This window comes from Shewanella insulae (genome assembly GCF_009831655.1).
GTDB classification, from domain to species: Bacteria; Pseudomonadota; Gammaproteobacteria; order Enterobacterales; family Shewanellaceae; genus Shewanella; species Shewanella insulae.
Genome location: NZ_WRPA01000010.1, coordinates 57,672 through 173,014 on the forward strand (window position 1 = coordinate 57,672; position 115,343 = coordinate 173,014).

At 49.2% G+C, this 115,343-nt stretch carries 109 protein-coding genes, 1 tRNA gene and 1 pseudogene (2 of these 111 cut by a window edge); 24 read left to right on the top strand and 87 right to left on the bottom strand.

What is annotated here, in order from left to right; genetic code table 11:
* The 3 genes from tyrR to phhA form a co-directional block, all read right to left on the bottom strand.
* Positions 1 to 311 carry the beginning of a transcriptional regulator TyrR gene (gene tyrR / locus GNT65_RS11965; protein ID WP_011865236.1) on the bottom strand. 1,234 nt of this gene lie to the left of the window's left edge, so 311 of the gene's 1,545 nt are visible here — the first part of the coding sequence; its start codon is at positions 309 to 311; its stop codon lies off the left edge, out of view.
* A 233-nt stretch (positions 312 to 544) separates the two neighbouring features.
* Entirely contained in the window at positions 545 to 883 is a 339-nt protein-coding gene (locus GNT65_RS11970; protein ID WP_160796502.1) for a 4a-hydroxytetrahydrobiopterin dehydratase, read from the bottom strand.
* A gap of 15 nt (positions 884 to 898) precedes the next feature.
* The gene (gene phhA / locus GNT65_RS11975) at positions 899 to 1,696 is read right to left on the bottom strand and encodes a phenylalanine 4-monooxygenase (RefSeq protein ID WP_160796504.1); all 798 of its coding nucleotides are present in this window, start codon (positions 1,694 to 1,696) and stop codon (positions 899 to 901) included.
* 529 nt (positions 1,697 to 2,225) lie between these two features.
* On the opposite strand from phhA, the gene galE reads away from it, so the two are divergent.
* From galE to GNT65_RS11990, 3 genes are all read left to right on the top strand, one after another.
* Positions 2,226 to 3,239: a UDP-glucose 4-epimerase GalE gene (gene galE, locus GNT65_RS11980; protein ID WP_160796506.1), complete on the top strand. Its 1,014-nt coding sequence runs from the start codon at positions 2,226 to 2,228 to the stop codon at positions 3,237 to 3,239.
* A gap of 44 nt (positions 3,240 to 3,283) precedes the next feature.
* The gene (gene napF, locus GNT65_RS11985; RefSeq protein WP_160796508.1) at positions 3,284 to 3,760 is read left to right on the top strand and encodes a ferredoxin-type protein NapF; all 477 of its coding nucleotides are present in this window, start codon (positions 3,284 to 3,286) and stop codon (positions 3,758 to 3,760) included.
* 112 nt (positions 3,761 to 3,872) lie between these two features.
* Positions 3,873 to 4,316: a bactofilin family protein gene (locus GNT65_RS11990; RefSeq protein WP_160796510.1), complete on the top strand. Its 444-nt coding sequence runs from the start codon at positions 3,873 to 3,875 to the stop codon at positions 4,314 to 4,316.
* Between the two features lie 65 nt (positions 4,317 to 4,381).
* Here the strand turns inward: GNT65_RS11990 and GNT65_RS11995 are convergent, their stop codons facing one another.
* The 4 genes from GNT65_RS11995 to cysQ form a co-directional block, all read right to left on the bottom strand.
* Positions 4,382 to 5,047: a DUF2982 domain-containing protein gene (locus tag GNT65_RS11995; protein ID WP_160796512.1), complete on the bottom strand. Its 666-nt coding sequence runs from the start codon at positions 5,045 to 5,047 to the stop codon at positions 4,382 to 4,384.
* A 50-nt stretch (positions 5,048 to 5,097) separates the two neighbouring features.
* The gene (locus tag GNT65_RS12000) at positions 5,098 to 5,838 is read right to left on the bottom strand and encodes an ElyC/SanA/YdcF family protein (RefSeq protein ID WP_160796514.1); all 741 of its coding nucleotides are present in this window, start codon (positions 5,836 to 5,838) and stop codon (positions 5,098 to 5,100) included.
* Between the two features lie 90 nt (positions 5,839 to 5,928).
* Positions 5,929 to 6,819 (bottom strand): fructokinase, encoded by an 891-nt coding sequence (gene mak, locus GNT65_RS12005; protein WP_160796516.1) that lies wholly within the window; start codon positions 6,817 to 6,819, stop codon positions 5,929 to 5,931.
* Positions 6,820 to 7,006: 187 nt separating this feature from the next.
* A complete protein-coding gene (cysQ, locus tag GNT65_RS12010; RefSeq protein ID WP_160796518.1) occupies positions 7,007 to 7,801 on the bottom strand; it encodes a 3'(2'),5'-bisphosphate nucleotidase CysQ in 795 nt (264 codons plus the stop codon).
* A 385-nt stretch (positions 7,802 to 8,186) separates the two neighbouring features.
* Here cysQ and GNT65_RS12015 point away from each other — a divergent pair, with 385 nt between their 5' ends.
* On the top strand, positions 8,187 to 9,653 hold the full coding sequence (locus tag GNT65_RS12015; protein ID WP_160796520.1) for a capsule assembly Wzi family protein: 1,467 nt from the start codon (positions 8,187 to 8,189) through the stop codon (positions 9,651 to 9,653).
* A gap of 131 nt (positions 9,654 to 9,784) precedes the next feature.
* Here GNT65_RS12015 and cysC read toward each other — a convergent pair whose 3' ends face one another.
* From cysC to rfaH, 25 genes and pseudogenes are all read right to left on the bottom strand, one after another.
* Positions 9,785 to 10,420, bottom strand: coding sequence for an adenylyl-sulfate kinase (cysC, locus tag GNT65_RS12020; RefSeq protein ID WP_160796522.1), 636 nt, complete (start codon positions 10,418 to 10,420; stop codon positions 9,785 to 9,787).
* 62 nt (positions 10,421 to 10,482) lie between these two features.
* Complete coding sequence (locus GNT65_RS12025) at positions 10,483 to 12,210, bottom strand: SLC13 family permease (RefSeq protein WP_160796524.1); 1,728 nt, start codon at positions 12,208 to 12,210, stop codon at positions 10,483 to 10,485.
* Between the two features lie 161 nt (positions 12,211 to 12,371).
* On the bottom strand, positions 12,372 to 13,781 hold the full coding sequence (gene cysN / locus GNT65_RS12030) for a sulfate adenylyltransferase subunit CysN (protein ID WP_160796526.1): 1,410 nt from the start codon (positions 13,779 to 13,781) through the stop codon (positions 12,372 to 12,374).
* 65 nt (positions 13,782 to 13,846) lie between these two features.
* Entirely contained in the window at positions 13,847 to 14,752 is a 906-nt protein-coding gene (gene cysD, locus GNT65_RS12035; protein WP_160796528.1) for a sulfate adenylyltransferase subunit CysD, read from the bottom strand.
* A gap of 353 nt (positions 14,753 to 15,105) precedes the next feature.
* Positions 15,106 to 15,849, bottom strand: coding sequence for a phosphatase (locus GNT65_RS12040; protein ID WP_160796530.1), 744 nt, complete (start codon positions 15,847 to 15,849; stop codon positions 15,106 to 15,108).
* A gap of 179 nt (positions 15,850 to 16,028) precedes the next feature.
* Positions 16,029 to 16,925: pseudogene (gene rfbA / locus GNT65_RS12045) on the bottom strand (glucose-1-phosphate thymidylyltransferase RfbA).
* 111 nt (positions 16,926 to 17,036) lie between these two features.
* Positions 17,037 to 17,921 (bottom strand): UTP--glucose-1-phosphate uridylyltransferase GalU, encoded by an 885-nt coding sequence (gene galU, locus GNT65_RS12050; protein WP_160796532.1) that lies wholly within the window; start codon positions 17,919 to 17,921, stop codon positions 17,037 to 17,039.
* A gap of 65 nt (positions 17,922 to 17,986) precedes the next feature.
* Positions 17,987 to 19,933 carry a nucleoside-diphosphate sugar epimerase/dehydratase gene (locus tag GNT65_RS12055; RefSeq protein WP_160796696.1) on the bottom strand — a complete coding sequence of 649 codons (1,947 nt, stop codon included), beginning with the start codon at positions 19,931 to 19,933 and terminating at the stop codon, positions 17,987 to 17,989.
* Positions 19,934 to 20,231: 298 nt separating this feature from the next.
* Entirely contained in the window at positions 20,232 to 21,236 is a 1,005-nt protein-coding gene (locus tag GNT65_RS12060) for an NAD-dependent epimerase (protein WP_160796534.1), read from the bottom strand.
* 50 nt (positions 21,237 to 21,286) lie between these two features.
* Entirely contained in the window at positions 21,287 to 22,453 is a 1,167-nt protein-coding gene (locus GNT65_RS12065) for a nucleotide sugar dehydrogenase (RefSeq protein ID WP_160796536.1), read from the bottom strand.
* A gap of 84 nt (positions 22,454 to 22,537) precedes the next feature.
* A complete protein-coding gene (locus tag GNT65_RS12070; RefSeq protein WP_160796698.1) occupies positions 22,538 to 23,086 on the bottom strand; it encodes a sugar transferase in 549 nt (182 codons plus the stop codon).
* Between the two features lie 2 nt (positions 23,087 to 23,088).
* Complete coding sequence (locus GNT65_RS12075; RefSeq protein WP_160796538.1) at positions 23,089 to 24,027, bottom strand: NAD-dependent epimerase/dehydratase family protein; 939 nt, start codon at positions 24,025 to 24,027, stop codon at positions 23,089 to 23,091.
* Positions 24,028 to 24,031: 4 nt separating this feature from the next.
* Positions 24,032 to 24,805, bottom strand: a complete 774-nt coding sequence (locus GNT65_RS12080; protein ID WP_160796540.1) for a glycosyltransferase family 2 protein — start codon at positions 24,803 to 24,805, stop codon at positions 24,032 to 24,034.
* Between the two features lie 14 nt (positions 24,806 to 24,819).
* Complete coding sequence (locus tag GNT65_RS12085; RefSeq protein ID WP_160796542.1) at positions 24,820 to 26,118, bottom strand: phenylacetate--CoA ligase family protein; 1,299 nt, start codon at positions 26,116 to 26,118, stop codon at positions 24,820 to 24,822.
* Between the two features lie 7 nt (positions 26,119 to 26,125).
* Positions 26,126 to 26,638, bottom strand: a complete 513-nt coding sequence (locus GNT65_RS12090) for an acyltransferase (RefSeq protein ID WP_160796544.1) — start codon at positions 26,636 to 26,638, stop codon at positions 26,126 to 26,128.
* A complete protein-coding gene (locus GNT65_RS12095) occupies positions 26,628 to 27,812 on the bottom strand; it encodes a glycosyltransferase family 4 protein (protein WP_160796546.1) in 1,185 nt (394 codons plus the stop codon). The genes GNT65_RS12090 and GNT65_RS12095 overlap by 11 nt, the downstream gene beginning before the upstream one ends.
* Positions 27,813 to 27,819: 7 nt before the next feature.
* The gene (locus GNT65_RS12100; RefSeq protein WP_160796548.1) at positions 27,820 to 28,800 is read right to left on the bottom strand and encodes an EpsG family protein; all 981 of its coding nucleotides are present in this window, start codon (positions 28,798 to 28,800) and stop codon (positions 27,820 to 27,822) included.
* Positions 28,801 to 29,097: 297 nt separating this feature from the next.
* Positions 29,098 to 29,970 (bottom strand): glycosyltransferase family 2 protein, encoded by an 873-nt coding sequence (locus GNT65_RS12105; protein ID WP_160796550.1) that lies wholly within the window; start codon positions 29,968 to 29,970, stop codon positions 29,098 to 29,100.
* A gap of 278 nt (positions 29,971 to 30,248) precedes the next feature.
* Positions 30,249 to 30,719 (bottom strand): DapH/DapD/GlmU-related protein, encoded by a 471-nt coding sequence (locus GNT65_RS12110; RefSeq protein WP_160796552.1) that lies wholly within the window; start codon positions 30,717 to 30,719, stop codon positions 30,249 to 30,251.
* A gap of 72 nt (positions 30,720 to 30,791) precedes the next feature.
* Positions 30,792 to 32,066: a lipopolysaccharide biosynthesis protein gene (locus GNT65_RS12115; protein WP_160796554.1), complete on the bottom strand. Its 1,275-nt coding sequence runs from the start codon at positions 32,064 to 32,066 to the stop codon at positions 30,792 to 30,794.
* Between the two features lie 22 nt (positions 32,067 to 32,088).
* Positions 32,089 to 33,015: a UDP-N-acetylmuramate dehydrogenase gene (gene murB / locus GNT65_RS12120; RefSeq protein WP_160796556.1), complete on the bottom strand. Its 927-nt coding sequence runs from the start codon at positions 33,013 to 33,015 to the stop codon at positions 32,089 to 32,091.
* 2 nt (positions 33,016 to 33,017) lie between these two features.
* Positions 33,018 to 34,283, bottom strand: a complete 1,266-nt coding sequence (locus tag GNT65_RS12125; protein ID WP_160796558.1) for a UDP-N-acetylglucosamine 1-carboxyvinyltransferase — start codon at positions 34,281 to 34,283, stop codon at positions 33,018 to 33,020.
* A gap of 589 nt (positions 34,284 to 34,872) precedes the next feature.
* Positions 34,873 to 35,847 carry a Wzz/FepE/Etk N-terminal domain-containing protein gene (locus GNT65_RS12130; RefSeq protein WP_160796560.1) on the bottom strand — a complete coding sequence of 325 codons (975 nt, stop codon included), beginning with the start codon at positions 35,845 to 35,847 and terminating at the stop codon, positions 34,873 to 34,875.
* Positions 35,848 to 35,932: 85 nt separating this feature from the next.
* Positions 35,933 to 38,668: an SLBB domain-containing protein gene (locus GNT65_RS12135; protein ID WP_160796562.1), complete on the bottom strand. Its 2,736-nt coding sequence runs from the start codon at positions 38,666 to 38,668 to the stop codon at positions 35,933 to 35,935.
* A gap of 765 nt (positions 38,669 to 39,433) precedes the next feature.
* Entirely contained in the window at positions 39,434 to 39,973 is a 540-nt protein-coding gene (gene rfaH, locus GNT65_RS12140) for a transcription/translation regulatory transformer protein RfaH (RefSeq protein WP_160796564.1), read from the bottom strand.
* A 575-nt stretch (positions 39,974 to 40,548) separates the two neighbouring features.
* Between rfaH and GNT65_RS12145 the strand changes: the two genes are divergently transcribed.
* Positions 40,549 to 42,018 (top strand): peptide MFS transporter, encoded by a 1,470-nt coding sequence (locus tag GNT65_RS12145; RefSeq protein ID WP_160796566.1) that lies wholly within the window; start codon positions 40,549 to 40,551, stop codon positions 42,016 to 42,018.
* Positions 42,019 to 42,120: 102 nt separating this feature from the next.
* Here GNT65_RS12145 and GNT65_RS12150 read toward each other — a convergent pair whose 3' ends face one another.
* A complete protein-coding gene (locus tag GNT65_RS12150; protein ID WP_160796568.1) occupies positions 42,121 to 43,224 on the bottom strand; it encodes a response regulator in 1,104 nt (367 codons plus the stop codon).
* Positions 43,225 to 43,354: 130 nt separating this feature from the next.
* On the bottom strand, positions 43,355 to 44,149 hold the full coding sequence (locus GNT65_RS12155) for an MlaA family lipoprotein (protein ID WP_160796570.1): 795 nt from the start codon (positions 44,147 to 44,149) through the stop codon (positions 43,355 to 43,357).
* Between the two features lie 187 nt (positions 44,150 to 44,336).
* Between GNT65_RS12155 and GNT65_RS12160 the strand changes: the two genes are divergently transcribed.
* Both GNT65_RS12160 and GNT65_RS12165 read left to right on the top strand, forming a co-directional pair.
* The gene (locus GNT65_RS12160) at positions 44,337 to 46,457 is read left to right on the top strand and encodes a hypothetical protein (RefSeq protein WP_160796572.1); all 2,121 of its coding nucleotides are present in this window, start codon (positions 44,337 to 44,339) and stop codon (positions 46,455 to 46,457) included.
* Positions 46,457 to 46,825 (top strand): EscU/YscU/HrcU family type III secretion system export apparatus switch protein, encoded by a 369-nt coding sequence (locus GNT65_RS12165; protein WP_160796574.1) that lies wholly within the window; start codon positions 46,457 to 46,459, stop codon positions 46,823 to 46,825. Before GNT65_RS12160 ends, GNT65_RS12165 begins: the two co-directional genes overlap by 1 nt.
* A 32-nt stretch (positions 46,826 to 46,857) precedes the next feature.
* Here the strand turns inward: GNT65_RS12165 and GNT65_RS12170 are convergent, their stop codons facing one another.
* The 50 genes from GNT65_RS12170 to GNT65_RS12410 form a co-directional block, all read right to left on the bottom strand.
* Entirely contained in the window at positions 46,858 to 47,259 is a 402-nt protein-coding gene (locus tag GNT65_RS12170; RefSeq protein WP_338091777.1) for a DUF2802 domain-containing protein, read from the bottom strand.
* 117 nt (positions 47,260 to 47,376) lie between these two features.
* Positions 47,377 to 47,871, bottom strand: coding sequence for a chemotaxis protein CheW (locus GNT65_RS12175; protein WP_011865192.1), 495 nt, complete (start codon positions 47,869 to 47,871; stop codon positions 47,377 to 47,379).
* Positions 47,872 to 47,878: 7 nt separating this feature from the next.
* Positions 47,879 to 48,865, bottom strand: coding sequence for a chemotaxis protein CheW (locus GNT65_RS12180; RefSeq protein ID WP_160796576.1), 987 nt, complete (start codon positions 48,863 to 48,865; stop codon positions 47,879 to 47,881).
* Positions 48,849 to 49,640 carry a ParA family protein gene (locus GNT65_RS12185; RefSeq protein ID WP_160796578.1) on the bottom strand — a complete coding sequence of 264 codons (792 nt, stop codon included), beginning with the start codon at positions 49,638 to 49,640 and terminating at the stop codon, positions 48,849 to 48,851. The genes GNT65_RS12180 and GNT65_RS12185 overlap by 17 nt, the downstream gene beginning before the upstream one ends.
* A 46-nt stretch (positions 49,641 to 49,686) precedes the next feature.
* On the bottom strand, positions 49,687 to 50,235 hold the full coding sequence (locus tag GNT65_RS20545; protein ID WP_181006263.1) for a hypothetical protein: 549 nt from the start codon (positions 50,233 to 50,235) through the stop codon (positions 49,687 to 49,689).
* Positions 50,228 to 51,340, bottom strand: coding sequence for a protein-glutamate methylesterase/protein-glutamine glutaminase (locus tag GNT65_RS12190; RefSeq protein WP_160796580.1), 1,113 nt, complete (start codon positions 51,338 to 51,340; stop codon positions 50,228 to 50,230). The genes GNT65_RS20545 and GNT65_RS12190 overlap by 8 nt, the downstream gene beginning before the upstream one ends.
* Positions 51,341 to 51,434: 94 nt before the next feature.
* Positions 51,435 to 53,672, bottom strand: a complete 2,238-nt coding sequence (locus tag GNT65_RS12195; protein WP_160796582.1) for a chemotaxis protein CheA — start codon at positions 53,670 to 53,672, stop codon at positions 51,435 to 51,437.
* Between the two features lie 15 nt (positions 53,673 to 53,687).
* A complete protein-coding gene (locus GNT65_RS12200) occupies positions 53,688 to 54,425 on the bottom strand; it encodes a protein phosphatase CheZ (protein WP_160796584.1) in 738 nt (245 codons plus the stop codon).
* 13 nt (positions 54,426 to 54,438) lie between these two features.
* The gene (gene cheY / locus GNT65_RS12205; protein WP_011865185.1) at positions 54,439 to 54,822 is read right to left on the bottom strand and encodes a chemotaxis response regulator CheY; all 384 of its coding nucleotides are present in this window, start codon (positions 54,820 to 54,822) and stop codon (positions 54,439 to 54,441) included.
* A 42-nt stretch (positions 54,823 to 54,864) separates the two neighbouring features.
* Positions 54,865 to 55,584 carry an RNA polymerase sigma factor FliA gene (locus GNT65_RS12210; protein ID WP_160796586.1) on the bottom strand — a complete coding sequence of 240 codons (720 nt, stop codon included), beginning with the start codon at positions 55,582 to 55,584 and terminating at the stop codon, positions 54,865 to 54,867.
* Positions 55,577 to 56,458, bottom strand: a complete 882-nt coding sequence (locus tag GNT65_RS12215) for a MinD/ParA family protein (protein WP_160796588.1) — start codon at positions 56,456 to 56,458, stop codon at positions 55,577 to 55,579. Before GNT65_RS12215 ends, GNT65_RS12210 begins: the two co-directional genes overlap by 8 nt.
* 4 nt (positions 56,459 to 56,462) lie before the next feature.
* Positions 56,463 to 57,869, bottom strand: coding sequence for a flagellar biosynthesis GTPase FlhF (gene flhF, locus GNT65_RS12220; protein WP_160796590.1), 1,407 nt, complete (start codon positions 57,867 to 57,869; stop codon positions 56,463 to 56,465).
* An 11-nt stretch (positions 57,870 to 57,880) separates the two neighbouring features.
* On the bottom strand, positions 57,881 to 59,980 hold the full coding sequence (gene flhA / locus GNT65_RS12225; RefSeq protein WP_160796592.1) for a flagellar biosynthesis protein FlhA: 2,100 nt from the start codon (positions 59,978 to 59,980) through the stop codon (positions 57,881 to 57,883).
* 151 nt (positions 59,981 to 60,131) lie between these two features.
* On the bottom strand, positions 60,132 to 61,265 hold the full coding sequence (flhB, locus tag GNT65_RS12230) for a flagellar biosynthesis protein FlhB (protein WP_160796594.1): 1,134 nt from the start codon (positions 61,263 to 61,265) through the stop codon (positions 60,132 to 60,134).
* Positions 61,265 to 62,062, bottom strand: coding sequence for a flagellar biosynthetic protein FliR (fliR, locus tag GNT65_RS12235; protein ID WP_011865179.1), 798 nt, complete (start codon positions 62,060 to 62,062; stop codon positions 61,265 to 61,267). Before fliR ends, flhB begins: the two co-directional genes overlap by 1 nt.
* Before the next feature lie 42 nt (positions 62,063 to 62,104).
* Positions 62,105 to 62,374, bottom strand: coding sequence for a flagellar biosynthesis protein FliQ (gene fliQ, locus GNT65_RS12240; protein ID WP_011865178.1), 270 nt, complete (start codon positions 62,372 to 62,374; stop codon positions 62,105 to 62,107).
* 8 nt (positions 62,375 to 62,382) lie between these two features.
* The gene (gene fliP, locus GNT65_RS12245; protein ID WP_239872408.1) at positions 62,383 to 63,090 is read right to left on the bottom strand and encodes a flagellar type III secretion system pore protein FliP; all 708 of its coding nucleotides are present in this window, start codon (positions 63,088 to 63,090) and stop codon (positions 62,383 to 62,385) included.
* 56 nt (positions 63,091 to 63,146) lie between these two features.
* Positions 63,147 to 63,467 carry a flagellar biosynthetic protein FliO gene (gene fliO, locus GNT65_RS12250; protein WP_420853521.1) on the bottom strand — a complete coding sequence of 107 codons (321 nt, stop codon included), beginning with the start codon at positions 63,465 to 63,467 and terminating at the stop codon, positions 63,147 to 63,149.
* 66 nt (positions 63,468 to 63,533) lie between these two features.
* Positions 63,534 to 63,917: a flagellar motor switch protein FliN gene (gene fliN, locus GNT65_RS12255; RefSeq protein ID WP_011865175.1), complete on the bottom strand. Its 384-nt coding sequence runs from the start codon at positions 63,915 to 63,917 to the stop codon at positions 63,534 to 63,536.
* A gap of 25 nt (positions 63,918 to 63,942) precedes the next feature.
* Positions 63,943 to 64,968, bottom strand: coding sequence for a flagellar motor switch protein FliM (gene fliM / locus GNT65_RS12260; protein WP_160796598.1), 1,026 nt, complete (start codon positions 64,966 to 64,968; stop codon positions 63,943 to 63,945).
* 42 nt (positions 64,969 to 65,010) lie between these two features.
* Positions 65,011 to 65,532, bottom strand: a complete 522-nt coding sequence (gene fliL / locus GNT65_RS12265; RefSeq protein WP_160796600.1) for a flagellar basal body-associated protein FliL — start codon at positions 65,530 to 65,532, stop codon at positions 65,011 to 65,013.
* A gap of 99 nt (positions 65,533 to 65,631) precedes the next feature.
* Positions 65,632 to 67,335, bottom strand: a complete 1,704-nt coding sequence (locus GNT65_RS12270; RefSeq protein WP_244952173.1) for a flagellar hook-length control protein FliK — start codon at positions 67,333 to 67,335, stop codon at positions 65,632 to 65,634.
* Between the two features lie 221 nt (positions 67,336 to 67,556).
* Complete coding sequence (fliJ, locus tag GNT65_RS12275; protein ID WP_160796602.1) at positions 67,557 to 68,003, bottom strand: flagellar export protein FliJ; 447 nt, start codon at positions 68,001 to 68,003, stop codon at positions 67,557 to 67,559.
* A gap of 29 nt (positions 68,004 to 68,032) precedes the next feature.
* On the bottom strand, positions 68,033 to 69,373 hold the full coding sequence (gene fliI / locus GNT65_RS12280; protein ID WP_160796604.1) for a flagellar protein export ATPase FliI: 1,341 nt from the start codon (positions 69,371 to 69,373) through the stop codon (positions 68,033 to 68,035).
* Positions 69,345 to 70,370 carry a flagellar assembly protein FliH gene (gene fliH / locus GNT65_RS12285; protein WP_160796606.1) on the bottom strand — a complete coding sequence of 342 codons (1,026 nt, stop codon included), beginning with the start codon at positions 70,368 to 70,370 and terminating at the stop codon, positions 69,345 to 69,347. Before fliH ends, fliI begins: the two co-directional genes overlap by 29 nt.
* Positions 70,370 to 71,413: a flagellar motor switch protein FliG gene (gene fliG / locus GNT65_RS12290; protein WP_160796608.1), complete on the bottom strand. Its 1,044-nt coding sequence runs from the start codon at positions 71,411 to 71,413 to the stop codon at positions 70,370 to 70,372. Before fliG ends, fliH begins: the two co-directional genes overlap by 1 nt.
* Positions 71,406 to 73,103 carry a flagellar basal-body MS-ring/collar protein FliF gene (fliF, locus tag GNT65_RS12295; RefSeq protein WP_160796706.1) on the bottom strand — a complete coding sequence of 566 codons (1,698 nt, stop codon included), beginning with the start codon at positions 73,101 to 73,103 and terminating at the stop codon, positions 71,406 to 71,408. Before fliF ends, fliG begins: the two co-directional genes overlap by 8 nt.
* A 56-nt stretch (positions 73,104 to 73,159) precedes the next feature.
* Entirely contained in the window at positions 73,160 to 73,492 is a 333-nt protein-coding gene (gene fliE, locus GNT65_RS12300; protein WP_160796610.1) for a flagellar hook-basal body complex protein FliE, read from the bottom strand.
* Between the two features lie 199 nt (positions 73,493 to 73,691).
* Positions 73,692 to 75,035, bottom strand: coding sequence for a sigma-54-dependent transcriptional regulator (locus GNT65_RS12305; RefSeq protein ID WP_160796612.1), 1,344 nt, complete (start codon positions 75,033 to 75,035; stop codon positions 73,692 to 73,694).
* Positions 75,028 to 76,116 (bottom strand): sensor histidine kinase, encoded by a 1,089-nt coding sequence (locus tag GNT65_RS12310; RefSeq protein ID WP_160796614.1) that lies wholly within the window; start codon positions 76,114 to 76,116, stop codon positions 75,028 to 75,030. Before GNT65_RS12310 ends, GNT65_RS12305 begins: the two co-directional genes overlap by 8 nt.
* 144 nt (positions 76,117 to 76,260) lie before the next feature.
* Positions 76,261 to 77,694, bottom strand: coding sequence for a sigma-54 dependent transcriptional regulator (locus GNT65_RS12315; RefSeq protein WP_160796616.1), 1,434 nt, complete (start codon positions 77,692 to 77,694; stop codon positions 76,261 to 76,263).
* 267 nt (positions 77,695 to 77,961) lie between these two features.
* Positions 77,962 to 78,372, bottom strand: a complete 411-nt coding sequence (fliS, locus tag GNT65_RS12320) for a flagellar export chaperone FliS (RefSeq protein ID WP_160796618.1) — start codon at positions 78,370 to 78,372, stop codon at positions 77,962 to 77,964.
* A 6-nt stretch (positions 78,373 to 78,378) separates the two neighbouring features.
* Positions 78,379 to 78,699: a hypothetical protein gene (locus GNT65_RS12325; protein WP_160796619.1), complete on the bottom strand. Its 321-nt coding sequence runs from the start codon at positions 78,697 to 78,699 to the stop codon at positions 78,379 to 78,381.
* A 27-nt stretch (positions 78,700 to 78,726) separates the two neighbouring features.
* Positions 78,727 to 80,100, bottom strand: a complete 1,374-nt coding sequence (gene fliD / locus GNT65_RS12330) for a flagellar filament capping protein FliD (protein ID WP_160796620.1) — start codon at positions 80,098 to 80,100, stop codon at positions 78,727 to 78,729.
* A 29-nt stretch (positions 80,101 to 80,129) separates the two neighbouring features.
* Positions 80,130 to 80,525, bottom strand: a complete 396-nt coding sequence (locus GNT65_RS12335) for a flagellar protein FlaG (protein ID WP_160796621.1) — start codon at positions 80,523 to 80,525, stop codon at positions 80,130 to 80,132.
* A 104-nt stretch (positions 80,526 to 80,629) separates the two neighbouring features.
* Positions 80,630 to 81,448 (bottom strand): flagellin N-terminal helical domain-containing protein, encoded by an 819-nt coding sequence (locus tag GNT65_RS12340; protein WP_160796622.1) that lies wholly within the window; start codon positions 81,446 to 81,448, stop codon positions 80,630 to 80,632.
* 234 nt (positions 81,449 to 81,682) lie between these two features.
* A complete protein-coding gene (locus GNT65_RS12345; protein ID WP_160796623.1) occupies positions 81,683 to 82,504 on the bottom strand; it encodes a flagellin N-terminal helical domain-containing protein in 822 nt (273 codons plus the stop codon).
* A gap of 87 nt (positions 82,505 to 82,591) precedes the next feature.
* A complete protein-coding gene (gene flgL, locus GNT65_RS12350; RefSeq protein ID WP_160796624.1) occupies positions 82,592 to 83,782 on the bottom strand; it encodes a flagellar hook-associated protein FlgL in 1,191 nt (396 codons plus the stop codon).
* Between the two features lie 11 nt (positions 83,783 to 83,793).
* Entirely contained in the window at positions 83,794 to 85,710 is a 1,917-nt protein-coding gene (flgK, locus tag GNT65_RS12355) for a flagellar hook-associated protein FlgK (RefSeq protein ID WP_160796625.1), read from the bottom strand.
* Positions 85,711 to 85,753: 43 nt separating this feature from the next.
* Positions 85,754 to 86,776, bottom strand: coding sequence for a flagellar assembly peptidoglycan hydrolase FlgJ (flgJ, locus tag GNT65_RS12360; RefSeq protein WP_160796626.1), 1,023 nt, complete (start codon positions 86,774 to 86,776; stop codon positions 85,754 to 85,756).
* 49 nt (positions 86,777 to 86,825) lie between these two features.
* The gene (locus GNT65_RS12365) at positions 86,826 to 87,917 is read right to left on the bottom strand and encodes a flagellar basal body P-ring protein FlgI (protein ID WP_160796627.1); all 1,092 of its coding nucleotides are present in this window, start codon (positions 87,915 to 87,917) and stop codon (positions 86,826 to 86,828) included.
* A gap of 11 nt (positions 87,918 to 87,928) precedes the next feature.
* Positions 87,929 to 88,603 (bottom strand): flagellar basal body L-ring protein FlgH, encoded by a 675-nt coding sequence (gene flgH / locus GNT65_RS12370; protein WP_160796708.1) that lies wholly within the window; start codon positions 88,601 to 88,603, stop codon positions 87,929 to 87,931.
* Between the two features lie 24 nt (positions 88,604 to 88,627).
* The gene (flgG, locus tag GNT65_RS12375; RefSeq protein WP_011865151.1) at positions 88,628 to 89,416 is read right to left on the bottom strand and encodes a flagellar basal-body rod protein FlgG; all 789 of its coding nucleotides are present in this window, start codon (positions 89,414 to 89,416) and stop codon (positions 88,628 to 88,630) included.
* A 10-nt stretch (positions 89,417 to 89,426) separates the two neighbouring features.
* On the bottom strand, positions 89,427 to 90,170 hold the full coding sequence (flgF, locus tag GNT65_RS12380) for a flagellar basal-body rod protein FlgF (protein WP_160796628.1): 744 nt from the start codon (positions 90,168 to 90,170) through the stop codon (positions 89,427 to 89,429).
* A gap of 199 nt (positions 90,171 to 90,369) precedes the next feature.
* Positions 90,370 to 91,731 (bottom strand): flagellar hook protein FlgE, encoded by a 1,362-nt coding sequence (flgE, locus tag GNT65_RS12385; RefSeq protein WP_160796629.1) that lies wholly within the window; start codon positions 91,729 to 91,731, stop codon positions 90,370 to 90,372.
* A gap of 63 nt (positions 91,732 to 91,794) precedes the next feature.
* The gene (gene flgD / locus GNT65_RS12390) at positions 91,795 to 92,577 is read right to left on the bottom strand and encodes a flagellar hook assembly protein FlgD (protein ID WP_160796630.1); all 783 of its coding nucleotides are present in this window, start codon (positions 92,575 to 92,577) and stop codon (positions 91,795 to 91,797) included.
* Positions 92,578 to 92,587: 10 nt separating this feature from the next.
* Entirely contained in the window at positions 92,588 to 93,007 is a 420-nt protein-coding gene (flgC, locus tag GNT65_RS12395) for a flagellar basal body rod protein FlgC (protein ID WP_160796631.1), read from the bottom strand.
* Between the two features lie 2 nt (positions 93,008 to 93,009).
* Complete coding sequence (gene flgB, locus GNT65_RS12400) at positions 93,010 to 93,408, bottom strand: flagellar basal body rod protein FlgB (protein ID WP_041510618.1); 399 nt, start codon at positions 93,406 to 93,408, stop codon at positions 93,010 to 93,012.
* A 188-nt stretch (positions 93,409 to 93,596) separates the two neighbouring features.
* On the bottom strand, positions 93,597 to 94,436 hold the full coding sequence (locus GNT65_RS12405) for a CheR family methyltransferase (RefSeq protein ID WP_160796710.1): 840 nt from the start codon (positions 94,434 to 94,436) through the stop codon (positions 93,597 to 93,599).
* A 159-nt stretch (positions 94,437 to 94,595) separates the two neighbouring features.
* Positions 94,596 to 95,516 (bottom strand): chemotaxis protein CheV, encoded by a 921-nt coding sequence (locus tag GNT65_RS12410; protein WP_160796632.1) that lies wholly within the window; start codon positions 95,514 to 95,516, stop codon positions 94,596 to 94,598.
* Positions 95,517 to 95,725: 209 nt separating this feature from the next.
* Here GNT65_RS12410 and flgA point away from each other — a divergent pair, with 209 nt between their 5' ends.
* From flgA to GNT65_RS12425, 3 genes are all read left to right on the top strand, one after another.
* Positions 95,726 to 96,433 (top strand): flagellar basal body P-ring formation chaperone FlgA, encoded by a 708-nt coding sequence (flgA, locus tag GNT65_RS12415; RefSeq protein ID WP_160796633.1) that lies wholly within the window; start codon positions 95,726 to 95,728, stop codon positions 96,431 to 96,433.
* 120 nt (positions 96,434 to 96,553) lie between these two features.
* A complete protein-coding gene (flgM, locus tag GNT65_RS12420; RefSeq protein WP_160796635.1) occupies positions 96,554 to 96,871 on the top strand; it encodes a flagellar biosynthesis anti-sigma factor FlgM in 318 nt (105 codons plus the stop codon).
* Between the two features lie 10 nt (positions 96,872 to 96,881).
* Positions 96,882 to 97,307: a flagella synthesis protein FlgN gene (locus tag GNT65_RS12425; protein WP_160796637.1), complete on the top strand. Its 426-nt coding sequence runs from the start codon at positions 96,882 to 96,884 to the stop codon at positions 97,305 to 97,307.
* 112 nt (positions 97,308 to 97,419) lie between these two features.
* Here GNT65_RS12425 and GNT65_RS12430 read toward each other — a convergent pair whose 3' ends face one another.
* Both GNT65_RS12430 and GNT65_RS12435 read right to left on the bottom strand, forming a co-directional pair.
* Positions 97,420 to 97,866 carry an LPP20 family lipoprotein gene (locus tag GNT65_RS12430; protein ID WP_160796639.1) on the bottom strand — a complete coding sequence of 149 codons (447 nt, stop codon included), beginning with the start codon at positions 97,864 to 97,866 and terminating at the stop codon, positions 97,420 to 97,422.
* A complete protein-coding gene (locus GNT65_RS12435; RefSeq protein WP_338091776.1) occupies positions 97,863 to 98,474 on the bottom strand; it encodes a FlgO family outer membrane protein in 612 nt (203 codons plus the stop codon). Before GNT65_RS12435 ends, GNT65_RS12430 begins: the two co-directional genes overlap by 4 nt.
* Positions 98,475 to 98,842: 368 nt before the next feature.
* On the opposite strand from GNT65_RS12435, the gene GNT65_RS12440 reads away from it, so the two are divergent.
* The 14 genes from GNT65_RS12440 (at position 98,843) to GNT65_RS12505 (ending at position 114,589) form a co-directional block, all read left to right on the top strand.
* Positions 98,843 to 100,003 carry a flagellar assembly protein FlgT gene (locus GNT65_RS12440; RefSeq protein ID WP_160796643.1) on the top strand — a complete coding sequence of 387 codons (1,161 nt, stop codon included), beginning with the start codon at positions 98,843 to 98,845 and terminating at the stop codon, positions 100,001 to 100,003.
* A gap of 76 nt (positions 100,004 to 100,079) precedes the next feature.
* Positions 100,080 to 100,155, top strand: a tRNA-Arg gene (locus tag GNT65_RS12445).
* Between the two features lie 50 nt (positions 100,156 to 100,205).
* A complete protein-coding gene (locus GNT65_RS12450; protein WP_160796645.1) occupies positions 100,206 to 101,534 on the top strand; it encodes a motility associated factor glycosyltransferase family protein in 1,329 nt (442 codons plus the stop codon).
* Positions 101,531 to 101,764: a hypothetical protein gene (locus GNT65_RS12455; protein WP_160796647.1), complete on the top strand. Its 234-nt coding sequence runs from the start codon at positions 101,531 to 101,533 to the stop codon at positions 101,762 to 101,764. Before GNT65_RS12450 ends, GNT65_RS12455 begins: the two co-directional genes overlap by 4 nt.
* A 74-nt stretch (positions 101,765 to 101,838) precedes the next feature.
* The gene (locus tag GNT65_RS12460; RefSeq protein ID WP_160796648.1) at positions 101,839 to 102,690 is read left to right on the top strand and encodes an N-acetylneuraminate synthase family protein; all 852 of its coding nucleotides are present in this window, start codon (positions 101,839 to 101,841) and stop codon (positions 102,688 to 102,690) included.
* Between the two features lie 39 nt (positions 102,691 to 102,729).
* On the top strand, positions 102,730 to 103,890 hold the full coding sequence (locus GNT65_RS12465; protein WP_160796649.1) for a class I SAM-dependent methyltransferase: 1,161 nt from the start codon (positions 102,730 to 102,732) through the stop codon (positions 103,888 to 103,890).
* Positions 103,891 to 103,969: 79 nt separating this feature from the next.
* The gene (locus GNT65_RS12470; protein WP_160796651.1) at positions 103,970 to 104,977 is read left to right on the top strand and encodes an ATP-grasp domain-containing protein; all 1,008 of its coding nucleotides are present in this window, start codon (positions 103,970 to 103,972) and stop codon (positions 104,975 to 104,977) included.
* Positions 104,970 to 106,169 carry an ATP-grasp domain-containing protein gene (locus GNT65_RS12475; RefSeq protein WP_160796653.1) on the top strand — a complete coding sequence of 400 codons (1,200 nt, stop codon included), beginning with the start codon at positions 104,970 to 104,972 and terminating at the stop codon, positions 106,167 to 106,169. Before GNT65_RS12470 ends, GNT65_RS12475 begins: the two co-directional genes overlap by 8 nt.
* Positions 106,166 to 106,921 (top strand): SDR family NAD(P)-dependent oxidoreductase, encoded by a 756-nt coding sequence (locus GNT65_RS12480; protein ID WP_160796655.1) that lies wholly within the window; start codon positions 106,166 to 106,168, stop codon positions 106,919 to 106,921. Before GNT65_RS12475 ends, GNT65_RS12480 begins: the two co-directional genes overlap by 4 nt.
* Positions 106,918 to 108,738, top strand: a complete 1,821-nt coding sequence (locus GNT65_RS12485) for a 1-deoxy-D-xylulose-5-phosphate synthase (protein ID WP_160796657.1) — start codon at positions 106,918 to 106,920, stop codon at positions 108,736 to 108,738. The genes GNT65_RS12480 and GNT65_RS12485 overlap by 4 nt, the downstream gene beginning before the upstream one ends.
* The gene (locus GNT65_RS12490) at positions 108,735 to 110,045 is read left to right on the top strand and encodes an ATP-grasp domain-containing protein (protein WP_160796659.1); all 1,311 of its coding nucleotides are present in this window, start codon (positions 108,735 to 108,737) and stop codon (positions 110,043 to 110,045) included. The genes GNT65_RS12485 and GNT65_RS12490 overlap by 4 nt, the downstream gene beginning before the upstream one ends.
* A 3-nt stretch (positions 110,046 to 110,048) precedes the next feature.
* Positions 110,049 to 110,942, top strand: a complete 894-nt coding sequence (locus GNT65_RS12495) for a class I SAM-dependent methyltransferase (protein WP_160796661.1) — start codon at positions 110,049 to 110,051, stop codon at positions 110,940 to 110,942.
* A 36-nt stretch (positions 110,943 to 110,978) separates the two neighbouring features.
* The gene (locus GNT65_RS12500) at positions 110,979 to 112,886 is read left to right on the top strand and encodes a glycoside hydrolase (protein ID WP_160796663.1); all 1,908 of its coding nucleotides are present in this window, start codon (positions 110,979 to 110,981) and stop codon (positions 112,884 to 112,886) included.
* Positions 112,886 to 114,589 (top strand): cytidylyltransferase domain-containing protein, encoded by a 1,704-nt coding sequence (locus tag GNT65_RS12505; protein WP_160796665.1) that lies wholly within the window; start codon positions 112,886 to 112,888, stop codon positions 114,587 to 114,589. Before GNT65_RS12500 ends, GNT65_RS12505 begins: the two co-directional genes overlap by 1 nt.
* A 108-nt stretch (positions 114,590 to 114,697) precedes the next feature.
* Here GNT65_RS12505 and pseC read toward each other — a convergent pair whose 3' ends face one another.
* A protein-coding gene (gene pseC / locus GNT65_RS12510) for a UDP-4-amino-4,6-dideoxy-N-acetyl-beta-L-altrosamine transaminase (protein ID WP_160796666.1) crosses the window boundary here: on the bottom strand, positions 114,698 to 115,343 show its 3' portion. Its footprint extends 503 nt past the window's final position; the window shows 646 of its 1,149 coding nt (coding positions 504-1,149); the start codon falls outside the window, past its right edge; its stop codon occupies positions 114,698 to 114,700.

Genomic DNA, 115,343 nt, shown 5'->3' on the forward strand with positions numbered 1-115,343 from the left:
ATACGGATCCGCCCCTTAACGTCGATGGAGAACACCGAATCCGGCAGCGTCTTCAACAAGGTCTTGAGCGCGTAATGCTCCTGCTCGGAAGGCATGAATGACACGGTGCGCACGTCGTGCACCCCTTCCACCTTCCTGATTAACGGCAGCAGCTCGCTGAGCACATCAAAGTTAACCTCAGCAAACTGCAGATAGAGAAATCCCTGGTTACTGGCGTCGATAGCTATCAGGTTAATGCCATAGCCTTCGAGGATCACCAGTATGTCTTTTGCTAGACCCACGCGGTCGATGCAACTTACTTCTAAGCGCATACCCTTTCGTCCCTTTTTATATTTATTACTTCACGGTTTTTGGGATTATCGCGAGCATGGTTGCGTCTCATGCCTGAAAAAGTGTGACACGCCACGCAGAAATGCCGATAAAACGCCTATACGTTAGAGTGTAATGAGATTTGTGGCAAGAGTTGTTTACACCGGATTCACGTTACAACCAAAAAAACAGCGCCATAGCTAGGCTATGACGCTGTTTTTAAATTAATTTTAAATCAGTCCAATAACTGGTCTGTCTTGGCCGCCATGATGAAATCGTTGCGATGCAGGCCCTTAATCGAGTGAGACCACCAGGTCACAGTGACCTTGCCCCACTCGGTTAGAATGCCGGGATGATGGAACTCCTCCTCGGCTAAGTCTGCTAATTTATTGGTAAAATCCATCGCCAGCTTAAAGTTTTTAAACTTATAGACACGCTCAAGCTGCATGATACCGTCACGCACCTCGACGCCCCAGTCTGGGATCATGCGGATCAGCTCGGCCAACTCGGCATCGGTCACCTTAGGCGCGTCGGCCTGACAGGCTTCGCATTTCATTTGGGCTAATTCAGTCATACTTCTTCCTTTTTCTTAACTGGCTTTCGATTTTGGCTCAAACATGGGGGCATGCAGGCCTAGCTGGCGTGCCTTGGTCACGGCTCCCATGATGTCCATTTTGACGATTTCGTCTAAATAATCAATTGAATCAATAGCGTAATAAATTGGCTGCATGATATCGATACGATAAGGGGTTCGTAGGATATCAATGAGATCGAACGGCTTCACCACAGGCGTATCACTCATGGCATAGAGGGTCTCACCGGGCGAGCTCAATATGCCGCCGCCATAGATCTTCAGCTCATCGTTGGCCTGACGGATCAAACCAAACTCCACGGTAAACCAGTAGAGTCTGGCGAGAAAGACACGCTCCTCTTTCGAGGCAGCTAGCCCCAACTTACCGTATTGATGAGAGAAACGGGCAAATGAGGGGTTAGTTAGCAGCGGACAGTGACCGAAGATCTCGTGGAAGATATCGGGCTCCTGCAGGTAATCGAATTCTTCTTTGCTACGGATAAAGGTAGCAACCGGAAACTCCTGGTTCGCCAACAACTGGAAAAACTTCTCGAACGAGATCAGCGCCGGCACGGCGGCCGTCTTCCAGCCAGTGGCCTGTTGTAGCACGGCGTCGATTTCGCCGAGCTGTGGAATGCGATCTGTAGGCATGGCAAGATCTTCGAGCCCTTTCAGATAGGCATCACAGGCATAGTGGGGCAGATTGCCCTTCTGTCTGTCGTACAGCGCTTGCCAGATCTCATGTTCATTGTCAGGGTATTGGATGAACCCTTGGTTATCGGGCAACCTAGCCTGATACTTAGTTTGTTTACTCATGATAAATACAACACAATTGACTGCTCTTTCCTCCATATTTGACTAAACGCCGGAGTTTGTTAACAGGATCACACTTTATAATTAAGCACTGGCTCCGCTCGGGATGTAACCAAAAATTTACATCGAGGACTAACAGAAAAGTAAACACCTTTAAATTAAAACACTTAACCCACAACCAACATGTAACACTCTCGACACAAGTGATGGCTTTTACATCAAAATCATCTGTTTAGTCTACAGGGACAATAATATGTAAAGGTCTTTTTCATCACCTATTGCATCCCAAACTAGCAAACATCAGCATCACTTTTGCTCATCACCAGATCGCTAACGCCATAATCTTTAGGCAAGAGCCAAGAACACACCGGCCAAAACGCCTAAATCTCCTGACTTTTCATATCCTTTTTATTAGAATAAAAGAGCATTTGCGCGCCAAAGTCGAATTCGCGCTACGCCATCACGCGGTTGGCAGGGACTTTGCCGACTACCTCAAGACATTAGTTTCAGATTTACAACAGGATAAAGATTAATGACGATTTTAGTCACGGGCGGCGCAGGCTACATAGGTAGCCATACCGTCGTTGAGCTACTTAATGATGATCAACAGGTAGTGATCATAGACAATCTGAGCAACTCAAGCGTCGAGGCCCTCAAACGGGTCGAGCAGATCACAAATAAAGGGGTCACCTTCTATCAGGGCGACGTGCTCAACAAGGCCTTCCTGCAGAAGGTCTTTACCGACCATGATATCGACGCCGTGATCCATTTTGCCGGCCTCAAAGCCGTGGGCGAGTCGGTGGCCCAGCCGCTACGCTACTATGAAAACAATGTCACCGGCACCTTAGTACTGTGCGAGGTGATGGCCGAATTTAACGTGAAGAATCTGGTATTTAGCTCATCGGCCACCGTCTACGGCGATCCGGCCTCACTCCCTATCACGGAAGACTTCCCCACGGGCGCCACTAACCCCTATGGTCAGTCTAAGCTGATGGTCGAGCATATCCTCAAAGATCTACACCACTCTGACGCCAGCTGGAACATCGCCAGACTGCGTTACTTCAATCCTGTGGGCGCCCACGAGAGCGGTCTCATCGGTGAAGATCCCAACGACATCCCCAATAACCTGATGCCCTTTATCGCCCAGGTTGCCGTGGGTCAACGCGAGAAGCTCAGCGTCTTCGGCGACGATTATGACACCCATGATGGCACCGGGGTGAGAGACTATATCCATGTGGTGGATCTGGCAAAGGGCCATCTCAAGGCACTTGAGAAGCTCAACACTCAGCCAGGGCTAGTCACCTATAACCTGGGCACAGGCCAAGGCTACAGCGTACTGGATATGGTCAAGGCGTTCGAGAAGGCCTGCGGTCATGCTATCGCCTACCAGATCGCCCCGCGTCGCCCTGGGGATATTGCCGCCTGTTACGCCGATCCCAACAAGGCACAGACAGAACTGAACTGGCAGGCCACCCATACCATAGAAGATATGGCCAACAGCAGCTGGCACTGGCAGTCCTCTAACCCTAACGGCTACAAGGCCTAAATAGGAATCAGGGGCCTATGGTCCCTTTCCGCAAGAGTGAGTCTATGAGCAATCGCATCAACCAAAGCCGCCGTAATCTCTTCAGTCGCCGCAAGAGCCAGGTGATCCGCCCGCCATGGAGCCGCACGGATGTGGAATTTACCGATATCTGCACCCGCTGCGATAAGTGTATCGACAGCTGTGAGACAAAAATTCTCTTCCGTGGCGATGGTGGCTTTCCCGAGGTCAGCTTCAGTCAGGACGAGTGCACCTTCTGTGGCGACTGCGTCAAGGCCTGTCCCGAGCCGCTATTTACCGATATCGAAGACACCCCGTGGCAGATAAAAGCCAGTATCGACCAGACCTGTCTGGCCAACAGCGGCATCTGGTGCCAGACCTGTAAAGATGCCTGCGACCCGAGGGCCATCAGCTTTACCGCCAGCATAGGCCAGGCCCCCAAGCCTGTGGTCGATACCGAGCTGTGCAATGGCTGCGGCGCCTGTGTCGCGCCCTGCCCCAACCAATCGATCAAACTCAGCTAACCACTAGAGTCAAGATTGCCAAAAAACTGACAGGCTGTGCCAAATATTAGTGGTTTTGTTGCACAAAGTTTAAGGGTAATATTGGGCAAAACAGGCAAAAAAGTTAATCATTATGTTTGGAAAGAAAAATAACAAATCAGGCCTCACCTTCATTGCGCAGGGCACTAAATTATCAGGGGAAACTCATTTTGCCGGCGAGGCTCTTATCGGCGGCGAGCTACAGGGAAAGATCAGCGCTACCGGTAAGCTAACTATCGAAGTCGATGGCTATATCGAAGGCGAGCTGCAGTGTAAGGAGATTAAGGTCTCTGGTGCATTTAAGGGCAAGATGAAGTGTGAAAAGCTGAACATCACCAGCACAGGCAGCGTCGAGGGCGAGATCGCCTGTAACTCGATGGAGATCTTCGAAGGGGGTCAATTTATCGGTATGCGCGTACGCGAAGAGGTCGCGCTGCTTGCCAGCGAGCCAGAAAGCCAAGCGTCGCAAAGCAGCACGGAACCCGAGGCCGAGTCCCAACTAGACAATTATTTTAAAGAACTCACCAAATCTGCCTAGTTCCAATTAGATTGGGTAAAGCCCTATCAGGCTGGAGTAAGAGTTCCTGCAAAAAGGCCACATTATTATGTGGCCTTGTTTTTATATTCCCGAACCAGCGCGATAAATTCCCTCGGCGCTCTGTCTAAACAATCTTCCGGCAGGTAAACATGGTAGCCCAGCTGAGCATTGAGCTGAGCGCAGCGCCGGGCAAACATCGCCTGCACCCCACTGAAATCCATCCCTTCTAGTGTGATGGGAGAAAATTCTGAGTTGAGATAGTGCTCTAGGTCCGCAAGCTCACCGTCCAGATTTAGGGAGGAGATCAGCAGCGGGCGCTGCTCGCTCAAGAGCCCTGTCGCCAGCCTGGGCGGAATATCGTCGATAAGCGGCAACAGGGATTTCAGCCTGACCCCTATGTAGGGCAGATCATGACTATCGAACGATTGAATGCTGCGGGGGATATCGACCCTTTGAATATTATCCCACTCAAGATAGATGCTCCCCCTGCGATGATGATATACCAGTCCCCTTGGCCTCAGCTCAATGCTCACCTCGGGCTGCATCCATTTGGCGATTCCCAGCACGGTAAAGATCATGCCGAAGATAAAACAGACCATACCAGGCCCCATCAGGCTCTTCGAGGCGATAAACATCCCCAGGGCGCAGATTAAGGCAATGCCCCCAATCAGGGTAAAGGTGCGCGCGTTGCGCTTGGTCACTGCGCGAATAACGATAGTTTCTTGCTCCATACTCTCCAAATGCCCTCGGCGCCTCTCTGCCTATTTCCCGATAGGGTGAGTTAGTCAAAAAGTGAAAATTTAATCTTTAGCCAGGCCTGCCCCAGATATTCATGGATCGAACGCTGGGAGGCTAACAAGTTGCGAGCGTCCAAGCGCCACCAATAGCCGCCCCGGGCGATAAAGTCTGCCGGCGCCCCCTGAGGATTCATGCCTGCCAGATGAAAGATCATCATAGCTCTTGGCAGGTGGGTGGCCGAGGTCACCAGCCTGAAGGGTCTGTCACCTATCTCCCACTTGAGAAATTGTGCCTCCTCCAGGGTATCTTTGGCCAGGGGAAACTGAATGATCCGCTCTGGCTTCACCCCAAGCTCCATGGCGGCATTGGCCATCACCTGCGCCTGGGACACGGCGTCGCTGCCGCTCCAGCCACTGACCACCAGCTGGCAATCCTGCCCTAGGCTAAGTTGTCTCACCCCTTCGGTAAGGCGCGCCAACGCGGTGGCAGACAGCTGCAGGGTGGCGCGATCGGCGATAGTGGAATCATGGCCACTTCCTAACACCATTACCAAGCAGGCGTTTTCAATCGGGTCGTTATTGACTGGGTATTGCCCCTCGAGCGAAGCGGTCAGCTGATAACTGCCCCATTGACTGCTCAGCAGCAACAAGATGGTAAAAGAGACAGTGATCAGCGCCTTAACGACTTTGCGTCGCCGCAGGATCAGAATCGCGATAAACAGACAAAATACCGACAGCGGGATCGGCATTAAGAGTTGTGAAATCAGTTTTTTTACCCAGAACATGGCTATCCTTGCCCCTATGCTTTGCCCCCAATGAAAAGTGGGGGCAAGTGTAACCTAGGGTTGCAAGGAAGTCATTAGCAGAGAAAGTCATTACCAGAGCCAGGCGGCGCCGCGAACCCCGGATGAGCCCCCATACATGTTTTTCACCACGGGGGTGCGGCATTCACCGCCCAGCACGTACTTTGACAAGACTTCGGGCAATCTCGGGTAGATGGCGTCAATATTTGAGACACCGCCGCCCAAAACGATAATGTCAGGGTCGAGCATGTTGATCATGTGGGCCAGCGAGCGCGCCAGACGATCGATAAAGCGCTCAAATGCCGCAGTTGCCAACGCTTCGCCCTCCTCCATACGACGGGCGATTTCAATACCGCTCGGTGCATCGCCACCGGCGGCCTTATAGTCGCGCACAAAGCCTGTGCCAGAGATAAAGGTTTCGATGCAGTCTTTGTTGCCGCAGAAGCATTCGGTCGAGTTAAACTCATCGGGCGTCATCCAGGGCAGCGGATTATGGCCCCACTCACCGCCGATGCCATTGCCACCGCCATGCACCTTGCCATTGATAGCGATACCGCCGCCGCAGCCAGTGCCTATGATCACCCCAAACACCAGCCCCTTACCTGCCGCGGCGCCGTCTGTCGCCTCGGAAACGGCGAAACAGTTGGCATCATTGGCCACCCGCACCTCTCGGTCAAGGCGCGCGCCGAGGTCCAGATCCAAGGGGTGACCGTTGATCCAGGTAGAGTTGGCATTCTTTACTAAGCCTGAGAAGGGGGAGATCACGCCGGGAATACCGACGCCTACGGTGCCTGTCAGCCCAAGGCTAGTCTCCGCCTCATTGACGAGCGATTCGATGGCATCCAGGGTCGCATTGTATTCACGCGGTGTGGGGATCCGCTTCCTAAACAGCTCCTTACCGGCTTCACTCAGGGCCACCAGCTCAATCTTAGTGCCCCCTAGGTCTACACCCATTCTCATCATACTCTGCTCCAATCTTCTTCTCGTTATCTAATACCAATCCGAGTAAATAGCTGACCATCCTAGCTTGTTAGAACGTTCGATAACTGCGTTAGATTTTTTGATTGTAGAATAACTACTTATCGAAAAATTCTGACTTATTTTCAAACGTTTTTGCAACGCTATTTCTGCTCACTTACTGAGGTTAGTATTACTTATCGCACCAGTGCTTTGCGGTGGCGATAAAATAGGGATTTAAAATCGCTTCTTTCTGGTTATAGTCCAGCACCTGGCCTTTATCGGCGTTCACCACCTTGCCACCGACACTCTCCAATACCGCCTGTGCGGCCGCCGTGTCCCACTCACTGGTGAGCCCGAGACGCGGATAGATATCCGCCTTACCCTCGGCCAATAGGCAGAACTTTAACGAACTGCCGATGCTGGTCATTTCATGCTCGCCCAAAGTCTCAAGGTAAGCCGCAAGGCCTGGGCTCACATGGGAACGGCTGCCGACAACTCTGGGGACACTCGGCGCCACAACCGCCAGTTGGTTCAAATCTGTCACCCCATCGGCACTGGCCAGCCAGGCACCGAGATGCAGGGCGCCGTAATAACACTTGTCCAGCACGGGAGCATAGACCACGCCGGCCAGGGCGCGGCCCTTGTCGATAAACGCAATATTAACGGTGAACTCACCGTTACGCTTGATGAACTCCTTGGTGCCATCCAGCGGATCGATCAGCCAATATTGCTGCCACTGTTTGCGGGTCTCCCAGGGAATATCGGCGGCCTCTTCGGACATCACGGGGATCTCCGGAGTCAAACGAGCCAGCGCCTCGACAATCACCTTGTGGCTGGCCAGATCGGCAGCAGTCACTGGGCTATCATCGGCCTTGGCCTGAACATCCATCTGTTCGCTGCCATAGACCTGCATGATGGCCTCGCCCGCGGCCTTGGTAATCTCGACCAACTCACCTAACCATTCTTGCTTAAATATATGACTCACAATATAAATTCTCTTCGCCCTAGATTGCCTTAGTATGCCATCTCTGGGCCTAAGAATTTAATAACAATTTGATCATACTTTTCGTAAAAGATACTAAGCTAGCGGCGCGGCGGTGAAAAGCCTTTCCCCTCGCCTTGCATTCGTATTCAACTTTCCTCCAAGCTTGTTAGCTAGCCGAAAAGCGAGTTACAAACCGATAACCTTTCACCCTCATTATCTTGGCAATTTATCACCCTGAACTCACCCTTAGGTCACCTAAAAGTCACCTCAGCAACACAAAGAAACCAATCAACTTGATTTACTTAGCACATATCGATATTTCCCTTGTTAATTAGCCGATTAATCATAATATTCGCGCAAAAGTTCAACCGATAAAGATGACCTGATGAAGCGATACCTAACCGTTCCCCTCCTACTGATTAGCTGCCATTCGGCCTATGCCGCCTGGTGGATAGAACCGACAGACCTGCCCCTGCGCGCCGACATTCAACTGCTCGCCGATACGGGGGTGATCAAGCAGCCAATAACCACCTATCCCCTGATGTGGGCGGGGCTCAAACAAGATCTCGATAACGCCCAGTTGCCCGACCTCTCCCCTGCTCAAGGGGCGGCCTACGACAGAGTCATGAGCGCCTACGCTAGAGACCATCGAGGCGTCAGTACCCGTATCGGCCTAGGCGCCGCCACAGACAGCGCACGCTTCTTGGGCTTTGGTCATGATTATAGAGATAAGGCAGAAGCCAAGGTGGATCTAGAGGTCACAAAGGAGTGGTTTAGCGGACGCCTCTCGGCCAGCTACCATCAAGACCCCATAGATGGTAACAGCAGCCGACTGGATAACAGCTTCGCCGCCGTCAGCCTGGGCAACTGGATCATCAGCGCCGGTGCGCAGCAAAAATATTGGGGGCCGGGCTGGGACACGGGCCTGATCCAGACCACCAACGCCCGACCTATGCCGGGCATTACCTTGAGCCGTAACAACAGCGCCGCCTTCGAATCACCTTGGCTAAGCTGGGTAGGCCCCTGGACCTTCACCACCAGCTTCAGCCAAATGGAGAGCGACCGCTTCGTACCCGATGCCAAACATTGGGGCGCCCGTGGCACCCTAAGGCCCATCTCAAAACTGGAGCTCGGCTTCTCCTGGACCATGCAGTGGGGCGGCGAGGGTTATGGCAACAGCCTAAGTGACTGGTGGGATGGCCTGTTTAACGGCGGGAAATCAGAAAACGAGATAGATAACGGCCAGGAAAATATGCTCGCGGGTTATGACTTTCGCTGGTCCGACACCGTCTTTGGCATTCCCTATGGCATCTACTTCGAGCGAACCCATGAAGACTATCACCATGACAAAAATAAGCTGATCAATGCGGCCAATCTGGGGGGCATAGACTTCATGCTTCAAGGACTTAACACACGAGTCTTTATCGAATACGCAGATACCAAGGTGGCCTGTGGCATCGACCCTAATGCCTATAACTGTCTTTACGAGCATGGCTTCTACCAGAGTGGCTATCGCTACTACGGCAGGAGTCTGGGCAGCACCTATGATAATGATTCAGAGACCTTGGTCCTTGGTGGTATCACCCAGCTGGGCGACGGCCACAGCATCACCAATAAGCTGCGCTGGCTAAGGCTCAACACCGATGGTATCGACACTGGCAATGACACCGGCGGCAACCCCGTCTCCCCCGGTGAATATGAGCGTGTCTATCAGTTCGATACCAGCTACCACAGACCCTGGCAACAGGGCACGCTCAAGCTCGGCGGCACTGTGAGTTATCGCCAGTTTGTCCATAACGGCGGTCACGACTGGGACACCAGCCTGTATGCCCTGTGGGAGAGGCGCTTCTAAACCGAAAATTATGTTAATGCAGAGGCTTAGATAGGGGAAAAGAGTCGATAATTATGGCGCCGAGTGGCTTCGGCGCCTTATAAGATTGGTTGACACAAGCGCCAGGCTTATTGCATCACCGCCCCAAAGTCTTAGGCGATAGACAATATCCCCTGCTGAGCGAGATAGTCCACCACCTGCTGCGCGCACTGTTCCACAGACTGCTCGGCGGTCTTGACGTGCACCTCTGGGCTCATTGGCGCCTCATAGGCCGAATCTATGCCTGTGAAGTGCTTTATCTCTCCGGCGCGCGCCTTCTTGTAGAGCCCCTTGGGATCGCGCTGCTCGCACACCGCCAGCGGCGTATCGATAAAGACCTCGATAAACTGACGAGCTGACAAGAGATCTCTCACCAACTGGCGATCGGCGGCAAATGGCGAGATGAAGGCGGTCGACACCAGAGTCCCGGCATCGACAAATAGCTTGGCCACCTCGCCGATACGACGAATGTTCTCTACCCTGTCCTCATCGGAGAACCCAAGATCGCCATTGAGCCCATGGCGCACATTATCGCCATCGAGCACATAGGTCTTACAGCCCTTGTCATGGAGCAGACGATCGACCGCGTTGGCCACAGTTGACTTACCCGAACCACTCAGGCCGGTAAACCAGAGCACGGCCCCCTGATGGCCGTTGGCCTGTTCGCGCTCCTCATGAGACACGCTGGCCTGATGCCACTGAACATCGCTGGATTTAACATGAACATCGACTGTCTTATAGGGGGACATCGGCTTTCCTTAACGAGTTAACTGCAAAACAATTGGCATAGATTCGGTCTACCATCTATCGCCTAAAACGGGAAAAACACAGGCACGGCCAACAAGACGATGGCACCATAGGTCAGGCTCACGGGCACGCCCACCTTAACAAAATCCATCAGGCGATAGCGACCTGCGTTATACACCATGAGGTTGGTCTGATAGCCATAGGGGCTGATGAAACTGCCGCTGGCGGCAAAAGCAACCGTCATCACAAATGGCAGGAAATCGACCCCGAAGCCCAGGGCAATGCTGTAGGCGATGGGAAACATCAGCGCCGCGGCGGCGTTATTGGTAATAAGCTCCGTCATCAGCCAAGTCGCCAAATAAACCAGCAGCAGGGCCAACATCAGATGCTGTTTGTCCGCAGTGCCCTCCACCCAATTGGCAACCATCTCAGCCACACCGCTATTGACCAGGGCATGAGAGAGCAAGATGGCCGAGGCGACCACCAGCCAGATATCCACCGGGAAGCGGCGCACCACCTCGTTAACATTAAGGCACTGGCTGAAGATCAACACACCCAGTAATAGCAGCATCCCCTGCAGCATCTCCACCACACCGGTGGCGGCCAGGACGAGTGTGAGCACGAAACCGCCGATGGAGATCCAGGCCTTCTTGCCGTTGATACGTGTCTCGGGCTCAACACCACTGATCACGATAAAGTTCTTGCTGATGTTGTGGCGGGTAAGGAAGTCCTTACCTACGGCCAGCACCAAGAAGTCGCCCGCCTTGATCTGCACCTCACCGAGCTTGCCGGAGATCTCTTCACCATCGCGGCGAATGGCCACGGCGGCGGCGTCAAACAGGGCCCTAAAGCCCGCCTTCTTCATGGTCTTACCCACCAGCAGGCTCTCCTGCTTGACCACCACCTCGGTGAGGTTAGTGTCGAGCAGACCATTTTTTTCGGCAAACATCTCAAGGCCAGAGAACTGGCTGAGCTGCATCACCTTGGCGATATCGCCACTGAAGATGAGCCTGTCGTCTTGCTGCAGTACCTCGGTGGGCGTCACCGGGCTAATGAGGCGGCCATTACGCACCACCTCCACTAGGAACAGGGATTCGAGATGCCTGAGACCATTATCTTCCACAGAACGGCCGATCAGCTCAGAGCCGGCCACCACCTTGGCATCGATAAAATAGCCCTTAGAACAGGTCTCCTGATGGGCGATATCCGGCAACCATCTCGACGCGATACGCAGCACCAAGCCACACCCCAGTACCAGCAAGGCACCGATGGCGGTAAAGGAGAAGAAAGAGAGCGACTGGTTTGAGGCGTCGATCACCATGCTGTTGACGATAAGGTTGGTTGAGGTACCGACCAGGGTCAAGGTGCCCCCCAGGATCGCCGCGTAAGAGAGCGGTAGTAATAACTTACTCGCCACATGGTGGGGATTATTGCGAATGGGCGACAACAGGGTGGCCACGACGGCTGTGTTGTTGAGTAAAGCTGAGCTAAGCGCCGTCATGCCAAACAGGCGCAGCCAGGTGGTGCGGTAGCCGCTGACGATCACCTTAGCGGCGATGATCCGCAGCAGCCGGGTCTTCTCCAACGCAAAAGAGCAGAGAATAAGCAGCACCAAGGTCACCAAGCCCGGGTTAGACATGCTGGAGAGCAGCTGCTCTTTGGTCACTAGGTTAAACGCCACTAGCACCAGCAGGGTCACACCAAACACCAGCGCCGGCCGGTTTTGGAAACGCACCAACCCCACGATAGTCGCGAGGAAGATGGCGATGGTGAGATAAGCGTTAAATGTCATAGTTTGATTTCTTAAGCCTCAGGCTAACTGTCGCAGGTCGGTGTTTGCCACCAAAATGATGTTAAACACCTTACTTAGTGCTAGCCCTTGGCCTCAACTGTCCATAACTGATATCGGTGACTGATATCTGTCACTAATATCTGCCAATAAGATATAGGTAATTAGGCCTTGGAAATATCCTTCACTCCCCAGTGCGGGAAATGCTTACGCACTAAGGCGTTCATTTCCAGCTCGAAGGCCGAGATCTCACGTTGCTTGCCCTTACCTGCATCGATCGCCTTGCGGATCATGCCCGCCCCCACAGTCACATTGGTGAGCCTGTCGATGATGATGAAGGCGCCCGTGGCACGATTATCTTCATAGGCATCAAACTGCACAGGCTCGGTAACCGAGAAGTGACAGTTGCCCATCTCGTTCAGCGCCAATTGCTGAGCGCTATGCTGGGTCAGATGGTTGATATCCACCTTGTAGTTGATGGCATCGGCATAACCGTATACCGCCTTGCTGCCAAGCTTTAGCGCATATTCTCTGTCGACACACAGCGGCTCTTCGGTCATCCACACCACGTCGGCCTCGAAATGAGTGGTCGAGTTAGGCTTATCGTGAGGACGCACCAGCATGTCACCACGGCTGACGTCTATCTCATCGGTGAGCGTAAGTGTCACCGCCTGCCCGGCAACTGCCTTTTCAAGCTCGCCGTCGAAGGTCACGATTGACTTAATGCGGCTCTCTTTGCCTGATGGTAAGGCTGCGATGGTGTCACCGACACGGATCTCTCCCGATGCTACCGTGCCACAGAAGCCCCTGAAGTCGAGATTTGGACGATTGACATATTGCACCTGGAAGCGGAACGATTCGCTCCTGTCCTGCTCCACGGAAACCGTGTTGAGCAGCTTGATCAGGGTCGAGCCCGGATACCAAGTCATGTTCTCGCTCTCGTTTACCACGTTGTCGCCCTTGAGCGCAGAGATAGGCACAAAGCGCACATCGCTAAAGGTAAGATCTTTGGCAAACTCGCGATACGCCTTCTTGATCCCCTGATAGATCCCCTGGTCGTAGCCGACCGCATCCATCTTGTTGATGGCGATGATCACATGTTTAATGCCCAGCTGTGAGCAGATATAGCTGTGACGACGTGTCTGTACCTGCACCCCATGACGGGCATCGATCAGGATAATGGCCAGATCGGATGTCGAGGCGCCCGTGGCCATGTTGCGGGTGTACTGCTCGTGGCCCGGGGTGTCGGCGATGATAAATTTACGCTGCTCGGTGGCAAAATAACGGTAAGCCACATCGATAGTGATTCCCTGCTCTCGCTCCGACTGCAGGCCATCGACCAGCAGGGCCAGGTCAAACGCCTGATCTGTGGTGTTAAAACGCTTGGAATCTTTCTCGATAGCCGCCATCTGATCTTCGAAGATCATCTTGCTATCGAACAGCAAGCGGCCGATCAGGGTCGACTTGCCGTCGTCCACGCTGCCACAAGTCAAGATGCGCAACATATCTTTGTTTTCGTGAAGCTTTAGGTAACCTTCGATATCGGTCTGCAATAATGTGTTTTCAGTCGTCATGGTATTTCTCGTATTCGTTATCTGCTGCGTACCTGGCCAATGAGCCGTCAATGCGATGACTTGAGTTAGAAGTAACCTTCCATCTTCTTCTTTTCCATCGAGCCGGCGGAGTCGTTATCGATCACCCGTCCCTGACGCTCTGAGGTAGTACACAGCAACATCTCCTGAATAATTTCCGGCAGGGTTGTCGCCTGAGATTCGACGGCGCCGGTCAGCGGATAACAACCTAAGGTTCTAAAACGCACCATCTTCTGCTCTGCGGTTTCACCTGGCTCGAGCTCCATGCGCTCATCGTCAACCATGATCAAGGTGCCATCACGCTTCACAACCGGGCGAGGCTTAGCAAGATACAGGGATGGGATCTCAATATTTTCCAAATAGATATATTGCCAGATATCCAACTCGGTCCAGTTAGATAATGGGAAGACACGGATACTCTCGCCCTTATCGACCTTGCCGTTATAGATGTTCCACAGCTCGGGGCGCTGGTTTTTAGGATCCCAGCGATGCTTACTGTCACGGAACGAGTAGACGCGCTCCTTGGCGCGAGATTTCTCCTCGTCGCGGCGGGCGCCACCGAAGGCCGCGTCGAAACCATGCATATCGAGGGCTTGCTTAAGCCCCTCGGTCTTCATGATATCCGTATGTTTGGCACTGCCGTGGGTAAAGGGCGAGATATTCATCTCCAGGCCACGGGGGTTCTTATGCACGATGAGATCGAAACCATACTGCTTGGCCATGCGATCGCGAAATTCGATCATCTCCCTGAACTTCCAATTGGTGTCGACGTGCAATAAAGGAAACGGGATCTTGTCGGGATAAAATGCCTTGCGCGCCAGATGCAGCAACACAGAAGAGTCTTTACCAACGGAATAGAGCATCACGGGATTTTCAAACTCTGCGGCAACTTCACGCATGATCTGAATCGATTCAGCCTCGAGTTGTTTAAGATGGGTTTGCTGTGTAGACATATGGCTTTCCGTTTTATTCCAATGTTATCAAATTGCTATTAACCAACATGCCAACCTACTCTACATTTCATTCAACATAAAATCTAAGAGTGGTTAACCAAAAATGGTCTTAAACAGGATAATACCAGCACGGAAGCGTTTTAGAAGTTATAAATATTAATTTATTTATACCAAAAAGAAATAACAAGTAATCTAAGAGAAGATGGTGTAAAAGTCGAGGTGCTTGGAGATTGGCAATGATGAGTATATTGAGAGCGAGGGTCGAGGGTCGGCAGCCTCACTTAAACATGAGTAATAGTTCAACTGCTGTTTCACTCATTCTAGACTTTTCCTTACGACTGAAACATTGCCCCTTAAACAATGCTCGCATACTCATCCAGCCCTTTATGGCCTCTTGACGTTAAGAACTCCAGCAGGGCTTTGGGACTATGGTTAAGAATTCGCTCAATTGGGAAATCAACTTCTTGAATCAACTCAATCGCTTTGTCAAAGCCCCCTAAGCTGAAGGCAACATGGGAGTCAGAACCTAGCACCAAATAGCCTCCAGCCTCTTTTACAGCTTGTGCAATTGCCGTGCAGTTTTTCAAGCTACCTTGTCGTGAGGTTAAGAAAGAGGAGTTATTGATCTCAAGGGCAACATTGTGAGTCGCGGCCGCTTCTGCAACATGCTTAATATCGATGGGATAGGCAGGATTGCCAGGATGGCTGATGATATCGACATTGCCACTTTCAATGCAATTAACGAGAGCCTGAGTGTGGGCAGCTTGAGTCGATGGCGGAAAAACAGGCTCGTGAAATCCCGCCAACACGATATCTAGTTCATCGAGATAACCGCCAAAGAAATCAATGTCACCATTCTCATTCTTGATATTGGCTTCAATGCCTCTCAGCACACCTATACCATCGACGATTCGAGGCAATACACGCATGTTGACGAAATGCCAAAAGTGAGGCGCATCGGCCATATCGGGTCCATGGTCCGTAATAGCAAATAACTTGATGCCCTTCTCCTTTGCCACAGAAAGATAATCATGAACCGTACTATAGGCATGAGTTGAGGCAATGGTGTGGGCATGAACATCAACAAGGAACTTCATTGGCAATTCCGTTAGTAGATACAAAGTAAGAGAAGAAGTTAGGCAGTGTTTCTAGTCTACTTATTTAAACCGCATTTTCCATAACACAGCTCGCAATTAGAACTCCGTTAGTCGACTCTATTCATTGCTCGCCACCTGAACTTCTTTATACCTAGATATCTGCGCTTTCGCTCTTCTTACTATGTCACAGACACTGTATCGCTTATCAAAGAGAGCAAATAGCGCCCATAACTATTGTTCAGCATAGGTTTGGCAAGACGATGAATATCCTCACTAGTTAGCCAACCATTACGCCAGGCTATCTCTTCAAGACAAGCCACTTTTAGCCCCTGCACAGTTTCTATTGTTTGAACAAAAGATGAAGCCTGCTGCAGACTGTCGAACGTACCGGTATCTAGCCAAGCAAAACCACGCCCCAATAATTCGACCTTTAGTTGGCCACGCTTGAGATAAGATTGGTTGATTTCAGTAATTTCAAGCTCGCCACGTTGTGAGGGCTTTAACTCTTTAGCGATGTCGATGACTTGATTGTCGTAAAAATAGAGTCAAGTAACCGCCCAGTTAGATCTGGAGACCGCTGGTTTTTCATTGATGTCCAAGGCGTTGAAATCCGCATCAAACTCCACCACGCCAAATCTTTCTGCTTGGTCTACCTGATAGGCGAAAATAGTCGCTCCCACTGAATCCGCATTGCTGAGACCAGCTACAGTCTGTTTCAGCGTGAGACTGAAGCCCTGCCCATAAAAAACATTATCTCCCAGCACCAAACACACGCTGTCGGTACCAATAAACTCCTCTGCAATGATAAAAGCCTGTGCGATCCCTTCCGGCTTTGGCTGTACTTGATAGGAAAGTGAAATACCAAAATCACTACCATCGCCGAGTAAGCGTTGAAACAGTATCTGTTCATCAGGGGTCGTAATGATCAAAATATCGCGAATCCCCGCCAGCATAAGGACAGAAAGCGGATAATAGATCATTGGCTTGTCATACACCGGCAGCAGCTGCTTAGATACGCCACGTGTGATGGGATACAATCGCGTGCCAGTGCCACCGGCTAATAAAATACCTTTCACTATATCGCTCACTTAGTCTTAGCTTAAAACTCTCAATAGATAATACACTAGCCTGAAATGAAAAATGCCCACTTCAGCAAGCCAAAGTGGGCATTAAATCTCTAATAAAGATTATTTTGCTAGCAGGTCCTTTAACTGCTGACGAAACTCTTTACCCAGCTTTTCGTTACGTAATCCGTATTCTACAAATGCTGCCATATAACCAAGCTTGTCACCACAATCATGAGAGCGACCAGTCATGTTAAATGCTTCTACTTGGTCTGACTCAATCAGCATATCAATTGCATCAGTAAGCTGGATCTCATCTCCCGCACCTGCAGGCGTTTTGGCTAGTAATTCCCATATTTTTTCAGACAAAACGTAACGCCCTACAACCGCTAAATTAGACGGCGCCTCATCGACCGCAGGTTTTTCGACCATAGCCCGTATGGTAGCAGACTCACCAGCAACGATTGCAGAACCATTGCAATCGGCGATACCGTACTTATTGACTTCATCTTCTGGCACTGGCGCGACCATAATTTGGCTAGCTTGAGTCGCCTTGTAACGCTTAATCATAGCCGCCAAATTTTCAGTATTTTGGTTAGCGGTATACTCATCCAAAATGACATCTGGCAACACGACCGCAAAAGGATTATTGCCAATACAAGGTTTTGCGCATAATACTGCATGGCCAAGTCCTTTGGCCTCCCCCTGACGCACGTGCATGATGGTCACATCTTTCGGGCAAATTGATTGCACTTCTTCCAACAGCTGACGCTTTACACGCTTTTCAAGCGTCGATTCAAGCTCATAGGACGTATCAAAATGGTTTTCGATAGCATTCTTACTCGCATGAGTCACTAAAACAATCTCTTTCACACCCGCTGCAACACACTCATTTACTATGTATTGAATAAGCGGTTTATCAACAAGTGGTAACATCTCTTTAGGAATAGCCTTGGTTGCAGGAAGCATACGGGTACCAAGCCCCGCGACAGGAATAACTACTTTCATATAAAAATACTCGAAAAAGAAAACACGCCCAAATAATTAGGAGTTTCATTGAACTGAGAGAAAAATTAAGAAACCAAAGGAATGACTTTGTTATCCTTAATGTCGTTGTCCTTACTATCGTGATTTTTTTGCAGCCAGACTAAATCACAAATACCATCAGTCGGACTAAAACCAGTTGGTGTTGAAAGTAAAATATCTCTAATCACTTCATGTTGGAACTCATGACAAGCTTTATCTAACCGCGCCAAGATCACTTCAAGTTCCGCCCAGTTTAAACAAACTTCATTGGCCGTCATGATCCGCTCATGCTCAGTGCCAGTAACATCATCACCAATCAGTAACTCTTCATAAAGCTTTTCACCTGGGCGCAAACCTGAAAATTCAATGTCAATATCACCCTCAGGATGATTATCATCTTTGACTTCAAAGCCACTCAAACGGATCATCTTAGTCGCCAAATCAACAATCTTTACTGATTTCCCCATATCTAGCACAAAGACATCCCCACCTTTGCCCATAGCACCGGCTTGGATCACCAACTGTGATGCCTCAGGTATCGTCATAAAGAAACGGGTGATTTCGGGATGGGTGACGGTTACGGGACCGCCATTGGCTATCTGCTTTCTAAATAGCGGCACAACGGAACCGGAAGAACCCAGGACATTACCGAAACGAACCATACAAAAACGAGTAGCACTGCCCTTACCCGCTAACGCTTGAAGCACCAACTCCGCCATGCGCTTGGTTGTCCCCATTACATTGGTCGGGCGAACAGCTTTATCAGTACTCACCAACACAAAGGTTTCAACCTTGGCGGCAATCGCAGCTCTTGCGGTATACAAGGTACCGAACACATTGTTACGCACACCTTCGACAACGTTATGCTCAACTAGCGGTACATGCTTATAGGCTGCGGCGTGATAAACTGTTTGTACTTCAAATGCTTCCATTACAGCCTGAACTCGATTCTCACGCTGAACAGAGCCCATCATTGGAAATATTTGAACATCTAAAGAGAGCTCTTTTGCTATTGCGTTAAGCTCGCGCTCTATGGAATACAAACCAAACTCAGATAGCTCAAATAACACCAACTTTTTCGGGGACTGTTTTAAAATCTGGCGACAAAGCTCAGAGCCAATTGAACCGCCGGCTCCTGTCACCATAACCACTTTATTACGAATATTCGCAGCCAACAAATCAGCTCTAGGGCTAACGGAGTCACGGCCTAGTAAATCATCGATTTCGACTTCTTTGATATCGCTATATAGCTTATTGCCACTCACCAGATCAGCCATAGCAGGCAGAGTCAACACTTGGACAGCAAGAGGCTCTAACAGCTCTAGTATGGCTTGACGACGAGAACGCGACGCACTAGGCATAGCAAGTAAGATCTTAGTTGCCGCTTTTTGCTTAATCAATTTGCGAATAATAGACGGTGAATGCACATGAACACCTTGGATCACCGTGCCATGAAGGGTCTCATCATCGTCAACAAATGCAAAGGGGTGATATTCATGGCTTTGCACTAAAGCGGTGAGTAATTGGCGACCACTCACGCCTGCACCATAGATAATGACAGGTTCGCCATTGCGCTTCATGCCCGAGCCGACCATTGACCGAACAATCGCCCTTGATCCACCAATGAACACTAGGGAAAACGCGGCATAGATCACAGGCACTGTCCGCGGCAGCTGCGCATCAATGTAAAAGGCAATAAGCACTAATGACACGGTGGAGAGCACGACCCCAAGGCCAATCGCGGTTAAGGCCTGTAACCCCATATAACGCAATACCGCTCGGTACAGACCTAACTTGGCAAATGCAGCTAAACTCAGTGGCACCACAATAAACAGCAGTAACCAATAGTGACTATTTGCCAGCACGACAATGTCATCAACGCGAACCAGTAACGCCGCCCAAAATGCGAAACAAAGAAAAACGGCGTCAACGGTGAGACTAACAAGACGCTTATGAGCACGCTTTAAACCAAACAAAGTTTGCAAAAAATCCATTTTTCGCTCCAAATCAATAAATTTCATAATGGTTTACATCTTACAACACAGCTAGACGACAGAAAAACCTTAGGCGTGCCAGTGTAGCACAGTTATACTAATCTATTAACTATAAAGGGCACAGCTAACGGACTATCAATAGGAGCCATCATTCCACACCGAGACAGACCTAACTTGCGATAGCTTAACCAATGAATGAGTCAAATTTTTCGATATGTGCCTTTACAATTGAGACAGAATGAAAGTGACCAACCATAAGTTGATCAGCCACTTAACAAGCAAGCCCTAATAGATTGAGTTATTTATTATAAAATTCTCGATACCAATTTATAAACTCAGCCACACCTTCTTTAACACCTACTCTTGGCTTATAACCAGTTGCTTCAAATAAATCTTCAACATCGGCATAAGTCTGGTAAACGTCGCCCGGCTGCATCTCTCTAAAGTTTTTCTTGGCTTCAATGCCCAATTCATCTTCAATGGCTTTAACAAACCCCATTAAATTAATCGGAGAACCATGGCCTATGTTGTAAACTGAATAAGGCGCAGAGCTGGTCGCTGGTGAACCATTTTCGACAGTCCAAGATGTATCCCGACTTGGTATTACATCAGCAATACGAGCTACACCTTCAATGATGTCATCGACGTGAGTAAAATCACGCCACATATCACCATTGTTATTAATGTCTATTGCCTTACCATCTAAAATCTTTTTAGTAAAGATGAACGGCGCCATATCAGGACGCCCCCAACTTCCGTAAACCGTAAAGAAACGGAGTCCTGTAGTAGGAATATCATACAAATGCGAATAGCTATGGGCCATCAACTCATTGGACTTTTTAGTAGCAGCATATAAAGACACTGGATGGTCAACGCCGTCTGAAGTCGCAAAAGGAGTTTTAGCATTTAAGCCATAAACCGAACTTGATGACGCATAAACCAAATGCTCAACACCTGTATGACGGCAGCCTTCCAAGATGTTCAGATGCCCAACTAAATTCGAGTCGGCATAGGCATACGGATTTTCTATAGAGTAACGGACCCCTGCTTGGGCCGCTAGATGGATTACTCGGTCAAACTGCTGGTCAATAAACAGCTGCTGTAATGCATGCCTGTCCGAAATATCGAGCTTAACGAATGTGAACTTATCATGCTGAATTCTATCCAGACGTGCATGCTTTAGCTTTACATCATAATAGTCATTGATGTTATCGATACCAATCACCAAATGGCCTGCCGTAGTCAATTTTTCAACCACAGCACTACCGATAAAACCCGCTGCACCTGTCACTAAATATTTCATCTGTTTATCTTCAATCTTGTAAGTTTAAATTCAATCATGGCGAGCAAGCATTAGTCTAAGCCAAACAGATCGCGTGTATAAACCTTATCGGCTACATCTTGGAGCTCTTCCACCATACGGTTAGACACAATCACGTCACTGCATGCCTTAAAATCATCGAAGTCCTTCATAACTTTTGAATGAAAAAACTCGTAATCGTCCAATACGGGCTCATAAACCACAACCTCAATCCCTTTAGCCTTTAAACGTTTCATGATCCCTTGAATACTTGATGCTCGGAAGTTGTCTGAGCCCGTTTTCATGATCAATCGGTAAATGCCGACAACTTTAGGTTGACGTTTCAAAATCGAATCAGCAATAAAGTCTTTACGGGTACGATTCGCATCCACAATGGCCCCAATAATATTATTGGGTACATCCCGATAATTGGCTAACAACTGCTTGGTATCTTTAGGTAAACAATATCCCCCATAGCCAAATGAAGGATTGTTATAGTGATTGCCAATACGTGGATCCAATCCAACCCCCTCGATGATTTGACGTGCATCTAAGCCATGAGCCTCCGCATATGAGTCTAACTCATTGAAATAAGCAACGCGCATCGCAAGGTAAGTATTGGAAAAGAGCTTTACAGCTTCGGCTTCCGTCGATTCAGTAAACAAGACTGATATATCTTGCTTCTGTGCTCCTTTAACTAACAACTTCGCGAAGATTTTGGCACGCTCAGACCGTTCTCCCACTATGATACGTGATGGGTGAAGGTTATCATACAGTGCCTTTCCTTCACGCAAAAACTCTGGAGAAAAGATAATATTGTTGCAATTGAGTTCTTGTTTAATTCGCTCGGTATAACCCACAGGTACTGTTGACTTAATCACCATCACCGCATTTGAGTTAATAGCCATCACATCTTTTATCACTGACTCGACGGATGATGTGTCGAAATAATTAGTTTCAACATCATAATCAGTTGGCGTTGCAATCACCACAAAATCAGCATTTTCATAAGCTAATTGCTTATCTAGAGTTGCAGTAAAATTAAGCGTTTTACAAGACAAAAAATCTTCAATCTCTTCATCAACAATGGGAGATTGCTTATTATTGAGCATGTCAACCTTTTCGGGAACAATATCAACAGCTACAACTTGGTTGTGTTGAGCAAGCAACATAGCATTCGAAAGGCCCACATAGCCAGTGCCAGAAACGGCAATTTTCATTATTAAAACCTCTAGTTATAAATAAACAGGTAATAATTCCATATAAACTAATACCAATTTAAAAATGAAATATAGCTAACAAAATTATTTCACAGCATCACCACTGCCACTACCAGTAGCCGTCATAATAATATATTTGAAGTAATCTTTTACCGTCAGCCTATCGATCATTTTTTTATCTGTTTCGGCTAACAACTTTGGCATAGACATATCTATATTGTGTACTTGTGCTAAACCCGTTATGCCAGGTAAAACATCATAAACACCAAGCGCGTCACGCTCTTTAATTAGCTCTTCTTGATTAAACAGGTTTGGTCTAGGGCCTACCAAGCTCATCTCACCTTTAACCACGTTAATTAGTTGAGGCAGCTCATCAATCTTCGTTCTCCGCAAAAAGCGTCCCAACTTTGTAATTGAGGCATTACTTGCTAAGTGACTAGCAACTGATTTCGTTTCTACAGACATTGTGCGGAACTTAATCAATTTAAATGGCTTTTTATCTCGACCAACACGCGTTTGAACAAAAATAGGCGATCCTGTATCAAATATACCAATAATTGTAACGATAAGTAAGACAGGCGACAGAAATAGCAATCCACAGAAAGCTGCGAGAAAATCTATTAAACGAATCATCATTATTTACTATCCTTCCTGAAACAACGTTTGATACCTTCAGCAAAACTAATTGGTGGTTTCCAGTTCAATGTATTCTTCGTGTGACTAATATCAACCTGCAAATTACCACACAATCGCTCCAACATAGCTTGCTTACCAATTAACTTCGCAATCAGTTTTAACCAATGCATAGGTACAGGTACTAACTTAGTTGCTTTATCAACCGCTATCCTCATAGTCCTTAATAGTTCTGTAGTAGACACATCCATATCATCACTCACTAAAAAGGTTTGGTTCGCTGCTTTAGGGTGATCAATACAAGTGACAATTAAATCAACCAGATTATCCAGCGCCACCAAACTGCGTTTATTGTGAATAGCCCCTAATGGCAAAGGTAGATTTTTCTGTGCTAGCCTAGCTAACTTCCCGAAATTTCCTGGTGCATGAGCACCATAGACAAGTGGAGGGCGAATAATCACGACCTCCAAACCGGATTCAGAAGCGATTTGCTTTAGGCCATCTTCAGCTTCAAGCTTAGATATCGCATAGTCCTCTACAGGGGCAGGTTTATCATCAACGTTAAAAGGTTTAGTGTTACTTATGCCATTAACGCCTATTGAACTTAAGAAGATAAAACGCTTAACACCATTAGCTGCAGCTATTTTTGCTAGATTTAACGTAGCATCTGTATTAACCCTTCTAAATTCATTTAAAGACACACCAGCTACATGAGCTTTAGCCGCTATATGAATAACGGTGTCAACATTGCTTATATTTTCTAGAGCATTAGGTAAATTGACAATATCATCAATGATGAGTGTTTGCACTTCAGGTGGCCAAGAGTAATTTTGCGTTCTTACTGCTGCAACCACCTCAGCATCCTCTTTTTGCAAACGAGCTAACACAGCCTTACCAATAAACCCAGTGCCACCAGTCAAAAAAATATTATGTGTATTCACAGGCTCAACTTATAAAAATGCGGTTATATAAAGAAACATGCTTTTTTTTCAAAATAACGATAAATAAGTAACACACGATATTATAAGATGCTGCAACTAGGTTACAATTTCCCACATCTCGCAAAACCCTCCAATAATACTTAAAGGCATCTAGTTTACTGGTAGACAAAGACTCAGTACGAATTCGGTAAAACCCCAGATTTTCATTCAAGCCATATGCATTATCAAAACGTTTTAATAATTCTAACCACAATGCAAAATCTTGTCGTTTCCTTACTAAAGGCATATAAATTTTGCCAAAAGGTTGAGTATCATAAATAGCAGTAAGACAGCCAATGTAATTATGCTTAAGTAACTTGCTGAAACTCACAAATTTGGGCACTTCAATGCTGTCATTAAGAGTGCCTGCTTCTGTCATAGTGCTATAGCCAGTAAATGAAAAGCCAACATTATTTTGTTGCATAAATTGCAACTGCTTTTCAAGCTTATCTTCTGCCCACAAATCATCTGAATCTAAAAATGCTATATAACGGCCTTGTGCAGCTTCAATGGCAACATTACGAGAACCCGCACCGCCTAAGTTTTGTTCATTATTGAACAGTTTTATCCTACTATCCGCAAGATAAGGTCGAATATCTCCTACTGTATTATCTGTCGAGCAGTCATTTACTATCAATAACTCCCAACTTGAAAAACTTTGTGACAACACGCTTTCAATAGACTTAGCAATAAAACCTGCAACATTATATGCAGGCATAACAATAGAAACCTCTATCATTTTACGTACCCATTTTACAAAAATGACTCGAAATCTTTAAGCTTTTTGTTTTTAGAATGTATGACACTCTCATTTTTAAGCTCAACTTCAACTGTATTTAAAAAATATGATTGAGCAAAATCCAATACCTTATCATTAACTTCCTGACTGACTTCACCTTCTAAAAAAAATACTAACTTACCAATCTCATGTTGCTCGGCCCTATAATTGATAATGTAACCACATTCCAAAGCTAATCTCTTAAAAATATAATAAAGTGTTAAGGATGGGAAAACCTTGTTTTCTTTACCATAAATATTTTTGCCAACTCGCCCCAAAACTTCACTTATCACTTTATGATGTCTACCACAAGAGCATTGCTTTTCAGACAGCTTAACAAAGTCACCTAACTCATATCTGATAATAGGAAAGGATAGAGATTCCAGATTTGTAACGACTATTTTTTCATCAATCACTTCGACGAGACAATTTTCTTCATTTATATGCATGTTACCTTCAGGGCATTCAAACGCGATTATTCCAGCTTCAGCTGCCCCATATTCACTTACTATCTTTCTACCAAAAGCTTTAAAGGCTTCGTCATTATAGTGAGCATATATTTTCTCTGACGTACCCTTAACAAATTTAATATTATTTAACTTCATTCCATTTGAGTTTGCCTTCCTTGCAACTTCATATATCATCGAGCTATAGCCATGAATATAAACAGCATTTTCCGCTTTTTTCATGAAAGATTGTATATCTTCATCACTGTAAGAAAATAACCTAAAGCGGTTTAGTAAAAAATCAAAAAATTTAGTCTTAACTATCTGTAATTTTGAAAACGAATACCCCCAAAAATAACCATTTCGGTCTGAAAACTCTACGCCATACCAACTCATCCCTCTTGCTATTGCTGCACGATTTGCAGAATCCCATTCTTCATTTTTCAAAAAAGTCAGAGGCTCACCGCTTGATCCAGATGTCTCAGAAAAAAAAGTTTTCTTAAATGGAAAAAAACTAGTCGTATCGATTAGCTTATTACTTGTAATTAAGTCACTCTTAGTAACAGTTGGTAATCTCGATAGAACATCAAAGGGGTCGAAGTTTTCTGAAAGAATTATACCCTGCTTGTTAAATCTATCACGGTAAAAATTACTATACTGCTGAGAAAAAACTAACAAATCACGCAGTTTGTTTTTTACCAAAATATCGAGTTCATCACGATCTGCAAAATCAGTTTTCATTAATGAAATAAACTTTTCATTAAACGAAGGATTTCGCTTAGCTACACCTAATTTAAAAATTATTTTTTTGATAAAATTTAATGCCATAATAACTTCACTTTAAATTAGATGAAATAAACTTCGCGGGTACACCACCATATACACCCACTATTTCAAGATGTTTGGTTACGACTGCATTCGCAGCCACCAAACTAGAATTGGGTACAGAAGATCCCGCTAGAAGGGTTACATTTGCTCCAATCCAAGAACCACTTCCAACAGTGATTGCTTTCCTATCCATAGGACCAAATCTATATGAACCGTTCACTAAAGTATGATTACCAGAAACCACCACTGCACCAATGCCAAACATAACCTCATCACCGACTATAATTTTACCTCCAGCATTTATTACAACATTAACGGCCACAAAAACGTCATTTCCAACACTGATATTTTTTAAACCATATAATCTAGCGCCAGAAGATACTTGAAAGTTCCTCCCAGCCCTAGCCATGAATAAAGAATACAAGAAACCACGAAGTCTCATTAACATAGGTAAGTCAGGCATCCAAGCGGTTAACAACCAAACCATCCAAGCGTATACAAGACTAATTTTATGCATCATTATGTTGTACCAATTTTGTTCGTAAAACATTAAGCCAGTAGGTTTGCAGCGACTGAGATGCCATAACTTTGGCACCTTGCCTTAAACGCGTATAGAGAGTCGCATCAGCAACAATCTTCGCAACGGATTGGTAAAACTGCTCTACATTTCCAGGGGCAAATATAAGACCATTTTCACCATCTTTTACAAAGGCTCTAATACCACCAACATCAGCTACTACAACAGGCTTATGATGCGACCAAGCCTCCATAATTACCCGTGGAAATCCTTCATAATGATTATTTGAAGGGACTACAACTAAGTCAGACTGGTTATAGATATCAGATAACTGCTGATGAGGTAACTGACCAGTAAACATTACTTTACCTGCCAAACAAAGTTGAGCGGCAAGAGACTTTGCCTTATCAAGGTCAGGGCCATCACCAACAATAGTTACATGACATTGATCCCCAAGCCGAGAGGCTACATGCAGTAGGTCGAGAACCCCCTTGTCCTCTACAATACGTCCAACAAACAATAAATTTAAAAATCCAGGAGTTACAGGCTTCTCAACAAGTTGTTTTGGCGGTTTAACCATAACATCGACAAATTGCACTGTACGATCTGGTGCATATTTCTTACTAAAATCTTCCAGTGCGTTACCTGTACATAAATTTACAGTGTTACTATGCCGACAAATTTGCTTAAGCTTGTGTCGAATGTAACGGGACAGAACATAACCAAACACTTTTTCAAATGCTGAATATTTTGCATCACGCCATGTGTTTGATGCGTCCGCACACATATGATGTAACACTTTCTCACCAGCTTTTAGTGCCCGCAGGCCAAAAACTATACTGCCTACTGAGGGTGTTCGAATCCAGAAATAAGCGCCAGGGTGTTGCCGAATAACGTCATCTGCAGCTTTTGCGTAACGTTTAAAAAATCCGGGGTTCACTAAACTTTTAAGCACAAAATCTTTGGTAGAAGAGTATTTAGGAAACGTATGAAAATGATCGGACGCTACTTTTGTGCTGAAACGTGTTGGCTGCTCAGCCGCAATAACAGTGGGTGAACACACAAATACCTGGTCCATACCTACTGCATCCTGCAAAAATGCCGCAGAGGTGGGCTTGGTATAGTAATACCCACCAAAGGACTCAAAAGTTTCACCAACAAACGCGATAATTTTCATATACTCCTCAAATAGTTAGATTGATAACTAATAATTTTGACATGGCAACAACAAACAGAATTAAAAAAGAAAAAAACCCAAAGGCATTTTTATATCCAATCGTTTTATAATAACTATACAGAACAAACGGTTCAACGAGCATAAAAACTAAATTATACCTACCAGAGATTATTGAAAACTTATAAAAAACAAGACTTAAAATAAGCATCATCCCCCCCAAATAAACCATAGCTGCATAAGGTACCGGCTTACACCTCGAATTTAATAGAGAAAAAACAAAAAACAATATGCAACTTGTATACATTAGCGAGGAAAGTGAACGTTCAACCATATGCTTTGAATCTGGATCGGCATAATAGTAATACCCCATGAAGAGCAAAATATTATTAACCAACATACTCACAACAATCAGCACAAATACGAACAACGCAAGATTATAAAAGTTTTTTCTGTAAACAATTCTTTCTCTAAAATCTATCAGCATTTTGATAAAAAAACTAAAAAAAAGAAACACAAGAGTACCATTATGAAAAAGTACCGCGCCGACAGAATAGAAATAAAATCTTTTTTTAATGAAAAAATATTTAAAAACAACCAAACAAAGTAAAGTGGCAATTGCAAATCGAACTTGAGTTCCCAAAAGCCCTTGAGATAGAAACAATAAATTGGGGAAAGCTAAAATAAATACGTATGGATTTGTGTACAGCATTGCAATTAACAATAATTCAAAACATATAATAGCGAACCAAAAACTTTCAAAATTCAAGTCAAATAGTCTAGCAATATTCTCAAGAGCAGTGTAGCCTAATTCGAATTGATTCCATATATTTTCATAATTATCTTTATAACCGTTATAATCTAAGTTTTTAGCACTATCAAAGTTAATAAAAAAATATAAAATTGGTAAAAAAATCAGAAACAATATAAAGCTATGCAACATTTGCTTTTTTACAATCAAAATTTTACCACCCCAAAATCTTATATCCATTACTAAATAATAACTACTGAGCCAGCTTAGACAAATTATATAAAACCATCCCCTGCTGCTTTAGCTCATTTAGCAAAACAATCACATATTATGACACAAAATTAAAAAATTCATGCCGATACCTATGCTTATGCTTACTGGCAAACGAACATAATGCTTGCTTATTAAGTTACCATATATTTAAAGTGCAACTTAGAGTAAACCCACCCATTCTCCCCGCATTAAAAACCGAACTTTTTCAATACATTAAAAATATTAAAATAGCACTCGCCTTAGTAATCAGAATTGTTATACAAATTAAAATTTATTTTTTTGTTGCAAAGAAATCAACTTAATCCATTCGAATGAATTTTTGAAATCAAACTTAAATAAAGACTTTATTAAAAAACTGAAGCTATAACTCAAGTATTTAGGATCATCAGATTTAATGTTCGCTAAATGTTTTTCTGTTTCATTTAACATTTCACGGCTTTCAACATCCCGATTTACCGCTCTGTCTTTAAACCAAATTTGTTTAAATTTGTGTTCTGGTGAAAAAGAAAATCCATCAGAGAAAATCCTCTGCTCATACAGATACTCATTAATAGATACTATCTTCCCGATTTCAATTAACCGAAAAAAAAGATCCCAGTCTGAACAATACTTAAACCGAGGATCGTAACCATCAACCATTTCATACGCAGTTTTTCTATACATCACAGTGCCATGAACAAAAGGCATGTTTCTTTGTAATTGTTCAACGTCACTTTCGACTTCAGGTTTAAAGTATCTTTTTCTAAACGGATAAGCAGCTGGATACTGCACTGTACCTGATCCGACAGCAACAATTTTATCGTCTGAAACTATAGCTTCAATAAGCTTTGTTAACCTTTGTGGACGAGAAATGTCACCAGCCCCATGAATTGCAATAAAATCACCATCTGAATTAGCTATTGCATTTTTTATTGCCTGGGTAAACCCCTGATTATCCTGATGTATAATTTTTATTTTATCTGAAGATAATCTATCTAAAGTAGGTGCAACTTTCTCATCTGTACTTCCATCATTTACTATTATAACTTCATAATTTTTATAATCTTGCTCTAGTAAACTATTAATTGATTCAGTTATATATTCAGCACGATTATACCATGCGCAAACTACTGTTACTTTAGGTGAAATTTTAATCATTTATTCCTACTTTTAAAACTATAATTATGGCATACAGCAATCTGTATTAATATTTTCAAAAACTCAACACACCATAAAACTTAATATACTCACCCCAGCCCTAGAAAGATATAATAACTAGATTGAAATACAGACTTTTTAATCAAAAATATGCTGTAAAATAAAAATATTTAGCAGTTTAATTCATTACATTTATTTACCCACACCAAGAAAGCAGCGATATATTATTGATAAGTTTACAATTTTAGGTGCTTATTATAAACAGACTAAATCTAATCCTATATATCTCCAACGATTCTTGCTGGTATCCCAACAGCTGAAACGTTAGCAGGAATATCTTTTGTAACAACTGAATTGGCGCCTATAACAGCACCATCACCAATTGTAATACCGCCTATAACTTTAGCACCAGCAAAGATAACTACATCTTTACCAATTTTAGGATAAAGGCCTTTAACACCTTCACCAACCCTAGCTGCACCTAATGTCACATTTTGATAAATAATTGCGTCTTCAGCGATAGTTACACCATCACCAATCACTATACCAACAGGGTGAGGAAACTTTATGTTCCGACCAACGATGGCTTTTTGTGATAAATAACAAGCATACTTTCGATTAATTCTTCTACTACATAGAATAGCAATATACTTATAAAATGCTCCTTTATTGGAGTATTTTATTGAACGATAATATAGTACTTCTATCGTATCTCCGAATAAAAACCAACGTAAAACTTTCTTAAACACAGTAAAACACCTATTCACAAGCAACTAGTTTTATTATGGAATAAAATTACATTTTTTATCTACATAGATTTTTTAGCGAACGCAAAAACTCGATTCAAGCTTCATTACTTCATCATTAATTACTCTAAAAATCATAAAGGCTATAAAGACGTAGTGGACACTTAACAGAACTGAGTATAATATCAAAACATTGACAATACTATAATCACACAATAGTGATATCGAAAAAATCCCAATCAATAATATAAAACGAGTTAGATTCAACCAAAAGTATAATGAGTTTCTTGAATAAACGTTTAATATATTAACTAAAGGTGACGAAACTAGATTTGTAATTAAGTATAATGACATTATACGAGCATACAGCCCAGCATCGGACCATTCGGCTCCAAACACAAACTTAAATAAATCCTCTCCGAATATAAGTAATATAAGAAAAGGCACCAAACTGACAAGTATAAGCTTCTTTAAAACATCCTCTGATATTCTTTTTATCTGATGAGGTTTTTTTCGACCAATATTTGCAATTTCACCATAGAAAGCTTGCCCAATTGTTTGCCCAATCAAGCTTATAGGCAAATTTAAAACCATCAATGCCAAGCCTATTTGACCTGTAACTTCAACGCCAAAAAATGAAGAAAAGAACAATATTGGCATGTTGACGCATAGAGAAAGTAGGACTTGCGATGGAAGCCTGAACTTTGGAATATCACTATAAAAACTTACAATAAAAAGTATCTTTTTAAACTTAACCTTTTTGAAATCAAAATCAGACAAATAAAACTTCAATAAACTTAATACACATCCCGCTTGAACCAGTATTTGCCCAACAAGCAAGCCTAGATAATTGATATTAAACAAACCAAAAAAGATTTTGCTTGATGCACCTATAGAGGATTGAAAAACATTGGCTCTGGATATTAATTTGAAATTTTTATGTCTAACAGCCCAAGCATTAAGTATTTCTACCAAACCAAAGAGAAAAACACTAACTGATAACAAATACCAATACTTGTTTAAAGCTGACAAATTAAGCAAGTCAAAAATAAATTGATGAAAAAATAATGTAGTTATAAAAAATATGCCACTTACTACACTCAAAATTATAAAACACAAAACACTTGCGTTTAAAGCATAAGCTTGAGTTCTTGGCAAAGGTATTACAACATTATAACGTAAAGAAGTAAAAGCAACTAATATTCCAGTAATCGATATAAAAGCAGTAAGGACTCCCATGTCACTAGGAGAGTATAACCTTGTAATAATTGGAATACTCAAGATACCAATTAGCCTTGCCAATATAGAACCTGAAACCAAAACCAATATGTTTCTATAGATACTGCTCATTCACTGTCTTTACCTTAATAACTTAATTTATTAGAGCTAAAGCTGCTGCATCAGCATTCATTAGCCTACAATCTTCAGTAACGTATTTAGCTTCAGACTTCAATTGAAATCCTGTTTGATTTTTTACTTTCTCTATTGCAATGGCAATTAGGCTTAATATATCAATGTCGGTAGCATCTCCTTCATTGACAATAAAATTTGCATGCTGTGAAGATATTGAAGCACCACCTATTTTGAACCCTTTCAACCCAACGTCTTCTATAATTTTTCCTGGCGGACCATATGTATCATACATAACAGGATTACTAATAAATACTGAGCCGCAGCTAGGTTTTTTTCTCGGAAACTTTTTATTTCTAGACCTCAATATAGTTAAACACTCCCTCCTAATTAAGGATATGCTTTTGCTTTGTAACTTTATTTTAGCGCTTAATATAAACTCTGAGTTTAATTGAAAAATACTGTTTCGATAGGAAAACGAACAATCAGATTCACGCCTTGTGATCAAATTTCCCTTTTTATCGATGGAATCAACACTTAATATATTTTCAGAAAGTGACTTTCTTTGACTGCCTGCATTCATGTAAACAGCCCCCCCTAAAGTTGCTGGAACACCAATAAGATGTTCCAGCCCAGAGAGCCCATTATTAACACATTGACGTACAAAATAAGGTAAATAGATACCAGCACCCACAGTTACAACTTGATGCTTAAAATCACAATAAGAAAAACCAGGGCCTAGTTTAATTAGGCCACCTCTAACACCCGCACCAGAAAATAGTAAATTAGAAGTATTACCAATAATAAGAAAAGGCAATTCTAATTTATATAAGTAATCTAGCGCGTCTTTTAACTCCGAAATTGAATTCACTACAAATACAAAATCAGCACACCCTCCAACACGCCAATACGAAAACTGTTTTAAAGACACGTTTTTATATATATTCATAATTAATCAATTTCTTTTACATTTGCTCCGAGAGCTAATAACTTTTCAAGAATTTGATTATAGCCACGCTTAATTTGCCATGAGTCACTAATAACAGTAACCCCTTTTGAAGCGGCCAACCCCATGATAAGTAACATAATTCCCGCGCGTAAATCTAAAGCCTTCACTTCAGTTCCGACTATTCTGTCATTACCTTTAGCACCATGAACAACCAATAAATCTCCATCAATGGAACTAGCTACACCCATTTTTTTCATTTCATCTGCATAGCCATATCTACCAGGAAAACGTAGATCTATAATGTGACTATCTCCATTACAGAAAGCAGCAAAAGCGGCAAATATAGGTTGCATATCGGAATTTATACCAGGATATGGGCCAGTACTTATCTCAACTGGAAAGCAGTTTCCTGCACCTACAATTGCATTATTTCCACTTCTATATAAGTTAACACCGCTTTCACGAAGATGGATAAGTGGAACTTCTAAGTCTTTAAATGGAAAATCTTCAATTGTTATTTTACTTTTCGTTACTGCCCCAATAACAGTCCAAGTCAACGCTTCCATATTATCGGGCATAACTGAATGGTTCACTGGCAATAGATTATCAACACCAATAATTTCAATTCGCTCTTGCCCATGTACAATAATTTTTGCACCAGCATTATTTAAAAATTTTGTTAAATCGATAATTTCAGGACGTATATGTGGGTTATAAATATTTGTAGTACCTTTTGCTAAAGTGCCCATGATTATAGCATTTTCTGTAGCTCCAGTAGATCGCATCCTTAACTTAATATCTGCGCCTTGTAAACGGCCTTTGCTTTTTGCAACTAGATAATCACCTTCTTCATAAACTTTAGCACCTAGCGCCTCTAAAACATCTACATGAATATCGTATTTACGCTCACCTAGCTTACAGCCTCCAGGCAAAGGGACTTTCCCATACCCATACTTTGTTACTAGTCCGCCAAGTATTAACAGAGTATTACGGATAGAGCGACCATTCCAATCCAAGGTTGTAGATAAAGGTTTGTGTTGAGAAATATTTACTGTATCTGGCTCACTGTAGTCGATAGACTTACCCAAATGTTTAAGCATCTCTTCATGAACTTGCACATCTAAAAGAGCTTTTGGGTAATTACGAAGAATGACATCACTATCAAAAAGAATGGAGGCAGCCAATAGTCTTAACACACTATTTTTAGCTCCGCTTACTTTTACTGTCCCACTAAGCTGACTTGGTGATACTTGAATTTTCTTGTTCATTCTATAACTCTCAATGTTTAGTACCCCCGCTATAGCTGTCTCGTTGCGTTTGTCTTTTACTACGTGAAACGGGGATAATTAAGGAATAATTACTTTATACTGTGACTGCAACGTAATATTTAGTCGGTACTCCATTAAGTTTACGACTAACATGTTCTGCCCAAGGTCACTAAAGACAACCGTTATAAACAGATTCTGTAATACAGTTCAGGATTATTTCAAACAAACTTATAACTTTGTTTAAGTATTACTTTTCGTTATTTGGCAATTGCCATACTTCACCTTAAAAACGGTCTTCAGATGCTAAAGCATGAAATAGAGGGGCCATTTTAATTGCTTCTGGACGGGTGCCAAAAACGGTAAGTACTTTCTTTTTTTGTCATTACATCTGGCCTTTTTCTGGCGATTTAACTATATTAAAATCGCTGTATTTCACATTTTCATCTTAGTTTTTTAAACTTAGCTGAGCTACTGTTCGTCCATTTTGAGACAATCGGGTTTCCGCTGTCCCATAAACAGCCTACGTTTTACCGTTTTTCTGCTCTATATTTAACAGCAGTGGTTCCCATAGACCCTTGAAAGTTTTCGTCTAGCTTTCGCTTCTTACTAAATATTTTATAAGAACCAGAATTACAGCTAACATACCACCTAGCATGGTACCCAATACGCAGATGAGTGCACGTTTTGGTTTAGCCTTTTGTTCAGGCACTAAAGCAGGATCGATAGTCTTAAATACGTATTCATCACGTACTTCAGCAAACATAATAGTTTTAGCTTGCTCTTCAATAAGTTTGTATAAAATAGCGCGGATATCAGCAACGTTAGTTTGTGCAATCTGCCTATTTAAAAAGTCACTACTACGAATCGCCTCTGCGACATCACGCTCTTTCATGACTTTGTTGATATCTTCAACTAGCCAGTTTACCCATTGTTGAGCGACCGCTGGCGATAAATGCTCTACAGATACGGTTACCATGCCTGTATCCTTTGCAGAATTAACGCTAACTATCTTGCTAAATTCTTTAAAAGCTTCCTGCATCGATGGTTCAGGCTTAAAAGGAGCTTTGGCTTCTCTTACCCATTTTTTTGATGCTGCATCATATAACTCGTTATCATATACAATGGCGTTATCGGCCATATTCCATTTATCGGCCGCCATCAAATCAGGCAAAAGGCCGTGCTTTTGAATAAACTCACTAGCAAACTGACGTGATTTCATCACTTCGATTGCCATTTGAGTCTTATCGACACCACCGCCGCCACCTAAGTTAATACCTGCCATACTCGCTAACCCGCCAAACTGTGAAGCTAAAGCACTTAGTCCGCCCCCTTGCTCCTCACTCGCTGGTGCTAAAAGCGCTTCAGACTTATAAATATTGGGCTGCAAAATGGCAAAAATAACCGACCCAACGGCAAATATGGCCGTTATCGCAATGATTAGCCATTTGCCTTGCCAGATGACTGAAACGAGTTCTCTAAGGTCTATTTCATCATTGGCTTGTTGTACTTGAGGGCGCATATCGGAAAATTGGGCATCGCCGTAGTTTTTTATCTCGGTGGACATAGAATTAGTGTCTCTGAGTCTCATCATCCTAAGAAGAAATAAAGCACTTCGATGACTAAGCTCATCAAAGTGCTCAAATTAAAGGCTATAACTTGGCAATCGTGGCCAATGCAACGGCGCTGTTATAGATAATGCCGGTAACCTGAGTCCAAAGTGTCAGGTTATCTTTATACTCTGTATCCAGCGGTACAATAATAGTATCACCAGGATTAAGCTCTGTATTACTGCTAAACCACATGGAGCGATTTGGCAGGAGCACTGAACCATTTGCCTTAATAATGTAGGTTCTATCTTCATCGGCTCGCTCTCTGGCTCCGCCGGACATTTCAAGATACTGATCTAACGTTAAACCTTCTTTAAACCTATGCGTGGCAGCGTGTTGTACTTCACCCATAACCGCAATCGTCTGCTTAACTGACGGTACATAGAGAATATCTTGATCTTCAAGCTGGATATCGGCCTGTTCAATACCAATTGATATAGCGGACAAATCAACAACCAAACGACCTACCGCCTTGATGTTTTCAAGATCGGTTAGCATCATTTGCGCATCACTGTAATTCACCACGTTGCCATCTTTGGAAACGCCGCGTGTAGCAATGTCACGGCGTAGTTGATCGGCAAGCTTCTTAATCTCCAGCTGTTCCTGTTGACGCACCGACTCTCGAACGAACACTGAAGAAGGTAAATAGGCATACTGAGTAAAGCCACCCGCACGATCGATCACATCGGCAAGCGTCTCACCACGGCGAATGTTATACATTCCGGGGAACTTGACCTCACCACGAATCTCAACCGCCTTATTTTCCTGCCAGTCAGGTGTTGTCATTACCGTCAGAATATCTCGAGACTTCAGCTCCACATTAGAAGCATCAATGCCTGCCAATGCCTCATCTAAATTAACACTTGAATGGTTAACGCTAGACTCTTCGCTCCCTATGACAGTAGTCGTCAATTCTGCGCGAACCGTATAGGCGCCTTCTACCAATCCACCCGCGGCAATGACTAAGTCTTTAACCTTAGCTCCTTGCGTTAGGGGATATACGCCTGGGTGACGCACCTTGCCACTGATGGCAACCACTTGCGTACCTTTATCTGAATTTCCTTGGCTGGCTAACTGGGCAACGACTGGATAAAGCAGCTCACTGCGATTCATGGCACCACTAAGCTTAATGAGCTCCTTGTCCTCAAATAGGTTAGCCAGCATCTTGTTGACTTCCCCCTTAACAAGCTGCTCTGTGTCATCAGGAGCTTCTTTAGCAACAACAACACCACCAATTTGACTACGTTGTGAAAGCTGCATTTTATCAAGCTGAGAGAAGCCAGCCTTAAACAGATCGTTACCGACAAGGCTATCACCCGTAAGCGAGGTTACCTTCTCAACTCTCTGTTTCACCAACTTGTTTAGTTCATAACGATTTTGAGTGTCATCGCTATAGTTAAACAGCATGACCTTATCGCGAGGGGCTAATAACAAATCTTGCGCGACGTCTTTTTCTGCTATAGCACGGCTAGGTGAAAATTGCAGTACCTTGACCTTACCGTAGCGATTCACCTCTCTTACAATAATCGCATAATTGAGATCGGCTGTAATCGAAAGATCCCCCCACAGGGAAGGCAGAAGATCGCTAACTTTTTGGCCATCGAACCATTGATATTTACCTGGTCTAACGACAGCACCGACCACGGTAATGGCATCTTCAAACTGACCAGAGGCATTTTTGACACGAATAAAATCACCTGGCTGCGCCTTCGTCGATTTATCTTTGGCAGAAGTCAAATCGACATTCACGATACTGCGAAGGCCATTGCTGTTATATCGCTCTATGCTGCTACTCTTAGGATAAGCACCGGGTTTCACGCCAGCGGCCATCGCGACTATATCGGCAACCGTTTCGTTACGCTTTAGCTCATAGATAGCGGGGCGACGGACTTCGCCGGTAATGCTGACAAGTCCACCGACAGGCGGAATAAACACTACATCGCCAGAACGCAAACGTATGTCTCCCGACGCATCGCCTCGCATCAGTAGATCGTACAGATCCATGCTGCCAACTAACTTGCCGTTACGTTTAACTTGAATATTTCGTAGTGAACCAATCTCGTTCACGCCACCGGCAACAAACAATGCCTGGGTGATAGTAGACAAGCTCGAAACTGTGTAAGAACCTGGCTTATAGGCATCACCCGCGATAAAGATACGAATAGAGCGCAGCTCACCCATGGTAATGTTTGACTCGATGCCGATCATCTGCTGAGAAATACGATGACCCAAAGACTCTCTAAGTTCGGCAAAGCTTAAACCCGCTACCGAGATAGGGCCAAGTTCGGGGAATTGAATGCTGCCCTCACGATTAATGACCAGGTCATACTCTTTATTCTCTTTACCAAAGAGCTGTACCTTAATTCTGTCACCAGGACCGACCAAGTATTCTGCTGGAACTGGCACGTCAGAGACGGGGGCAAAGGTAGTCGGTTCACCTTGAAACAGCTCATAGCCAAATCGTTCAAGTTGCTTCTTCTGTTCATCTTGTGAAAAATTAAGCTCGTTAGCAGCATCTCGGGAATGATCAACCACCTCATTGGCCCCACGAGGCTGAACAACCTGCGGATTATCGAGATTTTGCTGTGAAGCACTGGCGCCTCCAAGCATAGCAGGGTCGATGCCATACTGACGCGCTAACCTCTGCTGCTCAGAAGCGGGCAGATTCTTAAACTGCTCTATCATTTGCGGCGAAGGCGTGATCGCCTGCGCTTGGGTCCCCACCAAAAACAGTGCGGCAACCGCTGTTATAATGACTTTTTTGGTTCGTTGTAACACCGATACTCTCCATTGATAAAGGCAAGGTTTAAATAAAACTTTCCGGCTAAATAGCTCAAATCGAAGCTAATTACTGGCATTCGAGCACGCTACCGACCCGCGTGGCGGCGACCTGACTCAGTACATCGTGTACTTCGCTCTTCGAGCCAGCTAAAGCTGTTAATGATTGTTCCCGACAATCCTTTTCGGCGTCCACTAAAAGACAGAAACTGTTCTGTCTTTTGCCTTTCAGGCACGCTACCGATCCGCGTGGCAGCCAGAGGCCTTCGGCTATCGCTTAACGAATGAAACTTTTCATTCGATGCCCTGCGGGCACGCTACCGCCCATAGGTTACGGCCCCCAACATGCCCTCGCCACGCGAAATTCAGTTTTTAAATTATTTCTTACTAAAACACTTTGGTTAAGATGCCGTACAAATTGACACATTAAACAAAGTACTTTTGCGTTATCTTGAAGAAAAACGATTCATTGTACTGGAACAAAATAACAATTACTGCTCAGATACTCGTCAATCGTTCAATACATTCGAATACGAAAAACTCATTCAGCTTAAAATCACTCCATAATGGCCTTCAACAACCAAAATCTGTTACAAAGTAACCAAAACGCCGACTAGATGAGCGGAGCCAATTAACAACGTTTCATCAGTTATGGCAGATCTCTTACAAACATTAGCGCCAACGACCTACTTCTTATCACTATTATTAAGGCCTCCCTGTTGCTTCTAAGCTTTTTTAACAGCCTCTACAATTCAAGTACATTTATTAGTCGCCTTTCTCAACTCCCTTGATGCTAGCCCTTGAAACAGACACCCGCTTTTGCTGCCCCATGATCTCAAACAAAATGTGGCAACGCTTATCGCCACTCTGCTCTTCGAAGATCCCTTCAAGCTCCTTAAAAGGCCCCTCGACAAACTTCACCTTGTCACCGACAGACAACTTTGGCTCGTCATTGCCACTGAGCAAATCATCACTAGGCAACTGCAATGCATTAAGCACCTTTGCCTCGCGCATCTTAATGGAATGCACTATTGCATCGTCTATCGCCGTCATCTCCTCACGACAACCTATGATTCGCGACACGCCTCGCGTCGAATGTATCTTACTGACACTGAACTCAAGCGGGTCGAAATAGATAAACAGATAGCAGGGAAACAACGGCAGACGCTTAACACTGGTCTTGCCGGCCTTGGTGATCTGTTGTGGGAGAGTGGGCAGGTAAGTCTCTATCTGTTGCAATGCAAGGTTTTGCTGCGCGCGCGTTTCGCCGCGAGGTTTGCAATACACAAGATACCAAGACTTCATAATTTCCTTAAGAACCTATTTTTATCGTTAGCTAACACTTAATCACCGCTATGGCTGGCACCAATGCGGCCTTACTATCACAACTACTGTGTTTGCAAGACGCTCAGATTAACGCGCAATGCAAAGATAACGAGATAATTCAGGTGACATCCAATTCACGGCCGAAATCATAGCAAATACTCTAGGTCAAAGAAAAGGGCGTTTTCTCTCTATTTTGTCTAGTTCATGTGGGCTAATGGTAAACCAGCCAACATACAGGAAGTATCAACGAGAAAACTGCCTTTAAGCCCCTCCAACCAGTGATGATTTGTTGGTCAGTTAACCCAGGTAAATTGACTTTTGGGCGATGAAAAGGGTATATAAGGTGGGTTTGATAAAATTTAATACCCTAAATATTAAAATATAATAAATTCTCGCAACAAATTTAGAACGGTACAGGGACGATTAGCCAACATTTTCATCTAGTTAGCCTAATTGGGTATCTCTTTTAAACAAGCGAGTTATATTAGCAACAACCATTTTTCTACATAGTTTTTGTTATGTAGGCAATCACAAGCTGAAGGTGGAAGACTTACATGAGTGCAGCAAAACCCCAAGGTACGATGCTCGGCCATCCTAAGGGACTGTTCCTGTTGTTTACAACAGAATTATGGGAACGTTTCAGTTACTATGCGATGCGAGCCATCCTAGTACTATATCTCGTCGACGCGGTACAATCCCAAGGTGGTCACGGTCTAGGTTGGACCCAGGCCGACGCCCTAAATCTATACGGTACATTCACAGGTCTTGTTTATTTAACCCCCCTCATCGGTGGCTGGCTCGCCGATACATTCCTAGGTCAACGTAAAGCCATCATCATAGGTGGTGCCCTGATGGCCGCAGGTCAATTTATTCTTGGTACCCCCCACGCCTGGGTACAGGGCATGGAAACAGAAGTATTCTATGTCGGTCTAGGTGTACTCATCTTAGGTAACGGCCTATTCAAGCCAAACATCTCTACCATGGTGGGTGACCTGTACGAAGAAGGCGATCATCGCCGTGACGGTGCCTTCACCATCTTCTACATGGGTATTAACGTAGGTGCATTCCTCTCCGGTATCATCGTTGGTTCGGTAGTAGCTTACTTTGATGGTAACTTCCAGGCAGGCTTCATCTGTGCCGGTATCGGTATGGTCATCTCGCTAATCATCCAATTCCTGTTCGCACAGAAACTCCTTGGTGATATCGGTCGTACACCAGCAGCACAACTTGAAAAAGAGCGTGCAGCCGAAATGGGGGAAGTACGTAAGGAACCTCTAACCAAAGTAGAACGTGATCGCATCAAGGTGATCATGATTATGGGTCTGTTTACCATCATCTTCTGGGCTGGCTTCGAACAAGCTGGCGGCCTGATGAACCTGTTTACTAACGACTTCACCGACCGTATGATCGGTACCTGGGAAGTCCCAACCACTTGGTTCCAGTCGTTGAACGCCATGTTCATCGTGATCTTCGCGCCAGTTGTCGCCTCTATCTGGGTACGCCTAGGTGAAAGAGAGCCAAACTCACCGGTGAAGTTCGCCTTAGGCCTGGTACTGCTAGCCACTGGCTTCCTATTCATGATCGGCGCGGTACTCGAGATGGGTGGCGACGCCAATGCCAAGTCAAGCATGTGGTGGTTAGTAGGTGCTTATTTCTTCCATACTATGGGTGAACTGTGTCTCTCTCCAATCGGCCTGTCTATGGTGACTAAACTGGCTCCGCTGCGTATCGCATCACTCATGATGGGCGCATGGTTCCTGTTTGTTGCCGCGGCCAATAAGATCGGCGGTATCATAGGTTCATTCATCGGTCATGGTGGTGAGAAAGAAGAGCAGCTCGCAAACGCTATGTCTATCTTCGCAGGCATCGCTATCACGGCCGCACTATCTGGCGTTATCCTCTACTTCATGGCGGATAAGTTAGTTGACTGGATGCATGGCGCGGAAGATAGCCACCACACAGAAGAAGAAGCCTTAGAGGAAGAGATTGCTGTCACAGCTGAGCATGAAGCAATTAAGCGCTAATGGCTTATCGCTAGAAAATTAACATTGAAAAAAACGCCACTTTAGAGTGGCGTTTTTTTATTTATAGACTTAAGAAAATATAGAAATGATGGCAAGTAATAATTAGAAACTCATCTGCACATAACCACCCGGAGCGACTTCCGGACTGTAACTCAGCCCAACAAACTCATCATTGAGTAGCATCTCCCTATGCTTAACGCTGCTTGAAACCACACACAGGCTCTCTCCCGGCATCAAGTTTCTAAACTGAGTGCTGGGTTGCCCCCATTCTAAAATACCCAACTGCAGGGCGTCAGGCATTGCTAGCGGCATCAATCCTTCCTCATTGCGGATATAGCACCTCAGCCCTTTACCCGCCTGGGCAATGGACGCACGGTAATGGGTAAGCTCGACTACCGCATAAACAATATCGACATAGATATCCAGGCCCGACTTACTCATCCGCTCATTGAGGTAACTCAGCATGTTAAAGGGCTCGATAACGGTTTCCGTATTGTCATTGCGGAACCGTTTGAGTTTCTGATTCACGAAGCTCTTAAGCAGTACGCTGGCAAAGGCACAACGATTATCTTGAGGATGGAAATGCGCCATATACATGATGAGGTAGCGCTCACCCACATTCACACTATCGATAAAGTAGGCACTGACTTCGTCATGCTTAAACAGGCTATAGTCGATCTTAGCCTTGGGATAATCTATGACAGACGGGGGAAATAATTGCTGCTGTACGCTCTTGGCCGCCTCGGCATTCTGTTCAAGCAGGCTAAGGTGTTCCTCCAGCTCTTGATAGGACAACTCGTCGAGATCTTCCAGCTGCACATCTTGCTGGTTAGAGCCTCCTACGCACTGGCGGATTGCATTTTCGATAAGGCAGAGATCGTTAACCGGCTTGACCAAGTAATCGCTTGCGCCCACTCTGAGCGCCTCGACCACATCGGCCATCACCTGATTGCCGGATATCACGATGGAGAGCGTATCTGGCTTGCGCTTAATCATCTGTTTGAGCATATCTAGCCCACCTAGAATAGGCATGCTGAGATCGGCCAGCACTATGTCGAAATCACGCTGACTAAACCGCTCTAACCCCTGCTGACCATCATCGGCCTCGACAACGGTCGCACCGCGATTAGTCAGGAAGGCGGCCACAATACTACGAAATACCGGGTCGTCTTCCACTAACAGTATCACTAGATCTTCTAACGCCATTTAGCTTCCCCAGGCTTGCACTCTGGCTAAGCCGCAAAATCTAGTACATCCCTATACGCCTAGATAAGCAACATCTTATTGCTGATTCCTTCGCCTATTATAAAACAATGAGTTATGCGGGATACTGATGTTAATCAAGCTCTGTCATGTATTCGTCGAGCAATTCGTCGAGCAATTCGTCATCATCAGTCGACACGGGTATGTCGCCATCATAAACTTTATAGTCAAGATGCTGAAAATACGCTTCCTTAACAAAAGTGTAGGGGTCAAGTGCATTATCGACAAGTCTTTCTTGGTCAATTGCCGATGCACGCCTATGGACGTTCTTCAGGCCCCACTTGGCCAAGGACTGCCACATGGTGAGTTCAGATAGCGGGAAATAAAGCCCGTCCACCCAATCTGAGGCGATTTCACGTGTAACATAGGGGCCTAGGAAAGGCGCCATAAAATAAGGACCGTTAGGCACGCCGTAGTAACCGAGCACCTCGTTAAACTCATCCTGTTTTCGCGCTAGGCCCATCATGTCGGCAACATCGATCACCCCAAGTAAACCTATAGTGGTATTTATGGTGAATCGCCCACCGGCATTGGCGGCCCAGCCCCACTTACCCTGCAGAGCGTTGTTCACCATGGAGCTGGGTTCTTCAAAGTTAAGCACGAAATTGTTAACACCCGTCTTTACCGGACGAGGCAAGATGTCGTTGTAGCCGTGGGCCACGGGGCGGTAGAAATACTTATCGAGAAACTGATAGTTGAAATCCCACATGGCGCGGTTAAAACCTTCCAGAGGATCGCGCTCATCGTTATAGATAATGGTCACTTCTGCGGCTGTGCTATCCGTTGCACGCTCATCGCTTGTGTCTGTCTGGGCCAACGCCTGGGCACTAACCAACAGCAGACTCAACGCAATCCATTTACACTTCATATAAATTAGTTTCCTAATTAGTATTAACACGGCTAAAGTCACCAGCTATTGTTGACGATAAAGTGTTAATACTAGACTACACAGTTTGGTTTTCCTTTTCAGATCGCTAAGGATACTCAGCAAAAGCGATAGGTCAAATTGAATTTTGTAATAAGACATTCATGGAGCATCAATTTGAGGTTAACAATTGAGTAATTCCCGCATCGACATGCCCGCCCCAGCGGTATCAGACGCCAGGGGTAACAGCACCACCGAAGGTGTTCAGGCCAAAAACATTCCGGTAGAAATAGTATCGACTCCCCAAGGCGATAAGCTCAGGCTTAATAATCGCGAGCTGGCGATCACCTATCTCGATAGCAAAGATCAGCAAAGCCTGAAACAAGATGCCATACGTCTTACAGTATTGACCCAATTAAGCGCCGCCGCTAATTCAACTTCTATGATGAATGCCAGCGTGCAGGCTCAGGGGCAGCCAACTTCCCTCCCCTTACCCAAGGGACTACTCGCCTATATCAATGCCAACCAGATAAGCCTGCAGCAACTAGCCAATTTTGCCAACCGCCCACAAGGCTACCCCCTGGGTGAGGTACAACTAACAGCAAACCAGCTATTTTTTAATGACTCACAACTCGTCAGACTACCCAGCCCACCCATCTCTGACGGACAGTACATCGCAAAGATAGCCATGACACAGGGGCAGCTTACGCTGCTCCTCACTCCAAAGTTGGCCGAGGTGAGCCTACAACTGATGCCTGTGGGTAAAGACGCGCTCATGGGCAATGCCAACTCTCCCGAGTACTACCTTACAACAGCATCATCCCAAGCGCTCATCAGCAAACCCGAGTTAGCCAGCGCTTACCACCAGCTAATTAACACCCTGGCAAAAACATCCTTAACGCCTGAGTCATTAAATGGGCTTATCAAAGAGTTAACCACACCAAAGCGTCCCGGTGACTCCTTGCCCACAGCCCAGCCAAGCAAGGCATCGGCTAACCGGGTTTTATCGAATGAACACTTTCGCCAGTTGCCGCTACGTAGCGCCCTGACCAGTGATAAGACAGTAGCGGCCATCAATTTGCTGTTCGGTAAATCCCTTGTCTCAGCACATGCATCTGGTAGTACCATGGGGGCTGCTGGGCCGAATCATGCTCAGGCTCCACTGCTTAGAGATATCGCTCAGATAACCCAGAGCCAGCTCTATCAGAGAGTCAGCGCCATGCTCACAGGGATCAGGCTAGAGGCTATAGGGCAAACCGTGCCTCAAGCAACACCTCAAGCTCTTCCTCAGGGCATCCCCATTGAACAAGGGGTCACTAAGACTATCGGTCAGTTGCAACATGGTTCTGCCTCACTCACTCAGCTAACCGCCTTGGAGAAACAAGCAGGACTAATATCACCAAGGGGCATAGCACCGCAGTCAGGAGATGTTAGTCAAGCATCGACAACCGCCGCAACCTTAAACGCTAAAGGAATCAATCCCAGAGAACTAGGTCATAGAGGGCTGAATCTCGCGCTTGGACAACTAACAGATAAAGCCATGGCGACAGCAAAAGCCACTGCCCAGGGACGAAACTTGCTGCAGTTAGTACAGCAACTTCTGCCACTAGCCTTTCCCAGGCCCCTTAGCGAGTTAGCGAGTCCTAGCTCATTGAAGCAGGAGCTTATCGATAGCCTCGCCGGCATCGCTGCTCCGGCAGGGCCTGTCGCTAGCCTCGGCAATATCACGAGTCACGCCGGCACCATAGGGGTACTGTTTCAGTTGCTTCTTGGCAGGCAGGTGAAAAACCAGTCCGGCGGGAAATCCTCAAACCAGGTGCAATCCCTGCAGCAACTCGCGTCCGGCAGTCAGCTACTCGGGCTGCTCGAGAAAGGCGGCGGTCTAGAGTCAATGGGTAAGTTAATATCCAACCTGTCCCTCTATCAACAGGCCAGCAGCGATACGCCGCAATCCACCAACTGGTACTTTACCCTGCCCTACATGATTGAGCACAGGCATGAGGAGCTTGAAGGACATTTCAGCCAGGAAGAGCAGGAAAAAAATGCATCTCCACACTGGCGATTACAGCTTAAGTTCAACCTGAGTCAGGCTGGCCTATTGATCAACGCTGATGTAAAAGAGGGTCGCCTAAACCTGGGCTTTACCTCTGAGGATCAAAAGCTGCTCGATAATATCGAACAAAGACTCGCGGCCCTGGAGCAGAAAATTCAGGCTATTGGCTTAACCCCAAACAATATCAAAACTCAAGTTTCCCAGGTGCCCGCCTCCCTATTGCCGGGCGAGCACTACTTGGTAAAGATAAAGGCCTAATGATGAGTTCATACGACGATTCACCAGACAAGTCACACGATAATTCAAACGATAACTCAAACAGTAACCAACACAGGCCTTCTCAGGCAGCAGCCCTGCGCTATGACGGAAAATCGGCACCGCAGATCACCGCCAAGGGGGAAGACTTAGTCGCCGAGGAGATCATCGCCATCGCCAAGGAGGCTGGCATCTATATTCATCAAGATGCCAATCTGAGTAATTTCTTGCAAAAACTGGAGATAGGAGAGGAGATCCCCAAGGAACTATATCTGCTCATTGCCGAACTGATCGCCTTCGTCTATATGCTAGATGGCAAGTTCCCTGAGCGTTGGGATAATATGCATAAGAGGATCATGCAAGAGGTGTGATATTCAAATCATTCATTTTAGAAAGAGTGCCATCACCCTTTACCATGAAGGCGCAGCAATAGCTCGGCCTCGGCCTTAGGCAATTCACACTCCTTAACCAGCTCATCGATATCGGCGCCGAGTTCGACCATCTTCATCGCTCGGGTATAGAGCCTGGCCTGAGGTTCATCCGCCACCGTCTCATCGATTCGGGCCTCCTGTTTGGTCACCCGCTTCTCAAGTTCAAGCATGCGCCGACCAACCCCTATGGTGCCCGATCTCAACTCCTGCAGCTCCTGCTTTACCGCCTCACGCTGCCTATCGTTCTCTTTGACCAGTAGGGTCAGAGCATCGATCTTAGCTTTTAGCTTGCTGGTCTGTTTCTGCTGATACAGCACCAGTGCAAGACAGGCAACCACATAAAGTAACGCCGCGATTAAGATCTCATCGCCTATCATAAATGCCAACTCCATTAACCTTCATATCTACGCTCGACCTTTTATCCCACTAAAAAAGCCATCGAACGAGGCGACGGCTTTTATCGTCAATGGCAATTCATCGATGGTAAGCGATTAAAGCTGTGCCAGTTCCATCCACTCTTCATCAGAGAGTAACTTATCGAGATCCACCAGAATGAGCAATTCATTATCACGATTACTCACACCTTGAATAAACTTGGCACTCTCTTCCGTACCGACATTTGGCGCGTTATCTATCTCCGAGCCACGCAGATAGACCACCTCGGCGACGCTATCGACCAGAATACCAATCACCTGCTTCTCGGCCTCGATGATAACAATGCGAGTAGAGTCATCTACCTCGGCAGAAGGCAAACCAAAACGCGAGCGCGTATCGATTACTGTCACCACATTACCGCGCAGGTTGATGATCCCAAGTACATAATGAGGCGCACCAGGCACTGGCGCGATCTCGGTGTAACGCAACACCTCCTGCACCTGCATGACGTTGATACCATAGGTCTCGTTATCTAACCGGAAGGTTACCCATTGCAACACTTCATCATCTTTACCTGCGGCAACTGCCGCGACGTTTTTTGCATCTGCCATATCAACCTCAGCCAATAGAGTCCTGACTACCTAAACCCAAATTTAATAATTCAATAAGTGCCTGCACATGTAGAATGCCGCACATCTGTTCTTTTACGACGCCAGCCAACCAGGGGCGTTTACCCGCCTTGGTGCGCCAATTGACTTCTGACTTTAAAATTCTGACGGAATTCACCAGAGACTCACAGGCCAATCCCCAGTTACTGTCCTCTAAGAGTACAATATATTGGTAATCAACGGATTGCGCCAGCTCATCATCATATTTTTCCGGCATTACCCAGGCGCCAGAATCGACAACATTGAGTTGCGAGTCCCTATGGGTTTGAACCCCCAAATACCAGGCCGGCCGTCCCATGATATGGTTTATCCGATCGACCTTAACGATACCGCCAAGGCTCACGAGTGGCACGGCTAATGTCAGCCCCGCCACCTTAAAAAACAGCACCTGAAACTCATCGTCAAGTTGCTCTACCAATTGCTCGGTCACCCCGGGTGGTATGGCCCCGGTTTGTGTCTGCAGCGCGGCGGCTAATTCCACCTTATCGACAACGGCTTCCTCTTGCTTAATACTAGCCGAAGTTTCTAATTTTTCTTTGATTTTTTGCTCAACTTGCGACTCAGATTTCGTTTGAATCGATTTCGCTTGGGTCACGGTTTCGACGCCAACGGGTTTGGTATCGAGCGTTTTGAGCTCAACCTTGCTTGTGGTCTGAGTACCTACCTCGCTTGCTATCTCAGTCACAGGCGCCAGTAGTTGTTCGAGCGCGAGTTTATTCAGCGGTGTCGGCGTAGCCTGAGTGATCACAGGGCGAGGTTCAGATTGTCCCGGAAGGGACTGGCGTTTTAGCGCAGGCGTATGACCATTTTGACCATCTGGTACTGCCGCTTGCTCGCGCTTTGCGTCAGGCTTACCGGCCGAGATGCCCTCTTCATCGGGCTCGGTCAGCAGCAGTGAAAAGTAATTGAAAACCGTTTCGTCAACCGAGTTTGACATGCGCAAACTCCTTGGTCAGCAGGTGGTCAAGCAATCTCTCATAGGCCTTCACACCCCGAGAATGGCTAGCATAATGTGACGCAGGCAGGTGGGCCAGGCTGGCATCACGAAACTTGGTATCGACAGGTATCACGTCAGGCCAGAGCACATCACCATATTCCTCCCCCAGCTGTTGCAGGGCGGCGGGCGACGCCTTGGTGCGTCTGTCATACATGGTCGGAATGATGGTATAGCTGTAGGTAGTGTTCTTTGAGCGCCCCATGAGCGTCATGGTCTTGACCATGCGGTCTAGTCCCTTGATCGCCAAAAACTCAGTCTGCACAGGAATAATGATGTGCTCACTGGCCGCTAAGGCATTAACCATCAACACACCCAATACCGGGGGACAATCGATGAGGGCCACGTCATACTGGTCGGCAACTAAGGCAAGCAGTCGCTTTAGGATCAGGCCCATCCCTTCCTGATGGCCGAGAGAGCGATCCAGCGTCGCCAGCGCCATGGTGGCCGGCAATAAATCTATCCCTTCCACCTTAGTGGGCACGATATGAGCCTGCACCTGATCTTTTGTCAACTGCTTGTGTTTCAGAAACAGATCATAGAGTGAGGCGGGTACCTCTTCGGAATCTATCCCCAGGTAATAACCCAGTGAAGCATGGGGGTCTGTATCTATCATCAAGACTCGCTTCCCCCGCTTTGCCATGGCGCCTGCCAGGCTCGCCACTGTGGTCGTCTTACCCACGCCCCCTTTCTGATTTGCTATGGTCCAGATCTTCAAGTAAAACCCCTTAAATCGCCGCGCGTATCGCCATCAGGTTATCGTTCTAATTATCTTCGCGAGTCGTGACTCGAATGCCGCCATGGGGCAGGCTTATTACTTTAACACCATCTTTATCTTCTGACAGCTTAACCGCCTGCGATGGCTTATTACCAGCCTGCTGTGCCTTATCTGTGGCGTTTGCCACCTTTTGCGCAGCCGGTTCTTGTACATCGCTTTTCACCTCGGGCAACAGAGGTGATAACTGACTTTGACTATCAATCACCTGGGGCTCTGCCTCGGCTTCCTGTCTGGCTATCGCCTCAGGCACCTCAGGGCCAATCTCTACCCGCACCTGGCTGCCGGGTTCGGCCTGTTTGATGATAGACTGAGTAAATTCTGGATTATTCTCCATCCATTCGGCCAAGGCCTGTGCCTGCTCGTCGGGCACCATGAGTAGCACCTGACTCTCTTCGAGCTGAGTGATCTTCTCCTCGAGCAAGCTATTCTTATGGCGCAGCTCCAGATACAAAGAACCTGTGACTAAACAGCAAACCAACAAGAGGAAAAACAGCAACAGCACAGTCGTACTGACGCCTTGCCGCTGCCTAGCCACGCCCACTCTCACGAATGATGGCCTCGGCCATATCATCTAGGGCTATCGACTGACTGGAGATCCCGGCGGCGGTTACCGCCTGTGGCATACCATAAACGACACAGCTGGCTTCGTCTTGTGCCCAGATGGTTGCGCCAACATTCTTCAACATTCGCGCACCTTCTCGACCGTCGGCCCCCATACCCGTCAATACCACGGCAAGGGTCTCGCCGCCGCTCAGCTTGGAGGCCGAGGCAAAGGTGATGTCGACACAAGGCTTGTAGTTCATATCCATGCTACCAGCCACTATCTTAATTCGCCCATAGGTGCCGCCACGCTCCAACATCATCTGCATACCACCTGGTGCCAGATAGGCACAGCCAGCCCTTAGCTGGTCGCCATTTTGCGCCTCCTTTACGTCGATGGCACACAGGCCATTTAAGCGTGCGGCGAAGGCTGGTGTAAATGCAGCCGGCATATGCTGGATAAGCAAGATAGGATGGGGGTAATTTGCCGGCAGCTTGGTCAGGATACGTTGCAGCGCAACGGGGCCACCTGTAGAGGTGCCGATCAGCAAAAGCTTATATTTCTTACCACTGGCCCTGGCTACAGGTGCACTCGAACGCGGGGCCGTACGCTGTGGCTGAAGCGTCTCTCGTGCAGGTGATGCTCCAGAGGTCGTACTAGGCTTAGTCGGCTTCGTCCTCGGCAATATGGGGCGAAACACACGGCGACGCCCTAATGCCTTGATACGCTGTTGAAGTAGCGATATCGCCTCATCCTTATTGGTGGCAATATCTTCAAATCGCTTGGGAAGAAAGTCTAATGCCCCCGCTTCCAGCGCATCGAGCGTCGCCTTAGCACCGTCGTGGGTGAGTGATGAAAACATCAAGATGGGAGTCGGACATTTTGCCATGATCTCGCGCACGGCGCTGATGCCATCCATCACTGGCATCTCAATATCCATGGTGATCACCTGTGGCTTTAATTGCTGCGCCAGCTTCACCGCCTCGGCGCCATTGGACGCCGTGCCTATAACCTCTAAATCTGCATCCTTGGTGACAATCTCACTGACTCGGCGACGAAAAAAGCTTGAATCATCGACAACTAATACTTTTATGGCCATTCAAATTCCTATCTACAGCAGGATCCTTGCCGAAACAAGGCGTGACGCCACTTGGGCATCACGCCGTTCCTCTCGCTCACTGTACCGCTAGCTGTTATTTCTTGTTCTTGGCGTAATGTTTTAATAAGCCAGGCACATCTAATATCAATGCGATTCCACCGTCAGAGGTAATGGTGGCGCCCGCCATGCCAGGGGTTCCATGTAACAAGGTACCCAGAGGCTTGATCACCACCTCTTCCTGACCAATCAAGGAGTCAACCACGAAGCCTATCTGCATGGTGCCGAGCTGCACGATCACCACGTGACCATGTTGCTTATCGCCATGTTTGAAGCCTGCCTCCTTGCGACTCAACCAATGCTCTAGATAGAAGAGCGGCACAGCCTTCTCCCGCACTATCACAGTTAGCTGGCCGTCGACAATATTGGTCTTGGTGAGATCTAGGTGGAATATCTCGCTGACGCTCGACAGCGGCAGAGCAAATACCTGCTGTGCCACTTCCACCATCAGAGTCGGCATGATCGCCAGAGTCAGCGGCACCTTTATCTCCAGGCAAGTCCCCTTCCCTTTCAAAGAGTCGATATGCACGGTACCGTTTAACTGAGTGATGCGGGTCTTCACCACATCCATGCCAACGCCACGACCTGAGATATCGGAGATCTCTACCTTGGTAGAGAAACCTGGGGCGAAGATGAGGTTATAAGCTTCTTCATCTGACATGCGCGCCGCGGCATCTTCATCGAGCACGCCCCGCGAGATGGCTATCTTCTTAAGCTTATCTGGGTCCATCCCCGCACCATCGTCTTCGATCTTAAGCAGGATATGGTCACCTTCCTGGCTGGCAGAAAGGGTAATAGTACCCGTGCGCGACTTGCCGTTGGCCTCGCGCTCATCGGGCATCTCGATACCATGGTCAACCGAGTTGCGCACCAGGTGAACTAAGGGGTCAGCCAGGGCTTCGACCAGATTCTTATCCAGATCCGTATCTTCACCAATCATGCGAAGATCGATCTCTTTATTCAGACTGCGGGCCAGATCCCGTACCACACGAGGGAAGCGGCCAAATACCTTCTTGATTGGCTGCATGCGCGTCTTCATTACCGCGCCCTGAAGGTCGGCGGTGACGAGATCCAAGTTGGCCAGCGCCTTAGACATATCCTCATCATCGCGGGAGATCCCAAGGCTGAGCAGGCGGTTACGCACCAATACCAGCTCACCGACCATGTTCATTATCTGATCCAGGCGCGCGGTATCGACACGCACTGTGGTCTCCGCCTGAGGCATATTGGGCGCCGGCGCCTTGGCGGCTGCCTTCTCTTTCACCACAGGTTTAGGGGCTGGAGCCTCCGCGGGGGATGCCTTAACGTTGCTCGGCGCAGGCGTAGCGACCTTACTCGGTGCTACAGATTCTGGTGCCTTAGGAGCAGCCGGGGCGACTGACTGATTAGCCTCACTACCAGGACCTGCACCGGCGCCGTGCAGCTCATCGAGTAGCTTCTCAAATTCATCGTCGGTTATCTCATCGGCATCCACCGGCGGCGCGGTCTGCTCGGGGATCTTGGCAATAGGGGCCGAGGGGGCCTGGAACTTACCCGAACCGTGAAGTTCATCGAGTAGCGATTCGAACTCATCGTCTGTGATGTCATCGCTATCGCTTGCCTGAGCGGGCGCCGCACCGTTAGGCGTAGTGCTTGAAGGGCCCTTACCACTGCCATGAAGCGCATCGAGCAGGGCTTCGAATTCAGACTCGTCGATCTCATCGATGTCGCCTTCTCCGGAGATAGAGGTTACGGGCTCATTGCTTACCGGCTCGTCAAACAGTTCGACCCCATCATCGACTGGCGTATCAAACAGCTCTATACCATCATCGATCGACGACGCTTCAACCTGTGCTTCATCGACAATGGGCTCGGCTGGTGCTCCCCCCATCTCAGAGGGCAACGAACCACCTGAACTTAACAGTTTAAGATTAGCCAGCAGCTCATCATCGGCAGGGCTCTGTTCGACACCCGCCTGGGTCTCGGCAAACATAGAGTTAATAGTGTCGACGGCCTGCAGTATGATATCCATCAATTCGGCAGAGACGCTGCGTTTACCCGTACGCAACAGATCGAAGGTATTTTCCGCTTCGTGACAAACATCCACCATTGGGCTCAGGCTCAGGAAGCCCGCGCCGCCCTTAACGGTATGGAATCCGCGGAAGATGGCATTGAGTAGTTCGGTGTCGTCCGGGTTATTTTCTAACGCCACCAGCTGTTCAGAGAGAAGCTCAAGTATCTCACCCGCTTCAATCAAAAAGTCCTGCAGTATCTCTTCATCAACATCAAAGGACATTCATATGACTCCTACTTAGAAACCTAGACTCGACAGCAAGTCATCGACTTCATCTTGTCCTGTCACGACATCATCACGCTGATCAGCGTTCATAATAGGACCTTCAGCTTCGACGCACTTCTCAGATACACTGGGTTTATCCGTTTCGGGCTGCTCGCCAAATACGGTCAACATAGAGACCAGATTACTCTCCACTTCTCGTACCAGCTCAATCACACGACGGATCATCTGTCCGGTGAGATCTTGGAAGTCCTGAGCCAGTAAAATGTTGTTGAGTAATTCTTTCAACCGATTGGAATCGGATTCGCTGCGCTCAATAAACTGCTGCACGTCATGGCAGAGCGCCTTAAACTCGTGCAATTGAATATCGCGCTTCATCAGACGGTCCCAGGAAGGCTTGACCGCCTGAACATTTGTGGTGAGGGCATCTGCAAGTGGCAGAGACTCTTCGACCGCGTCCATGGTTTTATTCGCGGCCTGTTCCGTCATGTCGATGACGTAATTGAGGCGTTCTTTAGCATCGGGGATTTCGCTATTGGCCAGCTCAACGAGACGACCATCCACCTGAAAGTCCACTATGGCACTGTGAAGCTGGCGGGTAAGACGACCCACCTCGTCAAATAGTTCTTTCTGAATTGGGCTGGCAATGTCTCGAATCAGCTCATCGGCCTGCTCTTGCTGACCCGCCTCTAACAAATCGACGAGTTGCTTCGCCTGCGCTAGATTGATCAACCCTGAAGTATCTGCCTGCATAGCTCAACCTTGATTAACCGAGTCGTTCGAAAATTTTGTCTAACTTCTCTTTCAGTGTCGCCGCAGTAAAAGGTTTAACCACGTAACCATTGACACCGGCCTGCGCCGCCGCAATGATCTGTTCCCTTTTCGCTTCCGCAGTTACCATCAACACGGGAATGTGCTTCAGGTTGTCATCAGCACGGATAGCCTTCAACAGGTCGATGCCCTGCATACCTGGCATATTCCAATCGGTCACGACAAAGTCAAAATCGCCCTTTTGTAACATAGGCAATGCCGTCGAACCGTCATCTGCCTCCTGAGTGTTATTAAAACCCAAGTCTCTCAACAAGTTCTTGATGATACGTCTCATTGTTGAGAAATCGTCAACAACGAGAATCTTCATATTCTTGTCCAAGGTTTCCTCCGCGGAGCTGTTTTTATATTGCTCATGTAATCGTTATATTTTGGTCCAATGCTTGAGTTTAGCTTTGAGTCTGAGCATCGCCTGGCTATGAATCTGGCTAACTCGGGATTCGCTGACATCAAGTACGGCACCGATCTCTTTCAAATTTAATGCTTCGTCATAATATAACGACAAAACTAATCCATCTCTTTCTGGCAGTAACTTAATCGCCTCGACGAGGGCCTCATGAAACTGTGTATCTGCCAGTGATTCGAATGCGTCGTCCTGATGATCGTCTTCCTGCCTTACTACATCGACCGATACACCAAGATCTTCAATTCCAACTACTTTCCCGACGGAAACATCATTAAGAATATGATGGTACTCATCGAGCGTCATATCAAGTCGATCCGCAACTTCATTGTCTTTTGCGTCTCGTCCAAGTTCTTGTTCTAGCTCGTCAATCACCTGGGCGATGCGTCGCTGATTGCGGTGAACCGATCTGGGTACCCAGTCTCCTCGCCTAATCTCGTCCAGCATGGAGCCACGAATGCGTATACCGGCAAAGGTTTCAAACTTGGCCCCCTTGCTACCATCGAACTTGGCCGAGGCTTCGAGCAGCCCCATCATACCTGCTTGTAACAGATCATCCAATTGCACTGAGGCGGGCAGGCGAGCGAGCAAGTGGTGAGCAATCCTTTTTACCAACGGTGCATACTGTTCGACAATAGAAGCTTTGTTATCTAAACAAGTATACGCAGCGGCTTTACTCACTCGTACGCTCCTCTTGATATTCGGGGCGTTGGACCAATCGTTCGACAAAGAACTCTAGGTGTCCACCCGGTTGTTGTGGCACTGGCCAGCTAATGATCTTATTAGCCAAACCATGGTAAGCAATTGACGCCGGAGACTTAGGAAATGCCTCCACGATCAACTTCTGTTTACGGACTGATTTGCGAAGGTTTTCATCGAAGGGGATAGTCGCAACCAGCTCCAGGGCCACGTCGAGAAAACGGTCGGTTACCTTGCTAAGTTTAGCAAACAACTCCATCCCTTCTCGTAAACTTCTGACCATGTTTGCCACAATCTTAAATCTGAATACGCCATGCTCGCGGCTAAGAATCTTAATCAAAGCATAGGCATCTGTGATAGAGGTTGGCTCGTCACACACGACAACGAGAACATCTTGAGACGCGCGGGAGAAGCTGAGCACCATATCTGAGATGCCGGCGGCGGTATCCACCACCAATACATCAAACTGAGTCTTCATCTCACTGAAGGCGCGGATCAGACCCGCATGCTGCGCCGGCGTCAGTTCGACCATCGCCTGGGTACCGGAAGTGGCAGGAATAATGCCAATGCCCTTAGGACCACGAACGATAATATCGTCAAGATCGGCGTCACCAGATAATACGTGAGACAGATTGCGCTCGGCTCTCAGACCCAACATGACGTCGACGTTGGCGAGGCCCAAGTCGGCATCGAGCACAAGCACACGCTTGCCTTTCTCAGCCAGGGAGACCGCGGTATTGATCGATACGCTGGTTTTACCTACGCCACCTTTACCACCGGTTACGGCAATTACTTTTACTTTTTCGTTATATGGTTGATTCATCATACGTAAACCGCTTGCTTGATCCCGACTCATTATATTACTCAAATGCGTAGGCCTGTTCATGTGACCTTTCGTTATTCTGTATTGGTTGCACTTTCTTTTCGAGTACCGACAAGGCCTTGTTGGCTAAGGCTAAGGTGTCGGCCACTTGCATATCTTCTGGCACTCTTTGTCCATCGGTGACATAACTCAAAGGTAATCCGCTTTGAATCAACACACTCAGTGCCGGCGCCAAGGCTACTGACTCGTCTAATTTGGTCAAAATCGCGCCGGATAATGGAATCCGGGTAAACTGCTCGACGGCATCTTCAAGCACTCTTCTTTGACTTGTAGATGACAGTACCAGATAACTGCGAATAGGTAATCTGCTATTTGCAGTTAAATTATCAAGTTGCTGGAACAATCTCACATCTCTCTGTCCCATGCCCGCCGTATCTATCAATACTAGCTTGCGATTGCGGAACTGATAAAGAATTTGTTCCAACTCATTGAGATCATGAGCTTGCTTGACCGGGCACCCCATTATTTTGCCATAGGTTGCCAGTTGCTCATAGGCTCCAATGCGATAATGATCGGTTGTAATTAAGGCAACTTGATCTGAACCATGTTGTGCGGCGAATCGAGCGGCTAATTTTGCGACACTCGTCGTCTTGCCGACACCGGTAGGGCCAACAAAGGCAATCACCCCGCCCTGACGAACGATGTCGTCCCCCTGGTTGTCGAGCATGTTGGCCAGGCTACGTGGCAGTGCCTTCACCAGATCCGCTGGCGAGTAGTGCTCGCTCAGCGCCGATAACTTGGCGGCCACCTCTTGGCTAAACTCGGCGTCCAGCAGACGGCTCTCTAACATGGCGCCTACGGGGTCGAGACGGCTCTTCTGCTCTGTCAGCAGAGAGGTCACTTGATGGGTCAAGAGGTTACGCAAGGAGGCCAGCTCCTCACGCATGGATTCGAGTTCGCTGCTAGCCGGCGCGCGCTTTTCCCGCTTAGGACGGGCCTGGCTCTGGCTATCAAGCATGCAGCCGTGCATGTTTGAGGCTGTAGTTTCCTCTTGGGGCGCCTTCAGCCCCTGGGCCCAGGCTGGCATCTCGAGTTCTTCACTCGATTGGCTTAACTGTTGACTGACGCGATTTTGTTGACGCTCAAGCAGGGCCTGCAACGAATCGGCCACGGGTGATGGCTGTTTTTTTGACTCTGCCTTGATAGGTTGACGACCGATAGAGACCTTCTCCTCGGCAAGGTCGAGAAAGCTAGGTGATAGAGGCGCCGTGTCGCTCGACTTGGCCGCGCTAGGCTTAGGTTCGTCGTAGTCGACCGCCGCGACAATCTCGATACCGCCGGTGACTTTCTTGTTCGACATGATCACCGCATCCGAACCTAATGTCTCTTTAACCTGGGCCAATGCAGAGCGCATGTCTTTTGCCAAAAAACGTTTTATTTTCACTTAAATACCCTCTACTGGCCGACCGCTGATACGATGCGAATTTGCTTCTCATCGGGCACCTCTTGATAAGAGATCACCCGCAGATTTGGAATCGTATGTTTAACAAAACGCGACAGCGTCGAACGTAACATACCCGATGTCAGTAGGATGGCCGGCTGACCCACCATCTCCTGACGCTGGGATGCGTCGAGTAACGACTTTTGCATCCTCTCGGCAAGGCTAGGTTCGATATTCGGCCCCTCGCCTCCCGTTGCCTGCATAGACTGATGCAACATCTGTTCCAATTCAGGCGCCAAAGTTATGACAGGGATTTCCGGCTCTGGCCCGCTTATTTCTTGTACAATCATGCGTTTAAGCGCGATACGTACGGCAGCAGTGAGCACCTCGGTATCGTTACTCTTAGGCCCATACTCGAGCAGGGTCTGAACTATGGTCTTCAGGTCGCGGATCGACACGCCTTCGTTAAGCAGGTTCTGCATCACCTTGACCACAGTGCCCAGCGGCAAGACATCGGGAATGAAACCACTGACCAGCTTAGGCGAATGCTTGGCCAGCATATCCATCAGCTGCTGCACCTCCTCATAGCCCAGCAGCTTAGAGGCGTTGTTGGTTAACAGCTGGCTCAAATGGGTCGCCACCACGGTAGCGGCATCGACCACGGTATAACCTAGGGTCTGTGCCTGTTCTCTGAGCTCTGGTGCGATCCACACCGCCTCTAACCCGAAGGCAGGATCTGTGGTCTCGACGCCATCGAGCTTGCCATAGACCTGGCCAGGGTTGATGGCCAATTCGCAGTCGTGACGGATCTCGGCTTCGCCCGACGCCACGCCCATCAAGGAGATACGGTAGGTGTTTGGTGCAAGATCTAAGTTGTCCCGAATGTGCACTGCGGGAACCAAAAAGCCCAGCTCCTGGGAGAGCTTCTTACGCACGCCTTTGATGCGTCCGAGCAGCTCACCACCCTGCCCCTTGTCCACCAGCGGGATCAGACGATAACCCACCTCCAGGCCGATGGTATCGACCTGCTGCACATCATCCCAGCTAAGCTCTTTGGGTTTAGCATCACCCGGGGTTGCCGGCGAGGTCTTGGCGATCTCCAGGGCGCGTTGCCGGTCGAAATCTTTCTTACGATGCAGAAAATAGGCGCCCGCTGCGGTAATGATGCCGAAGGTTAAGAAGGCAAAATGGGGCATGCCAGGCACGACTCCCATGATCAGCAGCACGCCGGCGGCGATGGCCAGTGATTTGGGATTGTCGAACATCTGACTCATCACCATCTGGCCCATGTCGCCAGACTCGTTCTGACGGGTCACCATCAAGGCCGCCGCGATGGAGAGTAAGAGGCCGGGGATCTGCGCCACCAGGCCGTCACCTATGGTCAGCAGGGTATAGATCTCGACCGCAGCGGAGAAATCCAGCCCATGCTGCACCATACCTATGACGAAACCACCCAGAATGTTGATCACCAGGATCATAATGCCGGCGATGGCATCCCCTTTTACAAACTTAGAGGCACCGTCCATCGCACCATAGAAGTCGGCTTCCTTGGTCACCTCGGCACGGCGAATGCGAGCCTGATCCTGATTGAGGACCCCAGCGTTAAGGTCGGCATCGATCGCCATCTGCTTACCCGGCATAGCATCCAGGGTAAAGCGAGCACTCACCTCAGAGATACGTCCGGCACCCTTGGTTACCACGGCGAAGTTGATGATGATCAGGATAAGAAACACCACCAGACCCACGGCGTAGTTACCGCCGATCACCACGGAGCCGAAGGCCTCGATCACCTTACCCGCGGCGTCACCACCGTTATGACCCTCTAGCAGGACGACACGGGTCGAGGCGACGTTGAGCGCCAAACGCAGCAGAGTTGCAACCAGCAGCACGGTAGGAAATGCGGCAAAATCTAAGGGACGGTCGGTATAGATGGCTACCAGCAGGACCACCAGCGCCAACGCGATATTAAAGGAGAACAGGATATCCAGCAGGAAGGCCGGCATGGGCAAGACGATCATCGCCAGCGCCGCGAGCACCAAGATAGGTGTGCCTATCCCTTTAAAGTTGGCGGGTTTTACCTGTTTTATCTGACCTAAGCTTGCTTTCAAATCCATCAATCTGGCGCCTGAACTTTGACATCTAGCTAGGATTCAGCAAAAAGTACGCCAACTTAAGATAGGCTCAGTCCGCAACGACTCGAGTGGATAACAATCGCACAAAAATAAGACAAGGCAAGCAATAGGCAAGGCTTAATCCCCTGAAGAATTAGTATTTCAGCTCATCGGGGATCGGCTGATTGACTGGGATAGGCGTTGGCCGCTTGCCACCTTTTTGCTGATACTGACGCAACTGGAACACATAGGCCAGTACCTGAGCCACGGCGGTGAACAGGCCCTCAGGGATCTCCTGATCTATCTTAGTGGTATGATAGATGGCCCTCGCCAATGGCGGCGCAGAGACGATGGCCACATCGTGTTCGCGGGCAATCTCACGGATCTTAAAGGCCACATCGTCCACCCCTTTAGCGAGCACGTAGGGCGCGGCGGCCTTAGTCACATCATATTTCACCGCCACGGCGTAATGCTCAGGGTTGACGACAATTACATCCGCATTAGGCACCTCGGCCATCATGCGACGCTGCGCCATCTCACGCTGCATCTGGCGCACCCGGCCTTTCACCTCTGGCTGACCCTCGGTGTCTTTATACTCGTCCTTGATCTCCTGCTTGGTCATCCGCAGCTGTTTGTTGTGGTTCCAGATTTGAAATGGTACATCGATCACCACGATGATCACGGTAGAGGAGCATAGCAGAATAAACATCCACACCAGCAGATCCAGGGCGTTATAGACATTACCCGGCAGGTGTCCCTGTGACAGGGTAAGAATATCGGTGAAGTAATAACTGAGCAGCAGATAGGCCATCAGGGCCACCACGGAGAACTTGGCGATCCCCTTAGTCAGCTCCACCAGGGCCTGCACCCCAAACATACGCTTAAAGCCACTAATAGGATTCATCTTGTTGCCCTTGGGCATGAACGCCTTCGCCGAGAAGGTGATCCCGCCGAGCACCACGTTACCCAGGAAGGCAACCAAGGCAAGAAACAACACGAAGCTAGCCATAGGGATCGCCAGCTCGCTGAAGACCATCATCCAGATGTTGAACAGGCTATTGGTGTCGTAGATCTCCTGCCGGCTCATGGTAAACAGGTTGGTCATCACGCTCATCAGTGACTCGCCCAGACTCGGCCCTATGACAGCAAATCCCACCGCCGCCGACATCAACACAGCCGAGGTACCCAGCTCCTTAGATCGGGCAACCTGGCCCTTCTCTCGCGCCTGTTCGCGTCGCCTGGGGGTCGCCTCTTCGGTCTTCTCTTGACTGGTATCGTTATCGGCCATCAGAAACTCCCAGCAGTACTACATTGCAGCTGCACCAGATCGCACAGCAGTAACTGGGCCGAACGCCAGACCTCATCGAAATGCGCCATGATAGGCGTCAAGGTCAACCAGAGAATAATCAAACCACTCACCATGGTCACGGGGAAACCAATGGCGAAGATGTTAAGTTGCGGCGAGGCGCGGGTCATCACCCCAAAGGAGAGGTTGATCAGCAATAGCGCCACAATCGCCGAGATAGACATGGTCAGCGCCGCGCCGAACATATAGGCGCCCCACTCTGCCAGGCGTCGATAGCTGGCGATGCTGATCCCCTGCATGGACACCGGAATGGTGTCGAAGCTGGCGACCAGCATACGGATCATCACCAGATGACCGTCCACCGCCAGGAAGATCATGGTCGTCAGCAGCAGGAAAAAGTTACCGATAACTGGGGTCTGCTGCCCTGAGCCGGGATCTACCATGGAGGCAAAACCTAAGCTGGTCTGCATGCCGATGATCTGACCGGTCAACACGAAGGTCTGCATGATAAGCAGCGTCACAAACCCCATGGCGACGCCGATCAATATCTGCTGCACGGTAACGAACACGGCGCCCAGGGAGAACAGCTCAACTTCGGTATTTACAGGCAACATGGGAGCGATGGCGAAAGTGATCGCCACAGACAGCAGCAGACGCACCCGGGTCGGCGTGGTATTGGCACCAAATACCGCCATCACCATCAACATGCTCGACACCCGAAACAGCGGCCACATATAGGCCGACAGTGTCTGCATTATGGTCGACAGCAAGATCTCCATCTCAGCGACGCTCGATAGCCGGGCGGACACGGCGCTTCATGGTTAACCCACCACCTGGGGGATGAGATTCACCATCTGCAGGAAAAACTCCATCATGGTCTGCACCAGCAGATGACCTAAGATCATCAGCGCAAAGAGTGTGGTCAGCAGACGCGGCAGGAAGCTCAGGGTCTGCTCGTTAATAGAGGTCGCCGCCTGAAACACCGCCACTACCAGACCGACCACCAACCCTGGCACGATGATCATCGACACTATGGTCACGATAACCGAGAGGGCTTCACGAAAGATGTCGATGAGGGCTTCGGGTGTCATAACGGCTCCTAGATCCCAAAACTGTTGGCTAGGGTGCCCATCACCAGGCTCCAGCCATCCACTAACACAAACAACATGATCTTAAAGGGCAAGGAGACGATCATGGGCGACAGCATCATCATACCCATGGCCATCAGGATACTGGCTACCACCAGATCAAGCACCAAAAAAGGCACGAACAGCATGAAGCCTATCTGGAAGGCGGTCTTAAGCTCGCTGGTGATGAAGGCCGGGATCAGCACGCTCATGGGCGCATCTTCGGGCGATTGAATATTCTGATAGCCAGAGATCTCGACGAAGGTCTCCAAATCCGTGAGCCGGGTCTGAGCCAACATAAAGGCCCGCAGCGGCTCCTTGCCCTTGTCATAGGCCTGCTCTATGGTCAGGGTCTCATCCATATAGGGCTTGACCGCCTGGTCATAGATCTTGTCAAACACGGGCGCCATGATGAAGAAGCTCATAAACAGGCTCATGCCGATCAGCACCTGATTCGACGGCGTCTGCTGCAGGCCGATTGCTTGGCGTAGAATCGACAGCACCACTATTATGCGGGTAAAAGAGGTCAGCATGATGACCATGGCGGGCAGAAAACTCAGCGCCGTCATCAGCAGCAATATCTGCATGGTCACCGAATATTGGGTAGAGCCATCGGCGCCAGTGGTGACCGTTACTGCGGGGAGAATCCCGTCTTGCGCCAGCGCCAGTTGCGGCGCCATTACGGCCAGGAGTAACAAGAATGAGGTCAAGATCCGTTTCATGGTTTTAATTAGGTTCATGACTGTGATGACTTTGCCTGACGCAGACGGCTGGCAAAGGAGTCCTGTTCTATGGTGATAGGGGTATCGAGTTTATCGATAAGCGAAACCTGCTGCGACGTCACTCCCAGCAGGTATTGTTGGCCATCGACCTCGACCAACACCATCTTCTCTCTCTGACCCAGCGGAGTAACCGCCAGGGTCTTAAGCACGCCATGGGAGGTGGGCACCAGCTTGAGACGTTTTACCAGGTAGGCCAGCAGGAAGATCAAGGCGATCACCACCAGCAAGCCCCCCAGCATATTGGTCATAGTGGTCAATGCCGGCTCTCGCTCCATGGTCGCCTGAGTGCTCGTCGCGGCTGCCGCAACGGCCATCAAGGATGAGATCCCCATAGGCCTTCCTTATTTGAGTTTCTTAATACGCTCAGTCTGGCTGATAACGTCGGTGAGACGAATACCAAACTTATCGTTGACCACTACCACTTCACCGTGGGCGATGAGGGTACCGTTTACCATCACATCCAGCGGCTCACCAGCCACCCTGTCGAGCTCCACCACAGATCCCTGGTTCAGCTGCAGCAGGTTACGAATATTGATGAAGCTGCGGCCCACCTCCATGGAGATGGTCACGGGAATATCCATGATGGTATCGAGTTTGGCCGCTTCCTCCTCGGTCAGCGGCTTTGAGCTATCGGCCAGCTCGTCAAGTTCGACCGCCTGAGCCTCCTCCAGCGCCTGTTCGGCCATGGCTGCGGCCCAATCGTCACCTGTATCTTCTGTGCTCATTGATTTCTACCTTAAACCCATTCGATTAAATATTATTGAGATCCCGAGACTTACTCTTCTTAGTCACCAGTTGTAGCTCCGTCTTTACCGTCTCGGGCCTTGGGATCTTCTCCCGGATATTCAGTGCTAAATTCTCGCGAGAACGCCCCAGCTTACAGCGATAGGTGGGCAGGTCTTCGACCCGCAGCACGATATGCTCGGGCATCTCCACCGGAATAATATCGCCGGCCTTAAAGCCCATCACGTCCTTTAGGGAGATCTCTTTCTCGACTAAAGTGGCATCGAGCCCCACCTCTACGTCCATGATCTCATCCTTAAGTGCCTGAGACCAACGCATGTCGGTATCTTGGGTGTCACTCTGTACCCCGGCATCGAGCAATTCACGGATCGGCTCGATCATGGAGTAAGGCATGGTGATGTGGAAGTCACCACCGCCACCATCCACCTCGATATGGAAGGAGCTTACCACCACCACCTCGGTCGGGCTGACGATATTAGCCATCGCCGGGTTCACCTCTGAGTCGAGATAGTCGAACTCGACGTCCATCACCGGCGCCCAGGCTTCCTTATAATCTTCGAAGATGATCTTCAAAAGCAGCTGCACGATACGCCGCTCTGTAGGGGTAAATTCTCGTCCCTCGATCTTGGCGTGAAAACGCCCGTCGCCGCCGAAGAAGTTGTCCACCAGGATAAACACCAGACGGGCCTCCATGGTGATCAGCGCCGTGCCCTTCAGGGGGCTGAAACGCACCATGTTCAGACTAGTCGGAACAAACAGGGTATGGACATATTCGCCAAACTTGAGCATCTGCACGCCGTTAATCGACACCTCGGCCGCGCGGCGCATCATGTTAAACATGCTGATCCTCAGATGGCGGGCAAAACGTTCGTTGACGATCTCCAGGGTCGGCATACGACCACGGACGATACGATCTTGTGATGAAAAGTCATAGGCACGCGCATCGAGCGCGTCACTCACCTCTTCCTCTTCGACGTCGTCGACACCATGGAGTAGCGCATCAATCTCGTCTTGGCTTAATAGATCACTCACAATATCGTCCTATCATACTTGTTAGCTTAGGGATCACCGACATTACTGCATCACGAAGCCGGTAAACAGCACCTTTTCGACCACTTTACGTCCGGTCACAGGCTGCAAGGTATTCTGCACATTCAGCAATGCCAATTGCCGCAACTCGTCTTTACCGGCGAGCGAGCTGAGCTTCTGCACATCGGCGCTACTAAAGGTGGTCAGCAGCGCATCCTCGATAAGCGGAATATGCTTCTTGATCAAGACGTCATCGTCAGAGCCCCGCACCATGAGCTGCACCTTGATCTCCACTAGACGCGAGCGATTCTGGCCCGGTAGATTAAACAGGAAGGGCCTAGGCATCCCCACATAGAAGGCCTCACGATTATTCGCTGGCTCGCTCTGCTCGGTTTGCTCCCCTTCTGCCATGTTCTCAGCGCTTGACTCGTCTCCCGAGAAGAGTAACCAGGCCCCCAGACCCAATAAGATCACCAGGAGGACACCAATGGCTGCAAAGATAATGAGCTTCTTCTTACTCTTAGGCTCTACACTTTCTTCAAGTTCTAACGATTCTTCTTCCGCCATCTTTTATCCCTATTACACTCGGCTCACACTCAACATAGTTATGATTTTTTAGCGCATATCAAACGATTGGGCAATTGTCTTAACCTATAGGTTACCTGCTTACGCGTAATAATCTATACCCGAACGATAACTTGTTGCGTGATTCGACGCTAACAGGCTCTCTTCTGCCGAAATTTCATCCATCTCAGCCAGACCATGGTCGGCTCCTTCGCCTTGCTCGCCACTCCCGCCCTGCTCTTTACCGCCCTGGGAAACATTACTATCGGTCAGCTGCATCCCCTGCTCGGCCAAAAGCTCTCGAAGACGCGGGATAGCCTGCTCGACCAGATCCCGCGTCTGGGTCTGGGTCACGTGAAACTGCACCTGGGTCTGTTCGCCCTGCACCTGAACCCGCACCATCATGTGGCCAAGCTCAGGCGGATCCAGGCGAATCTCCGCCTGCTGTACACCTTGGCTCACCATGGCCACCAGCTGCTGACGCATCACGGGTGAAAACTTTTGGATCATCTCCTGCATCTGGGTTACTGGCTCGCCTTGGGGCTTGATAGAGACCTGATACTGAGGGATGGCCTCGCTTCTAGTTCCCTGCAAGGCCTGCAGCGACACGCCATTTAGCCTGGTATCTGCAGCATCAGGCATGTCACCGGCCTTAGGCGACATGCTAACGGCAAGGTTTGCCCCCTTTAGAAGATCCTGCGCCGCTTTACCATCTCGCCCCTCCGAGGCTGCGGCAATTTTCAGGTCACTATTTTGCGCCTGCTCGGCGGTAAGCTTGCCTTCGCCTAGCTTAGATTCACTGAACTTGGCTTCACCCAATATGGCTTTAGTGCCTTTCTCGTCACCTGCACCATCCACGCCGCCCGCCTTAGTGGCGGAGGCTAGGCCCGCTTGGCTAATCCCTATCTGATCTAACCCATTCTGATTTAGCCCCACCTGACTGGCCCCACCTGTGTTTTGTGAAGCCGCTACTTGTGAAGGCGAATTTTGAGATGCCGCTAGTCTAGTTTGCGACTGGTTCGAGAGATATTGCTTGGCATCACTGACAAGGGCCGCTAGCTTGGCTGCATCATCAACACCAGCCTGCCCGGCAGTCACTGCCGCCTCACCATTATCTCCCGACTTACCTTGACCAGCCACGCCACGAATGAGACCTTCGAGCATCTGGGGTGGCAAGGCCGTCAGCTCATCCTTAGACAGGCCGGTTTGCGCCATTACCTCACTTAAGGCATCTTCGGGAAGCTGAGCCAATATCGCCTCGCTCCCTACTCCATTAGGATTGATAACCGGCTGAATATGATCGTCCCCGGCGCCAGGCTTAAGTGACTCACCTATGCCTTCTAGCACTTCCTTTTCACCGTCAACTTTATCCTTAGCCCCCTTCACCAAGCTAGGAAACAGTTCGTTGTCGGCCGACGACTCACCATCAGTTTCACCCGGCGGCAAAATGACGCCGTCGGCGGCAATTTCCGCCTCATCCCCCAGCTTGTTGGCAAGCTGGATCTGCGCCAGCACATTGGAGACATCGTCGCTCTCTTTGTCCTGATCAGAGCCCTTAGCTTGCTTAGCATCGACCTTATTGACGCTATCGCCAGTTGCCAGGTTATCGGCCTGGTTTTGCGGGCGCGACTTCGCCTGTGAACTCTTCTCGTCCTGACTGTTTACCTTAGCCAAAGCCTCTGAAAAACCTTTGTTTTCTGACTTAGACTCTGTAGGCGCTTTCGCATCTGACGAACTGGGTAACACCCCGCCCTTCTCTTTGCCGGACTCGACATTGGATAGGAGTATTTGGGTCATCTGTGGCATGCTTCCTCCAACGCTCACCTTAGGCACGACAAGTTAATGTGCCGCCCGAGCGTCAATTATTCGCTATCACTATGGACTGTTTAGCCCTTATTAACCGTTATTCATCAAATCAAGCAATATAAATGCCAAGTTAATAACAACTCAATTGGGGACGTTAAAGAGGTTTGGAGGATAATGAGGATACGCCTGCCACTTACGACCTCATCTTCAGATTCAGAGGACTAACGTGTAGACTGGCGAAAAAACTGTTGAGAGGCAAACTCGTCGATCATCTTCTGCTCTTGCTTGGCCTCAAACCTCTGTTTTTCCTCGGCCTTATGGGTAAGTAGCAGCTCAACGGCCTTACGCTTTTGTTGCTTGTCCTGCCAATATTGCTGCGCCTTCTGACGCTGCTTATCGGTCTCGGCGACGGCAAAGACCTGCTTGTCGATCGCCTCATCGATCTGACGGATAAACTGATGAAACTGATGGTAGTTGCTGGCGGCAATCACTTGCCCCTGCTGCGCCTCCATCTGTTTCATATAGTCGAGACGATACTGTTGCAAGGCATCGAGTTGCTGACGGCACTTGTTGAGCGTCAGCTGCACGCCTCTAAGCTGAGTCGCCGCCGCCTCCTCGGCCTCCAGGGCTAACTTGAGTACTGTCTCTAAGGGATCATGCTTTGCCATGGCCGTTATGCTCTCCGATAAAACTCAGGCTAGACCTGACACTGGGCACTCAACTGCCCCAGCATCAAGGCACTGGAATCGAAGCTGATGGCTTCCTTCATGGTCTGCCTCAAGAAGGCATTCATGGCAGGCTGCAGCCGAATGGCGTTGTCTATACGGGGGTCACTCCCCTGGGTATAGGCCCCGATAGAGATGAGATCACGGTTCTGTTGATACAGAGAATACATCTGTTTCACCCGGCGCGTCGCCTCCAGATGGGCTTCGCTTATCACCATAGGGGCTACACGGCTGATAGAGGCCTCGACATCTATGGCCGGGTAATGGCCCGAATCGGCTAAGGTTCGTGACAAGACGATATGTCCATCTAGAATCGCCCGCGCTGCATCGGCGATAGGGTCTTGCAGATCATCCCCCTCGGTCAGTACTGTGTAGAAGGCGGTGATAGACCCCTGTCCGGCGCCGCCGTTCCCGGCGCGCTCCACCAGCTTGGGTAGCTTGGCAAAGACAGAGGGCGGATAACCCTTGGTAGCCGGCGGCTCACCAACCGCCAGGGCGATCTCACGCTGGGCCTGAGCATAGCGGGTCAGGCTGTCCATCAGAAGCAGCACATTGTAACCCAGATCGCGAAAATACTCGGCAATACGGGTCGAGGTTTCACAGGCTCTCAGACGCATCAGCGGCGAGGTATCGGCGGGCGCCGCCACCACCACGCTACGGGCTCGTCCCTCGGCGCCCAAGATCTCTTCGATAAACTCTTTCACCTCACGGCCACGCTCACCGACCAGGCCAACCACGATCACATCGGCAGTGGTTCCCCGGGTCATCATGCCCAGCAGCACACTCTTACCTACACCCGAACCGGCAAATAGGCCCATACGTTGGCCCTTGCCTACGGTCAACATGGCGTTGATTGCCCGAACACCTACATCCAGCGGCTCAGTGATGGCGCGGCGAGCCAAGGGATTTAACATGGTGGCATGACGGGTAGCTTTCTGATCGGTATGCAGCTGACCCAGGCCATCTATCGGCACGCCGTTGCCATCGAGCACGCGGCCAAGCAGACTCATACCTACATTCAGCCCGGTCTGCTCACCGAGCGGTGTCACCTTAGCGCCAGGCATCACGCCACTGAGCTCCTCTATGGGCATAAGGTAGAGCAGCTTGTCATCGAAGCCAATCACCTCGGCGATCAGCTCCCCTGCCATGGTTGCTATGCTACATAGGCTACCCACGGGGGCCTTACAGCCGGTGGCCTCCAGGGTAAGCCCCACCACGCGTACCAGCTGACCTGAGGCCTCGGGCATAAAGGGCGCGACCGCCTGGGTATGATGTCTCAGCTTATCAAGTAGTCGGCTTTGGCGTGTTTTCATCTGAATTCGTCTCTTGATGAGCTTCTGGTGCAGACTGTTCGCTTGGCGCGACTTGCGGCGAAGCGTCAACAGACGCCGATTGCTGCGAGTCGCCTGTTAGGCTGTCAGTTGTCTGACTTTCTACTTCGAGGCTATCTTGCGCAGCGTCACCATCCTGGGGTTGATTTTCGGGTACCTTTTCCATGGCGGCAACCTGTTGTAGCCTTTGCTGCTCCAGGCGCTGCTCGCTGGCAATAAGTTTATCGAACACCGCCTTGATGCGATGTTCCAGGCTCATGTCGACCCGGCTACGGCTATTACTGACGATACACTCGCCGCGGCTCAGTGTCGGATCTGCCTCTAACTCCCAATGGTTCTTTGTCAGCTGGGCGCTTTCATAGAGTCGCTCGACGATAGCGAGATCCTCAGGATGTAGACGCAGGTGCGCCCCCTGCTCCTTGAGCGGTAGGGCGTCGACCCCTTGACGCAGGGCCGCCAGAATATGTTCGGGATGTGTCTTTAGCTCATGACCGATCACCGCCTTGGCAAGCGTCATGCTGAGTTGTACCAGGGCTTGTTCAATTTCGGTATCGAGCAGGGAAAGCGGCATTGATAGCTGCTGCATCAGGGCTTCAAATTGACTAATCGTCTGTTTCGCCTCGGCAAGACCGGCCTCCATTCCCTGGGCTTCGCCCTGACGGAAACCCTCCTCATGTCCCTGCTCCAGTCCTTTCAGACGGCCCTCTTCCAGCCCTTTGGCTAATCCGGCTTCTTGCCCCTGGGCAAAGCCTTCGGCCTCAGCCTCGGCGCGGATCGATTCGATCTCCTCCAGGGTGGGGGGTAACACAGGCTCATCGATCTGTTTGGCCGCCTTTTGCGGTGCGGTGCGGCCAAACATATTCTCTTTCGGTTCTTCGGCCACGGGCGTCACATCGGGCAGCTGCCAATGACTAAAATCGGCCTGATTAGTGTGCTCGCCTTGGCCTTCTCGGCTCTTCTTGTCGCCTGACATGGTCATTAGAGGAACTCTTCTCCACCGCTACCGCCAAGAATGATCTCGCCTGCATCACTCAAGCGACGAGCAATGGAGAGGATCTCCTTCTGGGCCACTTCCACTTCGCTGATCCGTATCGGCCCCATGGCCTCGAGATCGTCTTTAAGCAGCTCGGCGGCACGTTTGGACATATTGCTAAGGATCTTCTCTTTGAGTTGATCGTCCGCCCCCTTGAGGGCCTTCATCAACACATCCTGCTGCACTTCACGCAGCAAGGTCTGAATACCCATGTCGTCCACATCCGCCAGGTTTTCGAATACGAACATAAGATCCTGGATCTGCTGCGCCATCTCTTCGTCGCTCTCGCGCAGCGTCTCCATCAGCTGGCTTTCGACACCTGTATCCAGGTAGTTCATGATGTTGGCAGCAGCCTTCAGGCCGCCCATCTTCGCCGCCTGCGCGCCGCCCTGACCGGCAAACTGTTTCTCCATGATGTCGTTGAGCTCTTGCAGCGCCGCCGGTTGCACCTCTTCGAGGTTAGCGATACGCATCATCAAGTCGAGGCGGGTATTTTCCGGCGCCTGAGCAAAAATTTCAGCCGCCTGGTCCGGTTCCAGATAGGAGAGCACAATCGTCTGGATCTGCGGATGTTCGTTCTGAATGATGGTGGCCACCTGACGGGCATCCATCCACTTGAGAGACTCTAGCCCCTTGGCACCGCCACCCATGATGATCTGCTCGATAAGGTTACCCGCCTTATCTTCACCAAGTGCCGCAGTAAGGGCATTACGCACGAACTCTTCGCTATTAAAGCCGATAGAGGAGTACTTCTGCACCTCCTCCAAAAACAGCTTGTGCACACCGATAACCTTGTTTTGGCCGAAGTCTTTCATGGCCGCCATGGCCATACCCACCTTCTGCACCTGCTTAGGCTCGAGATGTTTTAAGATCGAGGCAGCGTCCGCCTCGCTGAGACTGAGCAACAGGATGGCGGTCTTTTCGATACCGGTAAGATCTTTGGTATTGAACTCACCACTGGATGTGTCGATCTCTTTTTCTTTACTCATTTTCTTGTAACCATCCCTTGACGACTTGTGTAGACAACTCAGGCTCGTTGGCCACCAGTGCACGTATAGCCTTTATCATATCATCGTCTTTATGCAGATCAGGTATCAAAATTGACCCATCGTCGGCGTAGCTGTATTCCGCATCGGGACGATTAAGCATGCCCAGGGTATCGGCGGCATACTGATCCTCAATCTCAGCCAACTCATCACCCAAAGAAGGCGCATCTGGCATCTTCTGACCATCCGGGTAGATCAGACGCTTGAGCATAGGACGTACCACGAAGAGGATTAGCACCAGAATGATCAGGCCACCCATGACCAGCTTGATCGCACGCCAGAACCAGGGCTCCTCGTAGATAGCCAGTGCAGGCGCCTCTTCCACCAATTGGTCCATGAAGGGAACTGTTACCACTTCGATGATGTCACCGCGCTGAGTATTAAAGCCCACGGCACCTTCTAATAGGCGGCGTATGTTGCTCAACTCCTGCTCGGTACGGGCGACACGTGTCACCTGACCATCTTCACCCGCTGGTCCCGTCTTGAAATCGACCGCCACAGACACGCTGACCCGCCTAACCACTCCCACCTGCTGACGAGTATGACTGATGGTGGTGTCTAGCTCATAGTTGCGGGTCGCCTCCTTGTGACTGGAACCCGGCATTGACTGCTCCTGCGAACTCGCCCCCGTGGCTTGCTGAGGAATATTGGCTTCCATCGGTGGCTGGTTACTCAGCGCGCCGGCGATGCCGCCAGTGGTCGAACCGGTAGAGTTATTCTCCACCGTCATTTCGCTGCGCACCGCAGGCAGATCCGGATTAAAACGCTTGGCGGTCTGCTCTACTGCAGTAAAGTCCATGTTCACATCAACCTGGGCAGTGAAGTTTTCCGGCCCAAGAATCGGCATCAGAATCGATTCGATCTTGCTGCGATATTCGGCTTCCTTCTGCTGCACCAGCTCAAGTTCACGTCTGGCTCTGGCCGAACCTGCGGTTTGACTGCCTGAGTTTAACAGGCGGCCGTTAGAGTCGGTGACGGTAACGCGAGTGGGCTCCAGGCCATGTACCGCCGAGGCGACGATATCTACGATGGAGTCGACCTCCTCCTGCCCCAGTCCACCGCGGCGGGTATTAACCACTACAGTCGCACTCGGCTTGGAGCGGTTGCGGGCAAATACGTTCTCTTTGGGAATAGCCAGAATCACCTTGGCGCGGCTGACACTCTTTAATTCTTCTATGGTGCGCGCCAGATTCTGCTCCTGGCTGTGCTTGAGCCTGGCGGCCTCCATGCGCTGGCTCACGCCGAAACCGCTGTCTTTTGAGAGGAAATCATCGCGGCTCGACGAGTTGTCTATGCCGGCACGGCTCAGCATCATCTTAACGTCTTGATACTGATCCTCAGGCACCTTAAGGACGTCGACATCGATCTGATAGTTGACCTTGTTCTTGTCCAGTACATCGAGGACCTGCACCATCTCCTGAGTATCCATCTTACCCAGAGGACGATACTCGGGCTCCTGAGCCCACAACATGACGAAGACGGCTAACGCCAAACAGATGGCCAGCGCCAGGATCATGGTGATCTGCCTGAGCATGTCGACACCGCCAAACATACCGCCGCTCGGCTTATGTTCTTCTTGTACGCCGCCTGCCAACATATCCTGTGTCGTATCGGCTCCAGTTCCGACTACCATATCTGTGCTCACGATAAATACCTGCCGTTATCTTTCTTAATCTGTAGGGTCCATGCCTAGACAGGCATACTCATGATCTCTTTGTAGGCTTCCACCAGCTTGTTGCGCACCTGAATGGTGGCCTCGAATGCCACGCTGGCCTTCTCTCTGGCAATCACGGTATCGGACAGAGTCACTCGGGTGTCGCCCATATCCAGACGGGTCTGCAATGAGGATGAGGCGGATTGCAGCTCACTGACACTGCCTACCGCCTGAGACAGGAGGCTGCCAAAATCGCTACCACTGGTATTGGCCACCTGCTGAGTAATGTTAGGTGTGATCCCGTTGGGCTTGATCTCGCCCGTGAGTGTCTGCATCTCTTGCAGTAATGAATTGGCACCTATCTGCATCTTGGCCTCCGCTGTCGTCGTGAAATTGACGAAATCTACTCTTATTCAGACCGATGCAATATGTTTGCCAACAATGGAAAAAGCCGACAAACCCAGATTATTGTGTGTCGGCTATTACTTATGGATATTTGTCGGCAACAGAGGTGATGGCGTGTAAATTAAACCAATGACTTCTCACTATGTGCGCCCCGTCTGCCTATCAGGCGGGGATCTGAATGCCCATGTCACGCATACGCGCCATCTTGTATCTCAGGGTTCGGGCGCTGATCCCCAATTTTTCGGCCACCAGTTTGCGACTGCCGTTACACTGATTGAGGGTTTCTAAGATGATCACATGTTCCTGGGCCTTGAGCTCATCCCCCAGCCCTTCGGGTTCGACTACTCTCTCACTCTCGCCCGTCGGTTCCAGCATCACATCCTGAGTATCGATAACGATATCCTTGACGCCTATAGTATCGCCTGTCTGTAATATCAGGGCGCGCTGTACCACGTTGTCCAGCTCTCGCACGTTGCCCGGCCATCTGTAGCCCAATAAGCGCCTGCTCGCCTGCTCGTCTATGCTTGGCGCCACAGCCAAACCGGCGGCCTTTGCATGACGCAACACCAAGTGTCTCGCCAACGGCAGGATATCCGCCGGACGCTGGTGCAATGCTGGCCAGGTCAGCGGGAAAACATTGATGCGATAGTAGAGATCTTCTCTAAAATCACCCTTGGTCGCCATCGCCTTGAGGTCACGGTTTGAGGTTGCCAGCACCCGCACATCGAGTTTAATGGTCTTGCGCCCGCCGAGTCGTTCGACCTCCCGTTCCTGCAATACCCTGAGCAGCTTGGCCTGCAGCCCCAGGTCCATCTCGGAGATCTCATCGAGCAGCAAGGTGCCGCCTTGGGCCTGTTCAAACTTACCGGGACAGGCCTGATAGGCGCCGGTGAAGGCCCCCTTCTCATAACCAAACAGGGTGGCTTCTAGCATGTTCTCTGGGATCGCCGCGCAGTTGATCGCCACAAATGGCTCGTCGGCTCTCTGGCTATGTTGATGAATATAACGCGCGAGTACCTCTTTACCCGAGCCGCTCGGGCCCATGATCATCACTGAGGCATCGGACTGCGCCACCTTCTGCGCCAGCGCCAAGAGTGCCAGGCTACGCTCATCGGCAACCACGGGCTGATCCTCGATAAGCTTAGGCTTAAGGTAACGCGATACCTGATTGAGTAGGACCTCTGGCGCGAAGGGTTTCGCCAGATAGTCCACCGCGCCGAGTTTGATGGCACTCACCGCACTGTCTATGGTGGCAAAAGCCGTCATCAATAAGATAGGAACCTGGGCATTATGCTGCTGAAGATAGTTGACCAGGCCGAGGCCACCTATCCCCTCCATCTGCACGTCGCTGATCACCATGTCGAATTCCTGCTCCTTGAGCGCGACGATAGCCGCCTCGGCAGACTGCACATCGACGCATTCATACTGTGCGAGCAGCAGGGTATCGACTAAGGCTTCGCGCAGCGCCGCATCATCTTCAACGAGTAATATCTTGGCTTCAGCCATGGTTTACCTCCAGCCCAGAATCGGCCCGAACAGCCGGCAGGTTGAACGAGGCGCGACATCCTCTTCCCGCGATACAATTGAGTTGCAAACGGCCCTGATGATTGGCAACAACCGTCTGCACAACTGCTAAGCCCAGACCAGTGCCTTGGGACTTAGTGGTAAAGAAAGGTTCAAATACCTTCTCCTGCATGCTGGCATCGAGCCCCTTGCCGTTGTCGATCACCTCGAAGGCGATCGCCTGCCCCTCATCCTCGGCATTGAGCCAGATCTGGCTGGCCCCGGCCTCGATGCTGTTGATCACCAGATTGTTAATCGCCGAGCTGAGCGCCGCCGGATTAGCCTTAAATTGCTGAATACTTGTGAGCTTAAGATGCAACTGACAAGCTTTGCGCTCGGCGATGGGTTCGCAGTTGGCCATCACACTCGACAACACCTGCTGCATGTCGCTAACTTCGGGCAACTCCTGCTGGCGCCCCTTGGCCATCAGCAACATATCATCCACCTGTTGAGACAGTTCGTTGAGCCTGTCGATAAGCTTGCCTTGAAAACGCTCCCTCGAGGACTGAGTCAGCTTTGGACTCCCCAGATTCGCGGCATAGAGTAAGGCCGCCGACAAAGGTGTACGCACCTGATGTGCCAGGCTTGCGACCATCTTGCCTAAGGCGGAGAGGCGTTGCAGGTGGGAAAGATTCTTCTGCAGCAGACGGGTTTCGGTCAAGTCGGTCAAGACGATCAGCTGACCGGGCTCGGGCGTTAGCGGCGTGATCGCCAGCTTGACCCGACGGCCATTTTTCAATGAGACCTCGTGACCATCGTCATCCTGGGGTGAAAAGGCACGATTAATCACCTGTAGCCAGCGCATCCCCGCCAGGGGTTGTCCTAACAACTGCACGGCAACGGGGTTAGCGTCTGTCACCACACCATCGCCATTGAGGATCACCACGCCCGATGGCATGGCCTGGAGTATATGTTCCATACGGCTGGAGATGGCATCATTTGCCACCTCGCCGCCCACGACCTGGGAAGGAGCCAGTGCTACCTGTGCCTGCGCTGTATATGCCACCTTGGGATTTGCGGCCATAACCACTCCGTCAATAATTTGCTGCTAAGCAAGTTAATGCAGGTAGTATGCCAATTAAAAATCCATAAATAACAGAGGATTATAACTCAGATACGACAAAGGCCCTAAATTGGGCCTTTGTTAGCTATGATAATCGAGCAGGAATTAATCTTTGCTCATGCCATACTTGCGCATCTTCTCCACCAGTGTGGTACGGCGGATGCCAAGCATTTCGGCGGCGCGGGCCACCACATTGTCTTGCTGATCCAGTGCCTGGCGAATCATATCGATCTCGAGCTCGGCCAGCAGATCCTTGAGGTTCACCCCTTCAGGAGGCAGTTCGCTAGGGAAACGGCTCTCGGGAATATCGACCGCTACCTCATCGCTGAAGATAGAGGCCAACGCATCGCGCTCCAGCTCCTCTTCGCTGACCTGCACCTGATATTCAGGCACATCGATGTGGCGATATTTAAGCGGCAGATCGTTAACGTCGACCAAGCCACCTGGATAGAGGATAGTCAGGCGCTCGACCAGATTAGAGAGTTCACGCACGTTACCCGACCAGCTATGCTCCTTGAGCGACTCGATAGCGCGCTGGGTAAAACGCACCTTGCCACGTCCCTCGTTGTAAACACGGCTCACTAATTCTTGCAGCAAGAGTGGAATATCGTCTTTGCGCTCGCAAAGGGCCGGCATTTCCACGGGAAACACATTGAGGCGATAGAAGAGATCTTCCCTAAACTCGCCATTGGCGATCATGGTTTCAAGTTCTCTGTGGGTCGCGGCGATGACACGTACATTGGTATGAATCGGCTTGTTGCCTCCCACGCGCTCGAAGACCCGCTCTTGCAACACACGAAGTAACTTGACCTGCATCTGCAAGGGCATGTCGCCTATCTCATCGAGGAACAGGGTTCCTCCTTCGGCGAGCTCGAAACGCCCCTTACGGGCGCTGATGGCGCCGGTGAATGAGCCCTTCTCGTGACCAAACAGTTCACTCTCGAGCAGCTCGGGTGGAATGGCACCACAGTTTACCGGAATAAAGGGGCCATCACGGCGATCGGAAATATAGTGGATATTGCGCGCGACGACTTCTTTGCCCGTGCCCGACTGACCTAAGACCAAGACAGTAGCGTCAGAACCTGCAACTTGGTTGATCAGATGACGCACCTGGGCGATCCCTTCGCTGCGGCCCACTAGGCTACGAAACAGCTTTGTCTGATTGCCACTGGTTGGAATATCTGGACGCTTAGCCTGCACAAATACCTGACAAAAGTGCAGTAGCTCGGTCAACTGAGGATAGTTTAACGGCTCTTCGATACATCCCAATACATTGCCTGCCGATACATCGCCATTAGAGCCCAACAACAAGATGGGCTGCCAAGGCACAGAGGTGGCAATAGACTGCAACAGGGTCTTAGATTGAGCCTCTTGTGCAATTACAAGTGCTCTATAACGGGTATTCGACATTCGAGATTCGAGTTTGTCGACGGCAAGCAACTCAACCTGCTCACCAAGAAACTCAAAAACACAAGATAAGCGATTAATTCGCTCTGACTGATTACCGACAAGTAGAATTCGTTGATCTGTATGCATCATTTAAGAAGGCCGTAAAGCACTCAGTGTTATTCGCATTAATTATTAGTGTTAGTTGCTTCGAAAGCGAGATAATCGTTTCAATCCGGTTTTTCCAAAAACTGACTATCACACGGAATAGTGTATTATCAGCAGCACATTAGCAAGTATCAGATTCATTTTATGACAAACTCATCTGATTTTAGAGCAAATTCTCAACGTATCAAGCATCAGGCGCCAATCAATTGACGCCTGACAAAAAGTTGTTGTTCAGAAAGATAGACGAGGCAACTAGATTGCCTCTGTATGCGATGCCAGATGGTGCTCATTTTGGGGGATGGCGTCCCAACCTTCCTTGATGGTTCGGATGATCTCGCTGACATCATCGATCGCCTGCACATCGTTATTCATGTTGGCCTCGGAGAGCTTACGCAACATGAAATTATAGAGGTCGCTCAGGTTAGTGGCGATCTCGCCACCCGCTTCCATGTTCAGGCTATTGTTGAGTCCAGTGATGATACCAATCGCCTTACCGATATAGATGCCTTTGTTCTCTATGTCATTATTTTCGATGGCGTAACGACTCTGCGCCAGTCGCTGTAGCGCCCCTTCAAACATCATCTGAATGACCCTGTGGGGAGAGGCAACGGAGAGCTCACTCTCTAAAGACACCTTTCGATATGACTGCAGTGACTTTCTCATAAAAACCTACCTTTCTGCATCTATAGACTTATAAACATTAAGTTGACGCTGACTCTTACGTCCGACATGCAGTAACTCCTGACGATGCTTTAACAGGCTTACGGCCTGCTTGGTAAAGCTGCTGGTCAATTCCAGCTGAGACTGCAATAGCGCTCTGTCCTCCTCTTTGGGAGAGGCGAGCACCTCATCGAGTAAAAGTTGACGCTTACCAACTAAGTCTAGCAAATTTGATACCAACTCATCTGCGTCTTCCTGTTCGGCAGGTAGCTGTTCCAGACGCTGCATCACCTGAGTGATCTCTTGATTTAATTTATCTAAGGATTCCAATGCGCTTCCTTCTTACCACACCAATCATTAGCCGTTCTGAGAAATGACTCCAGGCAACGAGTTTAGGCCATTGACGATACCCGCAGATTGTTGGTTCAACTTACCCACAACCAGGTCCATCGCATTAAATTGCTTAAACAGGCGGGCTTCTAACTGCTCCATCTTAAGCGAAAATGCTTCGCGCTGATCATCCAGGCGTTTCTTATCGCCGGTATAGGCATTGTTGCGAGAATCGATTAGGCCGCCACTCTTGACGTAACCATTGACCAGGGTGTCTAACCTAGTCGCCAACCCCGTAGTATCGGTTGCAAATAATCCCTCGATACTGCTCATGTCTTCACTGATCGCCGTATCCAGCTTACTGCTGTTGACCGACAACTTGCCGTAGCGGTCCGCCTCAATACCTATGTCATAGAGGGCAACCGATTGGCCACCGCCAAGATCGACGCGGCTGGAGATCATATTGCGCATCTGAGACTCGATCGAACGTATCATAGAGTCTCCCTGCAGCGCAGAAGCTTTCTCCTTCTCGGCGTCATAGGAGGAGACCTTGTCTATGGTGCTCATCAGGCTGTTATAGGCGTCGACAAAGCCTTGGACATTCTCTTTCACCGCCTCTTCGTCGAGCTCAATCTTAAGCACAGAAGTCTTATTGAGGTCGGCATCGGTGAGATTAAGGGTCACGCCGGCTATCGCATTCTTAATTTCATTGGTTTGCGACTGTAGCTTTTGACCATCTATGTAGACGATAGACTCTTTTGCGGCCTGTACTTCGCTTAGGTTACCCGCACCAAACATATCGCTAAGGCCGGTACCTGTGGTATCTGTGGCGGTGACACTGATGTTGTTGTCGGGGCCTTCGGTATCGGAACTGACCACCAGACGGCTACCGCCATCAGTGGTTACTATGGTCGCGGTAACCCCTGCATTATCGTCGGCGCTATTTATCTTGTCGGCGATAGCTGACAACGAGTCGCCTGCGGCCACGTCGACAGAGAAACTCTGGCTATTAACGGTGAAGCCTAAACTACCCTCGCCTACTGCAGCGCTGGCATCTGCCGTGAAGGCCCCTGCCACCTTATGACGCTGGGCAAGTTGCTCGACCACTATGTTGTAGCTACCCGTCTGGGCATTCTTATCGGCCGTGGCCGTAAAAAAGCTGCTATCACCGGTTGAAACCAGACGTTGGTTAAGGCTGCTGCCATCTTTCAATTTTTCAAGGGCATCCTGAAAACTAGACAGTGCACTCTTAAGCGAGCCCATGGCTGAGACTTTCGCGTCTATGGTGTCTTCAGTCTTATTAAAGATCGCCTCTTTCGGCACCTTCTCAGCATCAACCAGCACCCCCACAATAGTGTTGATATCAAGCCCTGAACCTATGCCTGTTGCCGTTAATGCCATAACTACCTCTACTCAACGCCGCTAGAAGCCTAAGCTTCAGTTTTCATTAATAATCCGGTGACTTCAGAAAGTTTCTGTGCCAACTTCAATGCTTCTTCGTTTGGAATTTGACGGATAACATCGCCCGAATCAATATCCATAACGCTAACAATATTTGTGCCAGAATCTTCGTCAATCTTAAAGGCAAGTCCCTTACGCATCATAGACATCATATTCGACATCTCTTCGACCAGCTTTTGCATCTCTTCTGGCGACTGCTCTTGTTCTTGCGCCTGCTTCGCTTCAGCTTGATTACTCTGTTCGACCGCCTTTATGGTCCCTTTGGTTAATTCCAGGTCCTCTGCCGCATTTGCTTTCACAGGCGTCATGCCTATATCAATTTTAGCAGCTGTAGCATTGGATGAATTAACAGTATTAATATCCATGACCTATACCTCTACTTCGTTAATTTATCCTTAAAATCACGAAAGGGAGATCCGTCGCCGAACCTCCCTTATCTTCATCAAACTCGGTCTAACCCATTACTTTATTAGAGTAGAGATAGGGCAACCTGAGGCAGCTGGTTAGCTTGAGCTAGCATAGCTGAACCTGTTTGCTGAAGCACTTGGTTCTTAGTCATAGTAGAGGTTTCTTTGGCGAAATCCACGTCTACGATACGACTCTTAGCGTCAGCCACGTTAGCCTGAGTGTTAGCGCTGTTGCTGATGTTGTGAGACAGACGGTTCTGAATCGCACCAAGTTCTGCACGCTGGGTATCGATAGTGGTGATAGCCGCATCGATAGCTGCCAGAGCCGAGCCACGGTTTGCAGAAGTCGCGTTAGTCAGGGCGTTAACACCTAGAGAAGTCGCGTCAGAAGTACCTACTTTAACTGTGATATCTTCGCCATCTTGGTGACCTACCTGGAAGCTCTTACCCGCAGAGAAAGAACCGTCAAGCAGCTTAGTGTTACCAAATGCAGTGTTGTTACCGATTTCGGTGATCTCTAGGGCTAGCTGATCCATCTCTGCTTTCAGTGCAGCCAGGTCATCTGCGCTGTTAGCACCGTTTTCAGACTGGATGGTCAGGTCACGCATACGCTGCAGCATGTTAGTCTGCTCCTGCATCGCGCCTTCAGAGATCTGAGCGATAGAGATAGCGTCGTTAGCGTTACGCATACCAACTTCAAGACCACGAACCTGTGAGTTCAAGCGGTTTGAAATCGCAAGACCGGCAGCATCGTCTTTCGCACTGTTAATGCGAAGACCACTTGATAGACGCTCCATAGAGGTCGCTAGGTTGCCGCTAGAAGCATTTAGGTTTTTCTGTGCTTTTAGAGATGTTACGTTAGTGTTTACTGTAATAGCCATAATCGATTCCTCTTTATACCTGGCTTAAAACTAAGCCTGTCTACTTAAGCCAGGCCGGTCTTACTGGGTTACAGTATATTTAACGGCAGAGGGTTTTCGATCTTTAGAAAATTTTTTATAAAAAATAGGCTATTTTTTATAGCTGTTATATATCAATAACTTAATAGATAAAAAAGTAACAAAAACGGTGCAAAAACTAGTCTGCACCGTTTCTTGTCGACTAACCCAGAGGCATTAACCCAGTAGTGACAGGGCCACCTGAGGAAGTTGGTTAGCCTGGGCGAGCATGGCAGAACCTGTCTGCTGCAGCACCTGATTCTTGGTCATGGTCGAGGTTTCTTTGGCGAAATCCACATCCACGATGCGACTCTTAGCATCGGCAACGTTGGCCTGAGTATTGGCACTGTTACTAATGTTGTGTGCCAGACGATTTTGCACCGCACCTAACTTGGCGCGCTGAGTATCAATCACCTTAATAGCCGCATCGATCTGACCGATAGCAGCATCACGACCGGCTGACGTTAATACCGTCAATGAGTTTACCGATAGTACGCCTGCGTTCAATGTACCCACAGAGATAGTGATGTCTTCACCATCCTGGTGACCCACCTGGAACAGCTTACCGGCGGAAAACTCACCAGTTAGCAACTTGGTATTACCAAAGGCGGTACTGTTACCGATCGCCGTGATCTCTTCTGCAAGCTGGTCCATCTCATCTTTCAACGCTTGTAAGTCGGCAGTGCTGTTGGCGCCGTTTTCAGATTGAATCGACAGATCACGCATACGCTGCAGCATGTTGGTCTGCTCTTGCATAGCACCTTCAGAGATCTGGGCGATAGAGATAGCGTCGTTCGCGTTGCGCATGCCTACCTCAAGACCACGAACCTGTGAGTTCAAACGGTTTGAGATCGCAAGACCGGCAGCATCATCTTTCGCACTGTTGATACGAAGACCGCTCGACAAACGCTCCATTGAGGTTGCCAGATTTTGAGAAGAAGTGTTCAGGTTCTTCTGCGCCTTCATCGATGTGACATTGGTATTAACATTAATAGCCATTGTGTTTTCCTCTTCTTGGTTGCACTGCCAAGACGTTGAGCTTGGCTAATAAATTACAAGTTAAGTTTGTCAAAGGCCTGAGCCCGCTTAGATATAATCAAAAAGTGTCGTCGACCCGACTTTGCTAAACACACTCGATACGGCATTTAAGGCCAACTGTTGTTTCTCGAGCTCAGTTATCGCCGAGGCATAATCTAAATCTTCCAGCATTGAGAGCGCCGAACTGTTCACCAGTTTCTCTTCCACATGGGTCGAACTGTAACGCTCAATCTGCTTCAAGCTATTACCGGCTTCTCCCCGGGCAATGCTCAACTGATTGACACCACTATCGATATTATTCAACATCTGTGCCAACTCAGCTTTACCTTGGGGAGTATTCACCTTATTAGGATCTTCGAGTAGGGTGATTGCCTGGTTGATGGTATCGAATACGCTCACCTGGGATTGCGGCGTGATACTAAAGCTATCCCCTGGCTGAGGCTGGCCGTCGAGCTTCACCTCGATACCGTTGAAGTTAATGGGATTGGCGGCGTCGAAACCAGGAACAGTCGTTACCAGGGTCGCACTAGAATCTCGGATCTCTAAATTGGCACCATTCATGGTAAAACTATAAGTATCATCAACATAAGTGGCGGGATCGCTAATCGCAGCGCTAAGCACCCGAAAATCTCCTACCTGACCCGTCGAATAATTGGCGCTAAAGTCGCCAAGGCCGGAAGGTGCATTCATAAAGGCTTGATCCCCAGGGATATTCGTCCCAAGGGTAACGCCAGATGCCACTATGGCTTCGCGCACGCCACTGTCACCGCTGTAGACCACGTTACCGGCCGCATCGAATGCAAAGGGCTGCTTTCCGGTTTCATAACCTGAAAACATATAGTTACCCGATTCATCTTTGGTATTGGCCACAGAAACGAGCTCTTCCAATGTGCCCTTAAGCTCATCGGCAATCATTTGCCGCTCAGAATCCGAAAGGCTGCCATTCACTGCACGCAGGATCTGCTCTCTAACCGAGCCGGTTAGGGTTTCTGCCGTGCCTAACTTACTCTCAGTCAAGGCCAGACGATTGGTGGCATAGTCGATGTTCTTCATAAACTGATCGACCAGGGCATTTTGCTGATTGAGGTTATCGATACCGATAGCAGCCACAGGGTCGTCCCCCGCAGTATTCACCCGCTTGCCGCTGGCAATCTGATCGATGATCTTGCTGGTCGCCGATTGCTTGTTAAGCACGCTGTTGATGTTCTGCTGAAACATCTGCGCCGTTGAGATCCGCATAATTAAGGCTCCTATCTCACCGAACTAAAGAGAGTGTCGAAAATTTCAGTGGCCGTGGTCATGATCCGCGCCGATGCCTGATAAGACTGTTGGAAACGCATCAAATTGGCGGCCTCTTCATCCAGGTTTACGCCCGACTCACTCTGCACCCGGGTATAAGCCTGAGAATAGACGGCTTCGGCCGAACCGAAGGCCACCTCGGCGGCTTTAGCCTTGCCACCCACCTGCAACTTGGTGCCTTCGTAAACATCGGCCAGGGTCGAGCCTCCACTGTTCATCAGCTTGGTTTCCGCGAGCTTAGCCATGGCCACCGCGTTGGTGTTGTCCCCTTCGGCAAAGCTAAGGTCGAAGGTAAATCTGTCTGTAGCCGACGCGCTACTATCCACCTCGAAGGTGAAGCCATAGGCACTGATAGAAGGTGGGGTAAAGGCTACCGGTCCACCGAGCGAGTTGCCCGCCGAATCGAATACCTCGAAGGTATTTGCCGCGGTATCTATCTCGAAGGTCAACTCGCTGCCTGTTAAGGGGAAGTTGGCCGCACTGCGATCGTCGATACTCACCAATTTAACCTGGGTATTGCCAGAATTAGCGGCATCTTGGGTTATCTTAGGCGCGGCGGCGGCTATCCCCTTAGGATCTGTCATCACTACCTTGATACCGGCCGCGGCGCCGGATGTGGGGCGGATCTCGAATCTATCCCCGGAGGCCATGGCGCCAGAATCGATATTGATGCTAAAGCCGTCACCACCGGTCAATTGACTGCCATTAAGGGTCAACGGCGTCACAGTGCCTGTGTCTATATTCTTAAGCTCATAAGTGGCCGGCGCGGTAAAGGTCAGCTCATAGCTGCCACCGGACAGGGCATTCACATCATCTATGTTTACCCTTAAAGCCGCATTGCCCGTGTTATTTTCATATGCCCCGGCGCGGCCAACGGACATAGCGGGATCGTTTATATCGAGAAATAGATCACTACCCACTTGGCCGTTAAGATCGAAGCCTTGCGACTGCGCCTGATTGAAACTATCGGCAATCCCCAACGCCAACTGGCCCATCTCCAGCTGCGCCGGGATCAGTGTCTCGTCGCGAAATTGAAACAGAGCCCCCAGACTGCCGCCCACCTTGCTGGGATCGACCACTAGCGTCTGATCGCCTGCCGTGGTGGTAATGCGCAGCTCGCCGGCATAAGGATCGCCAGTAGTCGCTCCCATCTGCATCGAGACTTCGCCTGAGACCAACATGACGGCGCCGCCGAGCATGATACTCTTAGCGCCAGATTCGAGTGGGATCACGTTAACCTGTGCATATTCGCTGAGTTCCTGGATCAGCGCGTCCTGCTTGTCGAGCAGCTGCATGTCGGCCCCCTGGGACTTCATCAGCTCCTGGTTGATGTGACCAAGTTCTGTGCTTATCTCGTTGATGCGGTCCGTCACGGCCGAGATCTGATCGTTGGTCTGTTTCATCTGACCATCGAGTTGCGACTGCATCTGGTTGAGCGCCTTGGCGATCTGGTCTGCATTGCCCAGCAGGCTGCCGCGAATCCCCATATCGTCAGGCAGATCCGCCAAACTGTTGAGTCCGGCAAAGAGATCGTTAAGGCTCTGAGGCACCGCCTTGCCAATCTGAGAGAACAGCTGATCCAGCTCACTCATCTTGGTCTGTGTGGTCTGCGCCTGGCTCAGCGCCGTCTGACCGATACGCAGCTCGCGGGCGGCATATTCGTTATAGATACGCTTGACGTCGGTAATATAGGTACCGGCGCCATAGAAGCTGTTGCCCAGACGCTGGGACTCCAGGCTAGACTGCTCCGCCACCTGGCGATGATAGCCCTGGGTATTGGCATTGGTAATATTGTTACTGGTCACCGCCAGCTGTGACTGAGAGGCAAGCACGCCAGTACGGGCGATATTCAGCAGATCCATCGACATTATGCTTTACCTCTTGTTGCACCTGTTGTTAATCGAGAGTGCATCACTGAGCCCCCCCTATCACGGCTGCGCCGAACTCTTTGTTTACCGCCTGAGTTACCGCCTGCATCACCTTGATCACCTTATCGGCGTAATCTGGGTCTGTAGCATAACCGGCATCCTGCAGGCCACGTATGAAGGCGGCAGGGTTGGCAGCCTTTTCCATCGCCTCTTGATAACGAGCGCCTTCGGAAATGAAGGAAACGAAATCGTCAAAACTTTGTTTGATATCCTGATACACCCTGAAATCGGCTCGCTGTTTCACCGCAACACCATGTTCAAATTCCAGGGTACTTACGCCGGCGCGCTCACCATCCCAGCGACGGTCGGCCTTGATGTTAAACAGGTTATTGCTGGGCTGACCATCGGCTCGGCGTACCATCTTCTGGCCCCAACCCGTCTCGAGAGCCGACTGGGCAATCAATACCTCTGGGCTTGTCCCCAAGGCCTTAGCCGCCTGTTCGGCATGGGGATAGACAGCCTTGATGAACTCCTCACGGCTCTCGAAACCCTTATTTGCCAGACCAGTTGGCGCCTGAGACGGCAAGACCTTGCCGCTTACCAGCTCATCGAATACCTGCGGCAAGGGCTTATCACCGCTTGAAACCGGGCTTTGAACCTCAGTTTTGGCCAGAGACGGTGTATCCGTGGCTTGGGCACTGTTGGCAACCGGGTTCACCATGCCACCACGCAGCACGGAAGCCGGCGTCAGCTGACTCGTTTGCGGCGAGAGCTGCTGCACCATGAGATCCGCAAGGCCCAGCATCCCCTTGTCCGACAGGTTGACTGACATCTGCTGATCGTGCATCTGCTCATAAAACTTGGTGTACTGGCTGTTCATGGGGCTGTCTGACTCAAACACAGCATTGGCATCACGCATGCTTTTCATCAGCATCTGCACGAAGATGCCTTCAAACTGCTGCGCCACCTCTTTGAGGGCCGCCTTGTCATCTTTTTGCGCCTTGGAACGTAGGGAGTCCAGGCCCCCTATGTCCAAGAAATGCGATGCGTTTGACAGCTTATCCATGTTCTATCCCGAAGCGTCTGCGACGACTATCAATCGTCTGCGACAAAATTTAGATGATGATAAGCTCACCATGCAAAGCACCTGCCACCTTTAACGCTTCTAAGATGGCTAACACGTCAGATGGCGCGGCGCCGACCAGATTAACCGCCCGCACCAGCTCATCGAGCGTAGTGCCAGGGTTGAACAGGAACATGCGACTATCTTCCTCCGAGGCATCTATGGTGCTGTCGCTGGTGACGACTGTATTGCCCCCCGCCAATGGATTAGGCTGAGACACCTGAGTCGCCTCGGCGATGGTTACCGTCAGGCCACCATGGGTCACGGCCGCAGGTAATAGACGCACATCTTTACCCACCACTATGGTGCCGGTGCGGGAGTTGACGATCACCTTGGCCGACTCGGACGCTGGCTCCACCTCGATATTTTCCAGCGTCGCCAGAAAGGAGACTCGCTGAGACACATCTCGCGGCGCACTCACCTGCACCGATGCCGCATCCAGTGGACGTGCCATACCCGGGCCTAGGAGATCGTTGATGGCATCCGCGAGGCGCTTAGCCGTCGAAAAATCGGCGCGGCGCAGGTTAAAGGTCAGATGATCGCCGGTGGAGAATGGTGTCGCCACGGTACGCTCAACGATGGCGCCGTTGGGAATACGCCCAACGGTGGGGGTATTCTGAATCACCTTAGAGCCATCGAGCCCTTCGGCGCTAAAGCCGCTGACCACCATGCTGCCCTGTGCTATGGCATATACGTTGCCGTCGACCCCCTTTAGGAAGGTCTGCAGCAAGGTGCCGCCACGCAGGCTCTTGGCCTCACCTAGGCTAGAGACGGTGACATCCAATGTCTGTCCCGGCTTGATGAATGCCGGCATGTCGGCATTCACAGCCACCACGGCGACGTTCTTGATCTTGGGGCGGAAGTTATCGGGCAGATTGATGCCGAAGTTTTTCAGCATGGTCTTGAAGGTCTGCTCGGTATAACGTGTCTTCTCACCGGTACCCGGTAGGCCGACCACCAGACCATAGCCGATCAGCTGATTGCTACGCACCCCTTGTACGTTGGCGATATCCTTGATGCGCTGAGCCGAGGTGACGCTTGAAAACACCATCAAGGCACAGGCCAATAATAATTTCATCTTCATGACATCGCTCCTTAGAAGGGCCACCAGTCGCTCATAAAGAACTGGCTCAACCAACCCACTTTCTGTGCATCGGCAAAGGTGCCCGTGCCGCTGTATTGAATACGGGCATTGGCCACACGCTGAGAGTCGATAGTGTTATCGGGACGAATATCCTGCGAGCGCACTATGCCGGTGAGCCTGACAAATTCATCGCCATTATTGATGGTAATCCACTTCTCGCCGCGGATCACCAGGTTGCCGTTGTTGAGCACCTGCATCACGTTGGCCGAGATGCTACCCGACAGGCTGTTGCTCTGATCCGCATCGGACTCACGCTTAGTATTCATGCTGTCTTTGTAGCGCAGGTCGATGGGCGAGCCGCTGATGGTGACATTGCCCCCGCCGGCATAGATGGGGTCCAGCGTCAGATCTGAGCCCTTCTTCAGCTCATTGTTGGCGCTCTTCTTCGCCTTGGTCGACTCTTGCAGGATCACAGTAATAATATCGCCGACCTTAAGCGCCTTGATGTCGGAATAGAGGCTGGAAGCCTGGCTATCCTGATACATGGAGCCCGTGGCGGCGATCTTGGTCGGCGGCGCCTCGGGATACACGGGAGCATAGTAAGGGTCATCGGCGATCGGCTTCTGGTTGGTTGAGGCGCAGCCCACCAACGCCAGCGCAACCGCTAAGACAGATGACTTAGCCATAACAAACTTAGTCATATCAAACCTCTACAAATTCTGATTGACGTAAGAGAGCATCTGATCGACGGCCGAGATCACCTTAGAGTTCATCTCGTAGATGCGCTGGCTCTCGATCAAGTTCACCAGCTCCTCGGTCACGTTGACGTTAGAAGTTTCCAGCGCCCCCTGACGAATAGCGCCCATGCCATCCAGTGAGGCGGTGCCCTGAATCGGCGTGCCGCTGGCACCGGTTTCCAGATAGAGGTTCTGCCCCATAGGATCCAGGCCGCTCGGATTGATGAAATCTGACATACTCAGCTGACCCACCACCTGGTTTTCCGCCGCACCAGGGGTCTTCACCGAGACTTCCCCTTCGGCAGACACGGTAATGCTGGTCGCATCATCCGGGATGGTGATCGCAGGTTGCAGCACATAGCCAGAACCCGGGGTCACGATCTGCCCGGTATCGTCTAAGGTAAACTGACCATTTCGCGTATAGGCTGTGGTGCCATCGGGCAGCTGCACCTCGAAGAACCCCGGGCCTTCTATCATCAGATCCAGTGAGTTGTCTGTGGTGAGCATATTGCCCTGAGTAAACATCTTCTGGGTTGCCACCACCTTAGTACCCGCGCCTATGTTTAAGCCGTTGGGTAACTTGGTGTTGGAGGCGCTGATCCCGCCCGCCTGATTCACTGTCTGATAGAGCAGATCTTCGAAAACGGCTCGGCTCTTCTTGTACCCAACTGTGCTGGCATTGGCCACATTGTTGGAGATCACCGAAATGTCTGTTTGCTGGGCATCTAAGCCAGTCTTACTAATCCATAACGCCGGATGCATAATCTATCTCCTAACTAATGCGCATTAATGACGAAGAGGCTTGATCCATCTCTTCGGCGGTTTTCATCATCTTGACCTGCATCTCAAATTGACGCTGCAGATCGATTAAAGAGACCATCTCGTCGACGGCATTGACATTACTGCCTTCGATGGCGCCACTCTCCACGGCAACATTGGGATCGGCCGGGGCGTTAACGCCAGACATTTGACGAAACAGACCATCCTCGCCGCGCATCAGGTTCTGGTTACCAGGATTAACCAACTTGATGCGGCCGACCTCCTCGACGACTTCGGCAGTAGAACCGAGCGGTCTGACCGAGATGGTGCCATCCTGGGCGATTTCGACCTTTTCGATGGGAAGGGGCAACACGATGGGACCGGCATCGCCCATGACGGGGTTGCCTCTGTCATTACGCAGCAGGCCTGAGGTATCGAAACTCAGGCTACCCGAGCGGGTATAGGCTTCACCGCCATCGACGGCCTGCACGGCAATCCAACCATCGCCTTTCACCGCGATATCGAGATCCCGTCCCGTAGTCTTAATCGGACCGGCGACAAAGTTAGCCGACGGGTTCTCTGTCATCGAAAACACCCGTGTAGGCAACCCTTCACCAAAAGCCTGCATAGATCTGGCCTGTTCCAGATCAGACTTAAAGCCATCGGTATTGGCGTTGGCAAGGTTGTTGGCACGTACTGCCAGCGAATGCATATTCTGCTTGGCGCCACTCATGGCGACATAGAGTAATTTATCCACTTGCTGCTCCGTCAATGTTTCAACTAAAACTGTCTAATAACAGAACAAAGCAAACATCATGCCAAACAATGGATTTGGTTAAACAGGCTAAATCAAGCAGATAGAAATGAAGCTAAGGGAGGAAAGAAGAAGCGGCAAGATAAGCGGAAATGTGTTGCCGCCTTGGCAACACATTTCACTAATAGCACTAGGCAACAGCTTAACGGATCTGCAGTACCGTCTGCTGCAGGGTGTTGTTCACTTCCAAGGTACGTGAGTTCGCCTGGAAGTTGCGCTGGGCCGAAATAAGATCCACCAGCTCAGTGGTGAGGTCGACGTTTGACTGCTCTAGGGCCGAGGAGCGAATGCTACCAAAGGTGCCGCTGTTGGCCTCACCCGCCAGTGCAGGACCCGAGTCAAGGCTCTCCTTCCAAGAGGTATTTCCCGCCTGGGTCAGGCCCTGCTCGTTAGAGAAGCGCGCCAGGGCGACACGGGCCAGCGGCACGGTTGAGCCGTTACTGTAACTGGCGTTGATCAAACCATCGGCGCCCACTTCTACGTTAGTCAGACGACCAACGGTAGTACCATCCTGACTAAGCTCGGTCACCTCGAAGGGTGAAGCGTACTGGGTCGGGCTGTTAAAATTAAGCGTGAGTGTCTGGGTTCCGTCTGTACCAGGGCCCAAGACATTGGCGCCGCTCACCCCTAGTTGCTCAGTGGTGATCACTGCAGGATCACTACCTGTGTATGCGCCCGTATCGTTGAAAGATAATACCGAGCCCTTCCAGCCGCTGGCATTGACCGCAGTGCCACTAGCATCGGCCACGCCGTCACCCGTGGTATCACGGCCATAGGTACCGGCCGCGCCGGCCAGATCCACCTGCTTACCGTCTACCGCATAGAAGGCCACCCAGTTACTGGTACCTGTATAGGCCGCTTCGGGTGGACGCACAAAATAGGTAGTCAGAATGTGGGGCTCACCGAGAGAGTCATACATGGTGACCGAGGTCGAGTTATTATAGGTATCAGGGTCGTTCGGATTGAAGTTCGCCGGATCTAAGGTGCTCTCCCCAGCGTTAAGGTTCATCTGAATTCCGATGTTGTCGGTTTTCTGCGGGCTACCCGCGGTATCGGGGATCTTCACCGGCTGAGTGGTGGTGAGACTCACCGAGGTCGAGTTACCATCCTTATCGACCGGGAAGGTCTGCAGATAGGCACCGGCCGAATTAACCAAGTAGCTGTCGGCGTCCACCTTAAAGGCACCGGCGCGAGTGTAGGAGAGATCTTGCGAGCCCACTTCTGATGAGGTCACGAAGAATCCTCCACCATTGATCGCCATATCCAACGCGTTGCTGGTAAATTGCAGACTGCCCTGCTGGAACTGCTGCGCAACCTGGGCCGTGGTGACACCGCCACCAACCGTGGTCTTGCTGTTGGCGAAGATAGAGCTGGCATACACGTCGGCGAACTCGGCGCGCGACTCCTTAAAACCTGTAGTGTTAACGTTGGCGATGTTATTCGCCGTGGTATTGAGATCTTTTTGCGCCGCCGCGATACCACTCAATGCAATGTTAAATGACATAAATCACCTCACTAAAAATTAGTTATCTGTTCTGGACTTGAGTGTCCTAACGCTCTGCTTTGTCTAGGTTTCAGACACGGCCAGAACATCACCGAGTTTGATACCGCCTATGCCTCTCAGATTGAGAATCGCGCCAGTACTTGCCGTCCCCAGCGAAACACTCGTCACATGGGCGTAGGTCGATACGGCTAAATCTTCACTCTTACCATCTACCTTGCCCGATGCCTTGATGGCATAGGTGCCACTGGCAACGGGTTCGCCATCCTTATCCAGTCCATCCCATGACACATCTATGTTGCCGCCATCACTGCCATCGACAGTAAAGGTCTTAACTAGTTGCCCCTTCTCGTCCTCGATACGCACAGTGATCGACTCGATAGGCTCCGGGGTACTGATCACCCCTTTCAGCACGGGATCTTCGGCCGAAATATGTCCGGTATCGGATGGGATCAACACCTTCTGTCCCACCAGCCCCGAGGCCTGCAGCGCCTGGCTCGACGTCATCACGGTATTGAGGTTTACGATCTCCTCATTGAGCTTGCTGATACCGTCCACGGTAGAGAAGGACGCCATCTGGGCGATCATCTGATCGTTATCTACCGGCTTAAAAGGATCCTGCATCGACAGCTGCTGACTGAGCAGGGAGAAGAAATCCTCCTGGGTCAGCTCCTGGCTCTTAGCCTCGGGAATCGAAGACTCCTCCTGCAGTCGCATGCTGTCGAGAAAAGGATTCCCCGTCGTCTGGGTAGTTTCCTGACTACTGGATGCCTGAGGCGTCACCGACTGGGTGCTCTGGGTCGAGCTGGTTTGCGCAACCTGAGTATTTAATGGATTAACTAGGCTCACGACTTACCCCCTAGGAATTGCCAATGCGTAAGGTTTGCTGAAGCATGGACTTAGCCGCATCCGCAACCTGCACATTCATCTGATAGGAACGAGAGGCCGAGATCATATTGGCCATCTCCTCCATGACATTGACATTCGGCTTATAGATAAACCCATCGGCATCCGCTAACGGATGATCCGGTGAATACTCTTTCTGTAGCGGCTTATCGCTCTCTACGATGCCGGCCACCTTTACCGCCTGGCTGGTCTGTTGCTGATGACTGGCCTTGGCCAGCTCGGCCTCGAATACGGGGTGGCGGGCGCGATAGGTCTGATCCACACTGCTGGAGACAGAATCGGCATTAGCTATGTTACTGGCAGTGGTATTTAACCTGACCGACTGCGCCGACATACCAGAGCCGGCCACATTGAAGATATTAAAAAGGCTCATGATTACGTTCCTTTAAGGGCTTTTTTCAGGCCGGAAAACTTACCGTCAAGAAAACCTAACGACATCTGATACTCGAGCGCATTCTGCATAAACTCAGACTGTTCCTGCTGAATATCCACCGTATTACCGTCTCCGGTATCGGGCTGATTGGGCACCCGATAGCTGATGTGTTGCTGAGAAAGCGCGGCCAAATCGAAGTGCTTCTCGTTGCTACGGCTCATCGCCAGCCCACCTTGGGCCGTACGCGCCGCCTGTAGCGCCTTATCAAAATCAAGGTCTTTCGCCTTGTAATGTGGGGTATCGGCGTTGGCGATATTTGACGAGATCACCTCGGCCCGCGCCGACCGTATCCCCAAGGTATACTGATGTATCCCCAATGCCTTATCGAAACTTATCGCCATAAAATTGCCTCCACACACGAATGTCATAAACAAAGCAATACTTGTGCCAATAAAATCGACTCTGGATAACTTGCACGGATAGATGCACGCTAGAAATGCGAGGCATAAAAAATGCCAGCGATGGCTGGCATTTGAAACTTGATAACTAACTCAGAGGGTTAGCGGCCTACAGGCCTAAGTGAATCACATTAGGTACGCTTCTGATAGTAGATCCCTGGATTACACCTCACCATATCAAACTCATCGGTCAGACCGGCAATCGACTCGGACGCGCCCAGAAACAGTATCCCCTTAGGATTGAGGGCGGCAGCAAATTGCCGCAGTATCTTGGCCTTTGCCTCTGGGGCAAAATAGATAAGCACATTACGGCAGAAGATGATGTCAAACTTGCCGAGCAAGGTGTAACTCTCGAGCAGGTTATGGGCCCTGAAATTCACCAAACGCTTGACGTTGGGCTTCACTACCATGGAGCCACTACCCGTAGATTCAAAAAACTGACGTTTGCGCTCCTCGGACAGCCCGCGCCCCAGGGCAAGGTTGTCATATTCGGCGGTCTTACAGCGCTCTAACATGGAGGGCGACAGATCCGTTGCCAAAATGCTTGCGCTACCAGGCAAGGCTCCAGGCTTACGCTGCTGATATTCTAAGATGGTCATCGCCAGCGAATAGGGTTCCTGTCCAGACGAACAGGCAGCCGACCAGATCTTCAGCGGCCGTCCCAGGCGAGCATATTCGGGTAACAGCTTATTGCCTAATAGCTCGAAGGGATAGCGATCGCGAAACCACAGGGTTTCATTGGTGGTCATGGCGTCGATCACCTCGGCACGAAGTTGCCGCTCGGTCGGTTTCATCGAATGTTTAACCACTTCAGATAAAGAGGGAAGATTATATTTCCCCATCAGAGGCGCGAGTCGACTACGAACCAAATATTGCTTATTGTCGCCCAACACAATTCCGCTGTGCTGCTCCAGAAATAATTTAAATTGGTTGTACTCGGCTTCGGCAAGTGATTTATTCGGCACCTTGATATCCCAATATCAAAAAAGAAAACAGGCTACAACATACACTATAGCAAGCGTTGCAGAGCTCAGCGTTATACATTAGCTAACTCACTGATACAAGCCCAAACTTACCAATTTTGGGCTCAGGCCCAAGCAAATGTAGGCTCAGGCCCAACTTAGTTCAATTTACAGACTAAGATGCTTGTTCACCGCTGCCGCTAATTCATCAGGATTAAACTTCGCGATAAAGTCATTGGCGCCCACTTTCTCCACCATGGCCTGGTTAAACACGCCACTGAGCGAGGTATGCAACACCACCTTAATATCTTTCAATTTAGGGTTATCGCGGATCTCCGCCGTCAGAGTATAGCCGTCCATCTCAGGCATCTCGATATCAGAAATGATCAGCGGGATCTCATGGGCCACGTTATCCATCTCGGCGGCGACCTTCACCAACTTATCTAAGGCCTCGCGACCATCCTTAGCGGTATCGATCTGCAGGCTCAAAGACTCCAGTGCGCGAATGATCTGCTTACGTGCCACGGCAGAGTCGTCGATCACCATGATGTGATAGTGACGCTCCCTGTCTATGGTGAGTTGCTCGTCGACCTCCTGGCTGATCGCCGTCTTCACCGGCGAGATCTCATCGAGGATCTTCTCGACATCGAGGATCTCCACCAGTTCACCCTCGATCTCTGTTACCGCCGTCAGGTAGGAGTATCTTCCGGCACCCTGTGGCGGCGGCATGATGGCTTCCCAATTCATGTTGATGATGCGCTCGACCGACTTAACCAAGAACCCCTGAACGCTGCGGTTGTATTCAGAGATGATGATGAAACAGCCGTCGGTATCTTCAATAGGTCTGCCGCCGGTAGCCGCACTAAGGTCGATCACCGAAATCGTCTGCCCACGAATATGGGCCACGCCCCTCACAAAAGGATTGAGCTTAGGCAGGCCGGTCAGTGGCGGGCACTGAAGCACCTCTTTCACCTTAAATACGTTAATGCCAAACCTTTGCCGCCCGTTTAACTTAAACAGCAATAGCTCTAAGCGATTTTGTCCTACGAGTTGGGTGCGTTTGTTAACTGATTCAAGAATACTCGACATATTGCCTTTGCCCTGTTGTCGGGTGAATGCTAAGCCATTCCCATGGTAAATATGAGTATAGGCATACTAATTGCTTTATCTAGTTATATGACAACCAGACCTTTACTTTGTCAAATTTATGACACTCATTTATCACAAAAAATGGCAAAGCCTTGGCTCTTCAAACGAAGTATAGGTGTAATCTGGCTAATCAAGCTAGTCAATTCATTATGAAAGTAAATTTTGCATATTTTCTGTTTTTGCTACTCATCTCTCTCCCCTCATTGGCGACGGAGAATGCGAGTGTTCCCTCTGTATCGACCATAGCGCGATTAGCTACAGAGGTCGTGCAAGAAAAAATGGTCATACCCCAAGATGCCAAGGTCATAATCACCCCCCAAAGCCTGGATACGCGGCTCAAGCCTCCCAGCTGTTTAGGCCAGCCCAAGGCAGAGATCGCCAGCGATCGTGCCATCAGTAAAAACAATACGGTCAAGATAAGCTGCACTAGCCCAGATCTCGACTACCCCTGGCAGATATTTATTTCGGTGCGCGTCGAGGTGCTCTTTCCCGTTGTGGTCGCCAACCAGACCTTGGGGCCAGGCGATCTCATCGAATCGGATCAGATACGCTTAGCCTACGTCGAGCAGAATCAGCTCAGAGGTCAGCAATTTGATGACCCTGTCGCGGTGACCGGCACCCGGGTGAAACGCAGAATTCCCGCCAATCAACCGTTATTTGCCAGCAACCTCTGCTTTGTCTGCAAGGGAGATATCGTCTCCATTTTTGCTCGATCAGAGAATTTCGAGATAAAAACCAACGGCGAAGCGTTAAAAGATGGTAACCTTGGCGATAAGATACAGGTGCGCAATAGCCGCTCCAACAAGCGAGTCGACGCGCATGTGACAGGCATTGGCGAGGTAGAAGTCAGGATGTGAGCCTGATGACCTCTCACGCGCAAAAATTTATACTGTTTTTTGAAACTTTATCCTAAAGCTTTAACCATGAGTGCCGATAGACAGGTATGTTGATCTCATTTATGTAAGTTGGACCCCACAATGCCTATAGATATTAAGCACGTAAATACAAACACTAACAGCCGAGTTGGCAGTGCCAGCTCGAAAGCCTCACAGCAAAAAGGTGCGGCAGCGGCTACCAGCGCCCCTTCACAGGCGGTGAAGAGCGATTCGGTCTCTATCACCTCTCAGGCGCAGCAACTACAGAGTGCCCAGGCCAAGTTAAACGACATTCCTGAAATCGATGTCAAGAAGGTCGAACAGATCAAGGCCGCCATCGCCGAGGGACGCTATAAGATAGATGCAGACAAACTCGCCAGCAATATTGCGCAGTTTGAAAAGGAACTCCAGGATCTTTAACTAATACGTTATGACGCAGATAACCGATATCATCGCCAATCAACACAAATTACTGGACAGCTTAAAGCTAACCATTACGGCAGAGAAGGATGCCCTGATCGCGCAAGATGCCGATCAATTGTTGCGTCTGGCCAATGAGAAGGCTCAGTTGTTAAATGAGATCAAACTAGGTGATACCGAATTAGCTGCGCATCCTGAACTAGGCAGGCTCACCCAGGAGCCTCAGCTTATTGCCCAGATCGATGACGCCAAACAGGCATTGGCCGAGTGTAAACAGCTTAACGAGCAAAACTCAGCGCTTATCGAACACAGCATGGCCAGCGTCAATCGTTTCTCCCAGGCCCTGCAGGCCAGTCGTAATGCCAACAGCCTCACCTATGACGGCAAGGGCAAGACCTCGACCATCTCGACACTCGGCAATAATCTGAAAGCCTAGTCACTAATAAAAAGTTACTGGTTCAAAAACTAAAGACATAAAAAAGCCTCTTTAAAAGAGGCTTTTTAGTTAGTGACTATTTTTAACGGCTACATTGAGTCTCACATCTCAATTAGAAATAGGTCACTTCCTTCACCATCTGCGGCCGGTTCTGCTGCTGGTATAGCGCCCACACCTGCTGGAAATCAAGCTCCAGCTCGGTCACATAATGCTCCCCAACGGGATAGCTCTTCACCACTCTGGCCCCGCGAATCACCCCGCTCACCGAGGCCTGAATGCTGTCATCGGAAAGCATCCAATCTTTCACGCTGCTGGACGCCGACAACTGCTGACCATAAACCTGCTCGGCCAGTTCGCGATAGGCAGCGATCTTCGACGCCTGCATAGCCATCAACACCCGCTGGGATGCCTCCTTCGCCTGCTGAGTCGCCAGCGGCGCATAGCCGATAGCAGTTAACTTAGGAAAGCTTTCCGGCGCCTGGGTTTCCCATTGAATGTATCTGTCTTGAGACGCACATCCACTCAGAACGAGCAGCAACACACTAATTAGGTATCTCATTGCTTAACCCCTATAATCTGGACATCTCCCTGACCCTGGCTGCTATAGCGAAACAGCTTGCCATCTTTAACGACCACCTTCTCTGACAGGCTAAGGTAGTCCGCCAGCTCGGCCTGGCTCACGCTCGCCCCTGCCACGGAGACCACACGGTTATTGGTGACATTGACGATACGGCTGTTTACCACCACACCATCGGGTTTGAGACTCATGGTCGATACCAACACATGCTCAACCGGCAGATCCGCTGGCAGTTGCCGCCAGTCCCGGGTCAGGATCAGCTCGCCTTGATCTGTCACCCTAAGGTTCTCGCCCACGTTAAGATCCACCAGATTAAACTGATGGTCATGCATGGCCGCGATTAGCCCTTGCTGTATCTGCAGCCCCAAGGCGTTCGTCGACTTGAGGTTGTCCAGCAAGACAGGCGTTGCCACCAGCAAGGGTTGCTTAGGCGTCAACTGATCATTTTGGCGCACCAACTCATTTGCCAGCTGCTGAGTCAGGTGTATCACAGATGAACTCGCAGGCAAACTATTGCCGCTCTGCAGGGTGGGCGTAGCAGGCTCGTTTGCCGTACAGGCCCCCAACAGCAACAGGGAAGATATTATCAAAGCGTTTCGCATCATGATGTCCCATGGTTTTCGATATTGACCCAGGCCAATATACCCACTTGGCTGCGCCATATTTTCGGCCAACCAAACCTATTGGCTAATATGCAGCAATATATATGCCATAAGCATAGCAAATGCTCGTCTTCCACAAGGTATTAGGCTCGGCGCTTAGACTCTCACTAAGCATAAGGGGTTAGATGGCGCTGATGATCATGCCTGCTGGTTAATTACCTGACAGGTCTCAACTCAGGCATAGATATTGCTTTAAGCCTAGCTAATCAATGGGAACATGAGAATAGGCGCAAAAACTGTCAGCATTTTGGCACCGCCTACGCGCCAGGTAAACCAGCTCAGTTGAGACCAACACGATGAAACGAATCCAATTACTATTGCTGTTACTCGCCACCTTTAACACTCAGGTAATGGCTCAGTGGCTTGAGGCCAAGGGCGAAGCCAAGATCATCAACGGCAATATCACCCAGGCGCGAGAAGATGCCATAGCGCAGGCGCTGAGCTATGTCACTTTGCAATCCGGTGGCCAGTTTACCAGCCTGCAGCAGACTCAGAATGGCCAGCTGACACAGACCCAGTTTACACTGACGCAACAGGCCAAGGCCGGCCGCGTCGAGCTGATCAGCGAGCGCATTCAAGGCGATACCCTCAGCGTCAACCTAAGAGTCGATGTGCTGCAAAACGCTAAGGTACAGAGCTGCGGGGCCAGTCAACTCAAGGCGGCGATTCTGGTGCCCCAGGCACAAGTTGCCGATCGCAGCCAGCTCAGGTACGGCAATCTTGGCAACTTCGAGAAGGCCCTGTCGGAGAAACTCGGCAGCATCATAACGCGAGAAGGCAAGGCGAGTTTTGCCCATGTCCACGCCAACGAACGTCTGGATATCGAGCAATCATTAATCGACATTCGCGGCTACCGTCTGCCCAGCTGGCTTAGCGAGATCACCGACAGCCAATACATTCTGCTGCCGGAGATCATCGACATCTCCACCGAGCCGGTCGAAAGCAGTATGTTTGGCCTCTGGGATAGCTATCCCCAGCGCCAGTTTCAGCTACGTCTCTCTCTCTACCACGGCATCAGCGGCGAGCAGATCTGGAGTGAGTACTATGATGCCCCTGCCCCATGGGAATTTGAGCGACAAGCGACGGTACCGGCCCAGAGCAACCGCTTCTGGGCGTCTAGCTATGGTAAGAACATCGAAATGCTCCTGAACCAGGCCAGCGAAGATATCGACAAGGTGCTCGACTGCCGTCCGCTACTTGGACAGGTGGTATCCCGCGTCGACAACCGGGTGATCATCAACCTAGGACGCAATCATGGCGTGAAAGTTGGGGATAAATTCCAACTGGTACTGCAGCGAAACCTACCGGATCGACTGGATAATATGCGGGCGGTTGCCAGCGAATCGCGCGCCAAGATCACCATAGACCAGGTGACACAGGAAAGTGCCACCGCCCTGCTGCAAGGTGCCAACGGCGCAATCAACATACAAATTAACGACATCGCGATTAAAATCTAACTTAATTAGTGCACTAATTAAGCAACTAAATCTAAAGCCTTTTCATCGCGATGAAAAACAGTATAATCACTTGCGTCTCCCTATAGCTCAACAGGATAGAGCAGTCGCCTCCTAAGCGATCGATCGGGGTTCGAGTCCCTGTGGGGAGACCAGTTAGTGAACTAGCCTAATAGATGAAGTATGACTTCAAGGGACAGTGTCAATGACTGAGCTTTTTAATGCCAATCTCAACATCATCAGCCAGCGTTGGCCTATCATTGCCTCTGCACTTCAACGAGTATCTTTCAATCATCTCGACGCCGCTCTTGTTACCGGCCAGAATCAAACAATAAGTGTTAACGGTATTCAGCTCAGTAGTCGTCATGACCGGCTATCCGAAGCGAGACTCTTCATCGATACCTTACCCCAAGAGACTAAAACGGTTACCGTATATGGCATAGGTATGGGCGATGTACCGAGTCTGTTAATCGATAACCCTCAGTATACTCAGATCAAGGTATGTATCTTGAACTTAGCGGTACTGGCCTTAGTGTTAGCCTATACGGATCAGAGTGAATGGTTAAGTCACCCAAGTGTGATCCTATCCCTTAACCCCGATGCCAAACTGGATTACCCCTATGTCGCTATTTCCCCCGAATTATCGCTTTGCGACGAGGCCCACGCTAGACTAAGAGATCTATTGGTCATGGAGCTAAACCAAAATTTTGCCAATAGACGACATAGGCTTGATGACCCTTTAACCCTGGAAAGGTTTAAGTGTAATGAGGCGCAGATAATCACAGATCCCGATGCCGCCTCGCTGATTGAGACGATGAGGACCGATAAGGCCATTGTCATAGGTAGCGGCCCTTCGCTTGAAGAGCACTACGACTATCTCAGAGCACTCTGTAAACAATCCAATAAGCCGGTGATGATTGCGGCCGATACAGCGCTCAGGGGGCTAATCCACAGCGGTATCAAACCCGATATCGTCGTCACCGTCGACAGCCTCATCGATAGCTATCATCTTCCGCTCGAGGATACAGACGACATTAAGCTAGTGTATTTTCCCAAGGCAAACCCAAGGGTTTTGGAAAACTGGCGAGGGCCTAGGTTCATTGCCTATGGACAGAGCAATGTCTACGACGCCTTGGCTCAGCAATACCCTAAGTTGAGACTCTATATCAGTGGTAGCGTCATTCACCCAGTCATCGATCTAGCGGTTAATTTGAAGGCTAAACAGATCACCTTATTTGGCTGCGACTTCGGTTACTGTCACAACAAGAGCCATGCATTTTGGAGTGCTCACTCATTCAAGCAAGAAGATGTAGAGGAACGTGCCTGGGTTAACGCCATAGACAACAGAATGAGGGCCGCTCGACACTGGGTGCTCGATGGCCATGGCAATCGAATAACAACAGACCTAAACCTAAGAGCCTACCTGAGATATTTGGAGCTCTATATCACTCGGCATCCGCAAGTCAGCTTCTATCGCGCTAGCCTCTCTGGCGCAGATATACAGGGCACCCAACATAAGGAGCCTGGCGCATGAACATGATCAAATCTTTTGTTAACACGGCCCATCTTTACCGACTAGGTCACGAAGCAGAGGCATCGGTGGCACTGCGCCAATGCATCGACGAGATGGAGAAAAACTACCCTGAAGTTATTAAGCGGCCAACATTTGGTCAGATAATATCTCCTATGCTGCAAGCTCAGGAAAGGCAGGACTGGCTCGCACTGGCAGATTATTTAGAATATGAATTACCCCAGCTATTTTAGTTGTAATACTCTGTTTAAAAGCAGTTATCATCAACTTGACATTATTAACCCTAACCAAGATATTGTGGGCCACTATGACAACACAAGCACCTATATTCATTGCCGAGGTTTCGAGTAACCATCATAGAGATCTCGACAGGTGTTTCGAATTTATCAAGGCATCGGCAGAAATAGGCTGCGATGCGGTAAAGTTTCAGCTGTTTAAAATCGATCAACTGTTTGCCCCCGAAATCCTTGCTCGAAGCGAGATGCATAGGGCGCGAAAGCAGTGGGAGTTACCCGTTAATTTTCTACCAGAGCTAAAGCGGTGTTGTGACAGCTACGGCATTCAATTTTCATGTACGCCCTTCTACCTAGATGCAGTCAAAGAACTGGCACCCTATGTCGATTTTTACAAAATCGCCTCCTATGAATTGCTATGGGACGATCTGCTTATCGCCTGCGCAAGAACCGGTAAGCCTGTGGTCATCTCTGCCGGCATGGCAAACTTGGAGGAGATAGATCACGCCATTGAGACCCTACAAGAGGCGGGATGTCAGCAGATCACCCTATTACACTGCGTCTCAGCCTACCCCACTCCAATGGCAGACTGTAACCTTGCCGTACTAGGCACTTTCCGGGAACGCTACGGCGTCAAGGTCGGTTGGTCCGATCACAGCGTTCAACCGGCCGTCATCCGCCGCGCCGTCAATCGTTGGCAAGCAGATTGCATTGAGTTTCACATAGATCTCGACGAACAGGGTGCCGAGTACGCCGCCGGCCACTGCTGGCTACCGCATCAGATACAGCCCGTGATCAGCGAATGTCGTGATGCGACGACCATAGATGGACGTGTAGATAAGGTGCTGGCCCCAAGCGAAGCTCCTGACCGAGACTGGCGCGCCGACCCCAGCGACGGTTTAAGGCCGCTTAAGCACCTTAGATAATTGAATCAACAAACCAAAAGCCATTTCTAAGAGGCCATAATGACATTTAGACCCTGTATTGTTTGTCAACACGCTCAATCCACCGAGGTATTTAACAAGCCATACCATTTAACCGGACTAGGAGAGGTGGCTCTATGCATTACAGTTTGCGATAACTGTGGTGCGGTATACCAAAATCCGTTGCCTGATCAGCAAAAGATTCGCAAGACATACAGTGAAATGTCAAATTACACAAATCCTGGACGAGATGGCAAACCTTCAGCCACCAAAGTTGCCGCGCTCGATAGACAACTTGCCTATTTATCAAAATTCATGTCACCTAAGGGACGCGCATTTCAGGTCGGCTGCTCCGATGGCTATACCCTACACAGATTCCAGCAGGCAGGTTGGAAGGTCGATGGCATTGATCCCTCTTCTCGCGCAATTGCACTAGCAAAAAGCCAATATAGTTTGGCTCTGAATAAAGGCTTTATCGAGGACTTCAACAGCAAAGATGCCCAGTACGATCTTATTATTCTCACACATGTATTAGAGCATTTTGTTGACCCCAAAGCAGTATTGCTTAAGTGTCTTGCAATGCTTAAAGACGGTGGTCATATTTTCATCGAAGTCCCCTCTCTCATCGATCAAGAGTCTTGGCCGACGAGTTACTTCACCTTTGAACATCTTTCTTACTTCTCACCACTATCCATGATAAATCTCATGAAAGCTTGTGGCATAGAGCCGCTCGGACCTGTGGTCACCGACTTAACTGAAAAAGATCCTTACCCAATACAGATGTGTCATGGTCGTAAAGGTAAAATTTCACCCTTGATAGAGAAAGATCAGCAAGCGCTGTCCATGTGCCAAGCGTATGTCAATCGAGATAAGGCTCGCTGGCAAGATATTAATCATAAAATTGATATTGGTACGGCGGAGGCAAAAAATATTGCTATCTGGGGCGGCGGTGTGCACACGGCACAACTTCTAGAAGAAACCACCTTACTGGAGCACTTCGCACCAATCACGATTGTCGACTCCGACCCACAAAAATGGGGGAAATCACTATACGATATTACGATTGTCGCACCTAGCACCTTGATACTAGAGGATCCTGAGCTCGCAATCGTAATCTCCTCGTTTGTATTTGAGCAGGAGATCAAACAAACGCTAGAGGCGAATCATAATTTACATGCAAGCATCGTCACACTGTACAGCTAGCATTCTTATGACTATATCCCAATCGCCAACATCAGCCACATGCAACTGGGCCCTTTGTCTCGGTGGCGGAGAGGCCCAATTGCCTTTGATACTTGCAGCCAAATTACATGGGCTATCTGTATGTGTCGTTGATAGAAATGAAAACTGTGCTGCCTACCCGCATGCAGATAAGTTTATCCAGGCAAGCACCTATGATGCACAGCCTCTTCTGGCTATGCTAAGCAACATAGAGTTGCCGATACGAACTCTTTTAGCAAGAACCTCTGGGCCAGCCTTATATACCGCCGCAGCCATCGATGAGAAGCTCAACCTATTTGGGCTAAGCCAAGAGCTTGTCGCTTTATGTACCATTAAGTCACGATTAAGAGAGTATTGCGAAGCCAACCACATACCTGTACCTAAGGGAACCAGCAGCAAGCATCCCAACCAGCCTTCAGAGTTACCTGTCGTTGTCAGACCCGATTTCCCGTTAAGCGGTAAGAAAGCCGTTACACTCTGCACCCAAGAGCATCTACTTAAGTCAGCCATCGAATCGGCCAAGGCCGCATCCGCTGACGGAACCGCCGATATCGCATGCTTTATCGAAGGGAATGATATCAGCCTGCTCGCTCATCTAGACAAGGGGTGTGTCACCCCCATCGCCTGGTGGGAAGAACTCAACCAGTTTAATCAAGGTGAATTAAGGGCGATTGGACTCCTATTTCCGACTCAGGTAGCAGAGAGTATCAAAATGCAGCTTATTGACGCGGCAACGCGATTTGCCAAAGGCTTCCCCGATTTAAACTATCTGCTGGCCTTTAGTTTTCGTATCGATAAACAGCAACAAGCCAGACTCATCGAAGTTCATGCCGATCTGACTGGCGACTTGATTCTAGATCGACTAATACCCGCCGCCGCCCAACGGGAGGTATTGCCAGATATTGTCCAAGGTTTGTTGACTAGGCACTTTCCTGACTTTACCAAGGGAAAGCTTATCCCAACCGCTATCCGCTTTGAAGAAGACGGCCCAAGACTCTATCAAGATACCCAACTATCAGTGCTTCTCAAGCTATTTAACAACACTAAGGAGCCCTTATCCGATGAGTAACCTCCCCTCAGCCATTCTCATTATTGGCGCTGGCCATATGCAACGTGAACATATTCGTTGGGCCAAATCTCTCGGCCTGGCAACCATAGTCACTGATATTCGCAACGATGCCCCCGCAATCGACATGGCCGATGAGTATTACCAGATCGGCGGCAGTGATGTCGAGGCACTGTCGGCACTCGCTAATCAACTCAATGAAAAATTTAATCTCATCGGCGCCTACTCAGGCAGCGATTTCGGCCTGGCGGCAGTGGCAGAGGTCCACCAAAAGTTTGGGCTCCCAGGATGCTCTCCAGAAGCAGTCACTCTGTCACTCAACAAATCAGCTGCCAAAAAGGTATGGCTATCTCAAGGGTTGCCAACGCCAAAGATGGCCTTATGGGACGCGGTTCCACCAGAAGATGAATTACTCAAACTAGCTTACCCTATCATCATAAAACCACTTGATGCCTGTGGTAGCCAAGGAGTGACCTCAGTCAACTCGCCTGAAGCCGTCTCCGATGCTGTGGCGCTAGCAATGCAGTATGGTGAGCAGGTACTAATGGAGGAATACTTCGATGGCTTCGGCATCGACACTATAGGCATCATGTGGCAAGGAAGGTTCATTCCCTGCGGCATTGGTGATCGCTATTTTTCTAAGCCTCCTTACCACTTTCCAACCCACGGGTTTGCGCCAAGTGCACTCCCCCCCCATGACATCGAACAGGCCTATCTCCTGACAGAGCAAGCTTGTCGCGCTCTAGGTATAGACAATGCCCCTGTAAAAGCCGATTTACTCTACAAAGCGGGCAAATTTACCTTATTGGAGGTCTCACCACGCTTTCATGGTGATGTCTTTACCACTAAACTCATCCCTTTTTCACATGCTCAAAGTCCTGTTCTTCGGTGGTTTTCTTTACTAAATGGCACAGACACTCTTACATCAAGTACCGCGGCCCCCGAAAGAGTCGTGATGTGGAAGGCGCTATTTCCACTAGCACCTGACATAGACTTTACCGAGGTCGAACAGTTTTTGAATGATCACTCGGCCATGTTGGAATTTTTTTATGAACCACGACGCTATAAAAAACACCAGCAACATAGCGACAACACCAGCCTGGTAGGTTTTTTCTGGATAGCATTTAATAACCGACAAGAGGCAGATCAATTTTTGACCATTTTTTCAAATCGATTTGAAGGCACCTTACTATGATTAAGTTTGATTTTAATGGCAAAGTGGCATTAGTCACTGGCGCTTCCAGAGGGATAGGTAAAGCTATCTGCCATGCGTTACTCGAATCCAACTGCAAGGTCATAGGCACCTACGCCAGCAACGACGCTGCTGCAGACAAATGCCGCCAAGCGTTTAATCACTTCGGTGATGATTTTTATTTAGTTAAGAGTGATGCTAGCTGTCGCAAACAAGCCGCAAATTTGTTTACTCACGCGCAGGAACACTTCAATCAGCCCATTCATTTGCTGGTCAACAATGCAGGCATACTACAACAAGGTGACTTCAATCAGCTCAGTGATGAACAGTGGGACAATACCTTCGCGGTTAACCTCAAAGGCCCATTTATACTCAGCCAAGAATTCTTACGACACGCGGCGTCAGGTGCAGCCATAGTAAATATCTCATCTGTGGGCGGTCAGACGGGTGGCAACAAGGCGCCCGATTATGCAGCGACTAAGGCAGCTTTAATCAGTCTAACCCGTTCTGTTGCCAGACTGGGGGCAGAGAAGAATATCCGCTCAAATGCGGTTGCTCCCGGCTGGATTAAAACAGAAATTTTCAATAAACAACAATTAGATGCATTACAACAACAGGCCGAAGCCGTGATCCCTCTGAAACGAATGGGAACACCCGACGAAGTCGCAAATAGCGTGCTTTTTTTACTGTCTGACGCGGCCTCTTATATCACTGGCCACTGCATCAACACTAATGGCGGAATGTACTTCGGATGAAACGATTAAACGCAATACAACAACCCAATGATATTAAACAACTTACCGAATCTGAGTTAGTACAATTAGCTGCGGAAATCAGACATTTCCTCATCGATAGCATTAGCCAAACCGGGGGACATATCGGTGCAAACTTGGGGGTTATCGAGCTCACCATAGCACTCCATCACGCGTTCAATATTCAGCCTACTGCGGCATCAGATGGTGACAGCATACTCTTTGACGTCGGTCATCAAGGGTACACCCATAAACTTCTCACTGGTCGAATGGCAGCCTTCGACACCCTCAACCAGATGGGCGGTATGTCGCGATTCGTATCAAATCACGAGAGCGAATATGACTTGATGGAAGCATCACATGCGGGCACTGCTATACCTATCGCTTGCGGCCTAGCCTTTAGCAAGTTGCAAAATGCGCAACAAGGCAGTGTACTAGCCTTCATCGGCGATGGTTCCATGGTTGAAGGGATGGCTTTCGAGGGACTAAATTTCTCAGCCGAGTACCAACTCCCACTATTTATCGTGATCAACGATAACGGCATGAGCATTCCACCCAATGTCGGAGGCTTGCATAACCTGTTTTCTGCACCAGACTGGCAGCGACGCTGCGCAAATTGGTTCGAAGGCATGGGCTTTGGCTATGTATCAATCGATGACGGGCACGACATGAGCAAGCTACTTGAGGGAATGGAAAAAGCCCAACAAGTGGCAAAACATCCACAAACAGGGCCAGTTATCATTCATGTCAAAACAGAGAAAGGACGTGGACTCGCACTGGCGCACAATCACCCTTATAAATTGCATTTTTCTATGCCATTCAATCCTGAAACGGGCGAAGGTGTTGCCGCTACGCTAACAGGGAAAACCTATCAAGGCATAGTGGGTGACGCCTTAATGCAGCATATGGAAGAAGATGAAACTGTCTATGCTCTCACGCCAGCTACCCCCTATGCGTCTGGTGTGGAAGCATTGATGAAGGCCTTTCCCAAGCGCGCGATCGATGTCGGTATGGCCGAACAACATGCCGTCGGCATGGCTGCAGGACTCGCCATGGCCGGAAATAAGGTGTTCATGTGTTTCCAATCCACCTTTATGCAGCGCGCCTGGGATCAGCTATTTCACGATATCTGTTTTCCAAAGCACCCCGTCACTGTGATTAGTGCCCGTTCGGGATTCGCTGGTTTTGATGGACCCACTCACCATGGCATCTATGATTTTGGCCTGCTACGTACACTACCCGATATAAAAGTCTTCTATGCTGGCACAGCCCGCGATCTTCAGGCAATTATGCAGGCTCGCTTAGCCGATTCACACACATCTATCGCCCAAGGCCCAATGATAGTGCTACATCCCTATGAAACTGTGCCGGCACAAGAAGAGAGCTACTTACCAAGTGAACTCACACCATTGGAAGAGGTGGAAATCGTTTGCCCTGGTGACGATGGCCTAATTATCGCCGTGGCCAATCAGCTACAGACCGCCATCGCATTACGCGAAAAAATTATGTCAGAGCAAAAGCAAGTCTTTAAGGTGGTAAACCTAAGGTGGCTAAAACCATTGCCCCTTAATAGCCTTGTACCGCTGCTGCAAACCCATAAAAATGTCATTAGTTTAGAAGAAGGCCTGAAAGATACAGGTGTTGGTGTCGCGATAAATCAGCTAATCAATGAAGAGCAACTCACTTGCGATCTTTTAGTCAGCGCATTAGAGCAAGGCATATTACCCGCAGGCGATAAACAGACTCTAGCTCAAATGGGCGCCATTGATACCGACAGTGTGTATCAGCAAGCGGCTGAGCGCTGGGAGTGGCAAGTATGAGACCGCAAACAAAAACACTCTTAGTGTTGGGTGCGGGCTCAGATCAGTGCTTTATGATACAAACCGCGCAGCAGATGGGATATTGCGTGGTTGCCGTCGACGCTAACCCACAAGCCCCCGGTTTAAAGCTAGCCGATTATGCACGTGCGATCGATTTCTCCGATAAGTTAAGTGTCATCGACTACTGCCACCAACTACTACAAGAAGGCGTAGAGCTCAGCGGTGTATCTACCATGGGAAGTGACATACCGCATATCATGGCCGCTATCGCCAAACATTTTGGCTGGCCTGGCCCCAGCGAACAAACAGGCTATTGGGCAACCCACAAATTGGCGATGAAACAGCGCTTCGAACAGATGGGTATCCCGATCCCGCTTTACGCTCAAGTTGAAACCGAAGCCGATATTATGGCGCGATGGCGCGAGTGGGGCTGCGACAAGCTCATCATAAAACCAACCGATAGGGCGGGTTCCCGAGGGGTTAGAATTATTCGCCAAGAGGAAGAGGTCAACGCGGCGCTAACCCACGCAAAGTCTTTCTCACTAAATGGCGAGATCTTATTAGAAGAGTTTATTGATGGTCCCCAAATCAGCACCGAAAGTATCATAGTCAACGAACAGAAAGCGACACCAGGCTTTGCAGACAGGGTCTACGAAGGTATGGAATGCTTCTGGCCCAATATAATGGAAAATGGTGGTTGGTTACCGAGTCGTCATAGCCAAGAAGCCCAGGTCCAAATCTCGGCGCTAGCAGAGCGTGCCGCCAGCGCGCTTGGCATTGAAAAAGGGGTTGCGAAAGGAGATATTGTCGTCTGTCCCAAGCGTGGCCCTATGATTATCGAAATGGCCGCTCGCCTTAGTGGCGGCGATTTTTCTGCCAGTCTCGTGCCGCTGTCCAGTGGGATCAACTATGTTAAGACGGTCATAGATATCGCATTAGATAACCCAGTCGATCTAACAGAACTTAACGCTCAGCATCAATTATGGGTCGCAAATCGCTACTTTTTCCTTCCTCCTGGCCAGTTAGAGGCCGTTGAAGGTCTGGAATGGACCCGTGAGCAAGGCTTTTGTCAAAAGCTCGAGTTCTATCCGCAAATAGGCGATCAATTACCCCCAATCATGTCTCATGCGAACCGCAGCGGTGTCTTTGTCTTGACCGCAAAAACATTACCGCAGCTAGAAAAACAGATAGAGTCAGTCTATAGCCATGCACGTTTTAGGATTGATGGAGAGTGGTACTCGGGACGTCCAACAGCCATTCTAGACACTCCTCTTATGCAGTTACCTCAGAGCCGGAAAGGACACTAAATAATGAGTGAGCACATAGGCCGCAAACTGGACTCAAAAGAGGGTTTTGACATCATCGAATGTGAGACATGTGGATTTACCCATATCTCACCGCTTCCCTCATTTGAAATACTGGACAAATTCTACAAGGAAGAATTCTACGTGACTGAAAAGCCTGAATTCTTCAAACAAAAACAAGAAGACGAGGCTTGGTTAAATTTACAGTATTCAGATAGATACGACACTTTCGAGCAATACTTACCGAATACTAGACGTACACTGTTAGACGTCGGCGCAGGGGCTGGCTATTTCCTAAAGCATGGTCAACAACGTGGCTGGAAGGTAAAAGGCATCGAACCCTCTCCTCATGCGGTAACCTATGCTCAACAGATGGGTGTCGACGAAATTGTAGGGTATCTCACCAGCGAAACCAGCAAAGCTCTCGGCAAATTCGATGTGATCAACGCCAGTCTGGTGCTGGAGCATGTTCCCAACCCTATCGAATTAATTGAGCTCATGTATGACATGCTCAATGATGGCGGCATCTTATGCATTAGTACGCCCAACGATTACAACCCATTTCAACAAACACTTACTGAGGTTGAAGACTACCAACCCTGGTGGGTATGTCCCAAGCACCATATCAACTACTTTTCCCCCGATAGCCTGCAACGACTACTCGAAAGGCAAGAGTTTACTGTAGTGCATAAGGAATCCAGCTTTCCGTTAGATATGTTTCTTCTTATGGGTGACAATTATATTGGTGACGGCAAACTAGGTCGCAACTGCCATCACAAACGCGTTCGATTCGAAAGTCAGCTTGCAAAAGCAGGTAAAAATGATCTTAAACGTGCCCTCTATCAAGCCTTCGCCACACTTAATATTGGCCGAGAAATTTGCATATATGGGCGGAAGTAGACCTTGACAGAGACATTATTGAAACAGAGCAGCACAATGCAGTCCCCCACTCATTTATACACAGTGTTTCACCTCAACCTGGCCTTTTCTTCTATCGATACCGCCAGCCATAGCGAGGTGGTCAGCTCCTGTTACTGGCCGCTGCTCGAGATTGTCGACGCAGGGATTTCTCTGGGTATCGAGATGACCGCCTATACGCTAGAGTCGATTCTGGCGGTCGATGAGGCATGGGTCGAAAGGTTTAAACAGCTGCTACATCAAGGCAAGTGCGAGTTAATCGCCAGTGGTGACAGCCAAATCATTGGCCCCCTGATCCCGGCAAGCGTGAATCAAGCCAATCTCAGACTGGGTCAGTCTACTTATCAGTCGATATTGGGTATCACTCCTAAGATAGCCTATCTCAACGAACAGGCGGTCTCGGCGGGACTATTGGATATCTACATAGATGCGGACTTTGATGCCGTCGTCGTTGAGTGGGATAACCCCTACTCTCATAACAGCGACTGGCACGCCGACCTACTACATAGGCCGCAAAGCTTAAAGAGTGCCAGCGGTCGCGAGATCAAGGCTATCTGGAACCACGCCATCGCCTTTCAAAAATTTCAGCGCTATGTCCACGGTGAATTGACCCTCGCCGACTACGACCACTACCTTAAGAAAATTCTCCAACCAGACACCCTCGCCTTCCCCGTCTATGGCAGCGACGCCGAAGTCTTCGACTTCAGGCCTGGTCGCTACCATACCGAGGCTGAAAAAATAAGCGGCGAATGGCAAAGAATAAAGCAACTCTTTATCTATCTGGCGAGCCAGAAAGCCTACTGCTGGAAGACCCCTTCACAAATACTATCTCTGTGGCAGAACGGCGAACCTCTGGCACTGACGAATGCCCAGCACCCAATCTCGGTGAAGAAACAGGCAAAATACAACATATGCCGTTGGGGCATCAGCGGTCGTAACGACCTGCTGCTCAACACCGAATGTCATCAGAAATTAGGACAATTGGAAACAAACCAAGGTGATGACAACCAATGGCGGAGCTTGTGTCGCCTCTGGGCAAGCGATCTAAGAACCCATCTGACTCAGCGTCGCTACAATGATTTGTCACTGCCTCCCGTCCCAAGTAGCGCGCCCGTCTTTGCCCCTTGGCAACCCCGAGAGGATATCGACATTCAGTACGATGATGAGCGCCGCTGGCTGCATGTCACGACACCATGGATCAAATTGACGCTTAATGGTCACCGGGGATTGGCCATCGACTCTCTGGCATTTTCCAGCCACGAATTTGTCCCTGTAATAGGGACGCTATCCCATGGTTACTTCGACCACATCAGCTATGGCGCCGATTTCTATAGTAATCATCTGCTACTCGAACGCTTTAGAGATCGCGACAGGGTGGCCGATCTTAACCGGGTGGAGTATCAGTTAGGTGAGCAAAACGGCTGTCTGGTTATCTTCTGCCGACAAACACTCAAGAGCGGTAGCATACTGAAATGGTATCGTCTCGATGGCGAAAGCCTTCACACAGGCGTTCATTTCGGCGATACAAACAGGCCTGAGGCCTCGATACGCCTTGGCTACATGACCCTACTCGATTGTGAACAGCGCGCCTGGTACCAGACCCATCTCGGCGGCAAGAGTGCGGAGTTTTTCCAACTTAACCAAGATATAGATCAGGGTGCTCCTATTTCCTCTATCGTCTCCAGTAGCAGCGCCCTGGGAGCCACCAATGGGATGCTCCGCTTTGGTAATCAAAATCAAGGAATACAAGTCTGCTGGGATCCAGCCCACTGCGCAGCCTTGCCCATGATCTCTTCGAAACAGATAGATGCTCAGTATTTAAACCGCCTCTGGTTCTCACTCGCCGAGGCCGATGAAACCCTTAAATCGGACGGAAAGCTGCTCGATTTCACGCTTTGCATCACTCCTACCAAGGAGCCTAAATAGTGACTAAGACTCTTGCCCTTGTCGGTGCCCGGCTCAATTCGAGTCGTCTCGCAGGAAAGCATCTGCTGCCGTTAGCTGGCGAACCTATGATTGCCCACATCTGGCGTCGTCTGGAGCAATGCAAAGAAGTAGATTGCAGCGAACTGGCCACAACGGCCGACAGTTTCAACCAACCTCTCGTCGATTGGGCAAACGAACAGCAGATCATTTGCCACCCCTTTGAAGGAGACGTCAACGACCTGATGGCGAGGCTGGATAAGATCATCCAGAGGCAAGACCCAGATTATATTCTCTACGTCTGTGGTGATTGCCCGCTGATCGATCCAGAATTTATCGATCATGGACTGAAAGCGCTAAAGCGTTCAGGCAAAGATGCCATCATGCTAGAGGAAAACATAAAAACCCTACACGAAGGGCTCTCTTTTTATAGCCGCAATGGTTGGAAAAAGTTGCTGGCGGCAAGCCAATGCACCATGTCTAGAGAGCATGTAGGTTACGCCGATAAACTAACACCAGTACTCGACAGAGTCGCCATCTGTGATAGCGGTGATTATGGCCAAATATCACACAGAATCTCGGTAGATACTCAGGCTGATTATCGTTTCATGGCCGAGACGTACCGGCGTTGGTATACGAATCATGAGTCCGATTCCATCGTCAGCCTAGCCTGGGTACACCAACAACTCTTGCAAGACCCTCAGCTGGCCAGTATCAACGCCCATGTCACCCAAAAGGCCGCAGATAAACAATATGCTAAAGCCAGCCTTTATTGCCATCTGGGCGCAGATATTGGGTTAGGTCATTTTAGGCGTATAGAGCTCATCGCCGATGCGTTGCAAGAGTATTTAGGCATAGGCTCCACCATACACGTCTTATACGATGGTGAACCGTTATCTAGCTGTTCAGCCAAGATCCATTGGTATCAAACCGAGAAATCTCTGTTAAATGCCATGAGTGAGGATAAGAATCCGCTACTGCTCCTCGATTTTCACCCAGAGTTCATAGCACCGACTTCGCTCACTCAGGCCTTAAAAGCCCCTAAACAGCACGGTGCTAAGCTTGTTGGCATAGATAAGCTATCTCCCTTGATTGAAACTCTCGACAGGTTATTCATTCCGAGTTTTTATACGGCTTTAACAGATAACAAAGTCTCCTATGGCTGGCAAAACTACCTGTTTAGAGCCAGGCCAAACAACACGAAGCAACGGCAGGTTTTAGTGTTAACCGGAGGAAGCGACGCACTGGGCTATGGCGCACAGTTACCCGCCATGTTAACAGAGCTAGATTTGGACTGGCCGATAACCTGGATACAGGGCCCTTTGGCCCCCACGCCCGATATCCCGCAACATAGCAATATTAAGCTGGTACAGGATCCCAAAAACTTAGATGAGTTGATTGCCGGCGCCGAGGTGATCTTAACCTGCTATGGCCTGTCACTGTTTGAAGCTATCTACTCAGGCGCCGCGACCCTACTACTGCCACCGAAACACTTAGTTGACTTAGACGAGCTACAGCGACTCAGAGCAGAAAACTGCTGTATCGTCAGCGAGTCACTTGAGCATGCCTGCGCAATGCTCACAGACTTGGTCGCACATGAGTCGTTGAGAGAGGCGCTACAAACCCAAAGCAAGCATGTCTTTGCGGATCATAGGGGAATAAAACAGCTAGTGGAAGAGATCAAGACGCTAATGGCTAATGACTAATTATTAACGACGAGGAACGGCACGATTCGGCGTGAGAGCGAGACTAATTCAGGGAAAATCGTTTTTCGAATAACCTTTTCACATAACCTAAGTGATGGCCTGGCAAATTTATGCCAGGCAAGTCGCTAGTTCATCGATCACTCTCTGTTGGTCGCTTGCAGTTAATGCGGGATAGAGTGGCAAGGTTAAAATTTCCTGGTAGAAAGCCTCGGCATGAACCAAATCTCCTTCCTTGAAGCCGCGTTCCAGATAGTAGGGATTCAGGTGCACAGGGAAGTAATGCACGTGCACCTGAATCCCTTTGGCACGCAGGGTATCGAAGATCTCGCGTCGTCTTTCACTCTGATGTAGACGTATCATGTAGAGATGTCGGGCACTCTCTGAGCCCGGTAAGGGATCGACAGGCGTTAAGGGTAGATCACTAAACTTACTGTCATAGATAACCGCTAGACGATTGCGCTCGGTAACGAAGTGCTCGAGTCGACTCAACTGTGACAAGCCAAGCGCCGCATGCAGATCCGTCATGCGATAATTAAAACCCAAGTCGTGCTGCTCGTAGTACCAACCACCTTCATCGGGACGCACCATTTCATCAGGACTCTTGACGATACCATGGCTACGATATGCCACCAGCTTTGCCGCAATGTCAGCGCAGTTGGTCGTCGCCATCCCCCCTTCTGCACTGGTGATAACCTTAACTGGGTGAAAACTAAACACGGTAATATCCGAGTAGTGACAGCTACCTAACCTATGA

Coding starts and splice junctions, on each gene's coding strand:
- flgL (WP_160796624.1), bottom strand. CDS start 83,782: ATGCGGATCTCAACGGCGCAGATGTTTCAGCAGAACATCAACAGCGTG.
- GNT65_RS12345 (WP_160796623.1), bottom strand. CDS start 82,504: ATGGCTATTAATGTTAATACCAATGTCACATCGATGAAGGCGCAGAAG.
- GNT65_RS12085 (WP_160796542.1), bottom strand. CDS start 26,118: ATGGCATTAAATTTTATCAAAAAAATAATTTTTAAATTAGGTGTAGCT.
- GNT65_RS12460 (WP_160796648.1), top strand. CDS start 101,839: ATGACAACACAAGCACCTATATTCATTGCCGAGGTTTCGAGTAACCAT.
- GNT65_RS12490 (WP_160796659.1), top strand. CDS start 108,735: ATGAGACCGCAAACAAAAACACTCTTAGTGTTGGGTGCGGGCTCAGAT.
- GNT65_RS12305 (WP_160796612.1), bottom strand. CDS start 75,035: ATGGCTGAAGCCAAGATATTACTCGTTGAAGATGATGCGGCGCTGCGC.
- GNT65_RS12485 (WP_160796657.1), top strand. CDS start 106,918: ATGAAACGATTAAACGCAATACAACAACCCAATGATATTAAACAACTT.
- cysN (WP_160796526.1), bottom strand. CDS start 13,781: ATGACGACTGAAAACACATTATTGCAGACCGATATCGAAGGTTACCTA.
- GNT65_RS12095 (WP_160796546.1), bottom strand. CDS start 27,812: ATGAAAATTATCGCGTTTGTTGGTGAAACTTTTGAGTCCTTTGGTGGG.
- cysC (WP_160796522.1), bottom strand. CDS start 10,420: ATGTCCCCCTATAAGACAGTCGATGTTCATGTTAAATCCAGCGATGTT.
- GNT65_RS12100 (WP_160796548.1), bottom strand. CDS start 28,800: ATGGATATAAGATTTTGGGGTGGTAAAATTTTGATTGTAAAAAAGCAA.
- flgK (WP_160796625.1), bottom strand. CDS start 85,710: ATGTCGATGGATCTGCTGAATATCGCCCGTACTGGCGTGCTTGCCTCT.
- GNT65_RS12155 (WP_160796570.1), bottom strand. CDS start 44,149: ATGAAGTGTAAATGGATTGCGTTGAGTCTGCTGTTGGTTAGTGCCCAG.
- GNT65_RS12335 (WP_160796621.1), bottom strand. CDS start 80,525: ATGGATATTAATACTGTTAATTCATCCAATGCTACAGCTGCTAAAATT.
- GNT65_RS12055 (WP_160796696.1), bottom strand. CDS start 19,933: ATGGATTTTTTGCAAACTTTGTTTGGTTTAAAGCGTGCTCATAAGCGT.
- GNT65_RS12080 (WP_160796540.1), bottom strand. CDS start 24,805: ATGATAGAGGTTTCTATTGTTATGCCTGCATATAATGTTGCAGGTTTT.
- fliF (WP_160796706.1), bottom strand. CDS start 73,103: ATGGTAGTCGGAACTGGAGCCGATACGACACAGGATATGTTGGCAGGC.
- fliG (WP_160796608.1), bottom strand. CDS start 71,413: ATGAGTAAAGAAAAAGAGATCGACACATCCAGTGGTGAGTTCAATACC.
- GNT65_RS12115 (WP_160796554.1), bottom strand. CDS start 32,066: ATGAGCAGTATCTATAGAAACATATTGGTTTTGGTTTCAGGTTCTATA.
- GNT65_RS12025 (WP_160796524.1), bottom strand. CDS start 12,210: ATGACATTTAACGCTTATCTCACCATCGCCATCTTCCTCGCGACTATC.
- murB (WP_160796556.1), bottom strand. CDS start 33,015: ATGAATATATATAAAAACGTGTCTTTAAAACAGTTTTCGTATTGGCGT.
- flgA (WP_160796633.1), top strand. CDS start 95,726: ATGAAAGTAAATTTTGCATATTTTCTGTTTTTGCTACTCATCTCTCTC.
- flgM (WP_160796635.1), top strand. CDS start 96,554: ATGCCTATAGATATTAAGCACGTAAATACAAACACTAACAGCCGAGTT.
- GNT65_RS12410 (WP_160796632.1), bottom strand. CDS start 95,516: ATGTCGAGTATTCTTGAATCAGTTAACAAACGCACCCAACTCGTAGGA.
- GNT65_RS12015 (WP_160796520.1), top strand. CDS start 8,187: ATGAAGCGATACCTAACCGTTCCCCTCCTACTGATTAGCTGCCATTCG.
- GNT65_RS12440 (WP_160796643.1), top strand. CDS start 98,843: ATGAAACGAATCCAATTACTATTGCTGTTACTCGCCACCTTTAACACT.
- GNT65_RS12270 (WP_244952173.1), bottom strand. CDS start 67,335: ATGCCACAGATGACCCAAATACTCCTATCCAATGTCGAGTCCGGCAAA.
- fliJ (WP_160796602.1), bottom strand. CDS start 68,003: ATGGCAAAGCATGATCCCTTAGAGACAGTACTCAAGTTAGCCCTGGAG.
- GNT65_RS12450 (WP_160796645.1), top strand. CDS start 100,206: ATGACTGAGCTTTTTAATGCCAATCTCAACATCATCAGCCAGCGTTGG.
- GNT65_RS11970 (WP_160796502.1), bottom strand. CDS start 883: ATGACTGAATTAGCCCAAATGAAATGCGAAGCCTGTCAGGCCGACGCG.
- flgB (WP_041510618.1), bottom strand. CDS start 93,408: ATGGCGATAAGTTTCGATAAGGCATTGGGGATACATCAGTATACCTTG.
- fliH (WP_160796606.1), bottom strand. CDS start 70,370: ATGACCATGTCAGGCGACAAGAAGAGCCGAGAAGGCCAAGGCGAGCAC.
- GNT65_RS12090 (WP_160796544.1), bottom strand. CDS start 26,638: ATGATGCATAAAATTAGTCTTGTATACGCTTGGATGGTTTGGTTGTTA.
- napF (WP_160796508.1), top strand. CDS start 3,284: ATGAGCAATCGCATCAACCAAAGCCGCCGTAATCTCTTCAGTCGCCGC.
- cysD (WP_160796528.1), bottom strand. CDS start 14,752: ATGTCTACACAGCAAACCCATCTTAAACAACTCGAGGCTGAATCGATT.
- fliD (WP_160796620.1), bottom strand. CDS start 80,100: ATGGCATTAACGGCAACAGGCATAGGTTCAGGGCTTGATATCAACACT.
- phhA (WP_160796504.1), bottom strand. CDS start 1,696: ATGAGTAAACAAACTAAGTATCAGGCTAGGTTGCCCGATAACCAAGGG.
- fliP (WP_239872408.1), bottom strand. CDS start 63,090: ATGGCGCCGCAACTGGCGCTGGCGCAAGACGGGATTCTCCCCGCAGTA.
- GNT65_RS12145 (WP_160796566.1), top strand. CDS start 40,549: ATGAGTGCAGCAAAACCCCAAGGTACGATGCTCGGCCATCCTAAGGGA.
- GNT65_RS12365 (WP_160796627.1), bottom strand. CDS start 87,917: ATGAAGATGAAATTATTATTGGCCTGTGCCTTGATGGTGTTTTCAAGC.
- fliR (WP_011865179.1), bottom strand. CDS start 62,062: ATGGAGATCTTGCTGTCGACCATAATGCAGACACTGTCGGCCTATATG.
- GNT65_RS12065 (WP_160796536.1), bottom strand. CDS start 22,453: ATGAAAATTGCCGTTTCTGGCACTGGCTATGTGGGCCTTTCGAATGCT.
- GNT65_RS12105 (WP_160796550.1), bottom strand. CDS start 29,970: ATGATTAAAATTTCACCTAAAGTAACAGTAGTTTGCGCATGGTATAAT.
- GNT65_RS12215 (WP_160796588.1), bottom strand. CDS start 56,458: ATGAGTCGGGATCAAGCAAGCGGTTTACGTATGATGAATCAACCATAT.
- GNT65_RS12150 (WP_160796568.1), bottom strand. CDS start 43,224: ATGGCGTTAGAAGATCTAGTGATACTGTTAGTGGAAGACGACCCGGTA.
- GNT65_RS12475 (WP_160796653.1), top strand. CDS start 104,970: ATGAGTAACCTCCCCTCAGCCATTCTCATTATTGGCGCTGGCCATATG.
- GNT65_RS12000 (WP_160796514.1), bottom strand. CDS start 5,838: ATGTTCTGGGTAAAAAAACTGATTTCACAACTCTTAATGCCGATCCCG.
- mak (WP_160796516.1), bottom strand. CDS start 6,819: ATGATGAGAATGGGTGTAGACCTAGGGGGCACTAAGATTGAGCTGGTG.
- GNT65_RS12495 (WP_160796661.1), top strand. CDS start 110,049: ATGAGTGAGCACATAGGCCGCAAACTGGACTCAAAAGAGGGTTTTGAC.
- flgJ (WP_160796626.1), bottom strand. CDS start 86,776: ATGGATAAGCTGTCAAACGCATCGCATTTCTTGGACATAGGGGGCCTG.
- GNT65_RS12130 (WP_160796560.1), bottom strand. CDS start 35,847: ATGTCCACCGAGATAAAAAACTACGGCGATGCCCAATTTTCCGATATG.
- fliS (WP_160796618.1), bottom strand. CDS start 78,372: ATGAGAAAGTCACTGCAGTCATATCGAAAGGTGTCTTTAGAGAGTGAG.
- GNT65_RS12500 (WP_160796663.1), top strand. CDS start 110,979: ATGCAGTCCCCCACTCATTTATACACAGTGTTTCACCTCAACCTGGCC.
- GNT65_RS12125 (WP_160796558.1), bottom strand. CDS start 34,283: ATGAACAAGAAAATTCAAGTATCACCAAGTCAGCTTAGTGGGACAGTA.
- GNT65_RS12200 (WP_160796584.1), bottom strand. CDS start 54,425: ATGCAGGCAGATACTTCAGGGTTGATCAATCTAGCGCAGGCGAAGCAA.
- GNT65_RS12340 (WP_160796622.1), bottom strand. CDS start 81,448: ATGGCTATTACAGTAAACACTAACGTAACATCTCTAAAAGCACAGAAA.
- GNT65_RS12165 (WP_160796574.1), top strand. CDS start 46,457: ATGATGAGTTCATACGACGATTCACCAGACAAGTCACACGATAATTCA.
- GNT65_RS12455 (WP_160796647.1), top strand. CDS start 101,531: ATGAACATGATCAAATCTTTTGTTAACACGGCCCATCTTTACCGACTA.
- GNT65_RS11990 (WP_160796510.1), top strand. CDS start 3,873: ATGTTTGGAAAGAAAAATAACAAATCAGGCCTCACCTTCATTGCGCAG.
- flgC (WP_160796631.1), bottom strand. CDS start 93,007: ATGAGCCTTTTTAATATCTTCAATGTGGCCGGCTCTGGTATGTCGGCG.
- GNT65_RS12175 (WP_011865192.1), bottom strand. CDS start 47,871: ATGGCAGATGCAAAAAACGTCGCGGCAGTTGCCGCAGGTAAAGATGAT.
- flhA (WP_160796592.1), bottom strand. CDS start 59,980: ATGGATTTGAAAGCAAGCTTAGGTCAGATAAAACAGGTAAAACCCGCC.
- GNT65_RS12310 (WP_160796614.1), bottom strand. CDS start 76,116: ATGGCCGCAAATCCCAAGGTGGCATATACAGCGCAGGCACAGGTAGCA.
- flgG (WP_011865151.1), bottom strand. CDS start 89,416: ATGCATCCGGCGTTATGGATTAGTAAGACTGGCTTAGATGCCCAGCAA.
- GNT65_RS12430 (WP_160796639.1), bottom strand. CDS start 97,866: ATGAGATACCTAATTAGTGTGTTGCTGCTCGTTCTGAGTGGATGTGCG.
- GNT65_RS12465 (WP_160796649.1), top strand. CDS start 102,730: ATGACATTTAGACCCTGTATTGTTTGTCAACACGCTCAATCCACCGAG.
- galU (WP_160796532.1), bottom strand. CDS start 17,921: ATGAAAGTAGTTATTCCTGTCGCGGGGCTTGGTACCCGTATGCTTCCT.
- GNT65_RS12070 (WP_160796698.1), bottom strand. CDS start 23,086: ATGATTCGTTTAATAGATTTTCTCGCAGCTTTCTGTGGATTGCTATTT.
- flgE (WP_160796629.1), bottom strand. CDS start 91,731: ATGTCATTTAACATTGCATTGAGTGGTATCGCGGCGGCGCAAAAAGAT.
- GNT65_RS12315 (WP_160796616.1), bottom strand. CDS start 77,694: ATGATGCATACAGATCAACGAATTCTACTTGTCGGTAATCAGTCAGAG.
- fliQ (WP_011865178.1), bottom strand. CDS start 62,374: ATGACACCCGAAGCCCTCATCGACATCTTTCGTGAAGCCCTCTCGGTT.
- galE (WP_160796506.1), top strand. CDS start 2,226: ATGACGATTTTAGTCACGGGCGGCGCAGGCTACATAGGTAGCCATACC.
- fliE (WP_160796610.1), bottom strand. CDS start 73,492: ATGCAGATAGGTGCCAATTCATTACTGCAAGAGATGCAGACACTCACG.
- GNT65_RS11995 (WP_160796512.1), bottom strand. CDS start 5,047: ATGGAGCAAGAAACTATCGTTATTCGCGCAGTGACCAAGCGCAACGCG.
- fliO (WP_420853521.1), bottom strand. CDS start 63,467: ATGGAGCGAGAGCCGGCATTGACCACTATGACCAATATGCTGGGGGGC.
- fliI (WP_160796604.1), bottom strand. CDS start 69,373: ATGAAAACACGCCAAAGCCGACTACTTGATAAGCTGAGACATCATACC.
- GNT65_RS12180 (WP_160796576.1), bottom strand. CDS start 48,865: ATGTCAAACTCGGTTGACGAAACGGTTTTCAATTACTTTTCACTGCTG.
- rfaH (WP_160796564.1), bottom strand. CDS start 39,973: ATGAAGTCTTGGTATCTTGTGTATTGCAAACCTCGCGGCGAAACGCGC.
- GNT65_RS12040 (WP_160796530.1), bottom strand. CDS start 15,849: ATGAAGTTCCTTGTTGATGTTCATGCCCACACCATTGCCTCAACTCAT.
- GNT65_RS12480 (WP_160796655.1), top strand. CDS start 106,166: ATGATTAAGTTTGATTTTAATGGCAAAGTGGCATTAGTCACTGGCGCT.
- GNT65_RS12190 (WP_160796580.1), bottom strand. CDS start 51,340: ATGGCCATAAAAGTATTAGTTGTCGATGATTCAAGCTTTTTTCGTCGC.
- fliN (WP_011865175.1), bottom strand. CDS start 63,917: ATGAGCACAGAAGATACAGGTGACGATTGGGCCGCAGCCATGGCCGAA.
- GNT65_RS12060 (WP_160796534.1), bottom strand. CDS start 21,236: ATGAAATATTTAGTGACAGGTGCAGCGGGTTTTATCGGTAGTGCTGTG.
- GNT65_RS12425 (WP_160796637.1), top strand. CDS start 96,882: ATGACGCAGATAACCGATATCATCGCCAATCAACACAAATTACTGGAC.
- flhB (WP_160796594.1), bottom strand. CDS start 61,265: ATGGCCGATAACGATACCAGTCAAGAGAAGACCGAAGAGGCGACCCCC.
- GNT65_RS12195 (WP_160796582.1), bottom strand. CDS start 53,672: ATGTCCTTTGATGTTGATGAAGAGATACTGCAGGACTTTTTGATTGAA.
- flgH (WP_160796708.1), bottom strand. CDS start 88,603: ATGGCTAAGTCATCTGTCTTAGCGGTTGCGCTGGCGTTGGTGGGCTGC.
- fliL (WP_160796600.1), bottom strand. CDS start 65,532: ATGGCGGAAGAAGAATCGTTAGAACTTGAAGAAAGTGTAGAGCCTAAG.